Source organism: Virgibacillus sp. Bac330, from assembly GCF_003667845.1.
In the GTDB taxonomy this organism is placed as follows: domain Bacteria; phylum Bacillota; class Bacilli; order Bacillales; family Amphibacillaceae; genus Virgibacillus; species Virgibacillus chiguensis.
This window is the reverse complement of the sequence record NZ_CP033048.1, coordinates 461,371-576,713: the sequence shown is the minus strand read 5'-3', so window position 1 is coordinate 576,713 and position 115,343 is coordinate 461,371. Positions and strand designations below refer to the sequence as shown.

Annotated in this window: 100 protein-coding genes, 1 pseudogene, 2 CRISPR repeat arrays and 4 riboswitches (1 of these 107 running past the window's edge); of the genes and pseudogenes, 29 read left to right on the top strand and 72 right to left on the bottom strand. The window is 36.7% G+C overall.

Features of this window, described 5'->3' with window-relative positions:
• Positions 1-886 carry the start of a BglG family transcription antiterminator gene (locus D9780_RS02560; protein ID WP_162985767.1) on the bottom strand. 1,226 nt of this gene lie to the left of the window's left edge, so only the first 886 of its 2,112 coding nucleotides appear in the window; the start codon lies at positions 884-886; its stop codon lies off the left edge, out of view.
• Positions 887-1,504: 618 nt separating this feature from the next.
• Here D9780_RS02560 and D9780_RS21575 point away from each other — a divergent pair.
• Positions 1,505-1,603 (top strand): hypothetical protein, encoded by a 99-nt coding sequence (locus tag D9780_RS21575; protein WP_162985766.1) that lies wholly within the window; start codon positions 1,505-1,507, stop codon positions 1,601-1,603.
• On the opposite strand, the gene D9780_RS02555 is transcribed toward D9780_RS21575, so the two are convergent.
• The 6 genes from D9780_RS02555 to D9780_RS02530 all read right to left on the bottom strand — a co-directional run bounded on the left by D9780_RS02555 (position 1,589) and on the right by D9780_RS02530 (position 7,199).
• Positions 1,589-2,068 (bottom strand): hypothetical protein, encoded by a 480-nt coding sequence (locus tag D9780_RS02555; RefSeq protein WP_121639181.1) that lies wholly within the window; start codon positions 2,066-2,068, stop codon positions 1,589-1,591. The genes D9780_RS21575 and D9780_RS02555 overlap by 15 nt on opposite strands.
• A gap of 171 nt (positions 2,069-2,239) precedes the next feature.
• Positions 2,240-3,502: a methyl-accepting chemotaxis protein gene (locus D9780_RS02550; RefSeq protein WP_121639180.1), complete on the bottom strand. Its 1,263-nt coding sequence runs from the start codon at positions 3,500-3,502 to the stop codon at positions 2,240-2,242.
• A gap of 6 nt (positions 3,503-3,508) precedes the next feature.
• Positions 3,509-3,895, bottom strand: coding sequence for a hypothetical protein (locus D9780_RS02545; RefSeq protein WP_073005783.1), 387 nt, complete (start codon positions 3,893-3,895; stop codon positions 3,509-3,511).
• A complete protein-coding gene (locus D9780_RS02540; RefSeq protein ID WP_084723532.1) occupies positions 3,888-4,268 on the bottom strand; it encodes a carboxymuconolactone decarboxylase family protein in 381 nt (126 codons plus the stop codon). Before D9780_RS02540 ends, D9780_RS02545 begins: the two co-directional genes overlap by 8 nt.
• 59 nt (positions 4,269-4,327) lie before the next feature.
• A complete protein-coding gene (locus tag D9780_RS02535; protein ID WP_121639179.1) occupies positions 4,328-5,974 on the bottom strand; it encodes a thiamine pyrophosphate-binding protein in 1,647 nt (548 codons plus the stop codon).
• A 187-nt stretch (positions 5,975-6,161) separates the two neighbouring features.
• Positions 6,162-7,199 (bottom strand): lactonase family protein, encoded by a 1,038-nt coding sequence (locus tag D9780_RS02530; RefSeq protein ID WP_121639178.1) that lies wholly within the window; start codon positions 7,197-7,199, stop codon positions 6,162-6,164.
• Between the two features lie 953 nt (positions 7,200-8,152).
• Between D9780_RS02530 and D9780_RS02525 the strand changes: the two genes are divergently transcribed.
• The 6 genes from D9780_RS02525 (at position 8,153) to D9780_RS02500 (ending at position 14,910) form a co-directional block, all read left to right on the top strand.
• Positions 8,153-8,692: a CueP family metal-binding protein gene (locus D9780_RS02525; RefSeq protein WP_073005776.1), complete on the top strand. Its 540-nt coding sequence runs from the start codon at positions 8,153-8,155 to the stop codon at positions 8,690-8,692.
• A 230-nt stretch (positions 8,693-8,922) separates the two neighbouring features.
• Positions 8,923-9,102: riboswitch (Lysine riboswitch) on the top strand.
• Between the two features lie 111 nt (positions 9,103-9,213).
• The gene (gene dapA, locus D9780_RS02520; RefSeq protein ID WP_121639177.1) at positions 9,214-10,095 is read left to right on the top strand and encodes a 4-hydroxy-tetrahydrodipicolinate synthase; all 882 of its coding nucleotides are present in this window, start codon (positions 9,214-9,216) and stop codon (positions 10,093-10,095) included.
• A gap of 187 nt (positions 10,096-10,282) precedes the next feature.
• Positions 10,283-11,332 (top strand): 2,3-butanediol dehydrogenase, encoded by a 1,050-nt coding sequence (locus tag D9780_RS02515; protein ID WP_121639176.1) that lies wholly within the window; start codon positions 10,283-10,285, stop codon positions 11,330-11,332.
• Positions 11,333-12,030: 698 nt separating this feature from the next.
• Positions 12,031-12,132: riboswitch (purine riboswitch) on the bottom strand.
• 209 nt (positions 12,133-12,341) lie between these two features.
• Positions 12,342-13,628, top strand: coding sequence for a zinc-binding metallopeptidase family protein (locus D9780_RS02510; protein ID WP_121639175.1), 1,287 nt, complete (start codon positions 12,342-12,344; stop codon positions 13,626-13,628).
• Positions 13,629-13,636: 8 nt separating this feature from the next.
• Positions 13,637-14,428, top strand: a complete 792-nt coding sequence (locus D9780_RS02505) for a DUF3100 domain-containing protein (RefSeq protein ID WP_073005763.1) — start codon at positions 13,637-13,639, stop codon at positions 14,426-14,428.
• Positions 14,425-14,910 carry a hypothetical protein gene (locus D9780_RS02500; RefSeq protein ID WP_073005761.1) on the top strand — a complete coding sequence of 162 codons (486 nt, stop codon included), beginning with the start codon at positions 14,425-14,427 and terminating at the stop codon, positions 14,908-14,910. The genes D9780_RS02505 and D9780_RS02500 overlap by 4 nt, the downstream gene beginning before the upstream one ends.
• Positions 14,911-15,487: 577 nt before the next feature.
• Here the strand turns inward: D9780_RS02500 and D9780_RS02495 are convergent.
• From D9780_RS02495 to D9780_RS02450, 10 genes are all read right to left on the bottom strand, one after another.
• On the bottom strand, positions 15,488-15,931 hold the full coding sequence (locus D9780_RS02495; RefSeq protein WP_121639174.1) for an SMI1/KNR4 family protein: 444 nt from the start codon (positions 15,929-15,931) through the stop codon (positions 15,488-15,490).
• Positions 15,928-17,601 (bottom strand): HNH/ENDO VII family nuclease, encoded by a 1,674-nt coding sequence (locus D9780_RS02490; protein WP_121639173.1) that lies wholly within the window; start codon positions 17,599-17,601, stop codon positions 15,928-15,930. Before D9780_RS02490 ends, D9780_RS02495 begins: the two co-directional genes overlap by 4 nt.
• 254 nt (positions 17,602-17,855) lie before the next feature.
• The gene (gene tnpA, locus D9780_RS02485) at positions 17,856-18,287 is read right to left on the bottom strand and encodes an IS200/IS605 family transposase (protein ID WP_121639172.1); all 432 of its coding nucleotides are present in this window, start codon (positions 18,285-18,287) and stop codon (positions 17,856-17,858) included.
• A 201-nt stretch (positions 18,288-18,488) separates the two neighbouring features.
• Entirely contained in the window at positions 18,489-20,108 is a 1,620-nt protein-coding gene (locus D9780_RS02480) for a long-chain fatty acid--CoA ligase (protein ID WP_121639171.1), read from the bottom strand.
• A gap of 28 nt (positions 20,109-20,136) precedes the next feature.
• The gene (locus D9780_RS02475; RefSeq protein WP_073013302.1) at positions 20,137-21,669 is read right to left on the bottom strand and encodes a class I adenylate-forming enzyme family protein; all 1,533 of its coding nucleotides are present in this window, start codon (positions 21,667-21,669) and stop codon (positions 20,137-20,139) included.
• A 437-nt stretch (positions 21,670-22,106) separates the two neighbouring features.
• Positions 22,107-23,267 carry a CaiB/BaiF CoA transferase family protein gene (locus D9780_RS02470; RefSeq protein ID WP_121639170.1) on the bottom strand — a complete coding sequence of 387 codons (1,161 nt, stop codon included), beginning with the start codon at positions 23,265-23,267 and terminating at the stop codon, positions 22,107-22,109.
• Positions 23,268-23,312: 45 nt separating this feature from the next.
• A complete protein-coding gene (locus D9780_RS02465) occupies positions 23,313-24,464 on the bottom strand; it encodes a thiolase family protein (RefSeq protein WP_121639169.1) in 1,152 nt (383 codons plus the stop codon).
• 174 nt (positions 24,465-24,638) lie between these two features.
• Positions 24,639-25,796: an acyl-CoA dehydrogenase family protein gene (locus D9780_RS02460; protein WP_121639168.1), complete on the bottom strand. Its 1,158-nt coding sequence runs from the start codon at positions 25,794-25,796 to the stop codon at positions 24,639-24,641.
• A gap of 189 nt (positions 25,797-25,985) precedes the next feature.
• Positions 25,986-26,753: a 3-hydroxyacyl-CoA dehydrogenase gene (locus D9780_RS02455; RefSeq protein ID WP_121639167.1), complete on the bottom strand. Its 768-nt coding sequence runs from the start codon at positions 26,751-26,753 to the stop codon at positions 25,986-25,988.
• A 513-nt stretch (positions 26,754-27,266) separates the two neighbouring features.
• Positions 27,267-27,860 carry a TetR/AcrR family transcriptional regulator gene (locus D9780_RS02450; RefSeq protein ID WP_073013294.1) on the bottom strand — a complete coding sequence of 198 codons (594 nt, stop codon included), beginning with the start codon at positions 27,858-27,860 and terminating at the stop codon, positions 27,267-27,269.
• Positions 27,861-28,205: 345 nt separating this feature from the next.
• Between D9780_RS02450 and D9780_RS02445 the strand changes: the two genes are divergently transcribed.
• Positions 28,206-29,387, top strand: coding sequence for an LL-diaminopimelate aminotransferase (locus D9780_RS02445; protein WP_121639166.1), 1,182 nt, complete (start codon positions 28,206-28,208; stop codon positions 29,385-29,387).
• A gap of 147 nt (positions 29,388-29,534) precedes the next feature.
• Complete coding sequence (locus D9780_RS02440; protein WP_073013291.1) at positions 29,535-30,119, top strand: class D sortase; 585 nt, start codon at positions 29,535-29,537, stop codon at positions 30,117-30,119.
• A 167-nt stretch (positions 30,120-30,286) separates the two neighbouring features.
• Here the strand turns inward: D9780_RS02440 and xsc are convergent, their stop codons facing one another.
• From xsc to D9780_RS02420, 4 genes are all read right to left on the bottom strand, one after another.
• Positions 30,287-32,056: a sulfoacetaldehyde acetyltransferase gene (xsc, locus tag D9780_RS02435; protein WP_205601113.1), complete on the bottom strand. Its 1,770-nt coding sequence runs from the start codon at positions 32,054-32,056 to the stop codon at positions 30,287-30,289.
• Between the two features lie 224 nt (positions 32,057-32,280).
• Positions 32,281-33,216 carry a selenium metabolism-associated LysR family transcriptional regulator gene (locus D9780_RS02430; protein ID WP_121639164.1) on the bottom strand — a complete coding sequence of 312 codons (936 nt, stop codon included), beginning with the start codon at positions 33,214-33,216 and terminating at the stop codon, positions 32,281-32,283.
• A gap of 36 nt (positions 33,217-33,252) precedes the next feature.
• On the bottom strand, positions 33,253-34,641 hold the full coding sequence (locus D9780_RS02425; RefSeq protein WP_121639163.1) for an aminotransferase: 1,389 nt from the start codon (positions 34,639-34,641) through the stop codon (positions 33,253-33,255).
• Between the two features lie 458 nt (positions 34,642-35,099).
• Positions 35,100-35,819: a GntR family transcriptional regulator gene (locus D9780_RS02420; RefSeq protein WP_121639162.1), complete on the bottom strand. Its 720-nt coding sequence runs from the start codon at positions 35,817-35,819 to the stop codon at positions 35,100-35,102.
• Between the two features lie 305 nt (positions 35,820-36,124).
• Between D9780_RS02420 and psiE the strand changes: the two genes are divergently transcribed.
• A complete protein-coding gene (gene psiE, locus D9780_RS02415) occupies positions 36,125-36,574 on the top strand; it encodes a phosphate-starvation-inducible protein PsiE (RefSeq protein WP_121639161.1) in 450 nt (149 codons plus the stop codon).
• Between the two features lie 506 nt (positions 36,575-37,080).
• On the opposite strand, the gene D9780_RS02410 is transcribed toward psiE, so the two are convergent.
• Entirely contained in the window at positions 37,081-37,326 is a 246-nt protein-coding gene (locus D9780_RS02410) for a hypothetical protein (RefSeq protein WP_116278266.1), read from the bottom strand.
• A gap of 221 nt (positions 37,327-37,547) precedes the next feature.
• On the opposite strand from D9780_RS02410, the gene D9780_RS02405 reads away from it, so the two are divergent.
• The 3 genes from D9780_RS02405 (at position 37,548) to D9780_RS02395 (ending at position 40,152) form a co-directional block, all read left to right on the top strand.
• Positions 37,548-38,264, top strand: coding sequence for a response regulator transcription factor (locus D9780_RS02405; RefSeq protein ID WP_121639160.1), 717 nt, complete (start codon positions 37,548-37,550; stop codon positions 38,262-38,264).
• Positions 38,242-39,612, top strand: a complete 1,371-nt coding sequence (locus tag D9780_RS02400; RefSeq protein ID WP_121639159.1) for a sensor histidine kinase — start codon at positions 38,242-38,244, stop codon at positions 39,610-39,612. Before D9780_RS02405 ends, D9780_RS02400 begins: the two co-directional genes overlap by 23 nt.
• 138 nt (positions 39,613-39,750) lie before the next feature.
• Positions 39,751-40,152, top strand: a complete 402-nt coding sequence (locus D9780_RS02395; protein WP_077702855.1) for a DUF4064 domain-containing protein — start codon at positions 39,751-39,753, stop codon at positions 40,150-40,152.
• Between the two features lie 115 nt (positions 40,153-40,267).
• Here D9780_RS02395 and D9780_RS02390 read toward each other — a convergent pair whose 3' ends face one another.
• Positions 40,268-41,584 (bottom strand): S1C family serine protease, encoded by a 1,317-nt coding sequence (locus tag D9780_RS02390; RefSeq protein ID WP_121639158.1) that lies wholly within the window; start codon positions 41,582-41,584, stop codon positions 40,268-40,270.
• 645 nt (positions 41,585-42,229) lie between these two features.
• Between D9780_RS02390 and D9780_RS21290 the strand changes: the two genes are divergently transcribed.
• From D9780_RS21290 to D9780_RS02375, 3 genes are read left to right on the top strand one after another with little or no spacing between them, the layout of a single operon-like run.
• Entirely contained in the window at positions 42,230-42,484 is a 255-nt protein-coding gene (locus D9780_RS21290; RefSeq protein ID WP_121639157.1) for a FeoA family protein, read from the top strand.
• Entirely contained in the window at positions 42,485-43,216 is a 732-nt protein-coding gene (locus tag D9780_RS02380; RefSeq protein ID WP_121639156.1) for a FeoB small GTPase domain-containing protein, read from the top strand.
• Positions 43,206-44,603 (top strand): nucleoside recognition domain-containing protein, encoded by a 1,398-nt coding sequence (locus D9780_RS02375; RefSeq protein ID WP_073013267.1) that lies wholly within the window; start codon positions 43,206-43,208, stop codon positions 44,601-44,603. The genes D9780_RS02380 and D9780_RS02375 overlap by 11 nt, the downstream gene beginning before the upstream one ends.
• A 183-nt stretch (positions 44,604-44,786) precedes the next feature.
• Here D9780_RS02375 and D9780_RS02370 read toward each other — a convergent pair whose 3' ends face one another.
• The 6 genes from D9780_RS02370 to D9780_RS02345 all read right to left on the bottom strand — a co-directional run bounded on the left by D9780_RS02370 (position 44,787) and on the right by D9780_RS02345 (position 49,693).
• Complete coding sequence (locus tag D9780_RS02370; protein WP_121639155.1) at positions 44,787-45,602, bottom strand: ABC transporter ATP-binding protein; 816 nt, start codon at positions 45,600-45,602, stop codon at positions 44,787-44,789.
• 231 nt (positions 45,603-45,833) lie between these two features.
• Positions 45,834-46,853: a ThiF family adenylyltransferase gene (locus tag D9780_RS02365; RefSeq protein WP_371413699.1), complete on the bottom strand. Its 1,020-nt coding sequence runs from the start codon at positions 46,851-46,853 to the stop codon at positions 45,834-45,836.
• Positions 46,850-47,614: a thiazole synthase gene (locus tag D9780_RS02360; protein WP_073006694.1), complete on the bottom strand. Its 765-nt coding sequence runs from the start codon at positions 47,612-47,614 to the stop codon at positions 46,850-46,852. Before D9780_RS02360 ends, D9780_RS02365 begins: the two co-directional genes overlap by 4 nt.
• Before the next feature lie 4 nt (positions 47,615-47,618).
• Complete coding sequence (gene thiS, locus D9780_RS02355) at positions 47,619-47,822, bottom strand: sulfur carrier protein ThiS (RefSeq protein WP_121639154.1); 204 nt, start codon at positions 47,820-47,822, stop codon at positions 47,619-47,621.
• Between the two features lie 166 nt (positions 47,823-47,988).
• Positions 47,989-49,098, bottom strand: a complete 1,110-nt coding sequence (thiO, locus tag D9780_RS02350) for a glycine oxidase ThiO (protein ID WP_121639153.1) — start codon at positions 49,096-49,098, stop codon at positions 47,989-47,991.
• On the bottom strand, positions 49,082-49,693 hold the full coding sequence (locus tag D9780_RS02345) for a thiamine phosphate synthase (RefSeq protein WP_162985765.1): 612 nt from the start codon (positions 49,691-49,693) through the stop codon (positions 49,082-49,084). The genes thiO and D9780_RS02345 overlap by 17 nt, the downstream gene beginning before the upstream one ends.
• A 489-nt stretch (positions 49,694-50,182) precedes the next feature.
• Positions 50,183-50,293, bottom strand: a riboswitch (TPP riboswitch).
• 285 nt (positions 50,294-50,578) lie between these two features.
• Here D9780_RS02345 and D9780_RS02340 point away from each other — a divergent pair.
• Positions 50,579-51,040, top strand: coding sequence for a DinB family protein (locus tag D9780_RS02340; protein ID WP_121639151.1), 462 nt, complete (start codon positions 50,579-50,581; stop codon positions 51,038-51,040).
• A 128-nt stretch (positions 51,041-51,168) separates the two neighbouring features.
• Here D9780_RS02340 and D9780_RS02335 read toward each other — a convergent pair whose 3' ends face one another.
• Entirely contained in the window at positions 51,169-52,068 is a 900-nt protein-coding gene (locus D9780_RS02335; RefSeq protein WP_121639150.1) for an acetamidase/formamidase family protein, read from the bottom strand.
• Between the two features lie 279 nt (positions 52,069-52,347).
• Between D9780_RS02335 and D9780_RS02330 the strand changes: the two genes are divergently transcribed.
• Complete coding sequence (locus D9780_RS02330) at positions 52,348-53,013, top strand: HAD family hydrolase (RefSeq protein ID WP_121639149.1); 666 nt, start codon at positions 52,348-52,350, stop codon at positions 53,011-53,013.
• A gap of 461 nt (positions 53,014-53,474) precedes the next feature.
• On the top strand, positions 53,475-54,062 hold the full coding sequence (locus D9780_RS02325; RefSeq protein ID WP_240458766.1) for an SCO family protein: 588 nt from the start codon (positions 53,475-53,477) through the stop codon (positions 54,060-54,062).
• A gap of 198 nt (positions 54,063-54,260) precedes the next feature.
• Here the strand turns inward: D9780_RS02325 and D9780_RS02320 are convergent, their stop codons facing one another.
• From D9780_RS02320 to D9780_RS02295, 6 genes are all read right to left on the bottom strand, one after another.
• Positions 54,261-55,688, bottom strand: coding sequence for a sodium:solute symporter family protein (locus D9780_RS02320; RefSeq protein ID WP_121639147.1), 1,428 nt, complete (start codon positions 55,686-55,688; stop codon positions 54,261-54,263).
• 157 nt (positions 55,689-55,845) lie between these two features.
• Positions 55,846-56,943, bottom strand: coding sequence for an NAD(P)/FAD-dependent oxidoreductase (locus D9780_RS02315; protein WP_116278254.1), 1,098 nt, complete (start codon positions 56,941-56,943; stop codon positions 55,846-55,848).
• A gap of 3 nt (positions 56,944-56,946) precedes the next feature.
• Positions 56,947-57,264 carry a (2Fe-2S)-binding protein gene (locus D9780_RS02310; RefSeq protein WP_121639146.1) on the bottom strand — a complete coding sequence of 106 codons (318 nt, stop codon included), beginning with the start codon at positions 57,262-57,264 and terminating at the stop codon, positions 56,947-56,949.
• 24 nt (positions 57,265-57,288) lie between these two features.
• Complete coding sequence (locus D9780_RS02305) at positions 57,289-58,362, bottom strand: NAD(P)/FAD-dependent oxidoreductase (RefSeq protein WP_121639145.1); 1,074 nt, start codon at positions 58,360-58,362, stop codon at positions 57,289-57,291.
• Positions 58,352-58,672, bottom strand: coding sequence for a (2Fe-2S)-binding protein (locus D9780_RS02300; RefSeq protein ID WP_121639144.1), 321 nt, complete (start codon positions 58,670-58,672; stop codon positions 58,352-58,354). The genes D9780_RS02305 and D9780_RS02300 overlap by 11 nt, the downstream gene beginning before the upstream one ends.
• Before the next feature lie 409 nt (positions 58,673-59,081).
• Positions 59,082-59,801 (bottom strand): GntR family transcriptional regulator, encoded by a 720-nt coding sequence (locus D9780_RS02295; protein ID WP_073006671.1) that lies wholly within the window; start codon positions 59,799-59,801, stop codon positions 59,082-59,084.
• A gap of 306 nt (positions 59,802-60,107) precedes the next feature.
• Between D9780_RS02295 and D9780_RS02290 the strand changes: the two genes are divergently transcribed.
• Positions 60,108-61,718 carry an amidase family protein gene (locus D9780_RS02290; protein WP_121639143.1) on the top strand — a complete coding sequence of 537 codons (1,611 nt, stop codon included), beginning with the start codon at positions 60,108-60,110 and terminating at the stop codon, positions 61,716-61,718.
• Between the two features lie 239 nt (positions 61,719-61,957).
• On the opposite strand, the gene D9780_RS02285 is transcribed toward D9780_RS02290, so the two are convergent.
• From D9780_RS02285 to D9780_RS02225, 13 genes are all read right to left on the bottom strand, one after another.
• A complete protein-coding gene (locus D9780_RS02285) occupies positions 61,958-62,242 on the bottom strand; it encodes a PTS sugar transporter subunit IIB (protein WP_121639142.1) in 285 nt (94 codons plus the stop codon).
• Between the two features lies 1 nt (position 62,243).
• Positions 62,244-63,593, bottom strand: coding sequence for a PTS galactitol transporter subunit IIC (locus D9780_RS02280; protein WP_121639141.1), 1,350 nt, complete (start codon positions 63,591-63,593; stop codon positions 62,244-62,246).
• Positions 63,594-63,941: 348 nt separating this feature from the next.
• Positions 63,942-64,052, bottom strand: a riboswitch (TPP riboswitch).
• Between the two features lie 385 nt (positions 64,053-64,437).
• Positions 64,438-65,703, bottom strand: a complete 1,266-nt coding sequence (locus D9780_RS02275; RefSeq protein WP_121639140.1) for a cytosine deaminase — start codon at positions 65,701-65,703, stop codon at positions 64,438-64,440.
• A gap of 2 nt (positions 65,704-65,705) precedes the next feature.
• Positions 65,706-66,974 carry a cytosine permease gene (gene codB / locus D9780_RS02270; RefSeq protein ID WP_073006664.1) on the bottom strand — a complete coding sequence of 423 codons (1,269 nt, stop codon included), beginning with the start codon at positions 66,972-66,974 and terminating at the stop codon, positions 65,706-65,708.
• A 455-nt stretch (positions 66,975-67,429) separates the two neighbouring features.
• On the bottom strand, positions 67,430-68,230 hold the full coding sequence (locus tag D9780_RS02265) for a GNAT family N-acetyltransferase (protein WP_121639139.1): 801 nt from the start codon (positions 68,228-68,230) through the stop codon (positions 67,430-67,432).
• A gap of 1,028 nt (positions 68,231-69,258) precedes the next feature.
• Positions 69,259-69,450 (bottom strand): hypothetical protein, encoded by a 192-nt coding sequence (locus D9780_RS02260; RefSeq protein WP_121639138.1) that lies wholly within the window; start codon positions 69,448-69,450, stop codon positions 69,259-69,261.
• A gap of 186 nt (positions 69,451-69,636) precedes the next feature.
• On the bottom strand, positions 69,637-70,167 hold the full coding sequence (locus tag D9780_RS02255) for a GNAT family N-acetyltransferase (protein WP_121639137.1): 531 nt from the start codon (positions 70,165-70,167) through the stop codon (positions 69,637-69,639).
• 590 nt (positions 70,168-70,757) lie between these two features.
• Positions 70,758-71,141: an immunity 22 family protein gene (locus tag D9780_RS02250; RefSeq protein WP_121639136.1), complete on the bottom strand. Its 384-nt coding sequence runs from the start codon at positions 71,139-71,141 to the stop codon at positions 70,758-70,760.
• 3 nt (positions 71,142-71,144) lie between these two features.
• Positions 71,145-71,612 (bottom strand): hypothetical protein, encoded by a 468-nt coding sequence (locus D9780_RS02245; RefSeq protein WP_121639135.1) that lies wholly within the window; start codon positions 71,610-71,612, stop codon positions 71,145-71,147.
• Positions 71,613-71,655: 43 nt separating this feature from the next.
• Positions 71,656-72,153, bottom strand: a complete 498-nt coding sequence (locus D9780_RS02240) for a hypothetical protein (protein ID WP_121639134.1) — start codon at positions 72,151-72,153, stop codon at positions 71,656-71,658.
• Positions 72,150-72,461 carry a hypothetical protein gene (locus tag D9780_RS02235; protein WP_116279261.1) on the bottom strand — a complete coding sequence of 104 codons (312 nt, stop codon included), beginning with the start codon at positions 72,459-72,461 and terminating at the stop codon, positions 72,150-72,152. The genes D9780_RS02240 and D9780_RS02235 overlap by 4 nt, the downstream gene beginning before the upstream one ends.
• Positions 72,462-72,484: 23 nt before the next feature.
• Positions 72,485-72,709 (bottom strand): hypothetical protein, encoded by a 225-nt coding sequence (locus tag D9780_RS02230; RefSeq protein WP_073006657.1) that lies wholly within the window; start codon positions 72,707-72,709, stop codon positions 72,485-72,487.
• A complete protein-coding gene (locus D9780_RS02225) occupies positions 72,709-73,416 on the bottom strand; it encodes a DUF4176 domain-containing protein (protein ID WP_162985764.1) in 708 nt (235 codons plus the stop codon). The genes D9780_RS02230 and D9780_RS02225 overlap by 1 nt, the downstream gene beginning before the upstream one ends.
• 729 nt (positions 73,417-74,145) lie before the next feature.
• Between D9780_RS02225 and D9780_RS02220 the strand changes: the two genes are divergently transcribed.
• From D9780_RS02220 to D9780_RS02210, 3 genes are all read left to right on the top strand, one after another.
• Positions 74,146-74,523, top strand: a complete 378-nt coding sequence (locus D9780_RS02220; protein WP_116279259.1) for a helix-turn-helix domain-containing protein — start codon at positions 74,146-74,148, stop codon at positions 74,521-74,523.
• 168 nt (positions 74,524-74,691) lie between these two features.
• Positions 74,692-74,949 carry a hypothetical protein gene (locus D9780_RS02215; RefSeq protein ID WP_073006651.1) on the top strand — a complete coding sequence of 86 codons (258 nt, stop codon included), beginning with the start codon at positions 74,692-74,694 and terminating at the stop codon, positions 74,947-74,949.
• A 908-nt stretch (positions 74,950-75,857) separates the two neighbouring features.
• The gene (locus D9780_RS02210) at positions 75,858-77,180 is read left to right on the top strand and encodes a TcaA 3rd/4th domain-containing protein (protein WP_121639132.1); all 1,323 of its coding nucleotides are present in this window, start codon (positions 75,858-75,860) and stop codon (positions 77,178-77,180) included.
• A 608-nt stretch (positions 77,181-77,788) separates the two neighbouring features.
• On the opposite strand, the gene panC is transcribed toward D9780_RS02210, so the two are convergent.
• The 3 genes from panC to D9780_RS02195 all read right to left on the bottom strand — a co-directional run bounded on the left by panC (position 77,789) and on the right by D9780_RS02195 (position 81,071).
• Positions 77,789-78,640: a pantoate--beta-alanine ligase gene (panC, locus tag D9780_RS02205; protein WP_121639131.1), complete on the bottom strand. Its 852-nt coding sequence runs from the start codon at positions 78,638-78,640 to the stop codon at positions 77,789-77,791.
• Between the two features lies 1 nt (position 78,641).
• Positions 78,642-79,478, bottom strand: a complete 837-nt coding sequence (gene panB / locus D9780_RS02200; RefSeq protein ID WP_121639130.1) for a 3-methyl-2-oxobutanoate hydroxymethyltransferase — start codon at positions 79,476-79,478, stop codon at positions 78,642-78,644.
• A 222-nt stretch (positions 79,479-79,700) separates the two neighbouring features.
• A complete protein-coding gene (locus D9780_RS02195) occupies positions 79,701-81,071 on the bottom strand; it encodes a sigma-54 interaction domain-containing protein (protein WP_121639129.1) in 1,371 nt (456 codons plus the stop codon).
• A gap of 358 nt (positions 81,072-81,429) precedes the next feature.
• Between D9780_RS02195 and D9780_RS02190 the strand changes: the two genes are divergently transcribed.
• The 3 genes from D9780_RS02190 to D9780_RS02180 are packed head-to-tail and all read left to right on the top strand — an operon-like array spanning position 81,430 to position 84,818.
• Positions 81,430-82,410, top strand: coding sequence for a proline racemase family protein (locus tag D9780_RS02190; protein ID WP_121639128.1), 981 nt, complete (start codon positions 81,430-81,432; stop codon positions 82,408-82,410).
• A gap of 21 nt (positions 82,411-82,431) precedes the next feature.
• The gene (brnQ, locus tag D9780_RS02185) at positions 82,432-83,787 is read left to right on the top strand and encodes a branched-chain amino acid transport system II carrier protein (protein ID WP_121639127.1); all 1,356 of its coding nucleotides are present in this window, start codon (positions 82,432-82,434) and stop codon (positions 83,785-83,787) included.
• A gap of 23 nt (positions 83,788-83,810) precedes the next feature.
• Entirely contained in the window at positions 83,811-84,818 is a 1,008-nt protein-coding gene (locus D9780_RS02180) for a proline dehydrogenase family protein (protein WP_121639126.1), read from the top strand.
• 313 nt (positions 84,819-85,131) lie between these two features.
• Here D9780_RS02180 and D9780_RS02175 read toward each other — a convergent pair whose 3' ends face one another.
• The 4 genes from D9780_RS02175 to D9780_RS02160 all read right to left on the bottom strand — a co-directional run bounded on the left by D9780_RS02175 (position 85,132) and on the right by D9780_RS02160 (position 88,704).
• Complete coding sequence (locus D9780_RS02175) at positions 85,132-86,376, bottom strand: HAD-IIA family hydrolase (protein ID WP_121639125.1); 1,245 nt, start codon at positions 86,374-86,376, stop codon at positions 85,132-85,134.
• A 75-nt stretch (positions 86,377-86,451) separates the two neighbouring features.
• The gene (locus D9780_RS02170; protein ID WP_121639124.1) at positions 86,452-87,216 is read right to left on the bottom strand and encodes a class I SAM-dependent methyltransferase; all 765 of its coding nucleotides are present in this window, start codon (positions 87,214-87,216) and stop codon (positions 86,452-86,454) included.
• A gap of 24 nt (positions 87,217-87,240) precedes the next feature.
• Positions 87,241-88,236 carry a thymidylate synthase gene (locus D9780_RS02165; RefSeq protein WP_121639123.1) on the bottom strand — a complete coding sequence of 332 codons (996 nt, stop codon included), beginning with the start codon at positions 88,234-88,236 and terminating at the stop codon, positions 87,241-87,243.
• A 21-nt stretch (positions 88,237-88,257) separates the two neighbouring features.
• A complete protein-coding gene (locus tag D9780_RS02160; RefSeq protein WP_073006633.1) occupies positions 88,258-88,704 on the bottom strand; it encodes a nucleoside 2-deoxyribosyltransferase in 447 nt (148 codons plus the stop codon).
• 308 nt (positions 88,705-89,012) lie between these two features.
• Between D9780_RS02160 and D9780_RS02155 the strand changes: the two genes are divergently transcribed.
• Positions 89,013-90,728, top strand: coding sequence for a DUF2207 domain-containing protein (locus D9780_RS02155; protein ID WP_121639122.1), 1,716 nt, complete (start codon positions 89,013-89,015; stop codon positions 90,726-90,728).
• 305 nt (positions 90,729-91,033) lie between these two features.
• On the opposite strand, the gene D9780_RS02150 is transcribed toward D9780_RS02155, so the two are convergent.
• The 11 genes from D9780_RS02150 to D9780_RS02095 form a co-directional block, all read right to left on the bottom strand.
• Positions 91,034-92,014, bottom strand: coding sequence for a GNAT family N-acetyltransferase (locus D9780_RS02150; RefSeq protein WP_121639121.1), 981 nt, complete (start codon positions 92,012-92,014; stop codon positions 91,034-91,036).
• A gap of 206 nt (positions 92,015-92,220) precedes the next feature.
• Positions 92,221-93,078, bottom strand: coding sequence for a MurR/RpiR family transcriptional regulator (locus D9780_RS02145; RefSeq protein WP_073006629.1), 858 nt, complete (start codon positions 93,076-93,078; stop codon positions 92,221-92,223).
• A 161-nt stretch (positions 93,079-93,239) separates the two neighbouring features.
• Complete coding sequence (locus tag D9780_RS02140; RefSeq protein WP_121639120.1) at positions 93,240-94,388, bottom strand: exo-beta-N-acetylmuramidase NamZ family protein; 1,149 nt, start codon at positions 94,386-94,388, stop codon at positions 93,240-93,242.
• A gap of 99 nt (positions 94,389-94,487) precedes the next feature.
• A complete protein-coding gene (gene nagZ / locus D9780_RS02135; protein WP_121639119.1) occupies positions 94,488-96,074 on the bottom strand; it encodes a beta-N-acetylhexosaminidase in 1,587 nt (528 codons plus the stop codon).
• Positions 96,075-96,605: 531 nt separating this feature from the next.
• The gene (locus D9780_RS02130) at positions 96,606-98,483 is read right to left on the bottom strand and encodes a beta-N-acetylhexosaminidase (protein ID WP_121639118.1); all 1,878 of its coding nucleotides are present in this window, start codon (positions 98,481-98,483) and stop codon (positions 96,606-96,608) included.
• A gap of 565 nt (positions 98,484-99,048) precedes the next feature.
• Positions 99,049-99,611: direct repeats of the CRISPR family, unit length 32 nt; unit sequence GTCGCACCTTGTATAGGTGCGTGGATTGAAAT.
• Positions 99,612-100,052: 441 nt separating this feature from the next.
• Complete coding sequence (locus D9780_RS02120; protein ID WP_121639116.1) at positions 100,053-100,784, bottom strand: sugar isomerase domain-containing protein; 732 nt, start codon at positions 100,782-100,784, stop codon at positions 100,053-100,055.
• A gap of 54 nt (positions 100,785-100,838) precedes the next feature.
• A complete protein-coding gene (gene agaF, locus D9780_RS02115; protein ID WP_121639115.1) occupies positions 100,839-101,234 on the bottom strand; it encodes a PTS galactosamine/N-acetylgalactosamine transporter subunit IIA in 396 nt (131 codons plus the stop codon).
• A gap of 69 nt (positions 101,235-101,303) precedes the next feature.
• Complete coding sequence (locus D9780_RS02110) at positions 101,304-102,131, bottom strand: PTS system mannose/fructose/sorbose family transporter subunit IID (RefSeq protein ID WP_077706023.1); 828 nt, start codon at positions 102,129-102,131, stop codon at positions 101,304-101,306.
• Positions 102,121-102,873 (bottom strand): PTS N-acetylgalactosamine transporter subunit IIC, encoded by a 753-nt coding sequence (agaW, locus tag D9780_RS02105; RefSeq protein ID WP_073006600.1) that lies wholly within the window; start codon positions 102,871-102,873, stop codon positions 102,121-102,123. The genes D9780_RS02110 and agaW overlap by 11 nt, the downstream gene beginning before the upstream one ends.
• A gap of 19 nt (positions 102,874-102,892) precedes the next feature.
• Positions 102,893-103,366 (bottom strand): PTS sugar transporter subunit IIB, encoded by a 474-nt coding sequence (locus tag D9780_RS02100; RefSeq protein ID WP_073006598.1) that lies wholly within the window; start codon positions 103,364-103,366, stop codon positions 102,893-102,895.
• Entirely contained in the window at positions 103,359-104,675 is a 1,317-nt protein-coding gene (locus D9780_RS02095) for a neutral/alkaline non-lysosomal ceramidase N-terminal domain-containing protein (RefSeq protein WP_121639114.1), read from the bottom strand. Before D9780_RS02095 ends, D9780_RS02100 begins: the two co-directional genes overlap by 8 nt.
• Positions 104,676-105,873: 1,198 nt before the next feature.
• On the opposite strand from D9780_RS02095, the gene D9780_RS02090 reads away from it, so the two are divergent.
• Both D9780_RS02090 and D9780_RS02085 read left to right on the top strand, forming a co-directional pair.
• Positions 105,874-106,218 (top strand): helix-turn-helix domain-containing protein, encoded by a 345-nt coding sequence (locus D9780_RS02090; RefSeq protein WP_077706025.1) that lies wholly within the window; start codon positions 105,874-105,876, stop codon positions 106,216-106,218.
• Between the two features lie 475 nt (positions 106,219-106,693).
• Positions 106,694-106,969: a hypothetical protein gene (locus D9780_RS02085; RefSeq protein ID WP_121639113.1), complete on the top strand. Its 276-nt coding sequence runs from the start codon at positions 106,694-106,696 to the stop codon at positions 106,967-106,969.
• Positions 106,970-107,398: 429 nt separating this feature from the next.
• Here D9780_RS02085 and D9780_RS02080 read toward each other — a convergent pair whose 3' ends face one another.
• From D9780_RS02080 to D9780_RS02060, 5 genes and pseudogenes are all read right to left on the bottom strand, one after another.
• On the bottom strand, positions 107,399-108,769 hold the full coding sequence (locus tag D9780_RS02080; protein WP_121639112.1) for an FAD-binding oxidoreductase: 1,371 nt from the start codon (positions 108,767-108,769) through the stop codon (positions 107,399-107,401).
• A 673-nt stretch (positions 108,770-109,442) separates the two neighbouring features.
• Positions 109,443-111,603: direct repeats of the CRISPR family, unit length 32 nt; unit sequence GTCGCACCTAATATAGGTGCGTGGATTGAAAT.
• A 13-nt stretch (positions 111,604-111,616) separates the two neighbouring features.
• On the bottom strand, positions 111,617-112,609 hold the full coding sequence (locus tag D9780_RS02075) for an asparaginase (RefSeq protein WP_121639111.1): 993 nt from the start codon (positions 112,607-112,609) through the stop codon (positions 111,617-111,619).
• Between the two features lie 14 nt (positions 112,610-112,623).
• A complete protein-coding gene (locus tag D9780_RS02070; protein ID WP_121639110.1) occupies positions 112,624-114,105 on the bottom strand; it encodes a tripartite tricarboxylate transporter permease in 1,482 nt (493 codons plus the stop codon).
• A 12-nt stretch (positions 114,106-114,117) separates the two neighbouring features.
• On the bottom strand, positions 114,118-114,567 hold the full coding sequence (locus D9780_RS02065) for a tripartite tricarboxylate transporter TctB family protein (RefSeq protein ID WP_121639109.1): 450 nt from the start codon (positions 114,565-114,567) through the stop codon (positions 114,118-114,120).
• Between the two features lie 27 nt (positions 114,568-114,594).
• Positions 114,595-115,275: pseudogene (locus D9780_RS02060) on the bottom strand (Bug family tripartite tricarboxylate transporter substrate binding protein); the annotation flags it as partial.
• Positions 115,276-115,343: the final 68 nt, after the last annotated feature.

Sequence of the window (115,343 nt, the reverse complement as noted above, 5' to 3'; positions counted from 1 at the left end):
TCACTTTCGCACTGAGTAAATATTTAGCGAAATAATAACTCTCTTTTTTCTTATCTGTATCATCTATGTCGTTTGCTAATAATTCTTGACATAGCGTTTGTACACCTGCGTAAACATCCGTTGTCTCAATAATTTCCTTCTCGATAGGATCTATTTGGACAATAGCCTCTTGTTCCACTCGCTTTATAAAACAATGAAACCAGAGTACTAAACTGTTTAGCACGTCATCAATAATTTCAATTTTAAATCGTTGCTCATATTTAATGAGATGACGGTGAATATGCTGCAGGACTTTCACATTAAATATAGTGTACGTTGGTGGCAGGTCTTTTTCATGTGCATGTGGATAATGTAATAGGCTGTACCAATTGTCCATTGGAGTAACAACAGAAAGATATTGAGTAATTGTTTTTCTAACGTCTATTTCTTCTCCTATAATATGGTACCCTTGTCTTCGGTTAGTATGCATTTGTAATTGCTCAAGTTGAATTTCGTTTTTTAATGCCTTTATATCTTCTAATACTGTATTTCTACTTACTTGAAAAAGGTTTTGAAAATCTTCAAGAAAATAAGTTTTAGAACTGCATGTAATATGCAAATATATCCATGCTTTGCGTTCTTCTTTTGTATACTCATAATAATGAGCTTGAACGAGCGAATCCGTTTGACTTAGAGCTTCTTTTGTACTTGCCTCTAGATAAAAGCCCTCTGCTCTCACTTGTTTCACGATCTCCAACTTTTGCTTTTTAAGCCAATCATTGATTTTTCCTATATCGTTATAAATCGTTCTTCTCGAAACGTGAAATGCTTTCGCCAGCTGTTCACTTGAAAGATATCCTTCTTGTTCAACTAACATATTCAGTACTGCCATACTACGTTGGTTCATGAATTTACCACCTGCCATTTTATGAATTAGTAGTATGTCTTAATTTTATTATAAGCGAACATTTCTATTCCCATAAGACCAAAAATATCACAGGGGTTTGTGCAATAAATGGGCGGAGGTCAATTTATTTGCATATGAAGGAGAAGATGAAGGCTTGCCGAAGGGCGGGGGGGCTACTCCTGTTGCAGGAGCATGATTCCTAAAAACTTTAGTTGATTCGCTCCGCTCGCTACGTTTATCTTTTAAAAAAGGCGAGGCTTTTTTAAGTGCGTCAATAACCGATTTAATTTCCTTTTATCACCATAAATAAAATAATGCATCTTAAAACGAGCAATCTCATATAGAAAAAGGAGCTGTCAGCAAATGCATAATATGCATTTTGCGACAGCCCCTTTTTTTTCGTAAATCGGGACATCAAAAGATGTACATACTGTAACCATTTAATAACGCACCCGCATATTCAGTGAGTCTTTTAGGCTGAGTCCGGCAACAAAGGCTTTCAGTCGCGGAGCAAACCACCATTTCACACACTGGTGATTTTAATTATTTTCAGTTGCTAAAGCGATCTGATCAAAACACTGAAAAGGCAAATATGGTGAAGAAACAATTAATAATAAAATGAATGCCGTGATTATTGAAATGCTATCATGGCTTAACCTGAAAAATAAAGATGATAAATCTATTCATTATATGATGATAAATCTATTCATTATATAATGACATAAGATAATCATATATTTCATTATTGTCATCTAAAACCTTATAAATCTTATTGTTATTTGGGGTAGGCACTACAATATATTCTTTCGCTATTTTGTACTGCTGTTCCGTTCCATCTTTAAAACGGATAAATAAATAAAAAACGCTATTTGTATTATCTTCAATTCTTCCGCCATTATAAATACGAAGATCACTATTTAATATCTGATAAATTTCATCTTCATTGTCTAAGGTTAACACGCTATCATTCTCAGGTGCAATATACTCAAAGTCTTCGGTTACTATACCACCCTGTCGAATCTCTATTCTATTTACTTGTTCAAATTTTTCCTCATTTGTAAGGTTATCTTTAAATACATTCACAAATGTAGTTGGCAATGACGTTAGTGATATATTAAAATACCCAATAACAAAAAACACCATTAACATTATGCCAATCAATACGTATTTGCGTTTTGACATTAAATTCCCCTTTGAACAATTAATTTAATTATTACCACCTATCTTAGCTAATTTACCCAAATAAAACAATAATAAATCGAAAATTCACATAAGAAAGATCAAAGCACAAGTTTTAATCACTAGCAAATTTAGTAATACAAGCTGACCCCATTACGCTTAATTAAAAAAATCCTATTTATTGAACTCATTATCGACTTGATCATTTAATTTCGTCGATATATCAGCTAGTAATGAGGCTGAAGAAGATACTTCCTGCATAGACGCATTTAGTTCCTCAACGACGGCTACAATATTTTGGAGATTAGCTGTCGATTGACTCGCAACACTAGATACATCTTCCATAGATGAAGTAACGCCATTCATATTTTCCTTTACCTCATGAACAGCTTCTGATAAATCTTGAATAAATTCATCAACTACATCCACATCTTGAGAAATAAGCTGAAATACTTGAGAAATTTCACCATTTCTGGATACACCTTGTTTAATCGTATTTCCACTTTCCTGAATGACATCAATAACTTCTTTTGTTCCACCTTGAATTTCATCAATTAGATGCTGTGTTTTAGCTGTTGCTGCATTTGTTTGCTCTGCTAATTTGCGAACTTCTTCAGCAACTACAGAGAACCCTTTCCCATGCTCACCCGCACGCGCAGCCTCAATTGCAGCATTTAAAGAAAGCAGATTCGTTTGATTCGATATATCCGTTATAAGCGACAATATTTCTCCAACCTGATTCATTTTTTCTTTTAAATCATTGACGACGTGAATAGAATCATCCACTTGCTTCGCTATCTCATCCATTTGCTCGGTAGCACTAAAAACAACATCACTTCCGTTTTTCGCATTTTTCTTAGCCGTTTTCGACGTCTCTTTTACAAATTTCGTACTTTCATCTATTTCCGTTAACGTAAAAAAGACTTGCGATGAAGAATCATTAATCGTTTGAATGGATTGTGTTTGCATATCGGCTCCAGAAGCTAATTCTTGAATGGACGCAGAAATTTCGCCTGTTGCTTTCGTCGTCTCTTCCGTTGTAGACATCAACTGCTGAGAAGATGCAGCTGTTTGTTCAACTAACTCCATTACTTGTCGATCTTGTTCATTTACTGAATTATTCTCTGTATTCATTATCCACTCCTTCACCCACTTATACACAGGATGGTGGAGAGAATCATCTCCGCTAACATCTATATCTTTTACATTTTGTTTAAACGGAGAAAACAGAAAATGTCCATACATATAGGCAAAGCACAGGGAGAGTAAACTTGCAATAGATAGCCCGATTATTGCAGAAATAGATTTTAAACTAATATCTGAGATAATGAATATGAAAAGTGTAACCAAAGGTATAAAGGTAATAATTAAAGTAAATAAAAACAAATACAATAATAATGTTTGATAAACCGTTAAGCTTCTTCCTACTTTTTTCATCTCTTTTCATCCTTCATTTATTTTGAATTCTGGAATACCCATGAACTCCAGTGCTTCATCTAATTTCGTAAAAGCTCGTATGGAGTCATATGTACCTGCTGTTCTAGATAAGCGATTCAACTGCATTTTTAGCGCCACACTTGGTGCTACAGTAGCATTTTTCTCAATATTACTGCTTACCCATTCCATAAATTTCCCCCATACCATATTTACCTCTGGCTTAGCTACACCTATAATTTTGCTATTATCATTAAGGAATTTTTTTATTTCGGGTTTTTGTAAAACTTCTTTTACTGCATTTGCATGCTTCTCAGCTTCCTCTTTCGTCCCAGCCATTTCAAAGTAGTTAAAATATAGTACATCTTTATACACTTTCATTTCATACTTAGCCATTGTTCTTCTCCCTTTCTTCAACTACTGATTTAAAAATATGCAATGCATGAATTGCCTTTGGAAATCCTGCATAAGCACTACAATGATTTATTAATTCTAAAATTTCCGACTGATGAACACCTACGTTTAGCGCTGCATGGAAATGATAGGTTAACCCTCTTCCAGCATCTCCTTGGGTGATTAAAGAAGATAATGTAATAAGCGCTCGTTGCTTTAAATCAAGCGAATCATTGTGATAAACATCCCCATAGCCAAATTCTAAAGCAAGCTTAGCTAAACGTGGCGAGAACTTTTCAACTTCTTTCATCGCATCTATTCCTTTAGAACCGGCTAATTCTTCAATTTGCTTCCATCCTCTTTCTTGTTTGTTCAATATGTTCATCTCCTATCTTGGTATTCATATGAAGAAGGGAAAGATGGCAAATTTCCACCTTACCCACGTTTTAATGTTGGAGGGACTTCCTCTTTTTCCACTAGGATTTCAATAACTGCTGTTTGTCGCTCTTTTAACGCTATTTCAGTTGCTTGGACAATTTCTTCCATTTCTGTGCAACGATAACCGATTGCGCCTAGAGATTCAGCAAACAATGTTGCATTCATTGCAGTCGTATACCTTGTTCCTGCTGATCTACCAATGTTATAACGCATGCCTTTATCTACCATGTCAAGCATGCCATTATTAAACACATAGAAAATCATTGGAATTTTTTGGTTTACAGCTGTCGATATTTCCGTTCCCTGCATCATCACACAGCCATCACCTGTAAAACTAACAACAGGTGTTGCTTTCGCAGCTATTTTTGCTCCAATTGCAAAATTAATCCCGTGCCCCATTGCACCAAATACATCGTCAAAAAAGAAAGTACCAGATTTTACAATATCAAAATATTTAATAGCATAAAAAGTATGGCTACCATCATCTCCAAATACAACGGTCTCCTCAGGTAATACGGCTCTTAAACATTTCATAACTTCTGCTGTAGATAAATTTCGGTATGCAGCTTGGTCTTTTTTCTTTTCTTCTATATCACGTATTTCTTTTTGCCAATACGGCTTTAAATGGGGCGTTTCCCTATTTGAAGTATAGTTCGTATTTAACTGCTGAAGATTCTTTTTTGCATCTCCTTTAACAAATACAGTATCTACTAAAATAGACTTTCCGATAAAATCAGCCTGTTGATCAAAATGAATCATTGTTTTAGGGTATTGTTCACTTGCCAATCCAGCTATTGACATATCCGTCAACTTAGAACCAATAACAACCATCACATCTACACCCTCAGCCATATAAGCAGTAGCGGCTTCCGTACCACCTAGTCCATACGCCCCTAATGAAAGTCGATGTTTTGTGGGAAATGTGCCTTTACCTCCTGGTGTAGTCATGACCGGAATATTCCATTTTTCGCTAAACTGCATTACTTCTCGGTAAGCCTTAGCTATGTGAACCCCTTTTCCTAACAATAAAACAGGGCGTTTCGCATCTTGCAATATGTGGGCTGCTTGCTTCAGATTCCCGGAAATAGGAGTATCATTTATTAGCTTTATAGGCGATGTGAATGGGGCTATCTTATCAATAAGTACATCTAGGGGAATGGATAAATGTACTGGCCCTTTTTCTCCAAGCAAGGCTCGTTCTAAAGCGTACTGCATATATTTTTTTAACAGGTTTGCATCCTCTACCTTTGCGCTAAACAACGTTACAGAACGAAACATTTCTGTTAAATCCGTACCAAACATACTTGAGTCTTGACCAACTGGCTTACCCATATCCGTTAATGGTGGATGACCAGTAATAAACAAGACAGGTGCATGATATGCTTTTGCTTGTGCTGCGGCTGTAAGAAGGTTCGTTCCTCCAGGACCTGATGTACCAATAGCAACTGCTAAACTATCATTTTTCAAGGCATAGCCTGTTGCCATATAACCAGCACTACATTCATGTCGTGCTAATACAAAATTCATGTCGCGATGTTCCATTTCTAAAATGAGTGGCACAATAGGCTTACCTGGAACTCCAAAGGCATATTGGCAGCCTTGTCCTTTTAAGATTTCTACGATTTGTGCTGCAACGGTTAACATATTTTTTGCTCCCCTCCTTAGAAGATGTTTTATGCTTTTGCTTTGTTTATATCGGTGGATATTATGGTATATTTAGTCATTTCTTCATTTTATTAGCTGAAAAACCAAAAAGACTTGGCTTAAAGCCAAGTCTTTAACGGATTAGTAATTGTAATACTGTTATTTCGTATATTCAAGCAATGTAAAACTAGTTTAAAAATTTCACACAGACTACTTCAGGAACTTCGACAGTAGAATCCATTGGTGTTAATTTTCCCGTCTTTTGGTCGCGTGCAAATAAAACTAAGTTTCCACTATGCTGATTGGAAGCAACAATGAAGGACCCACTAGGATCTAATACAAAATCACGTGGCCACTCTCCGCCTGTTGCAGTGAATTCTATAAAGGTTAATTCGTCTGTTTCTGCATCTACTTCAAATAGCGCGATACTATTGTGACCGCGATTACCAGTGTAAACAAATTTCCCGTCTGACGAGATATGAATCGCACTAGCATCGTTTGTTTCTGTGAAATCTGCTGGTTTCGCAAGCACGGTTTGCTTTTCTGAAAAACTTCCTGTTTGTGCATCATAATCTAGCACAATTACTTCTGAACTAAGCTCCGTAAGTAAATACGCTGTTTTCCCATTGGGATGAAATACAATATGTCTTGGACCACTTCCCGGTTTTACGGTTCGTGTTTGATGACGAACAAGTTTATTATCTTCTATACGGTAGGTTACTAGCTCATCTGTACCTAGATCACAAACGACTACATAGTTATGATCTGGCGTAAATCCAGCAAAATGAACGTGTGATTTTTCTTGACGCTCATGAGGACCATCACCGCTATGTTGTATAGCGGACGCAGTTACTAATGCTTTGTTATCTTCAAAAGCGTATAAAACTACCTCTCCTCTATGGTAATTACCAGTAACTATTTGATTGTCATAAATGGATAAGTGACATGGGGATTTCCCTTCTGTCATTTGTTCATCTATTTTTATTAGTTCCCCTGTTTCTTGTTTTATTTGATAAGCTTGTACACCGCCTAAATCTCCGTCTTGTCCAATGGAGAACAAGTAACGGTTATCCTCACTAACGGCTACATACGTTGGACTCCCAACTTCAGCGGCTACTTCAACTGCTGTTATTTTTTTCGCTTTTGGATCTAATTCAAAACGATAGATACCCTTACTTGTATTACGCGTATAAGTCCCTGCATATCCAAGAAAATTATTTTTCATGATGATACCTTCCTTTTTAAAGAGATGTGTACTTAAAGTCTAAGCGCAAATGAATAAAAAGTAAAACACGGAGAGGGAGAAACTTCTTAATATCCTGATTACTTTAGTAAAGGGTTACGTATCAATCAGTGAACTACTCACCACTTAGCTTCGCTTGAAGTGGGAGCTTCTCATTTCCACGACGAAAGCAACCTTTCGTCTCCATGAGCGTTACTTCGGGAAGTTCCTGCCCTAGATGTCCAACGAATCGGAGTTTCTTTCGTACCTTGGATATTTTACGCATGGAAGGATTCGCTTGGTTTTCGCATTATTAGTTTCTCCATGCAACCTCATATATCCAGTTTTCAAAGAACACTTCATGCTCTTATGGTAACATGCGTTCGGTCAATTAGCACGTCTAAAGACGTACTTGACCGAAAGCCAATTCATCTCCACCTTACCGCTGGGATTTCACCCTTCACACGCTTGAAGATGGAGACTTCTTGGCTAAAAACGTTAAAAACCATATTATTTACAATTTCTCCATTTTACCTATCAATGGATCTACTAATATTGCCTAATATTGCCTTTAATTATTGGAGAGGACCCTAGTGCTAAAGAAAGTTTTCACAGAGAATAAATCAACCATATGAATAAGAAAATAATAGGGAATATAATAAGTGTTAATTTAAACGTTTCTTTTGGTTGCTTAAACCAACTGCGAATATATAGCGGAATACCTAAAGCAACTACATCAAAAATAGCTAATCCGACAGATTTATATGCTTCTTTGTTTTTAATTGTAATTACCCTTTATGATATTTACCAATTTTTACAAACACAGTACGGATAAATCCCATTAATACTGCTAGCAAATAATTGATTACCTAATGTACGATTTGCTATACTTTTCTAAAACAATACACTATAAGCATGCTTACTTTTTTTATAGTGTGAAAATGGAGGTAAAGATATTGAAATTAAAGTCCTTACTACCCTTCTTGCTACTATCACTATTCGCGCTAATACTAGTAGCATGTAATAACGACGATACAAGTGAAACTAAAGAGAATAGTGATAAAGTAGACGTTAAACAATTAGTAAACGATTACAGCACGGACAAAAAAGAAGCAGAATCAGCTTCGATTACTGGGGAAGAGCTCATTGTAAATACTACAGCTGGAAAAGAAAAAAGCTATGAACTCCCTAAAGATGAATTTTTCGTTTCTATCGCTCCATTTGTCGAACAAACGCATCCTTGTACTTACCATAGTTTAACAGGATGCCAAGGTGAAATGGTAGAGAAAGAATTTGATGTATATATTGAAGATGAAGATGGTAATGTCGTTGTCGATGAAAAAGTAATGTCTTTGGCAAATGGTTTTATTGACTTATGGGTTCCTAGAGATAAAGATTACTCGATTACAATTAAGCATGATGGCAAACAAGTTGTATCAGAATTTTCCTCCTATACAGAAGACCCAACTTGCCTTACCAATATGCAATTAACGTAGGTATCACTTAGCTAAAGCCTAGATCAACGAACTTTAGACAAGAGGTGGCTTGCAAGCACGCCTAAGATTAGATTTCAATTTATAAATAGATAATGGACCAAAGTATGCTAATCTTTAGGATTTTTATAGATAAAACGCATTTCTTCATCTAAAAAGCGTTCTTGCATAACAAGGGGAAATCTGCTATAGTACAGACAATCGAATATATTCCTATTTCAAAATGTTATTGAAATAAGGATAGAGGTGCGAGGCTCAAAAGTACACTTTTGGAGGATAATGAGATCCATAGAAAATAGTGAAAAGGGTGCCTTGCCGAAGTTGTAGAGAACTCATTGCTTCTACAGCTGGTTCTGCTATTGAACAAATACAGGACTGTCATATAGGTAACTATATGGAGGGCTATCTAGACGCATGAAGCTTTTACACTTTCAAAGCAGCAGCGATATGCCGTCGCTGTTGCTTTTTTGCGGACAAAATTGCCTTGTTACCTACACTATAATTTTAAAAAAGGGTGTGAAGTAATGAATTTTGGCCAAGTTATCACTGCAATGGTAACACCATTTGACAACAACGAAAATATTGATTTTTATGCCGTTGAAAAACTTGTCAACTACTTAATTGAAAATGGATCGGATGGTTTAGTTATTGCTGGTACTACTGGAGAATCACCAACATTAACCAATGATGAAAAAATCGCTTTATTTAAACATGTAGTTACAGTTTCTAAAGGACGAGCAAAAATAATAGCCGGAACAGGTTCTAATAATACGAAAGCTTCCATTGAATTAACCAAGCAGGCTGAAAAAACTGGTGTCGACGCAATTATGCTTGTCACTCCTTACTACAACAAGCCTTCTCAAGAAGGGATTTATCAGCATTTTTCTACGATTGCTAACGCAACACATTTACCAATAATGCTTTATAACGTACCTGGCAGAACTTCTGTCCATGTAGAAGCGGATACGATCAATCGTCTTTCCAACATAAAAAATATTGTATCCGTTAAAGAAGCAAGTGGTAATTTAGATCAAATGACAACCATAATCTCTAACACTCCAGATAATTTCACTTTATACTGTGGAGATGATAGCTTAACGCTACCTGGCATTGCCATTGGTGCAAATGGTATTGTATCCGTTTCCTCTCATATTATTGGTAACCAAATGCAGAAAATGATCCAGCACTTTAGGAATGGTGACGTCACTACAAGCGCAAAATTGCACCAAAAATTACTGCCAATAATGAAAGCAATGTTTGCTCAGTCAAGTCCGGCTCCGGTTAAAAGTGCTCTAAATATGCTAGGCGTTATGGTTGGAGATGTCCGTCTGCCAATACAAGGGTTAACAAAGATGGAATGGGATACACTAGAACAACAACTTACTGCCTCTGGCATTTTAAAATAGATTTATTCAATACCATGAAGTGAGTACCTTCTATACAGTTGTAATCCCTTGAAGATAAACGTCATAAATATGAACAATTTGTTACATTGTCGTTACCCCAAACAAAAAAGTGTCGAAATTTGTAAATTTACGATACAATGATACCGGAGTTAGTTTGTAAAAAATTTCTTTTGGGGGTAACAACATTATGAAAGCAGCAGTATGGTATGGAAAAAAAGACATTCGCGTAGAAGAAAGAGAACAAAAACCATTAAAAGACACAGAGGTTAAAGTAAAGGTTGCATGGGCTGGTCTATGCGGTAGCGACTTACATGAGTATGAAGAAGGTCCAGTATTTATTCCAACAGAAAAAGAAGATGAATTAGCTGGTGGTATTGCGCCGCTTACCATGGGGCATGAATTTGCTGGTGTCGTTGAAGAAGTTGGGGCAAAGGTAACAAACTTCAAACCAGGCGACCGCGTAGCTGTAAATCCAACTATTACGCATGGCGACAAATCAGAAGATCTTGATCCATATGATGGTTTTTCTTTTGTTGGCTTGCACACAGATGGTGGATTCACATCTTTTGCCAATGTGCCAGAAAACAACGTGTATCTTTTACCAGAACCATTAACTTTACAAGATGGGGCATTAATTGAACCTACAGCAGTAGCAGTTCAAGCTGTGAAAGAAGCTGACATGCAATTTGGCGACACTGTTGCAGTATTTGGTGCTGGTCCAATTGGCTTGTTAACCATCCTAGCAGCAAGAGCAGCTGGAGCAAGCAAAATTATCGCATTAGACTTATCTGAAACACGTTTAGAAAAAGCAAAAGAAGTTGGTGCGACACACGTCATTAATTCAGGGGAAACAGACCCAGTAAAAGCTGTTTTCGATATCGTCCCTGAGGGTGTCAATGCTTCATTTGAAGTTGCTGGTGTAGCGCCTACTTTCAAACAATCGATTGAAGTAACAAAACCACGTGGAACGATGGTCATCGTTTCTATTTTTGCTAGACCAATTGAGTGGAACCCAATGCAACTAACTGGAAAAGGTGTGAAAATCACTTCTACTATTGCGTACACACCAACATCTTTCCAACAAACAATCGACTTAATGGCAAGTGGACAATTAAAACCACAATCCGTTATTACTAACCAAATTCAATTAGATGACATTGTAGAAAAAGGATTTGAATTATTATCTACAGATAAGTCACAAGCTAAAATCTTAATTGAGCTAAGTGGCGAAAAATAAGCACAACAACGAAAAAATATACGTTTACATTGTTTTAAGAACTGCACCTGTATCTTGACGCTCACAAAAAAGTGAAAACGTCTAGAATATACAATTGCTTTCTAATTAAAAACGTGTACTTGTGAAAAACGAACGAGGTCTAGCCAAATACTTTTTGGATAGACCTTGTTTTTTACTCAGCAAATTTATTAGAAATGTTTACAAGATGATGTATACACACACTTCAACAGTTCCTTTTCCATATATCACCTATACTTTTTACATCCCGCTTCTTTCATACCATTTAGGAACAATCCGTGCAAAACAATCATGATCTTCTATAACATGCATTGAATACGAAAGCATTTGTTCAAATGTGCCCATTTTCTTGCCCCAGACAAGCGCAGATACAATATGCATCGCACTATATAAGGTGTATAAGTTCCAAAATTCCTCGTCTCCGGCAAGCCCGCCTTTAGTCGGCCTTCCTATTTAGAACGAACCGATGATGACTTATCGTAAGGCAATGGAGTGAAGTCGCCTAGTTGCTGGGCGCTTGCGCCGGACGTGGCTAAATAACTTAGTTGGTTTATCCACAGCTGCTAAATTTTATAATTTCCTAGTCCATAAAAAAATTCGGAATACACTGCCTTTTCATGAAAAAGCAATGTATTCCGAACTTTTAACGAAATAACAAAGAATAGACTATGCTATAACGGCATAAGCCATACCTTTTTCATAGTCAGTTTATTTACGGTAAACCGGTAGAAACTTGCAGGCCATATCCCCGCGATTATATGAAAGTTACGATTTAATTTGAATGGGATAAGTATAACATTCATTTCTAAAAAAACAACCCTATGTTCATTTGTTGCAAAAATCAAATATTACCTTGTTTCCCACCTTATTAAATAATTAAAAAACGAACAATAAAATATATATGCTTAAAAACATTCGATATTGACGAACTTTCAACATAGTGATAAGATAAATTCGTGTTTTTTCGACATATTTTACAGGGGGCATCCAAATGCAATTTAAACAACAATATGCAGCCATAAAACAGGTAGCTGAGGATATTTATTATCATCCTGAACTTGGATATAAAGAAAAACGTACAAAAAAACAAGTCATTGATTATTTAAAGGCAGTAAACCCTAATATAGACATTGAACATTTTAGTTTAACTGGTTTTAAGACAAGCTTAGAAACTAATGGAACAGATGATTTACACATTGCTTTTATTGCTGAATTAGATGCAGTCTATGCACCTACCCATATGTATGCAGATGAGCAAACAGGAGCAGCCCATAACTGCGGTCATTACTCACAAATAGCGATAGCTCTAGCGCTTTATCAGTATTACTTTAAAACAAAGGCATACAAACATTTGGATTTCAAGCTTACATTCGTTTTTGTACCGGCAGAAGAATACTTAGATTTAACCTATCGTCAGCAATTGTTACAAAAAGGTCAAATTAGTCATTATGGTGGGAAACCAGAAGCTATGAAACTAGGTATTTTTGATGACATCGACCTAAGTATATGTGTGCATGCCATTGGCGGAGAATTTTCTAAACGAACCATTGAAATGAATTGCGATTTGGCTGGTTTTTTATACAAAAAATACACCTTTGAAGGGAAAGCCACACATGCTGGATTTGATCCATTTTCTTCTAAGAATGCGTATCATATGTCAACGTTATTTAATACTGCAATCGGACTTAGTCGTCAACAATTAAAAGAGTCAGAGCATGTTCGAATTAATCCGATCATCATGGAATCAGATATGTCTACAAATGTTATTCCAAATCACATCGTTGTAGGAACAGATTTGCGAACGAAATCTGTAGACTATTTAAAAGCGACAGCAGAAAAATTAGACGATGCGGCGAAAGGAAGTGCCATGGCTCTGCAAGGAAATGTAACGATTGATACACAAATGGGCTATTTACCATTTGTACAAGATAGGTATTTATCCACGTTTGTTGAAGCAGCATTCCATAAAAACACTGAAATTGATGAAATACTAAACGATAATTTTATTAGCGCTGCCGGTGATATAGGTGACCTTTCCTTTATGATGCCATGTATACAAATTGGCTATAGCGGCTTTACTGGAACCATCCATGGAGATGACTTTATAGATGTCGATCCTACGTTTATTTACGAGATATTTCCGCGATTTTTAGCACAAGTACTGGAACAAATGAGTGGAAGCATTGACAAAGCAAAGCTATATAAACAAAGCTATACAGCTTACCAAGAACTAATCGCATCTATTGTTCAAAATAACATGAATCCAACAAAGAAATGAGGCAGAACATGAACAAAAATTTGATTTTTTTAATTGCTTTTGCACTAATTATTATTACCATCTCTGAATTAATAGGTTTTCAAGCTATACCATTAGGTTCGTTTACAATTGGACTACTCCCTTTAGTTTTTGCCATTATATTAACGATGTTCTTAGGTCTGAAATTATTTCGTAAAGGAATCATGAAAAAAATATACAGTGAAAAGAACATTCATTTTGCTAGCACATACCTTATTTTAATTATGCTGCCATTAATGGCACGATACGGAGCAGATGTCGCACCACAAATTAGAGACATCTTGCAGGTCGGTTGGGTATTTATTATTCAAGAACTTGGTAATTTAGGAACGGTGTTCATCGGGTTACCAGTTGCTCTTTTGTTAGGTTTACGCCGAGAAGCAATTGGTGCTACGTTAGGTATTGGCCGGGAGGGAGAGCTTGCATATATCTCAGAAAAGTACACATTGGAATCTAAGGAGGGACGAGGCGTTCTTTCCATCTACATTATTGGAACATTATTTGGGGCTATCTTTTTTAGTGTTTTTGCACCTATTTTACTCGATTTAGGAATTCGAATTGAAGCACTTGCTATGGCATCTGGTGTGGGATCAGGCAGTATGATGAGTGCAGCTTCAGCAACATTAGTCGCGCGTATCCCTGAAATGGAAAGCACCATTCTTGCCTATGCTTCTGCCAGCCAACTTCTCACTAGTTTTCTTGGCACCTTTACTATGGTATTTTTAGCTGCGCCTATTCAAGCATTTATGTATAAGAAACTAGTTCGAGGTGATAAAAAATGAGTATTCAAAAGAATAAATATGTCAAATATGGTCTAATTCTTCTCTTAAGTGTAGCATTAATTTTGTTTACAATGGAAATTAAATTGATAAAAAATCCCGAATCAACCCCTATAACAGCAATGACCTTTGCTGGTCTTGGTGTATTGTGGCTTTTTTCCATGATTGGTATTTTCATTTCTGATATGATGCAAAAATCCTCGGTGAAATTTATTCGCAATTTCCCGATCTTAGGCTGGGTTTCGATTACCTCGCTTTTATTATGTTTACTATCCGATTTTTTTGTCCAAGCAATTCAAGCAGTTGACTTTCTTTCCATAACTACACCAATATTAACCTTTGCGGGTATATCTGTTGCAAATCGTCTCGTTGATTTACGAAATACTTCATGGAAAGTTGCCATCGTAGCCGTCTTTGTTTTTACCGGAACATATGCAGGCAGTGCCTTACTTGCACAGATTGGCTTGCATTTATCTGGAAATTAGACCGTTTATCTTTTATAAACCGTGTAAACTTTGAATCATCGTTTTACACACCTACTATTTGTCACAATGCAATCTTACTTGGTTAAATGATTCCATTTAAGGGTCATAAAACCAGAGAGACATTAACATTCATTAAATAGCAAAAGCTGAACAATAATAAAAGGATTGTTCAGCTTTTTTATCAAGGAAGTAAACATCACTATATCATTCTTTATTTCCATTTCTACTAGAATCAATTGGTATGAACACAGAAAAACTTGGCTTGTCGCCAAGTTTTTCTGTGACAAGTTTTCTTTATTAGGCAACCTACCAAGTATATTTCAGTTGATGTTAGTTAGTATTCAAATGCTTTTGTATTAATAGTTGACACAGTTTTTAGGATTTACGATCAACAGATTATTTTAGTCCATTTTGCTTGCCACGTTACCAAAAAGCGTGACCACCATCTCCTATAACTATAATCTAAATAAATCATAGGAGATGGTGTTGTTAATAGAAAATACCAGCTCTGTTTTCCTTTATTTTATCCACACACCCATATTGAGCTTTAACCTTGTTACAGCTAATATCTTGAATGTTAAAAATGTATATTTAATTCTTCATGAATTGCTTTTTCTAAGTATTCCTCAAAACTCTCTGCTATAATTTTTTTACCACCGAAATTAAAATCAAATGTAATAATTTCTGTATCAGGGAAATTAAAGCCCACTGGATTTCCTGCACCGTCTATACCAATGGCAGTAAAGTTCTCATATCCTTTGGGCAGTACCTTCCTAAAATGTAGTGATTTATCTACAAATGACGGTGTTGCAACAAACTCCGCCTCTTTTAATCCCAAAACAATAGCCTCACCAACTGCTCCAGAACCATATCTCAAAAGAAATTCTTTAAAATCCTTTGGTAATTTTACATTTAATTCATCTTCTGCTTGGTTTACTTCCACAATATTAAGAGGTCCTCCAAAAGCTTCTGGGAACATTTCAAACTCTTCATTAATGGCATTTAATATTTCTCTCTTCATTCAATAAGCCCCCTTTTAATCATTTCATTGGCATACCTTGCCTTCCAATATTCTTTACGCCACTTATTAAATTCTAACCTACCTTCTCCACTGCCAACTCCACCGGAATTTCCAAATGGATGTTGTCTTTTATTCCCTAAATCATGGTATCTACTTGGCATCTCAATTATTGGTCCCTCAACTTTTTGTTCATGGTGATGGAGTACAATTGTATCATTTGCTCCATCCTTTGGTGAGTAACCTTTTTTAAATGAATATATCAATTGTTTATCAGACATATGCGATAATGAACGCTGTGCTTTCACTTCAAATCCTCTAAAATGTGCTGCGAATTTATGAGTTTGCTCATAGCCTTCTAGCGCTTGTTGGATATCCCTTGGTGATACTTTATAAATATCTTTTGTTGAATTTAATTTGCCGGTACTCCCAGATTGTACTCTAGCATCCTTCATATTGAACATCTGTGTACTAGCTTTATCTTCAAATTCTTTATCTCTAAGTATAAAGTTTGCGCCACCAGTTGAAAGGGCATAGTCTTTACCAAAAGTGAACTTCTCTCTCACTTTAGCCATTCCAGCTTTAGCTGCATCTACCTTTTTCCGATAATAATTACCACTAAAAGGCTTACTATCCAATAACTTCGGAGCTCTTCTTGCTGCGCCTGCGCCTAGTTTTGCAACGCCTGATGCTCCTTTGACAGCCATACTACCTGGTATTAAGGCTGGAATAGTCGCACCAGTGAAGTACATAACTCCCTCTTGTTCCACAGTATCTGTGAAGGCTTGGGCAGTTGATTCCACTGCACGCATAGGGTCTTGTAAGAATTGTATCGCAGCTCGTGTGTAGGCATCAACTGTTTCATCTGCGCTATCTTTTAACCAAGATGGCTCCACAGGATCAGGAACAACGCCAGATACGGCGACAACACCTGCATCTTTAACAACGGTTAGCAGTCCCGTAACCATGCCCGCAATACTGTTTACTATTCCTTTTTCAAAGTCATCGACAGCTTTGTTTACACTACTGACAACATCCATGACACCTTCAAAGAAATTCGTATATTTCCTTTTTACGTTTCCGGCCAAGTTATTGTATTCATCATCCGCATTCTCAAATTTTTTTACCTTAGAATTATATAAATCCCATAACTCGTCCATATTACGTTCCAGCTTTTTTCTTGTTGCTTCAATACTCGTTTGGATTCGCTCCATATGGCGTCGGTTGATCTCACTTGCTTCTTTTTCCGCATCCGTTGGGTCATCAAACATACCGAAAAATGAAGCAGGTTGCTGATAGCTTTTGTTTAATGCCTTAAACAGATTATTCGTTATACCGCCCTCTATTTGCTTTAAATTCGCCCAAATATCATTACGATCCACACGCATCATCGTATTCCTTGAAATCGGTGAGATATATCTCGTCGTGTCTGTTACATAATTTTCAAACAGGGATAAAAGGTCATTGATCTGTGTTTCATAATTAGCAATTTTTTCTTTCGAGCTGCTAATGTTCTGATCCCATGCTTCAACACTTTTTCCCTCATTTGTTTGCACAAAGGTACTCACTTTATTAAGTGAATCGTCCATTTTTTCTAAAGCACGCTTATATGTCCGAAGTTCTCCAATAATATCATCTAAAACCCCATAATTAATTTGTAAGTCACGCTTCACAAACTATCCTCCTTCTCCCTCTCCCTCGTTATTAAGACATTTCCGTTTTCTTCCTCTATATAAATTCTAATGGTAAAATAACCCATACACCATGCGTCTTTTTTCCTTGTTTTTATATAGGTGGTTTTTACTACTTAAATAACCACCTGCTAAAGCAGGTGGATTTAGACATAAATGTCGACGACTAAAGTCGTTTCCCAGGCTAAAGTCCTGCTCAAAGGCCTTAGCTAAAGCATCCTCAAGCTAGACTAAACTCATTCTTCTATCCTGAATATTTCGTCCTTACCTTCATTGAATTGATTTGCTATATAATTTCTTATCATTTCTTCCGTTACCGTTCCTACGGTGGCACAAAAATATCCTCTTGCCCACAAGTGCTGCCCCCAATATTTCTTTTTAAGTTCTGGAAACTCATCCTGCAATAATCTCGATGATTTTCCTTTTAGATACTGCAATATTTTACTTGGAGCAATACTTGGAGGACAAGATAATAATAAATGAATGTGATCTTTTCCAACACTTCCTTGCAATATGGTAATTCCTCTGGCTTCACAACCTTGTCTTAGCAAATCACGCACTCTCACCGCTTTATGCCCGCCCAAAACCTTATATCTATACTTTGTCACCCATATGACATGATACTTAATATCATACACAGCATGACTATTTTTTCTATATCCTTCCATACTTTCACCTCTTCACTTAGTATGGACAAAAAAGATAAGGCTAAAAGCGGATACCGTCTAAAGACGGTGGAGTTAAACCACGCATTTGCAAATTAAATAACCAACCACACTTTTATATTTTTTGATAGATGGTTTTGGTTTAGGAAACCTTAGATAACATACAGCACACAAGATGTTTTGATTTAACAGCTTATTTAGTAGTTAAAAATCCTTCGTTAATTGCTGTTTCACTTCTTCTCGTAAAGCTGTTTTTAAAAATTTACCTACAGATGTTTTTGGTAACGCATCCATAAATAAAATGTCATCAGGCAGCCACCATTTTACAAATTGTGCTTCTAAAAATGCGTATAAATCCTGTTGACCTACAATGCTTCTATAATCATCTTTTAATACAACACAAGCAACTGGACGTTCTTGCCATTTTTCGTGAGGAACGGATACCACAGCAGCTTCATACACTGCTTCGTGAGCCATAAGAGCATTTTCTAAATCTACCGATGAAATCCACTCTCCACCACTTTTTATTAAATCTTTCGTTCGATCAACAATTTTTACGAACCCTTCCTCATCAATGGTTACAACATCGCCCGTATACAGCCAGCCATCACGAAACGAATCGTCACTACGGTCATCTTTATAATACGAGTCGGCAATCCAAGGTCCTCTAACCAGCAGCTCTCCCATTTCCAGACCATCTCTTTTTATATCTCCATTCTCATTTATAGCTTTTATTTCAATTCCCGGCACCGCCATTCCTTGTTTTGATTTTATATCTAATTTATCCATTTCTGACAGTTGTTTTTGGGAACTTTTTAATTTGGAAAATAAGGCTAACGGTGTCGTTTCAGTCATCCCATATGCATGAAAAAACGGTATGTTATGTTTCATTTCAAAGGCTTTTATCATTCCAAATGGCGCTGCAGAACCTCCGCATAATATTCCACGCAAACTATCAAGCTGGTATGTTTTCTTATCTAATTCTTTTAATAAACCTAGCCAAATAGTAGGAACACCTGCTGTAATGGTTACTTTCTCTGTTTCTATTAATCTTGCTAAAATTTCAGGTGTTGGAAAGGGTCCTGGTAGAACTTGTTTAGCTCCCATCCATGTTGCTGCATGCGGCATGCCCCAAGCATTTGCATGAAACATTGGAACGACAGGCATAGAAACATCTTCTTCAGAAACGGCAGAAGTATCAGCTAGACTTAAAGCCATCGCATGTAGAACAAGACCCCTGTGGGAGTATACAACCCCTTTCGGCTTCCCTGTTGTTCCTGATGTATAGCATAATTCTGCTGCTTCCTTTTCCTCCATGTCCTTTTTAAAAGCAAATGTAGTATCCCCATCTTCTAGAAACTGTTCATAATGTAAAACAGAAGGTAATGTAGATGCAGGAACCCATTCTTCGTCTGTCATTACAATAATTGTTTCTACTGTGTCAAGCTGATGGAATATGCTTTCTATCGCAGGTAAAAGCTCCTCATCGACAAGAATCACTTTATCTTCCGCATGGTTTATAATATATGTGAGCTGTTCAGCTGATAAGCGAATATTAATAGTATGCAAAATCGCACCAATAGATGGCACCGCAAAATAAGCTTCTAAATGGCGATGATGATTCCAAGCAAATGTCCCAACTCGATCTCCTTTTTGTATCCCTAATTCCTCTAATGCATGAGCTAACGCTCTTACTCTGCCACCAAGTTCCTTATACGTTAAACGATGCATATACTTTTGCGTTCTAGAGATGATTTCCTTGTTGGGAAAATATTCCTCTGCACGTTCGATTAACGATGTTATTAATAAAGGGCTATCCATCATACTTGCTCCACTCCTTTTTAATGATTTGCTAAGATGATGATTCTCCTGTTTGCAGCGCTTCTCTAAGACGATATTTCAAGATTTTTCCCGACGCATTGCGAGGTATGGAATTTTCTTTAATAAATGCTGTCGGTACTTTATAGCTAGCTAAATGTTGACGACAAAACGTTTTTAGTTTTTCTACGTCCAAACTTTTACCTTCTTTTGCAACAACAATTGCAACAAGTTTTTCTCCCCATATTTCATCTGGTAATCCAATTACTGCTACTTCTAATACATCCGGGAATTGAGAAAGAACTTGTTCTACTTCTGTAGAATAAATATTTTCACCACCGGATATAATCATATCTTTCTTTCGATCAACAAGGGTAATATACCCATCTTCATCTATGATTGCTAAATCTCCAGTATAAAGCCATCCGTCTCTCAGCGTTCGTCTCGTCTCTTCGGGATTTTTATAATATTCCTTCATCACCATTTCACTTTGAATAATAAATTCACCTACTTCATAAGGTGCAGCATCCTCTCCCCATTCATTGACGACTTTGACTTCCGTACAGAGCATAGCCCTTCCACCTGCACCCATTTTTGTCTTATGTTCTTCTGGCAACAATAGAACTCCACCTGGACCAGCTTCCGTTAAACCACACATATTGTAAAATTGATCGTGATTAAATAAGTGCATCACTTTTTTCAATAAAGCTGTTGGCATCGGTGCAGCACCATAACCGCAACGTTTTACTGAAGAAAGGTCATAAGTTTCATAATTCGGCACTTGGAGTAAGAAATTATACATGGTCGGGACAGCAAAGAAGAGCGATATTTTATATTGTTCAATTGCTTGTAGAACTTGAGCGGGATGAAAATCTTGATGGATAACTTGCGTAGAACCTAGAAGAGTACCTGTAATCATAAATAGGTTTAATTGTGCGGAATGGAATAATGGCGCAACGTGAAGTAATTTGTCTGCAGGATCTATTTTCATCATAATGGCTGAGGTAAATGCGACATAAAGGATTCGATGGTGGTCAAATAAAGCCCCTTTAGGGTTTCCAGTTGTACCAGAAGTGTATAATATTTCAGCATCATCTGATTCTGCAACTTCTACATTCGGTTCTAATACATTTTGTACACGAATATCATGTATCGTTTGGATGTTTTCATTAGCTTGATCACTCGCACAAATGCATAACTTTATATTCGGATTATTTTCTGTAATTTGCCGAACCAAAGAAACATAAGCTTCATCAAAAAATAGAACAGAAATGTCTGCATCCTCCACAATGTATTTTATTTCGCCTGCTGTTAAACGAAAGTTAATTGGTACAGCAATAGCTCCAATTTTCATAATGGCATAAAATACAATCATAAATTGATCGGAATTTTTCATTAAAACACCTATTTTTTCCCCTTTCCCTACATGATGGGTTAATAAACCATTAGCAAGCTTATTAACTTCGTCGTTTAATAGTTTATATGTGTAGGTCTGGTTTTCAAAACAAACAGCTTGCTTATCTGGAAACTGCCGCGCATTTCTAGCTAACGTCGATCCTATATTCACATCTATCCCTCCCAATTTTGTGTAACAAAGGCTCAGGGCGCCCGGCTAGCAACGCAGCGACTGGAGCGAATCAACGAAAGTTTTACAAACCATACCACTAAAACAAAAGTATGCCGACGCACGAAGGCAAACCCGTTTTTAGTCGGGCTTCCTATTTAGCACGAACCAATTGTGACTTAGCTTAGGGCAATGAAGTGAAATCGCTTAGTTGCTGGGCGCTGAACCGAACGTGGCTATTCCGTTAAATCGGTATCCCAAAGCAACAAATTTTATACTTCCTTATCTCTCTCTTTAAAAATCATCCGTATTCCAACACAAAGAACGCTTCTACACTATAACAAATTATCACATGTTAGGTTCTATCGTATAAGCCCAGTTTTTCTAAAAAAGCTAAAGTGTAATGAACGACTTGTACTTTTCTACCTCCCCATTTTCGTTTAGATTTCATCTTGTAAAGCTGTGGTAGAACTATGAGCTATATATGGTTCAAGCACTTCCCTATGCTCTCCATGCTTAGGAGCTAAAGAACGAATGCTTCCTGGTGTTTTAGAGAGTTTTATAGGTATGCCTATCTGCTTCACCTCCCCAACTGTAGGATGGGAGATGGATACAACCATATCTCGTGCCCTTACTTGGGCATCTTTTTCTACTTCCGAAAAGTTTTGAACGGGGGATATACAAGCCTCTACACCTTCAAAAAGTTGTACCCATTCGTTTAATGATTTTTGTTGAATAACGGATTGAATTTCATACTTAACACGATGCTGTTCAAGTAAAGGCGCGTGTTGATAAGCGATTAGCTCCGTTTTGCCAATCGTATCGCAAAATACTTGCCAAAATTTTGGTTCCAATGCTCCTACTGCTAACCATCTACCGTCTCTTGTTTCATAAACCTCATAGCATGCTAATGCTCCACTTAAAGGCTGTTTCCCGCGTTCTGGTAATTCATCTGTAGCAAAGTAATTGGGCAAACTTGTTTGTAACCAAGCAAGAACACCGTCCATCATCGATATATCTATGAATTGTCCTTCTCCAGATTTCTGCCTCTCCCACAATGCAAGCATAATTCCTAATGCAGCAGGATAAGCACCGCCACCAATATCTGCAATTTGCGCAGCTGGTACAATTGGCTTTCCATTTTGTTCTCCTATGAGATATAATAATCCTGCATAGCTGAGGTAATTCAAATCATGGCCGGCTTTTGAAGCATATGGACCTGTTTGTCCATAGCCTGTAATCGAACAATAAATAATTTGCGGGTTAATCGTTTTTAATGTTTCATAATCTACGCCTAATTTTTTCATTACCCCCGGTCGAAAAGATTCAAGTACAACATCTGCATCCTTGACCATGTGTAAAAAAATGGTTCGATCTGCTTCCCGTTTCAAATTTAAGCAGACGCTCTTCTTGTTTCGGTTCAACGCGTGAAACATGGCACTGTCCTCATCAAGGAGAGGATAATAATTTCTAGCATAGTCACCCTTATCTTGATCTTCTACCTTAATAACCTCTGCACCAAAATCTGCAAGTAACATAGAACAATAGGGACCTGGCAATAATCGAGTCAAATCAAGTACACGGATGGATGTAAGCGGCAAAAGAACACCTCCTTGTTTAAAATTTTACACCAAGCTTTTTTTCTATTAAGCTAAACGTTCAATAATTGTTGCATTCGCCATACCATGACCTTCGCACATGGTTTGTAATCCGTACCGTCCACCTGTACGTTCCAATTCATGTATCATAGTTGTCATTATTCTTGCCCCACTGGCTCCAAGCGGATGACCGAGCGCAATTGCACCACCATTTGGATTAAGACGTTTTGGATCTGCTCCAGTTTCATGCAACCAAGCTAAAGCTACAGAGGCAAAAGCTTCATTTACTTCAAAAACGTCGATATCGGAAATGCTTAATCGGGCTATACGTAATACTTTTTCCGTAGCAGGTATTGGTCCCGTCAGCATAAGCGTCGGGTCAGAGCCAATCACCGTACGTGCTAAGACCCGAAACTTTGGCTTTAACCCTAATTCGTTTGCTTTGTCACGAGACATTAGCAATAGCGCTGCTGCACCATCACTAATTTGACTGGAGTTGCCAGCAGTGATTTTTCCACCTTCTTGAAATGCAGCCTTTAATTCGCTTAACTTATCCAAACTTGTTTGTTCCCTCGGTCCTTCATCATACCTCAACAAATCCGATGATCCATCTGGTAAGTTTACTTCTAGTGGCATGATCTCCTTATTAAAGTAGCCCGATTTCATTGCTGCAATGGCTTTTTCATGACTTATGAGTGAAAACTCATCTAGTTGCTGGCGACTAAATCCCCATTTATCAGCAATTCGTTCTGCGGATAGCCCTTGATTAATGATTTCATATTTGGAGGTTAAATTTTCATTTATTGTAACCCCTTGCATATTGGACCCCATTGGAACACGCGTCATATTTTCCACGCCGCCGGCAATGACCACATCCATGTCTCCGCTCATAATCGCTTGAGAAGCAAAATGAACAGCTTGTTGACTCGATCCACATTGACGATCAATCGTTGTTCCAGGCACTTCAACTGGAAAATCAGCAATTAATGCAGCTTGCCTAGCAATATCAAACGCCTGCTCACCTACTTGAGACACACAACCGTAGATGACATCTTCTACTAGTCCAGGGTCAATGCCTACTCGTTCTATCAATGCTTGCAAAGGTTTTGCCGCTAAATCTTCTGCACGTTTTGCTGACAAACTCCCTTTACGCCTTCCAACTGGTGTTCTTACAGCCTCTATAATTACCGCTTCTCGCAATATATGATCATCCCTTCCATTTCTGATATATGTTATTACTGACTATTGCCTAATCCCGAGATGTAAACCCTTTCAATAAATAGATTCCATTTTCACATGCATAAATAATCCTGTAAATATCTTTCTTCGTATATGGTGACTATTCCAATACGAACCATGGCAATTGTTATCTAACTATTTCGCATCTACTAATCCCATATTTTTGGCGATAATTAGTTTCATAATTTCATTAGAACCTGCATAAATAGATGACACAGCTACATCACGATATCTTCTTGCAATTTCAAACTCTTCCATATAACCATATCCACCATGTAATTGCATACAAATTGCTGCTACTTTCTTAGCTAAGTCTGTCGTCCACCACTTTGCCATGGACACCTCTGACACAATTTGCTCCCCAGCCATATGTTGTTCAATTAAACGGTCAACAAACACATTGCCAATTTGCCACTCCGTATAAAGCTCAGCAAGTTGAAATTGTGTATGTTGAAATTCACTAATTCGCTTTCCAAATGCTTTTCGTTGTTTGACATATTCAGATGTGATCGTAATCATTTCTTTTATAGCTGCAACACTTTGCATGCTTACTAATAACCGCTCCTGCTGCAACTTTTCCATTAAATAATAAAATCCTTTACCTTCTTCTCCTAGTAAATTCCCAGCTGGTACACGAGCATCTTCAAAAATTAATTCACATGTATCATTTGCGTGCTGTCCCATCTTTTTTAGCTTTTTCCCTTTTCGAAATCCTGGAGTATTAGCTTCTACAACGAGCAGGCTTATTCCTTTATAAGCAGGCTGGGCATGTGGGTTCGTTTTGCAAACGACGACCACTAAATCTGCCGAAGAACCATTTGTTATAAATGTTTTCTCTCCATTTACAATATAAGCATCTCCATCTTTTTTTGCCGTTGTTTGAATTGCTGCCAAATCAGATCCTGCCCCAGGCTCCGTCATCGCAATAGCAGAAATAATCTCTCCTTGTATCGCTTTAGGTAACCACCGTTTTTTTTGTTCTTCTGAACCATACGTATCTATATAAGGCATTACAATATCATTATGTAAGCCCAATCCTACCATTGCTGTGCCAATCCGTTCAAATTCTTCATTTAAAACAACCGAATACCTAAAGTCTGCTTCGAAACCACCATAGGCTTCTTTAGCCCAAGAACAAAGATAACCTTGTTCCCCTGCTCTTTTCCAAAATGACCTTGGTATTTGCTGATTCACTTCCCAATCAGCGAAATATGGAGCTGCTTCTTGTTCCAAAAATTTTCGTAATGAACTACGGAAAATCGCATGTTCTTCTTTTAAAAAATGTCTTTTCAAGCAAAATCCTCCCCTAATACCATTTGAGAAAAACCTAATCTAGCTTCTACTACAACTATATGTGCAATGTAGTTTTTTATAAACTTCCACTTTTCTTAATAGATAGTAGCTATCGAATGCAAATTGGCAGTTTCTTCTACGACTACGCCTACATTTTAATACTTTATATTGTATAAAGATTTCGATTTATTATTTGGGCTGCATACGTATGGCACCGTCTAATCGAATCGTCTCTCCATTCAACATAGGATTTTCAATAATACTTTTTGCTAACTGTGCATATTCTTCAGGATAACCTAGCCTAGATGGAAACGGTGTCATTTCCCCTAACGCTTTTTTTGCTTTTTCAGGTAAGGAAGCAAATAACGGGGTTTCAAATAATCCAGGTGCGATCGTCATAACACGTATACCTATAGATGATAGGTCTCTAGCGATTGGTAACGTCATTCCTGTTATCCCACCTTTGGAAGCACTATAAGCCGCTTGACCAATTTGACCATCGAACGCTGCTACTGAAGCAGTATTAATAATAACTCCTCGCTCTCCATTTTCATTAACAGTATTAGCGGACATTTTTTGCGCAACAAGCCGAATGACATTAAACGTTCCAAGCAGATTTACTTCAATAACTTTTTTAAAGGTTTCTAAATCATGCACCCCTTTTTTTCCTAGTGTTCTTTCTGCGGCGCCTATTCCCGCACAGTTAATAAGCATATCCACTTTTCCAAATTGATTGATTGTATTCTCTAATGCATCCTGTACACTTCGCTCATCAGTTACATTAACGTGATAATAATCTACTGCACTTCCGAGCTCTTTGGCTAGTAATGCACCATTCTTCTTTGCCAGATCAAAAATGACGGCTTTTCCACCACCCTCTACAATTTTTCTTACTGTAGCTTCACCAAGGCCAGATGCACCACCAGTAACAACAGCAACCCCTTTTGCTATTTCCATTTAATCTCCTCCAACATGTATTTTAAATTTGCTTCTTAACAAGTAATTACTCTCCTCAAGTACCATGGAAATTCCATATTCACATGTCACCATACACAACTTTTTTTAGAAAAACTCGGCTAATTATTTTATAGCAGAAGGACACCATTGTTTTTATTGAGAGATAAGAAAATATAAAAATTTGCTCCTATGGAATGACCAAATAACCGAATGAGCCACGCCCGGCTCCAGCGCCCAGCAACTAGGTGACTTCACTTCATTGCCCTAAGCGAAGTCATCATCGGTTCGCACTAAATCGGAAAACCGACTAAAGACGGGCTTGCCGGGAGGGCGCTGGCATACTCCTTTTGCAGGAGCATGATTCCTAAAACTATCGTTGATTCGTTCCACTCGCTACGTTGCTAACCGGGCGCCCTCGAGCCTTTGTTCCTATAAACATAAAAATTTTATGATTCCTATCGTGTGAAAAACGTGGCTTATCGTCTATTCTCTTTCGTTAGCAAGGACCTCCTGTCACTTATTCGGTGACAACATTCGCAATAAATAGATAGCAATATCTTCTGCAATCTCTGTCCTACTTTTTTTGCCATTCTCAGCATACCATTGCGTTACCCAGTTCATCGAACCTAAAATTATATTTCGCACCACTTTTACATCTGTAACATGAAAGGTGCCTTCATCTATTCCCTCTATAATCATCTGATCAAAAATTCCGGCATACGTATCTCGAAGTTTAAAAATAACATCTAATTGTTTCGTATTAAATATTTGTTCTGGTTTTAACATCAATTCAAACCCAGAGCGCTCCTCCAATATATATTCAATATGAGAAATAATCGATTGATTCAGCTTTTTATCGATAGGAATTTGTTTTTGTTGAATTTGTTGTACTTTCCACAAACTCCGCTCCAATAGCATAATTTGACTGTGATACAGTAATTCCTGTTTATCTTTAAAATAGTAATAAACAGTTCCTTTTGTCATTAACAGCTTAGCAGCAATTTCTTCCATCGTAATTCCATTGTATCCTTTTTCCGATAGGACACGGATGGCCATACGAATGATTTCCTCTTTTTTTTCTGCTACTTTTTTCTCTCTCAAGGACATACCATTTCACTTCCTTCCTCACCTTATTCATTATTCTAATTATTCTTTATTTAACTGTCAAGTTAATTTTCTAAAATTTAAAACTATATAACTATCTTACATTTATTATCTAATAATACTACGTTAAAAACTTGTTTTATATGGGGGTAAATAACACATTTTATACACTTATTTTTATATTTTCTGCTCACTCATTTAACCATTCGTCTTTCACTTATAATGGATAGTTGTTTAGTGAGAGCAAACATGGTTTCCCTTATAAATTTCATTTACCATTCTGTTTGTAAAAGTGGTATAATCATACTAATTTCAGTATAAGGATACACAACGATAAGGTGGTTACACATGAATATTAATCTAGCTGACAAAATGAAGCATTTTCAAACATCTATTTTTAATGAACTTTCTAGCTATAAAAAGAAAAAGATTAGCGAAGGGGTCAACATGATTGACTTGAGTGTAGGGAGCCCTGACCTTCCACCAGCATCATTCTTGATTGACGAACTAACAAAGCAAGTGCAAAATCCCGAACAATACGGATATACGCTTACAGGTACGGATGAACTACATGAAGCAATAGCAACCTATTATGGCGAACAATACCACGTGCCGCTTTTGCCGACACGAGAGGCTTTTATGGTCATGGGTTCCCAAGATGGTCTGGTACACTTGCCAATGGTATTAACAAATCCAGGAGACACCATTCTTCTTCCTGATCCAGGATATACAGCATATCATACAGGTGTAGCTTTAGCTGAAGCTGAACCATACCTCATGCCACTAAAAGCTGAAAATCATTTTCTTCCAGACCTTCATGCTATTCCAGAAGAAATTTTGCAAAAGTCGAAACTGATGATCCTTAATTTTCCGGGGAATCCTGTACCAGCTACGGCTACAAAAACTTTTTTTGAAAAAGTAGTGGCTGTTGCTAAAAAATATAACATTGCTATTCTACATGACTTTGCCTATTCAGAGCTTTACTATGACGAAAAACCAGTTAGTTTTCTTTCGGTTGAGGGTGCTAAAGAAGTTGGCGTAGAATTTAATTCATTCTCTAAAAGTTTCAATTTAGCTGGGTGCAGAATTGGCTATATAGTAGGGAATGAACAAATAGTAGACGGGCTAAAACGTTTGAAATCTAATTTAGATTTTGGTGTTTTTTTACCAATACAAAAAACAGCAATTTGCGCACTGAAACATGCATCTTCCTTCACACAAAAATTACGCAACGTCTATAAAGCACGTAGAGATCTGTTAGTCACTGGTTTTCATAATGCTGGATGGAAGGTTGCTTCACCGAAAGCATCCATGTTTATTTGGGCTAAAGTTCCGAAAAATTACACATCGACTGCATTCGCTTATAAACTAATGGATGAAGCAGGAATTGTTGTCGTGCCTGGGAATGCTTTTGGTCCTTCAGGAGAAGGGTATGTACGTATTGGCTTAGTACAACCAGAAGAAGTGCTAAACGAAGCAGTGCAAAGATTACAAAAAAGTGCCTTATTTACTCCTGTCAATATGGGATAGAAATTTACACTACTGGCTTCTATATAAGTTGCGACTGACGTAAAAAATTTATACTTTACGAACCTACTCCACTTCATATATGATTAAAATATACTGTGAGAAAATTTCATCATTTAAAACTATTAAAATCTTTGGGTAGAGGTGGGAATGTTGTTAAGGACCTTATCAATCATTTTAATTGTATGCGGAATAGCCACCCTAGGCTATGGCGGGTTTCAACTTTATCAATCAAAAGCAATGGAAAGTGAGCGGATGGAAGAAGCAGAGTCATTTGTTTCCAATAAAGTGATTTCTGATGTAGAAGATGTAGAAAAATTTAATTATGAAGCGTTCAAACAAGGAGATACAGTCGGAGTACTTTACATTCCAAAGCTTGACCGAGAGTTGCCAATCATTGAAGGTGTAGATGAAGACGATCTCGCGCAAGGTGTTGGTCATTATACTGGTACAGGGTTTCCCGGAGAAAATAAACAAATATTGCTATCAGGGCATCGTGATACGGTGTTTAGAAATTTCGACCAATTACAAGATGGAGATGAATTCCATGTAAAAATGGAACAGGGTACCTTTATTTATACCATGCAGGATCATAAAATTGTCGCTGCAGATGATACAACGGTTATAGATCCTGACAGAAAAAACGAAGTACTAACGATATCTACATGCTATCCTTTTTCCTACATCGGGGACGCGCCGGACCGTTATGTTATTTACGCTTACCCAACGAAATAGTTGCTTGTACAAGTTAATAAGTTACTTGCTTTGTTATTGGCAAATCATTCGGCAAAATACGGGCTGTACAGCAGCTTACATCTAGATTTATTTATTCTTAACAACGTTGCTTTAAAAGATAAAAACTCACTGCTTCTCATTGGATGCAGTGAGTTTTATTTCTCGTTTTATTTTCCCCAAGTTTCATAATCTAAATGCTTATATTTATCCAATAGACGTGTAGGCATCTTCAATGCGTCTTTTCTAAACGGGGGAGCTAGCTGTGTACCATCAACCATAATGTTTAATACAGCTGGCTTTCTTTGTTGAAGTACATCATGTACAACTTCAGCAATAGCTTCTGGTTGCTCTATTGTGTACCCCAATGCGCCCATTGATTTCGCTACTTCTGTAAAATCAGGCGCTTCAATATCAGACCCAATAAAGCGGTTATCATAGTAATCGACTTGATTTTTCTTCTCCGCTGCCCAAGACTTGTTATTGAATACGCAAGCAATAACTGGAATATTTTGTTCTACAGCCGTACTCACCTCATGCAAACTCATCCCCCATGCTCCATCGCCAATAATTGCAACTACTGGAGCGCTTGGTTCAGCCAATTGTGCACCTAAAGCTGCAGGATAAGCAAATCCAGTGTTTCCAAACGTTAAAGCAGCAATATGTCGCCGTGTTTGAGTAAATTTCAAATACGCATTAGCCGTAGATGAAACATTACCAATATCTGTGGATATAATCGTATTCTCTGGTAAAGCTTTCGTCAGTTCAAGTAAAGCCCGACGCGGATTAATCGGCTCCCCTTCTACCATAGCAAGGTCAATCAGTTCTTCTTCCCAATCTTGTTTTCGTTTACTAACTGCTGTCAACCGCCCGTCTTTTCTTTTAGGTATAGACTTCTGTAATTGTTCATAAATCGCTTCTGCAGAAGATTTCGCATCGCCAATAATTCCAATTTCAACAGGATGTGTTCTAGCAATATTTCTCGGGTTAATATCAACTTGAATAATTTTAGCCTGTTTAGGAAAATAATCAATATCATAGCAAGGCAAAGTTCCAAAAACAGACAGCCGTGTACCAATTGCTAAAACAACATCTGCTTCTTGTAATGTATACATCGCTGCTTTTGATCCCATATAACCAATAGGACCAACTGCTAATGGATGATTGGCAGGAAAAGCATCATTATGCATATACGAAACGGCAACTGGGATTGTTAAATGCTCAGCAATTTTACTTACTACATCAACGCCATCCGCATCTACTACACCTCGCCCAGATAGGATGACTGGATTTTCAGCTTGCTGTAATAACGCGACAGCATCACTTATTGCTGCAGGGTCACCATTTCCTCGTTTATCAACGCGATATTGCCGTGGAGAAAGAATTTGATCTTCTAGTTCACCGTAAAATAAGTCACGTGGGATATCATACAAAACCGGCCCTCGTTCCGCATACGCAATTCGAAACGCTGTCCGCAAACAATCCGCTACCCTACTTTTATGAGTAACCCTAACCGTCTCTTTGGTAATCGATTGAAAAATGGATACTTGATCAGCTTCTTGAAAACCGTCCCATCCTATTGTCGGTGTCCCAGCTGACGGGGAAATAACAACCATAGGTGTGTGGGCTTGGTTTGCTGCTGCAACTGATGTAACCATATTTGTAATTCCCGGTCCATTTTGCCCAATGACTACACCGGCGACTCCTGACACGCGTGTATAAGCATCCGCCATATGAGCTGCGCTTTGTTCATGCCGTACTGGTAAAAATCGAATACCTGCAGTTGGAAATAAATCTAACATATCCATAAAAGCTGATCCGACAATACCAAACACTTCTTTGACGTTTTCTGCAATTAACGTTTCAACAATCGCCTCACTAGGCGTCATTTTCATTTTATTACCTACTTGTTTATTTTCCGCATACTGTTGTTTTACCATAATCAATGCCTCCCTTTACTTCTATCCATATCATTTTTAGAAAAATGTCAACTATCTCCAAATTCCCATCTCAAAAATTTACATTCTTCCCTTTCGTCCATAGAAAACTGCAAAACCTTGTTTCTTTCAAGCTCTGTTTCGGTCATACTGTTGCTGTTTACAAATATTAGAGAACGCAATAATTATGCAGGATTGAAAATTCGTATTATTCAACCTGATCCTCATCAAATCACACCTAATCGATTTGCACTAATGTTGCTCTCTAGTGCTAGAGTCATCTTTTGCAATTCATCCATAAACAATTCTGTAGTTGAAGATAAAATTTGTCCTTTTCGAAACACCAAATAAAAATGTCGGTTAAATGTAATATTCCTTATACTATAGGACGTCAGTAAGCCTAATTGTTTTTCTTTCATAATTGCGGTTTTCGAAACAAAAGAAGCACCTAATCCTGATTCTACTACCGCTTTAACTGCTTCTGTACTGCCCACTTCCATTACAATATTCAAATCATGAAAAGAAACTCCCGCCCGCTCCAAATGTTGTTCCACAACTTCACGCGTGCCAGAACCACTTTCACGTATGATTAAAGGAATGTTTTTTATTTGATCTAACGATATTTGCTTTTCGGGAAAAGGAAAATAATCGACTTTTGTTACTAAACAGAGTTCATCTTCTAATATGGGATGCATCACGATTTGCTTATCATGAATTGAAGTCTCAATTAATCCTACATGTACGACCTGATCCTTTATATGATGAATAATGGATGCTGAATTAGAAATTTTTGCTTGCATATGAATAAGTGGATACTTCTCTTTGAAACGCTTTAAAAAATGCGGTAAAATGTATTCTCCAATTGTTAAGCTACACCCTATTTTTAAATCCCCATATATTTTTTCTTCTATTTTTAAAATTTCTTTTCGAGCCAAACTGCTTAGCTGAACAATATCTTTAGCATACTTTAACAAAATTTCCCCCGATTGGGTTAACTTAACTGTTTTCGTCGTTCTTTCAAATAACTTAGTTTGTAATTCTTCTTCGAGAGCTTTTATCTGTGAGGTAATCGTCGGTTGCGTAACAAATAACTTCTTCGCAGCTTCTGAAAAACTGTTTTTCTCAGCAACTGCAATAAACGTTTGTAATCGCTCATAATTCACGTTACGCCATCCCCCCATTTCATCTACTCTTAGGTTCTATAATGGAATACTTTCAGAAATATTACTACCAAAGAGATGATTAAAAACATCTGTTACCGTCTCCACTAGAAACATCAAATCTTCTTCCGTACTTGTTAATGGTGGAGCAATGATGATGACATTATTTTGGCCAGGTACCGTATCGCCATTTCGTCCAATAATTAAGCCTCTTTGCTTGCAGTTTTGCAATATTCCCACCATTTTTTCATCTGCTAGCGGTTCTTTGGTTGCTTTATCCTCGACCATTTCCAAGCCTACCAAGAAACCAATCTGCCTCACTTCACCAACATGGTCATACTTTGTTAGTCGCTGTAACGCATTTAAATGACTTTTAGCAAGATCGTGTACACGTTGCACTACATTTTCCCGTTCAATAATTTCAATATTTTTCAGCGCTACTGCACACGCTGCAGGGTGTCCGCCATATGTGGATACATGTCGAAAATGGTTATCTTTGCCAACGCTTTTAAATGATTGATAGATTTTATCTTTTACAGCAGTTGCACCTAATGGTAAATAACCACTTGTTAATCCTTTTGCCATTGTTACGATATCAGGTTGTACCCCATTTGCATGCATAAACCCAAACATTTCTCCCGTTCTGCCAAAACCAGAAACGACTTCATCCATGATGAGTAAGACATTATATTGATTGCAAATATATTGAACTCGTTCAATATACTCCATAGAAGGAATGAGAACTCCACCACCAGAAATAAACGGTTCCATGATAAATGCGGCTACTGTTTCTTCTCCTTCCCAACGAATGGTATCCTCTACCAATTGCGCAGCTTTTAAATCAGACTCTTCTTTTGTACCATTAAAAATCGACCGATAAGCATATGGTGGATAGACGTGTAAAAACCCTGGAACAGCCGGATCATATTTTACACGTCTATTTGCTTGTGCAGTAGCACTTAATGCACCTAAAGTGTTCCCATGATAACTCCGATAACGGGAGATGATTTTATATTTTTCCGAATTCCCTGTCTGTTTGTGATACTGTCTCGCAATCTTAAAAGCGGTTTCATTCGCTTCCGAACCACTATTTGAAAAAAAGCATTGGTAGTTTCCGCCTAATAAATCACTTAGCTTCGTAGCTAACTGCAATGCAGGTTGGTGACTCATCGTTAATGGAACATAGGTTAATTTCCCCATTTGTGCTGCACATGCTTCAATAATTTCTTGCCTTCCATGCCCTAGATTTAAACACCATAAACCCGAAACACCATCTAAATAGCAATTACCAGCCTCATCTGTAAACCAACCGCCCTCTCCTTTAACTGCAACCAACTGCTTCACTTGCGGGTCATGCCGATGCATGGCATGCCATAAGTGTGAGGGCTTCTCTTCTGTAACAGAACGTATTTCCATTTCCTCTTTCATTCCTAAATCCCCCTTTGTAAAAATTATTCAGATATATATTCTGATAAAGCAATAGATAACGGTAAATCAAAAGCGGCCACAATCTTCTCATGTGTTATAAAACTGTATTCACACCATTCGCTAAGGATGCATGTAATTGACTCAATTTACTACATCCTCGATGAGCTATTAACACGCCATACAGGTTGCTACATCAATAATTGCGAAGGACATCCGTACCAGTTGAATCATTGTGATCACACATATTATATACAAATAACGATCTACATTTCAATCTATTATTAAAATTCAGATATTAGTAATTAAAATACTATTTATAAGCATTTTTTATGAATGATTTAAAAATTTTTATAAAAAACGACCAATCTAATTAACTATAGTAAGCCGACTTCAGCAAGTCTTTACTTCCCTCTCTACACGCCATGAAGTACCCGCTTATTATATGTGTGCAACACAAGTTAACCAAATTTTCGAGACAACTTTATTTTAAACGCATATAAATCACTTCTATAAAAGGCTTCTTCAAATTCTATGATCTCCCCTGCTCCATTTTTTATAATTCTTTCGGCAATGAGTACGTGTTTTTCTCTTTCTATATAAAGATAAGGTCGATCTTCTTCATAAATATGACCGCTTGATATTGTTTGATCCGCCTCCGCAAATGTAATCCCTAATTTATTTTCCAGCAAATCATATAGGGTTGCATTATTAAGATCATATTGCAGCAGTTTTTCACCAATCCATATAGGATAATAGTGACGCTCCACTCCAATAGGGATCTGATCTGCGTAACGTATTCTTTTTATAAAATATGCTTCTCTTAATCCGGTTTGCTCTTGAATATAACTTGGCGTTGTTGTTTTATAATTTGTGATTAGTTGCGCGCCAGGCTCCATCCCCATATTTTGAATTGTTTCTGTTGTACTACGCAAATTTCCAAGCCAGTCGTGAATTGGTTTTAAAGAAACAAATGTCCCTTTTCCATGCCTTTTTTCTACAATTCCTTCTCGTACTAATAGCGTGATAGCTTCTCTTACTGTACTCCTACTTACATTATATGTATGCATGAATTGACGTTCACTTGGTATTTGACCTTGCAATTCGCCATTTTCTACTTGCTTTTCAATTATTTTCTTCAATTGTACATGTAAAGGCACTGAATTCGTATAATCGAGCACGCAGTTTCCCCCTCGAATTTATTTATTTTATCATAACATAATCTCAGAAAATCTTGGCTTATACGATAGCCGCGAAGCCCAACTTCCTATAGGGCAAAATAGAGGTTTATTTATTGCCTTTAGCTTATAACTAATTTTTCCTCCATGCCAAAGGAAGAGTTTATTACTTCTATTTTATTTAAAAAATAGATATTAGATTTTATTAACAGAGTAAAAAGTATTGAAAATTAATACTGTCATCTATTAGAGGTGTGTTATGATAAGAAATATGTACGTACCATGCTAGAATGGGGGCTTATATTTGCATGAAAAATTTAAAGTCGCTGTATACCAAATCATTATACGTATTTCCTTATTTATTACAAGTTGTATTAAATGTATCCCTGATTATTCTCGCTATTGTTTTATCTATCTTACTTGTAAAGGAGCTTATTTTATTCGGAACAATTTTACTTGAAGGTGATACGACAGACTACCAACTGTTTCTTGCCAATGTATTATTATTTTTCCTATATTTTGAGTTTGTCGCTATGATTGTAAAATATTTTAAGGAAAACTATCATTTTCCTTTACGCTATTTTTTATATATTGGTATAACAGCAATGATTCGTTTGATCATTGTTGAACATGATAACGCACTAGATACATTATTTTATGCACTCGTTATCTTAATTTTAATTATTGGTTATTTTATTATGAATTTAACCCCTCGTGAACGACCTGAAAGCAAGTGGTTTTTTCAGAATAAGAGGTGAATGGTGAATGTAGCATCCTTATAACCTTTTGAATAAAGACAATAGAACAAAGGCTCGAGGCGCCCGGTTAGCAACGTTGCGACTGGAACGAATCAATGAAAGTTTTAGGAATCATGCTCCTGCAACAGGAGTAAGTCGACGCCCTCCGGCAAGCCCGCCTTTAGTCGGCCTTTCTATTTAGAACGAACCGATGATGACTTAGCTTAAGGCAATGAAGTGAAGTCGCCTAGTTGCTGGGCGCTTGCGCCGACGTGGCTAAATAACTTAGTTTATCGACAGCTGCAAAAACTTATAATTTCCAATAATTTGCTAGACCATAAAAAAGGATTGGCAAGATGACTGCCAATCCTTTACTTAATTTTTGTCCTTATCATCATGTTTTAACGCCAATTTAGTTGCATAATATACGACAATTCCTATTACAAGAAGGTTTATTATCCATCCTAGTATTCCAAATCCTGCAAAATGAAGGCCATAGCCACTCATCATTACTGCTCACCTCTTATCTATTCATTGTTTCTATCAAATCCATTTCCACCGCGATGCCGTCTTTCAAAGTCTCCTTTTCCATGACAAAAGTTATACATTGCTTCATAATCCTCATCGGAGAAGTTTGGATGCATTTCTTCCATATACGGTCTCCTATCATTATAAAATTCTTGATTCTCTTCATTGGCATCAGCGAATGTATACGTTGCTGCACCACCTAAAATAACTGCTCCTGTTATAGCACCAATCATTAATTTTTTCATTATGTCCAACTCCTTTCTTTCATTATCTATATCATATCGCACGCATTTGTAGTTCTTATGGAGAACTTATGGGGAAGTTGTGAAGATGTGAATTCTACTGTGTTAGCATGATACTATAGAAACTACAATGAAGTAAGTAATGTCTTATACAGCTTTAGTGAGATGAAAGCAGCATCCACTTTCGAGAATACAAGATATGCAAAACAAGAGGGGGAAAAATAATGACACGCATATTAATTGTCGATGATGAAGAAATGATTCGCGAAGTTTTGCAAGCTTATTTTGAGAAAGAAGGTTGGAATATTTTATTTGCCGCCAATGGATTAGAAGCGCTAAAACAAATAAAAGAAGGGAACCCAGATATTGTGCTTCTTGATTTAATGCTCCCCGATATTTCTGGAGAAGAAGTGTGCAGATTAACTAGAAAAGATAGTGATATGCCAATTATCATGCTTACTGCTAAGTCAGCAGAAGATGATATTATAAATGGAATTGTCATCGGTGCAGATGATTATGTTACCAAGCCTTTTAGCCCAAGAGAGGTTGTTGTGCGAGCTAAAGCTTTACTGCGCCGAATTTCTAAGACGGAAAAAAATGACCAACTCCGTTTTAACAACGGGCAACTAATTATTGACCATTTAAAAAAGGAAGTAAAAGTCAATAATGAAGTTGTCGCACTTACACCGAATGAATATAAGCTATTAATCACAATGTCTAGTTATCCTGGAAGGGTATATAGCAGAGGGGATTTGCTCGTAAAAATTCAAGAAGAGGATGATCTTTTTTTTGAAGGATATGAGCGAAGTATTGATACACACATAAAAAATTTACGAAAAAAAATCGAACAGGATTCTAGACATCCTGATTATATATTAACGGTTTTTGGAATGGGATATAAGTTTGGGGGCAAACCAGATGAAGCTAACACTTCGCACTAAAATTTTTATTTATTTATTACTTGTTTCCTTATGCGGTGTTTTTTTAACGAGTTTTTCCATATTTTTCGGGGTAGAAAATCAATTTTCTAGCTATTTACAAATAAGTAGAGAAGAAAAAACGTCATTTGTAGAGGAAGAGATCATTCGAACGTATCAGCAAACCGGAAGCTTAGTAAGTGAACAAGCAAACAGCATACTTCATGACCAAGCAATGACAGAGGATTTGTTTTATACTATTTATGATCAGGCTGGTAATGCAGTTGCAGACTCAACAAGAATGCAGCACATGATGAGGGGCATGGGCATGCACCAACAAGCAGAAACAGTTGATTACGAAACAAGTTCTCACCCTATTGAAGTAGACGGAGAAAAGATTGGCACGATGGAAGTGGTGTATCCAGTAGAACTCGTTGGTGAGGACTTTACTTTCTTGAAATCAATTCAAAAAAACATACTAATTGCGGTAATCGCTATTATATTGTTATCGATTTTATTTAGTTTTTTGTTTTCTAGAAGGTTAAGTGCTGGTTTTACGCGATTATCAACAGCAATACAGCAATTAAAAAAACATAAACGAGTAGATGTGCCTGTAAAAGATTTAAGTGTTGAAATGAAACAACTTGGGGAATCATTTAATGAATTAGCTAATTCCTTGGCGAAAGAGGAACAATTAAGAAAGCAATTTACCGCTGATTTTGCACATGAACTTAGAACACCACTAACAACATTACGGAGTCAATTGGAAGCTTATCAAGACGGTATTTGGGAACCAACTCCTGAACGATTGCAAAAAAGCCACCATGAACTTATGCGCTTAGTGCGACTCGTCAATGAATTGGAAACGTTAATTGCAGTGGAGAACCCACAAAAGAAACTGAACATGTCTACTTTAGATGCAAGGGAACTTCTTCGTTTTATGGATAGTCAATTTCAGGCGGCTTTTCATAAAAAAGGGGTTGTATTAAGGAGCTACTTTCCAAACAAAGAAATCCATTTTCGTGCAGATGAAGACCGAGTTACACAAATTTTAACAAACCTTATGAACAATGCATTGCAGTATACTCCAACAGGAAAGACAGTGAAAATTTTCACAGAAGAGAAGGAAGATTACATCTGTTTTATGATTATGGATGAGGGAATAGGTATTAAAAAGGAAGATATTCCATTTTTGTTTGAACGCTTTTATCGTGGAGATAAGTCAAGGGCCACCAAGACTGGCGGTATAGGAATCGGGCTTTCCATTGTGAAAGCACTTGTAGACGCTCATCACGGAACCATAGATTTTAATAGTGAAGTTGGGGAAGGTACAACCGTGACCGTTTGCTTTCCGAAAAAAGGGAAACATTAAATTCGCAACCCTAATAACGTTTGGCACACTTACAACGAGGTCATGTTCGTTTTGTATCGTATAAAGAAAAATGAAACAATTCGTGCTGTTTTTACGTAACATAATAAAACCATTGATTAGACTGAGGAGGTAACAAGCGTGAATCGAACAGTTGAAAAGATTTTAGGCATTGTCGGATTTTTAATGGACGGTGCTTTAGCTATTTTTGGGATCGTTGGCATTTTGCTTTTAAACAGTGGTATCGACCTGCTTGAAGGTTCTATTGATCCGGCTGATTTTGGAATGCTTTCAGACCTTGGTTCCTTCTTATCTATCTTTATTTGGATTCCTATTATTGGTGCTCTGATAAGCTTTACTTTAGGATTGATTGGTGTATTACAGTTGAAGCGAAACCCTAAAACTGCCGGCGGATTTTTTATTGCAGCAGCTGTTCTAAGTGGCTGGCTTTTATTATCAGGAATTTTATTTCAATCTTTGTTATATCTCGCCGCCGCAATTATGTGTTTTGTAAGAAAACCAACAAAAACGATAGAAAATTAAAAGTAAACTATCATTAGGAAATGAATGGATAGACTTATAACATGACACCTCACTGCCTCTAGTCTTAGACAGACTTAGGCCAAGTCTGTCTAAGACAAAAAGATTACAAATGAAATTATTGCTGACTAGATTCGTTATCTTCTTCTGATGAGTCTTCTTGAGGTTCTTTTGGTTTCTCTGGTTCTTCTGGTTTCTTCGGTCCATCTGTAGGTTTAGTTGAATTCTCGTCATAATTTGTTTGATCGTCACCACCGTCTGAAGGACCCTCACCAGCGCCTTTATTTGTTTCATTATCCTTCTTTTGTTCCGGAGTGGAATTCTGGTTTGTATCATTGGTGCTATGTTGCGTATGATTGTCCCGGTTTTGCCATCCATTATTAGCTGGTGGCGTATAAGCAGGTGCTTGCCACGTTTGCTGTCCCCTATGATTAGAAGTATTATTTTCGGCGGCATTTGTTACACTGCCTTCTCCCTTACTAGTAGATTCACTTTCTTGATTGGTGGCCGTTTCTTCTTGTTGTTGAGTCCCCCAAAAATCTCCAAAAAAGTAGCCCCCATCTGCATCATAAAATTGTTCTGTAATTGTTGCTGCATTCATCGGTTCATCTATCCAACCGTCTATCATATCTGCAACCTCGTGTATAGGGACACTAAATTGTACAGCAATATCGTTGACATGGGCAATAGAGTTAATTGCAACGATACTACCAGTTTCCGCAGACAATAAAGGCCCACCACTATATCCCAGTAATAGCGTCTCTTCCAATTGATACGTATGTTCATATGTAAAATTTCCATAAGAAAAATGCCAGTCCACTTCGTTGACAACAGTAGCCGTTGTATTATTGTCTAAAACACGCTCGCTTCCAATAGCAATAACTTTATCCCTTGCAGATAAACCTTTTTCCCTCTCGGTTGGCGCTGGTTGATCCCCTGCAAGTTCAGCTACTTGAATCGCTGCCAAATTAGTTTCATTGGAATAGCCGATAACAGAACCAGTAAATGCATCATGATTATTTCTTACTTGTACTTCCGTATGCCCTTCAACAAGATGTGCACTCGTTAATAAGATGCCTTGATCATTATATAAAAAAGCAGCTCCTTCCCTTTCATTCGTCCTAACTGTATATACGTTTTTTTCAGTCATTTGAATCTTTTCTTCAACGGTTTTTTCATCATCTACGTCATCGCTTTGTTTATTCATTAATTCTGGATCATTGCGACTTGCAGCATTAGCCGCTTTTGTATGCGTTTCTAGACGATTGTTAGCAGCATTACTTTCGATAAATAAATAAGTGCCTCCGCTCACAAGGAGCAAAAATGAAATGATGGCTGTTAACTTAAATACTATCCCTCGCTTTAACGTTCTTCCACAATTTAAACAGTAACGCGTTCTTCTTTGTTTCTTCATTCCACATGTTGGGCAACGCATGTTTAGCCTCCTTTCAAAACATTAGAAAATTTCACTTCACACAAATTTCAAGACATATTGCCGCCGTTTTGTATAGCCGATAAGACTTAAAATTCATCCTTTTTTCTACTATGGGAGTATAAGAAAAAAGGAAGATTAAAACTTGGGGAGTCAGCTAGCTTGTTGATAGTGACATCATATGCTTCTGTAACGTTCCTTTGCCGGCACTTCTTTTATCGTATAACTTTATAATAACGACTTGTTTTAAATAGTTAACAACTAATAAGGTAGGTCTATTATACCATCATTTGGCATTTTGAAAATGGCGACAAGGTATGTTTTAACTTAAATGAATAAAATGCAAGCCGCTTATTTAGATATATACTCGCTTATAATACAAACTTTTTTACCCACGTGAAAGCTCATTAGGACTGAAAAATTTCCATAAAGTAAAAAATCATGAAAGTCTCTTATTACAGTATTATAAAAAACGCGACGCATTGTTTGCATTAAGGAAACTTTTTAAGTTATAATCATAATATATTTAGAGAGTAAACAAAATCAACATCCATACCAACAAAGCATATGTTATTAAAATATAGTTATGTATAACCTAAAGTTTCCCTAAACCAACTATTTAACTCACAGCCAAAGGAGCGACATAATATGCTTGATAAAAAACCTATCTATCAATTTCAAATTGGTGATCGAATAGAAATTACATCTGTTGAACTACGAGATGATGTCATGCGGCGTAGATTACTAGATTTAGGTTTTGTCCCAGGAGCCACCATTGAAATAGTACAGAAAAGTCCATTAGGAGATCCAATCGCTTTTAAAGTTTTTAACACGACTATCGCACTGCGGCAAGAAGAAAGTTCTTTTATCTACGCAAAGAAAGTTCATAAAGAGGTGGTATAAATGTCTCATACCATTGCTTTAGCAGGAAACCCAAACACAGGAAAAAGCACATTGTTTAACTTGCTTACTGGGTTAAAACAACACACAGGAAATTGGCCTGGGAAAACGGTATTACGGGCTGAAGGTGAACTAAAAACAGAGAAGCATGTATATAAGGTCATTGATTTACCTGGTACATATTCTCTTTACTCCAATTCAGCTGACGAAGAAGTAGCAAGAGATTACATTATTTTTGAAAAACCGGATATTACACTCGTTGTAGTGGATGCTACTTCGTTAGAGCGAAATTTAAATATAGCATTACAAGTATTAGAAATGACTGATCGTGCCGTTCTATGTGTCAATCTAATTGATGAAGCAAGAAAAAGAGGCATCCATATTGATAAAGAAGCGTTATCTAAACAATTAGGTATTCCAGTTGTGTTAATATCAGCTAGAGAAAAAATTGGTATCATTCAACTACTAAAAACGATAGACCGAATGATTGAAGGTAAATTAATAACGAAAGGTTACAAAATTAAATATAGTCCACAAATAGAAAAGAAAATAAAAGAACTCGAACCAGAAATCAAGCAAATTTTTGGGGATATCTTTCCTGCGAGATGGATCGCTTTACGTATATTAGATGGAGATAAAAAATTATTAGAATCGCTAAAAGCGTATATCCAAAACCAACAATTCAGTTCGGAAAAACATCCATCTGCACAAGGGGGCTGTTGTCATGGCGTATGAAACAAACCAACAAATACAGCAACTTGATGCATTGTTTGAAAAGTACAGTGATCAAGAAAATACGTTAAGAGATCATATCGTTTCAAGTATTTATCAATCTACGCAAAGCATAACCCAGCATTCCATACAGCGTTCTAATAAAAAAGCAACCTGGCTTGATGAAAATTTGGATAATATTTTAACATCACGTATTTATGGTTTTCCCATTATGCTTATGCTACTTGGAGTAGTCATTTATTTAACGATTGTAGGGGCAAACTATCCAGGTATTGTTATAAGCCAGTTATTTGCTACAGTTGAAAATTGGCTTGCTGCATTATTCCAATGGGCTAACTCCCCAGATTGGTTGTATGGAATATTGGTAGAAGGATTTTACCGTGGTACTTCCTGGGTGGTTAGTGTCATGTTGCCACCAATGGCTATTTTCTTTCCAATGTTTGCTTTGCTAGAAAATTTTGGATATTTACCACGAGTAGCATTTAATTTAGATCGTGTATTTAAAAAATCTGGCGCACATGGTAAACAATCATTAACAATGGCAATGGGGTTCGGATGTAATGCTGCAGCGGTCATGTCTTCACGCATTATCGAGTCACCACGGGAACGCATGATAGCCATCTTGACAAACAACTTTGTCCCGTGTAATGGGCGCTGGCCAGTATTAATTCTCCTTGCAGGTTTATTTATGGCGGCTGGATTTTCAGGCGGTATGAATACGTTTGTTGCTGCGTCCGTTGTCGTAGGAATTGTATTGTTTGGCATTATCATGACTATCTTTGTTTCATGGGCTCTTTCCAAAACATTATTGCGCGGTGTGCCTTCACACTATACATTGGAACTGCCACCTTACAGAAAACCGAAAATATGGAATACGATTGTTCGAGCTACATTGGATAAGTCATGGTTTGTATTAAAAAGAGCCGTCATTATTGCTGCACCAGCATCCGTTATTACTTGGATTTTAGCGAATATTTTCGTTGGTGATCAAAGTGTTCTTGAACATTTTGCTGGGTTTTTAGACCCTTTTGCACAAGCGATTGGCTTGGATGGTTTTATTTTAACGGCATTTATTTTAGGCTTTCCTGCAAATGAAATCGTCCTGCCGATTCTTTTAATGGGATATCTTGCAACAGGATCGATGATCGAAGTAGATAACTTAAACGATTTAAAACAAATATTTCTTGACCATGGATGGACGTGGTTAACAGCGCTTAATATGATGCTATTTTCTTTATTGCATTACCCTTGTGGTACAACCATGTTCAACATTTGGAAAGAAACAAAAAGTATAAAATGGACGTCGGCCGCCTTTATATTACCTACTACTATCGCCATTGTCGTCACATTTGTTATTGCGCAAGTCGTAAAAGGCTTTGGCTGGGTATAGACTTCTATACTTGTTCGATTACAGATCTCGCAATAGACTTCTTTTAAAAAATGTTCACAAACCAATACTGCCTATACATGGTACCGACCTCCGAGAGTTAGAGTTAAAAATCACTTTCGAGGGTAGCCACCCATGTAGGCAGTTTTTCTTTCATTTAAAAATTGTTCCATATTAAACGCTGCATTAATCCTGTTCATGCAAGCTGGTCGGAAATGATTGCATCTTTTTTCTTACCCATAACCTGTCATCTCTTAAGTCACATTCAATCGGAAGTTGATAGAACTGCGTTAATGTTTCCGAAGACAATAACTCTATCGTTTTTCCTTGTTGAAAAACAGTACCCTCTCTTAACAATAATACATGTGATAAAATCGGCAAAACTTCCTCAATATGATGCGTCACGAATAATATTGTCGGTGCTTCCTGCCGCTCTGCCAATTGCTGAATAAAAGCTAACAATTCTTCTCGAGCTAAAAAATCTAAACCATTGGTTGGTTCATCTAAAATAAGTAATTGTGGTCGAGCCATTAATCCCCGAGCAATTAGCAACTTCTGCTTTTCACCTTGAGACAACGTTCCATATGCTCGACCTTGCAAATACCCGATCCCTAAATGGTCCATTAATGTAGTAACTCGTTCCATATCTGTTTTCTCTATTTGTTCATATAAACCGATGGAAGCGTGTTTTCCACTTAAAATAATTGCCTCAGCCAAATCCGTGGCCTTTAGTTTTTCTTTTAGTGCAGAACTTACCCAACCGATATTTTTTCGTAACAGTCGTAAATCTGTCATTCCAAACGGTTTTCCCAAAACAGAAACACTTCCAGTAGTTGGCCAAATATAGCCAGTAATCATTTGTAACAGTGTTGTCTTTCCAGACCCATTTAATCCTAAAATAGCCCAATGCTCCCCCTTGACGACGCGCCAGTTTATTTGTTCTAAAACATGCTCCCCTTTTCTTTTCCACGAGACATCTGTCAATTCAATTACATTTTCCAACTAAGCTCCTCCTCGCTAAATAGTTATCCATAATATTAGAAAAATTCACCTTATACTATATAAACTTAATATTTTATATTTTCATTTAGCACAAACCGTTTAGAAGAGAATCGGGCGTTCATCCGTGCAAGCGAGTTGTTTCCCTGCGCGACCTTAACAAAAGTGATTTTTATGTAAAATGAACAATAAGCCCCCTGAAGCCACAAGTCAGGGGGCTTATCGGCTTATCGTTTAAGCTCCAATATAACGCTGATATAACTTTTTTGCTTGTTCTACGTCACTTACACCGTGAATTAAAGTTCTACCATCTTGAAACACAACAAAACGGTTTTTTTTAATCGTGAAAATTAATAATTCCCCATTATCTTTCATCGAATCTGAAAACGGTTTTAACTGTTTTGCTAAGGCAGGAATAGACAATGTATTGGTTTGTGCAGGACGTACTTGCACCGTGTCCCTTCCGCAAAGAACGGCTGTCTGTATTCCTTGTTGTTTCATTAAAAATGGGTACGTTGCCTTCGCGGAGCAAGACGGACAACATGGATTGATTAACGGACTTACATTCACTGCTACATGCTTTCGTTCCCAAACATCAAAATTAAGCAGTTCTTGCGACATTTCGTATCCGGTTAAATATTTCAAGCATTCTGCCGTTTGATATGCTGCGGTAATTTGAACAGCCGGAGCAATCACTCCAACCGTATCACAAGTTCTCCCTTGCTGCGGAATTTGATCAATTAAACATTGTAGACAAGGCGATTTTCCAGGCATAATGACTAAAACAATGCCATAACTCGTTAAACAACCTCCATATACCCAAGGTACACGCCATTTGGCACAAGCATCATTAATAATAAACCGCGTATTGAAATTATCCGTTCCATCAATTACAAAATCAGCATCCTCCATGAATACTTCTGCGGTTTCGGCTGCAAATTCTTCAACAACTCCTTCAATTGTAATGGACGTGTTGATTGCTTGCAACCGCCTAGATGCCGCTTTAGCTTTCGTATGAGCGTGCGCTGCATCTTCTTCTGTAAACAACTGTTGTCTACTTAAATTACTCCACTCCACATAATCGCGGTCAATGATGGTGATTTTCCCAACACCAGCACGAGCTAACATTTCCCCATTTGCACTACCTAATGCACCAGCTCCAACAATAACGACATGCTTATTAGCTAGTTTTTGTTGACCCTCTGTTCCAATGGGAGCAAATAACTCCTGTCGTGAGTAACGCTGTTTTATCATTCTATCATCGCCGTATCTGGACTGCTTTTGGTTGCATATGTTTTTTTCGGTATTCTTCCCGCTTCATAACTTAATCGCCCTGATTCAACCGCAAGTTTCATCGCCTTTGCCATTTTAACCGGATCACCCGCTCCAGATACAGCCGTATTTAATAATATTCCGTCAGCGCCTAATTCCATGGCATAACTAGCATCACTTGCTGCTCCAATCCCCGCATCAACAATAACAGGAACATTCGATTGCTCAATAATAAATTGCAAATTTAGCGGATTTACAACTCCTTGCCCAGAGCCAATTGGAGAAGCGCCCGGCATGACTGCATGTACACCAGCTTCTTCTAACTGTCTTGCTAATACGACATCATCCGATGTGTACGTTAAAACGGTAAAACCTTCCTCAAGTAACAGCTTAGATGCTTTCATTGTTTCAAATGGGTCGGGTAATAATGTTTTATCACATCCAATTATCTCTACCTTAATCATATCACAGAGTTCAGATGCTTTCGCTAAACGTGCGATCCGCACTGCTTCTTCTGCCGTTTTAGCTCCAGCTGTATTCGGCAATAAGGTATATTTCTTTAAATCTAATTCTTCCAATAAATTTGGTTCTTTTGCGTCAAAAATATTCATTCTTCTAACAGCAAAGGTTAGAATTTCTGCTTCCGATACATTTACCGCTTCTTTTTGCACTTGAAAACTGGGGTATTTTCCGGTTCCTAACAGTAATCTAGATGCAAATGTTTTATCTCCAATTTGTAACATTGGTTTAACCTCCCCCTACAAAATGAACAATTTCAATTCTATCTCCGTCTTCCAAAATCGTCTGTGAATAATCTGTTTTGCGAATAATTTCTTTGTTTTTTTCTACTGCCGCTACTTTTTCTTCGATGTCATAAGCTTCTAACAAATCAAGCATTGTCATCGTATCTTTGGCAAAATGCAATGTCTCTCCATTCACGTGCAGTTCCACACCATATCCTCCTCTCTTTTATAGCAATATAGAAAAAGCCAAAAATGTGAATGCATCATCCTAGCAAAACATAGGCTCCCCATAAAAAAACTTGATCTGAAGCTAGTTTTTTATAAAATACATCTTCGACTTAATAGTGCGTATCTTCGGAAATATCTTTCTAGTTTTAGCTATTAACCATCGCTAAACGCTGGGGAGACACTAGGTTTCCAATATTTTTTTGGCTTTGATTCATTATTAGGTCACCAATTAATTGCGCCGTTGCAGGTGCCAACAATACCCCATTTCGATAATGCCCAGTAGCATAATAAAGACCTGGTAAATAAGGATGCTCTCCAATAACAGGGATCCCATCTTCTGTTCCAGGTCGCACACCTGTTAAAAAGGAATCTATCCTAGCATTACGAAAGGATGGAAAAATAGTATTAAAATGCGTTAGCAAAGATTCAATTCCTCCCACAGAAATATAGGACGATTGATTGTAACGTTCGGAAGTTGCGCCAATAACATAGCGACCATCTCGTTTTGGTACAAGGTAAAAATCCTTACAAAAGAGTGTCTGTTTTAACTGAATATCGCTAGAAATAACGGATAAACATTCCCCCTTTACTGGTATCATTGGATTAACTAGCCCCATTGCTGTAAACCATCGCCCACTCTCAGCCCCTGTAGCAATTACTACGCGCTCAGCTGTTATCAAACCTTCATCTGTATCCAAGTGAAAAGTTTTGCCAACGTGGTTTATGTTCCATACATGACAGTCCTCTTTCACCTTGCCTCCTTTTGCAATAGCCCCTTGTTTAAAAGCTTCACAAACTCGTGAGGGTTCCACGTGCCCATCCGTCTCCATGTAAATGCCAGCAATCGCTTCTTTGCCTAACATGGGATACCATGCTTTCAGTTGCCTTTGGTCCACCCATTCTAAATTTGGGAAAGCTTGTCGCTTTAATTCTATTGCTTGTTTTTCCTGTTCATGAAAAGCGAGCTCCACCATGCCTCCAGAAGCTAACTGAATATCGATAGATGTTAGTTGATACAATTCCCAATTTAATTCCTGATACATATCTCTACTAGATTGACAAAATTTATAAAACTCATTTGCATTACTATTTTCCGTATGTACACCTAACATTCCGGCAGCTGCTTTTGTCGCCTTTCTTCCACTTTGCTGTTTTTCAACAACAAGGGTAGTTACATTATTTTTATTTAATTGATACGAAACAGCATGACCAATAATTCCACCGCCAACAACGACAACTTCATAATGATCCTTCAATTTTCTCTACCTCCTTACGTAGGCTCATAGCAGCTGTTTTTGGACAAGTTGCACTAAAAATCCCCGACATGACAGCAACACCTGTTACCCCAATATCTTTAAAATGGGATATTCTATCTCCTGTTATCCCACCAATTGCAATGACTGGGATTGTAAGTGCATGAATGATTTGTTCCAATTGGTATAATCCTCTTGGTTTTATGCCTGGTTTACTATTTGTTTGATAAATATGTCCAAACATCACATAGTCTGCCCCATTATCTTCAGCATATTTTGCCGCTTCCAAAGAGTGAACAGAACTCCCCACCCTTAAAGAGGGAAATAAGCGCTTTATCTCCCCTATATTTGTGCAGTATTCAGGTAAATGCAATTGATTTACTCCCGTTAAAAACGGAATTTTAACATGCGTATGAATACAAAGTACTTCTTTTGGAACACCGCCGTTTATTAATACCTGCACAAATTGCAAATATTCGAATCTCGATTTCTGTTTTTCTCTTAAAATGATGTGATCTACGAAAGGAGCAATTGCTAGTATTGTATTGATTAATTTTGTCTCTTCCGTTTCTCCATTCGTTACCGCATATAATTGCATTAGGTCCCCTCCTATTCGTTTAATCCAGTTTTGTGGAAAAATGGAAGGCTTTTTATACAACACATCTTGACATGAAAAGCGAATGCTTTTCATGATGATAGAGACTACCTTATGCGTTCCAAGGATTTTCTTATAGTGGAACAAAGGCTCGGGGCGCCCGGTTAGCAACGTAGCGACTGGAACGAATCAACGAAAGTTTTAGGAATCATGCTCCTGCAACAGGAGTATGTCGGCGCCCTCCGGCAAGCCCGTCTTTAGTCGGCCTTCCTATTTAGAACGAACCGATGATGACTTATCCCGTAGGGCAATTTCGCGAAGTCGCCTAGTTGAAGGCGCTGGAGCCGGACGTGGCTAAATAACTTAGTTAGTTTACCCATAGCTGCTAAAATTTTATAATTTCCTAGACCGGAACAAAAAAATGTCACTTTCTCCAACGTCGGAAAAAGTGACATGTATACACATATATAGAAGCAAGACTATGTACAGTAAATAGTCTTACAGTCACTTTCCTCCGCTGGTTTGTTAGCCAGTTCAGGTTCAAAGAGTCCCAACGTTGCACGTTGATCTCAGCCATTAAAAATGGCACCCCTAGCGATTTCAAATATTCATCATTTTATTAACTTCTACCTTACAGCACATAAAACCATATGTCCAGCATTTTCCTTCCATTACCTTTAAAGTACTTAAAACTTCGGCTCCAGACTGGGAACATGTCTAATAACTCTAAGTGTCAAATCCGCAATTCGCTTTCGGTAGTATCAGTAACAATGAAATCAATGTAAAAAATCAAAACAACATTTCTTATACATATATAGGTATAAAACTATTCATCTTATAACTTCTCTGTTATACTAATCTCGAATTGAACAAATAGGGGGATGAAAAATGAGTAAAGATTTAATTGAACAATTTGCGTTGAATCGTAACATGCTGTTTATTGAACTAGATAAGCTAGATGAATCACTAATTGACGAACAATTAGACGAACTAAATAATACGGTACATTGGCATATCGGACATATTTTAACTGTTGCGGAGCAATTTCTATTTGGTTTCCCGAACCAAACAAAGCATTTACCAGAGGAATTTATTTCTCTATTTGGAAACGGTACAAAACCTGCTGATTGGCCAAATAATGTGCCATCCCTTACAGAATTAAGAGAAAAACTACAACAACAAATGGAGCGTGCTATGAAACTGGACGCGGAATATTTTGCTACGCCATTGGAAAAACCTTTTCTAGGGCAAGATACAATCGGCGGACTAGCAAAAGTTGCTACATTCCATGAAGCACATCATACTGGTCAGATACATACAATTCATTTAATCGCTGCAAAAAGAAAATGACTTGCACTTGTAGGGGGATAGGGGAGTTTTCCCCCTACCATTTCTCTCAATAAAGACCATTCATTTTTATATGCTTATTTTTCCTTCACTTCACCTTTTCTTCACATAGAAATCGTAAAACTTGTTCTCTACAGTAGTTGATAACCGTATTTATCCAGTACCCACATTGGAAGTTCCATTCGCGATGTCATGAACGGATCAACAATTTGACAAATTTTTAAATCTGCTCCCACAGATAGAAACATTGCTGCTTCATGCGCTTCCATTTTCAGTATATTCACAAGAAAAGTATGCATATGTTTCGTTGCTTGCTTAGAAGCTTCATCTAGCGTTTCACGAGACGCTATCGTCATTACGTGTTTGTCATCAGCTAAAAAGGGAAGTGGATAAGGTTGTCCTTTAATTACGCTAACTTTAACTGTAATTTCAGCAGCAATTTCTAATCCACAAATAACTACCTCACCATCTCCCATAACTGCGTGTACATCTCCCATTGCCAAAAGAGCCCCTTCTACATTTACCGGTAAATAAAGGGAAGATCCTATTCCAATTCGTTTACAATCCATATTTCCACCGTGATCTTTTGGCGTTCCTGTTGGCACATCTTCATCAAGTGGAGCAGTTCCAATAACTCCAATCATAGGTTTTATCGGTAATTGTAGAGTTTCATTAAAAATAGCTTTCCCATCATGTATAGAAATAATTTTTGTTTTTTCATCAGTAAAACTACCTGCTAAAGCCCCCATTTTTGGTGTGATGGACATTAAGCCTTGGTTAGCAATTTGAATATCCAATATATCCACTTTTAATGTATCTCCTAGTCTGGCGTCTTCCACAAACAACGGTCCTGTCGCTGGATTAATTTTATCCCACCCGACGGTGTGGAATAAATCATCTTCACTTTTCATTTCGTTACTAAAACAATCGTACGTTTCAAATAGAATTGTTTCTCCTGAAAAAACTGTTTCTACGGGCTTGTTCTTTGGTGACATTGACAAAACATAGGTTTCCTTCGCAATTCTTTTCACTTGTGTATACCTCCTAATTCACAGCTTTGTGATATCGTTTCTATGTTAGCTAAGTTTATTATACTACTATTCTTCCCCTCCCTTTCACCCAAATGTTAGCTAGTTGCTCTTATGACTGCTATAATGAACATGGTTTCTATACTTGAAGTGCGTTAATAATCAAGCTGAAAGAATAATACACGCACTTTCAACAGAAGTTCCGACTGTATATTTTCGTTACTAACTAAGAACAGTACTAATAAAGTACAAACATATTACATTCATTTAGGAGGATATGCAATGAGTCAATTAAAATTAATGATTTTTGATATGGACGGTTTACTATTTGACACGGAACGGATTGCCTTCCAAGCCTTAAAAAAGGCGATGAAAAATGCTGGGTATAACTTAACGCTAGACATATACCGTAAGATTATTGGTGCTGGAAACCAGGAAGATGAGAAAATCTTAAAAAGCGTATACGGAGAAAAATTTTCCTTTAACCTTATAGAGGAAGACTATCTCTATGAATCTGAGAAAATATTAAAAAACGATGGCTTAAAAATAATGAAAGGTGTTCCAGAACTTCTTGATATATTAGATGAACAAAAGATTAAAAAATGTGTTGCCTCTTCTAGTTCATTAGAAACGATTGATCGCTATTTGACGATGACAAATTTGAAAGCTAGATTTGACTTTTATATGAGTGGGGATGAAGTAACGCGCGGAAAACCTCATCCTGATATTTTCCTTGAAGCATGTAAGCGCGCAAATGTAACCAGAGAATTGGCAATGGTGTTAGAAGACTCACCAAATGGTTTAAGAGCTGCTTATCAAGCTGGCATAAATTGTATAGTAGTACCTGATTTAGTTGAACCTGATGAAGAAATGTACATCAAAACGTATCGAGTAGTAGATAGTTTAGTAGAAGTCTGCGATCTACTCACTGCACAAGAATCGGTGTAAAAAACACCGTAGGAATTGCTGTATCGAAATAATAGATAACTGAAATATACGTTACAAATGAACCGAGCTTTCCATATCAAAATTGATTACAAGTTGTCATTTTTCCTTCACATATCCATATTGCGATGGAAGTGTTTACTTGGTACAATTTTGTTAAACTATGTTTTAAATTGTGAACAGATGTTAGAAGGTTTTTTAAGCGTTAAAAGTGGGAAAGAAATGGCATGATCTTTATTATTGGAAGTTTTCTCTCATCACTTTAGGATTGTTCGTACTACAAAGGTATGATAGAACCAAAGCCTTTGAATAAAGGGGATGTAGGTGCTGCTATTATCTAATTACACTCATGCTCAGCGGACCTCCAACTCTTGAACGGAGAGACAAACCACTTCAATTTGAAGCTCTAAAATAACCTTTTAAACATCAAATATACGTGGGGTAACAAGATGGGAAGGAAGTTGATGATGAAAAAGTTTATAGGGGTTGCTTTGCTAGTATTAACTGCTTTTCTAACAGCTTGTGGTGGAGCAGAAGAAAAGATTGAACCAAATATGTCAGAAGAAGTAATGGACTTTACGTATACTACGCAAGATAACGAAAAACTTTCTTTAGAGGACTTGAAGGGGAACTATTGGATTGCTGATTTTATTTTTACAAATTGTACAACCGTATGCTTACCGATGACATCTAATCTAGCAAAGTTACAACAAAAGACAAATGAAGCAAATATGGATATTCAATTTGTATCTTTCAGTGTCGATCCAGAATATGATACACCTGACGTATTAAAAGAATACGCTAAAGAATACCAAGCAGATTTAGATAATTGGACCTTTCTAACAGGCTATGATTTTGAGAAGATCAAAGAGTTTTCTATCAAATCATTTAAGAGCATGGTCGCTCCCCCTCCCGAAGGCAACGATCAAGTAACACATGGTACGAGCTTTTTCTTAGTTAACCCTGAAGGGGAAGTCATTAAAAAATACAATGGTGTGCAAGCTGATAGTATCGACACCATGGTTAATGATCTAAAAGAATTAGGTTTATAATATAAAAAGAGAGAAGAGCCTAGTTTATAATATGATTAGGCTCTCTCCATTATCGCTTCTTCTTTTCATACTACATCCACCGAATCCAGTTCTAAAACCGTACACTACTATATTCTTTTGAAAAATATGTTGCAAATAAATGAACGAGTAGAAAATTTTCATGAAATTTAGAATGATAATTATTTCAATTCAGAAATTTCATTCTGCAAAGACCTCTTTTTGTTCTTCTCCAACTTCTTGACCGCCTCTAAATAAAAAATGCGCTACAATAAAACCGATCAACGAACTACCAATACCATAAACTGCATACGGAACAACTGTATCCATGATTTGCGCAGAAGCGGCTCCAATAATTCCAAATAAAATACCACCTAAAGCCCCTTTAGCAGTAAGAGAAAACTTATTTCTTAACAGAAAACCAAGAAAAATTGGTACCAACAAACCCGCGGCTGAATAAGCATATGTAGCTTGTAACCATCCTAAAGCCCTCGGATAATATATTGCTAGCATAACAGCTATAATAACTACTGATATAGACAACAATCGCGATATATAAAGAAGCTTTCGCTCACTTACTTCTGGGTTTACATAGGATTGATAGATATCCTTTGAAATATTTACAACTACCGATTGTACAGCGCTACTTACTGTAGACATAATAGTAGCAATAATAAAGGAAGCATAAATGGCTAAAAACCAAGTCGGAATTTGGGTTAAAAACCACCCAGCCGCTAACTCTGAATTAGCTAGCCCTGGTTGCTGGGACAAAATGGCGATGCCCATAAATGACGCCCAAGCTCCTGATACTACCCCTACTATAGCTGCGATTATAAATCCTTGTTTAGCTACTTTAATATTTTTCGCTGCGTAAATACGCTGGTAAGACATCTGATTCGTTAGTGCACCAGGAAAAATAGCGAATGTCCAAAGCAAAATAGTTGATGCACCTATAGCTCCCATCCCTTCTGGAAAAGCAATCATCTCTTGTGGTACATTTGAAACAATATTACTCCATCCCCCACTCATATTTAGCATATAAATCGCACTCACAATTGAAACCGCCAACATCAAACAACCAAAAATAAAATCCGTCCAAGCAACAGACGTAAGTCCACCTGGTAAGACAAAACAAAGGCTAATGATCCCAAAAATAATAATTAAGAGAGTAAAAGAGATTCCTGTAATTTCAGTAAATAAATTAGCAAATGCTACTAATTGCGTACATAACCACCCAAATGGTACAACAACTGCCAATAAAGTGACTGTTGTTAACATTTTTTTGTTATTACCATACAGCTTTTTAAAAATATCTGGTAAGGTGGAGAACTTTTGCTTTTTTAACCATCCCGCAAGCAACACAAGTAAAATAATCCCAATTGAATATAATAAATTGTACGTAATAGCCGACCAACCTGCGCTATATCCTATTCCGATGTGAGCGACTAATACCCCACCCCCCATTCCTGTAGCAAATTGACTTCCAGCTACAACATAAACTGGCAAAGACCTACCACCAACAAGCCAATTTTCACTTCCACTTTGTTTTCTACCCACATAAACCGAAATGGCTGATCCGATCCCTAAAATAATTAACGATCCGATAATGATCGCCCATGTCGCTTCCATAATTCTCCCCCTTTTATGAACTCCATCAACGTTTCATTAAAACAGATTAATCGAACGATTTATTCCCCTTATATCCCTAACATTTAATCTTAAAATCTAGCGCTGTTTTATCCCTCTTCCACTTGCTGTTATACCATCAATTGTTAAAGTGGGAGTTTTACAGCATCTTATTTCTTAATAAATGACTAAATCTTCCCATATGGTATCTATTCAAATCAATAGAAGTTTCACCATCAACTATAAGTTCAGTCATCAGCGTCCCCACTAGTGGAGAGAGCGTAATACCGCTATGCATAACGGCTATGTAAGCATTGTCTAATTGAGGGATTTCACCAATAATTGGATATTCATCCAAAGGCATTACCCGTATACCAGCAAAACAGCGTACGACATTGACATTGGCTAAAGATGGAACCATATGAATGGCCATATTAGCGGTTTCTTGCAAAACATCTACAGTTGATCGTTTATCATACCCTACTTCTTCTTTGGAATAGCCAATTAGCACCTCCCCATTATCCGCCTGTCTCAGACCGCCAATGGTATGTTTTAAAAATGGTGCTAATGGTTCAGTCACTAATATTTGTCCACGAACTTGCTTTATCGGTACTTGTATATCAAGCATGTCTCCAAGTTCTTTAGACCATGGACCAGCGGCAATAATAACTTTATGTGCTCGAAACTCTCCCTTTTTAGTTTCTATAATATATTGGTCTGTTTGTTTTTTCATATTGACTACTTGGTTGTAAAAAGAAAAATCCACTCCAAGTTTTTTGGCTGCTTTAATATACAGTTCCACTAAACGAAAAGGATTTACATTCCCATCTATTGAGCTAAATGTTGCTCCTACAATTTCTGGTGAAAGCGCCGGTTCTTTTTTTAACGCTGCTTCTCTGCTGAGCACGTCAATATCTATTCCAACCTCAGCCTGACTTTCCGCTAACTGTTCAGCATTTTTTCTGTCCTCTTCATGAAAAAATGGGGCGATTCCACCTGTTCGCTTGTATTCTACATCCCCTATTTTCCGCTCTAAAAACGGATATAGTTCTGCACTATACATGCTCAACTCTCCATACCAAGAAGGTGTCTTACTATGCACCCACACCCATGCCTGTGTTGCACCTGACGTTCCTGACAGTGGAAACCCTTTATCAATTACTAACACACGATGCTTTTGACGTTCGGACAAATGGTAAGCAATACTACTACCAATCACCCCACAACCAACTATGATTACATCATAATTATTGTTCATTTGCTAAACTCCTCCTTCTTCAGAATCTTGAAGAACGGAAGCCACTTTGTTAGCTGTTCTATGATCAGCTAATGTCTGCATCCTTATTAATCGAAGTGGTGCACGCATTCTAGACGGCTTTAACTGACATAAGCTTATCCCCGTCTGTTCATGAATGATTTCACGAACAAGATTTGAGCATATTTTTGACTGACAAGGCCCCATCCCACATCTCGTCAAACGCTTTACGTCATCAAATGTTTCCGCTCCTAACTGTATAGCAGTAATGATTTCATCTTTATTGATTTCTTCACATCGGCAAACAATGGTTGAATTATCCATAAAATACTCCTCCCTTTTTTCCTTCTAAATTTTTGGCAGAGGCAAGCCCTTTAATTTATAATACGCTTGAATATTTTCATATCTTCGCTGCATATTTTCTGCCTGCTCTAAAGATGATAATGCTTCCCACAGTTCATCTAACACATCATCCACATTTGAAATTTTCCCCATAGTCGCTAAAGCATGAACAGCAGCAATTTCTCCTGTCAAAAGTATTGCTCCTAAATGAGTAACACCTGTAGCATTGCCTGCTACATATACAGAGTCATTCGTCGTCTGAAACCCTTGATTATATATAGGGATCCATCCACCAAGCTCATGTTTGTATATTAAATGGCAATTCATGAGTTGAAAGGTCTCTACAATTGGCGAAAAAGTACTTGCTGTACAAATAAGATCAACCTTCATTTTTAATTGTGTCTCATTTGTTTGGACAATAACTGACTCTATCTCTCCTTTTCCTGTAACCATTTCAATTTTACTTTGTAAATAAATAGGGATTTGGTATGTATTCAAATAAGAAAGTAAACCAACATTTTCGCTTATAACCTTGTCCCCCTTTTCCACAATACCTTTTATGTTAATGCCACATTCGATTAACTGCTGCGCTGTTTCCAGCGCAAAATCATTAGAACCAACGATAAGGGCTTCTTCACCTGGCAAAACGAGCTCCCGGTGAAGTAAAATTTGCACAGCTCCTGCAGTCATTACCCCAGGAAGTGTCCAGCCCGGAAAGATAATTGCTTCTTCGGCAGCACCCGGGGCAAAAAGATATTTTTTAGCCCTAATAGGAAACGTATCTGTTCCATTCGTAACACCAACTTCACCATTTTCATAAGTGCCTACCATAGTATGATTATTCAAAATTTTTACATCAGAATGTAAAACTTCTTTTTCTAACTTTGCTAATATTTCTACTCCTCGTGAAGGCGAATAGCCTTTAGGTAAGGAATCTACTTGTTGAATTTGTTGTCGCAATTGCCCACCTACAGTAAAGGATTCGTCAATCAGCGTAACATCTATATTACTTGCTGCCCCACGAATTGCCGCACTCAATCCGGCCGGACCACCCCCAACAATCAATAAATCAGTTTTCATTTAGTTCCCTCCTTGTTGGATCCGCATTATTCGATTCCACCTTCATGCCATCCTCTAATACAGTCGTACAACTTATGGAATGCTCTAATCCATTAATGGTTACAAAACAATTCGTACAGCGTCCTGTTGCACAATATAGCCCTCTAGACTGTAATAACTTTCTACTTTTACCAAATTCTTTAATCCCGTTTGCCATTAAAGCTGCCGCCACTGTTTGACCTTCTTTAGCTTTTAAAAGCTCTCCATTAAATAGAAATTGAATTTCTTTGCCTGCTTTCCTACCTGTAATTGGATGTTTTTCTAATTGCATAATAATACCTCCATCTCTAAAAAAGTTTTAACTTTTCAAAAAATAATCGCGTGAAAATTTATATATATAAAGATATAATATTATAATATTATATCTTTATATTGAAGCATTCTTTCCTTCTGTATATTGCCAATGATTCATTTACCTTACACCCACGCTTCCCCCCCTTTTGCCCATGGTTAACTCATAATTAAAAGTTATTACCTTATTTCTTATGGAAAAAAGCTGCTGTTTTTTATAATAAATCTATAAGGAGTAGGAGATGCTTTCTCCCCCTACTAAACGTTCGTACATTACGTAATAGGTGTTATCTTCACTTGTATTCTGTATTTTAATTTTTCCCTGTATATACCTCTAACTTGTTAAACGAATTTGGAGTCAATAGCAGCATATATTCTACGATTCAATATCATAATTTAACCTCTAAATAGTAATGGGCTTCTTCAAACAGCATAATCATTTTTGAATATTCGATAACTTCTTTTTCTTTCACAGTTGTATGACGTTCTAATACAAATAAAGGGTGGCCTTTTTCAACATTTAATAATTGGGCTTCTTCTTCAGCCGCTTTCATAGTAGATATGTATACTTTTGCTTTATCCAGTTGGAGACCATACTTTTTGGAAAATACATTATATAATAAATCGTTCTCAATTTCTGCTTGTTTTAGCATTGGAACTAGCTTTTCATTTATATAGGAGTATTCAATGACTATTGGCTTTTTATTTTGTAATTTAAGGCGGTGAATCTTAATTACTTTATTTCCTTTATGTAAATGTAGGATTTTAGCTATATTGTTATCAACTTGAGTAACGGAAAACGCAACCGTCTTATGCGGATGATTGTTTCTCGCACTTCCATCTTGCATCGTAACTAATTTTGCCAAATCGTATTCCATATGAGTGCTTACAAATGTTCCCTTGCCGCTTTGCCTGTATAACGATCCATCATTTACTAAATCTAGTATGGCACGCTTTACAGTAATGGTACTAACATGAAATTGTTCCGCCAGTTCTTTCTCTGTGGGAAGCTGATAGCCTGCACTCCATTCACCTTGTTCTATTTTTCTTTCTATGTAATCTTTTATTTGTTTATATAAAGGGATTGATAATTCTTTATCTATTAACATCTTTAACTCCTTTAAATTATAATATTATAATCTAATATAGGTTTAATAAATTTCAATTGAAAGAATTTTATCATTAATTAGACAAAAAAGCAACAGATAACCATACTTCCACTTTCAATATCCTCACATTCCTTTATTTTCTTATTCTTATGATATAATCAAAAAATCCGTTTGTTTCAACAAGAGGAAATGAATAAGAATTTTTTCTTAAAACAAGACATAAGTAAATATTTTTTACTTTGAAATGAAAAATTCTCGAATGAGCAATACTAAACAAAACAACTAATTCACAACAGGAGGAAGTTTATGAAAAAATGGAAAAAAATAGCCCTTGTCACAATAGGAATTGTACTACTTTTCATAGGGGGAGGCGCATATTACGTGTATCATACATTTATCCCTGCAAATCCTGAACGGATAATTTACGATAAAGAGCGAGTAATAGAACCAATAGATAAACAATTGCAAGATATTGATAGAAATATCCTTAAACAAAAAGAAGCAAAGGTAGTTGATGCAAGCATAGAAGATATCCAAAACATGATTAAACATGGAGAATTAACTTATGAACAATTAACCGCCATTTACCTGTTTCGCATTAAACAACATGACCAGAATGGTATTGCTTTAAATGCAGTGACAGAAATTAACCCACATGCCATTAAAGAAGCAAGAAAATTAGATCAAAATCGAGCCCAACATAAACAATCTGATTTATATGGCATCCCAATTATCGTAAAAGATAATATCCAAACTGCTCATGTAATGCCTACAAGCGCTGGTTCCTACGTCCTTAAAGACTGGATAGCTGATGCAGATGCACATATTATAGATCAATTAAAAGAACAAGGTGCATTTATCTTAGGAAAAGGAAACATGTCAGAATGGGCAAATTTCACCTCGCAGAAAGCGCCTAATGGATACAGTGGCAAAAAAGGACAAAATTTGAATCCATATGGACCACTTGAATTTAATACCGACGGTTCCAGTTCTGGATCTGCAACGGTAACTGCAGCTAATTTTGCACCTCTTGCTATTGGAACAGAAACGACAGGCTCCATTATTGCGCCTGCTGCCAAACAATCTATTGTAGGTTTACGTCCTTCTCTAGGGCTAGTAAGTCGGCATGGAATTATCCCCTTGTCTGAAACACTGGATACGGCTGGGCCAATGGCAAGAACGGTAAAAGATACTGCCATTTTATTTAACGCTATGATTGGTTATGATAGCAAAGATTCTTTAACTAAAGAGAAGAAAATTCAAGAAGCTAGCTTCGACGTAAAATCTTTATCAGTAGATGGGCTAAGAGGAAAGAAAATTGGAATACTTTATTCTGTAGAAGACCAAGATAAGAGAAAACAAGCGGTAGCTAAAAAAATCAAGCAGGACTTAAAAGCTGCTGGAGCAACTTTAGTAGACAATATAAAAATGGATTATGAAGGAATTGAAAATGTTTCGATCATAAAATATGACTTTAAAAAGGACTTGAATGATTATCTTGAACAACAGAAAACAACACCTGTTAAATCGTTACAGGATATCATTCAATACAATGAAAAAGACAAGGAACGGAGAATAAAATATGGACAAGGATTATTAAAGCAATCTGAAGACTCCTCTTTAACCAAAAAAGACTTTGAAGCTATTTTACAGTCTAGCCAAAATAATTCCAAAAAGCAATTAGACAAATATTTAGTGGAAAAAGGACTAAACGCTCTCGTTATGATAAATAATGAGCATGTATTACTATCCGCAATTGCAGGATATCCTGAATTAACTGTTCCTGCAGGGTACGACGATAATGGTGAACCAGTTGGAGCTACTTTTATCACCAAACCATTTCTAGAACAAGATCTATTTCAAATTGGCTACGCTTATGAACAAAAGACAAAAAATCGTAAGGCTCCTAAGTTGTAACTGAGTTACTTGCGTAATAAGAGCAACAAAATACCCACTTCTACAATAATGATAGTAGTGTTTTTATCGCCAAACGATGATATATGTTTGGAAGGGAGTACTCCATACGTGAGACTTCCTTCCAACCGCATCGTTTGTTTAAGCTTAAAAAAGACAAGACTGATCGCCCATTCTCAAAACGTAAGCTGTAGTTCTGCTTGTACAATAAACTGTACGATTTGTTCAGCATAATTCTATTCTCAGCTAAATACTTTTTCACGAATTATTTGATACATTTCCTCTCCCCCTAATCCCGATATAAATGGCGTGCCGTCAATCACGTAATCTTTCATTTCATCAGGTACAATAGTCGTTGAGATAACAATATCATACGTATCATATTGATTTACTGCTTCTGCTACACTAGATTGAAAAAGCGATACTTGATGTATGAGCTTTTCTTTTTCTAGCCACTCACGTATTTTTTCTTTCACCATTGTAGAAGTTGCGACCCCAGTACCACAAATTACGAGTATTTTAATCATTTTATTTCCTCCAATAGGAATTATTTTTATGTTTGTGTCTACTTCGTCTGTTAACATAGATGAATAAAACCATAATAAATGCCCCAAAAACTATAAAGCTAAACCACTGCATTCTTCCCGGTAACCAAATGAAAGGAAAAGTTGTCCACACTGCACCATCTACAAGCGAAGAAATCGTCGCGTAATTTTCCATATTAAAATCGGCACTTATCGCTGTCGTTGTTACTAAAGGAGCAACCCAAGTTGCAATATAAAGACCAATGCCAATATAAAAAGCTCCACCAATAACTGTCCGAATTATATTACCTTTAAAAACAGGTACCATTAAAGCAATAAGAAAAGGAATCGTCGCTAAGTCTGTAAAAGGTAACACTTTATTACCTGGTAATATCACAGCTAACAACAGTGTGATGGGCACTAATAACAAAGAAGCTGATAAAACGGCTGGATGCCCCACCGCTAAAGCACTATCCATTCCAATATATAAATTTCTCTTTGGAAAACGTTGCTTCATATAATTTCCAGCGGCTTCTGAAACAGGTGCAAGTCCTTCCATTAATAAAGCGACCATACGTGGTAATAAGACAAGCACTGCCCCTGTCTGCATTGCTAAAGTTAACGTATTTTTAAGGTCATATCCTGCCAGTACACCAATAAATAAACCGATGACCACCCCCATTACTGTCGTATCACCAAACACACCCAGATGTTTTTGAATGGACGCTTGATTTGCCTGTAGCTTATTAAATTTAGGAATCCGATCAAATACGTAATTTAAAGGTTTGGCTACGATATAAGATGGAGCAGAAGCCCCATGCGGGAAAGTAATCTGTTTAAATCCATAAAAGGATTGGATATCCCTCTGAATCCAGTCACCAAGCAAAAGCAATACTATATGATGAACAATCATTACTCCAACAGCCATAGCGAAATGATTGGTCAACACCAAAACTAATGAGGCTGTAAAAGAAGTATGCCAAAAATTCCATATATCAATATTTAGTGTCCGAGTAAATCCAATCGATAATAGAAGTAAATTGATAGCAATACCTATTGGAATCGTCAAACTGCCTAGAACGGTTCCATATGATATAGCTGCAGCTGCTGGCCAACCAACATCAATAATGGTGAGCTCTAAACCATATTTGTCAACCATAGCTTCAATTGCAGGTCCTAAGCTGTCACCTAATAGTCCGATAACAAGATTAATACCAATAAAACCAATGCCAACGATTAATCCAGAGCGAACAGCTTTGCTCACCTTTGTGCGCAAAACTAATGCAAAAATAAAAATTACAAATGGAAGCATAACACTAGCTCCCAAGTCAACAAACCACTGTAAAACAGACATTATTTCTCCCCCCATGCCAATATCTCATTGCATGTACAACATCGATAACGTATGTAACATGGTAACTTCCCCCTAGCTGACTCCCATAACAGTAGCAATTACTTCTTTATCTACCAATGGTAAAAGTGAATTTCATGAGATGACGAGTTTTGCTCAATAGGAGCTAAGACGTTCTCATGAATAGAAAGCTTAGTTATCCATAAATTTCTATAGCAAAGGATTACATTTCGCTTAGACCTTAAAGCCTAAAATTTTTGCGCAATAAAAAATGCCACTTTCTTCCCTGAGGAAAAGTGACATCGCATTCGAATTCTAAGCTAATCAATTTGCTCCAAACCATTATTAGAATCAAAGTTTCTGCCACTTCCCTCCGCTGGTTTATAACGCCAGATCAGGTTCAAAGAGTCCCAACGTCACACGTTGATCTCAGCCACAAATACGGCACCCCTAGTGAACTATTTTCATTTTTAATTGTATAGATAATATATCGGTTGGCACGTGCAAGTGTCAAGTTTTTTTAGCAATGTTCATGAACAAAGGCTCCGGGCGACTTGTTAGCAACGTAGTGACTGGAACGAATCAACGAAAGTTTTAGTAATCATGCTCCTGCAACAGGAGTATGCCGACGCCCTCCGGCAAGCCCGTTTTTAGTCGGCCTTCCTCTTAAACACGAACCGATGACGATTTATCTTAGGGCAATGGAGTGAAGCCGCCTAGTTGTTGGGTGCTGGAGTATGACGGGGCCATTCGGTTATTAGGTTACGCCATAGCATCAAATTTTTATGCTTTCTTATCTTTTAAAAACCTGCTGGACAAATCCAGCAGGTTTTTCCATTTCACTTATTTATTTTCTAGTAAAATCCACATATTCCTCTGTTCCTACATGTATCTTTGTTTCACTTGGTTTCGTTTTTGCAACAACCTTGCCATTGCGAATGGAATACATGACAACAGCTTGTTTACGAATCGCTTCATACGTATTTTCTGCGCCCAAAACGATGAAGTTAGCTGGTTTTCCAACTTCTATACCATACTCTTGTTCAACATGCATTGTTTTAGCACTGTTTGTTGTAATTAGATCCATTGAGTCAACAATTTGCTCGTACCCTAATAATTGAGCGACGTGAACTCCCATATGAAGTACTTGAAGCATATTTCCTGTGCCAAGCGGATACCAAGGATCAAAGATATCATCATGACCGAAACATACGTTCATACCTGCTTCTAATAACTCCTTCACTCTCGTTAAACCACGACGTTTTGGATAAGAGTCAAATCGCCCTTGCAAATGGATATTAACAAGTGGGTTGGATACAAAGTTGATCTCTGACATCTCTAATAAACGAAACAATTTATAAGCATACGCATCATTATAAGATCCCATTGCTGTTGTATGACTGGCAGTTACTCTGGGCCCTAGCCCCCGCTCATATGCTTCTTTCGCCACTACTTCTACAAATCGAGATTGCTCATCATCGATTTCATCACAATGAATGTCAATTAATCGATCATATTTTTCAGCAAGATCGAAGGCAATTTTTAACGACTCCACACCATATCCCCTGGTGAATTCAAAATGCGGAATTCCTCCGACTACATCTGCACCTAACTTCAAAGCTTCTTCCAACAATTCTTTTCCATTCGGATAGGATAAAATACCTTCTTGTGGGAAAGCAACTAGTTGCAAGCTCACAAAATCCGCCATTTCTTCCTTCAATTCTAGCAGTGCTCGTAGTGCTGTTAGCTTTGGATCAGTTACATCGACATGGGTGCGCACATGCTGAATACCTTGGGCAATTTGCCATTTCAAAGCTTGCGTAGCTCTATCTTTCACATCTTCATACGTTAACGATTGCTTCCTCTCTGACCAACGTTGAATGCCTTCAAATAACGTGCCACTCTCATTCCATTTTGGCTCTCCTGCGGTTAGTGTTGTATCAAGATGAATATGAGGTTCGATAAATGGAGGAAATACTAAGGAACCAGTAACGTCAAGAACTTCCCCTATATGCTGCTGCTTAGCAGGGGAAATAGACGTAATTGTTTTTTCTGTCACACTAATATCCCATAACCCAGATTTATTGCGTAATCTAGCATTTTTTATAATCACTTTTACTGCCCCACCTTTTCTGTATTGGTTAGAATAACTTCTTTTTCCTTTGCACTAGCAACAAGCTTCGTAACAACAACATGGGTAACTGCAGCACCTATTAACGCATTCATTGGTGGGATACCTGGTAATAAAGTTGCTGCAGCAATCCCTGTTCCCCAAGCAAAAAGGGCAATCCAATTGATAGCGGTAAATGTCATTTCATGGAAAGCTCGATAATGGCCGCGGCGAAGAATGAAAAAATCAGCTAACAAAATGGCTCCAATTGGTGGTAAAGCAGAACCGAGAATCGTTAAGAAGCCAACAAAATTGTTGTATAACCACATGGCCCCTAATGTACCAATAATTCCATTAAAAATGACAATTTTATGCTTTGCTATTTTCGTAATGTTAGAAAGTCCAAGCCCTGATGCATACAAGGCATTATCATTCGTTGTCCATATATTTAACCCTAAAACAATAATGGCAGGTAAAATAAGATTTTGCATAAACATAACTTCAGAAATATCTGCTTGCCCCGTTGCCACAGAACCTACAGCTCCAAATAAAAACATGAATGTGTTCCCGATGAAAAAAGCAACCACAGTCGCAACTACTGCCGAACGTTTTTTTCGCGCAAATCTGGTGAAATCAGGTGTTAAAGTTCCTGCGCTTATAAAAGAACCAATGCAGATTGTAAGTGCGACAGCCAAACTCATCGTTTCAGCTGGTTCGTATTGCAATAAAACTTGTACTCCACCTAGACTTTCTGTTGCTTTTAATACGGAAGTTCCTCCGAGAAGAGCGATTAGCGGTACCGCAATAAAGCTAATAATAGCCAAAGCCTTCATGCCGAAAAAAGCGGTAAAAGTCATCAATATACCCGCAATACCAATAAGAATATAGATATCAATTCCTGTCACTTTTTGTACAGGTATGGCAAACATCGCTGTTCCAACACCGAACCAACCAATTTGTGTAAAGGCTAGTAAAAAAGAAGCAAGATAAGATCCTTTCTCTCCAAAGGCATAGCGAGCCAGCAAATGTGTAGATAAGCCTGTTTTTGCTGCCATATAAGCTAGTAACCCAGTATATGCTCCAAGAATAAAATTCCCCGTAAGAACAATTGCCATAAACTGTATGAAAGAAAGACCTTGACCTAATTCTCCACCAGACCACATGCTTGCCGAGAAAAAAGTGAGTCCTAGCATAACAACAAGTGTTTTCCAAAAACCATTGCGATAAGATGAAGGTACTGCTGTTAGTGAAAATTCTGTGTCGATGTTTTTCATTCTCTTTTCCTCCTGGTTTGGTACCAAGAACAGAAAGGAACTAAAAAAAAGGCTCCCTGTCAATGTGACAAGAAGCCCTTTCCGTTAATAGGTTTAATACAAGCTGTCCCATAAAGGGGTTGTATTGCCACTTGTTCATAACTCTATCAACAGATCCGCTTTCCTTGTCAGCCTCACAGGACTGAATTAAAGGTACCATATTTGATTAGATTTATTATGACAAAAAGTAGAGACTTCGTCAAGCAAAGCTAGTAACGATTATTTTTGTTCACCTCTCCATACTTCTCCATTTGTTTCTATCACTTGTTTATACTAATGAAAGATTTCTCAATATGAAGCATACTTATAGCATATTAGACCCCTGCAAGAAATAACTACCACACCAAGCCTTCCTACATCAGTTTAAAATAAACATTCAAGTAAATCTAACTCAAATAAAATGACGCTTCATCGTCTTATAGCGCTCTACCTTTCGCAAAGTAATAATAATTGATAGTGTCATTAAAACGAAGCAAATCTTTTGCCACAAAGCCATTTGCAAACAAGGATTGAAAAACCTTTCTCGATTGTAAGCGCCACTTTAAAGCAAGTGGGTATTCTTTTTGTTTCAGAGTTTGAAAATTTGCTGGTACAGCAACAAAGTAACCACGCTTTCTACTTTTTTCAATTTGGGATAAAGGCTTCGTCACAAACGGTTCAGCATCTTGTGAAGATTGCAGAAGTACGTATTCTTCTTTGAGAGATGGGGTACAAGTAGCTCGTTGTTCATTAAAATGCCATTCTACTTGAATACGATCTGTTGGTAATCCGTTGTTTAACTTGCCACCAATATCTCCATAATGATTTTCTTTATATTTCATACCTCTAGCACCAAGTTTATGAAGGTTCAAATAAGCATTGACACTTTCTAAAGGGTCAAACGTCCACGTCATCATCGTATAGCCATGTTCCTTAGCAATTTCAGCTTGGCGAAGCTTCATTTTTACTCCCAAACCTGATTTTCGATATGCAGGTAAAATTCCGAGCATATGCGAGCAAAGATAATTGTCCTTCCCATCAAACCCTGGAAAACTGTAAATAAAACCAACCATTTGTTTTTCCATATAGGCACCAAGTAAAATACCACCATGATTTAATGTTGTATACGTTTGAGGGATTGGAGTTGGTGTAATACTCCATACGGATTTTTCCAATGTTTGCATTTCATATAATTCTTCTAGAGATGTTAGTTGTTTAATAATGACGTTATCGAGCATGCTAGGCAACTCCTCCGCACTTTCATATTCCCACTTATTACTTGTTTATTGCATCAATATTATAATAAAATCATTAACTGCACTATTCATTCAGTAGTAAAATAAGTTTAAAATTTCTTTTATTATAAATACTATCGCCCATAGAAATACTACATTCAACCGGCAAGTACTACTTCCTCCAAATCAGATTGAACATTGTGAATATTGTTTCTTATTTCGAATTGAGGATCAACTTCAAATCATCTTACCATAACTTAGTTAGAACTTAATTTACCACAATACCATTGTTTCATCAATAAGTAACTAGCAGAGTTAAAGAATAACGTTGCAGATAAAAACTGTGCAAGCAAGAATCATAAAAATTCCTATTAGCACAGTTTTTACAATCATTTGATATAAGTGTATAAACTATTTTTATTTTTATAGTATTTTTTAGAGGAAGCCAATAAAACTTTCAAATTTCATCTATCACATCTGCCTATCTCCATGTCAAGCTGAATATACTTAGATTTTTGTATAATTAGATAGCGAGGAGATAAAAAATTTTATTAAATTACTAATTTCTTGTATATAATTAATATTTACAGCAAAAACAATATTTTACACTCTCTTTTGATTGGAGGAAAATTATATATGTACGCTAAAAACGTTAAATATTTATTTCTCTGTGTATATTTAATTATGATATTTCTTAATGTTACTGTTGGTATTAGGAATGCTTTTTGGGTTTTAATGGGAATGGTTTTTGTTCAGACAATATTGTATGCTATTGCTGAAAAATTAGACAAGAATAAAAAGCAATAGTGGAATATAAAATTCCAGTTAATGGTTTATAATCTGTATACTTCCTAGGATTTCTATTGCATGTAAATATAAAAAATTTGAAATTTGTATCTTGTCTTGTAATCCCTTAGTAAATGCAACTTTTTATACAATAATTGTTTTAATATATTTATACATTTGCATCATTTCTGTTGCATTCTACCTGCGCCGTGCACATTTAAATATATAACTATATTTATTTATATTTATTTATATAAATCCCATAACTCGTCCATATTACGTTCCTGCTTTTTTCTCGTTGCTTCAATGCTCGTTTGAATTCTCTCCATATGACATCGGTTTAGCTCGCTCGCTTCTTTTTCCGCATCTGTTGGGTCATCAAACATACCGAAAAATGAAGAAGGTTGCTGATAGCTTTTGTTTAATGCCTTAAACAAAACTTGATAGTTGTTACGTAATAACTATTATATGTAGTACATCGTAATCACTATATAGCTTTGAATCTGCTAAATTATAATCTTCAATATTAATGTGAGATGAATCTTTTGGATTAGTTAGCCTTATACGTCTATTCCTTATAATATTTCATAATATTATAACTTTTTAAAATAATTTTCTTAGATTTATTTTTGTGGAAGATATCCATAAACAAATGTGTCGTATGCTTCGCCATTTTGATACATATAATTTTTCAAAATACCTTCCTGTTTGAAACCCATTTTTGTCAATAAGTTATTTGATGCCTCATTTTCAAGAAAAACTACTGCTCCAATTCTTGTTAAACCTAAAGTATCGGAACCATAGGAAAGAATTTTTTCTACTGCTTCAGCCATATATCCTTTTCTCCAATAATCAGGATGAATTTCATAACCTATTTCCGCTCGTTTATGCTTAGGTGACCAAGCGTTGAAGCCAATAGTTCCAATCAAGCCCTTTTCACCTTTTATTTCGATTCCCCATCGCATACCTTTTTTTTCCTCAAAACTTTTAGCAAAAAAATCTATAAAACCTCTAGCCTGATCAATTTTCTGTAAAGGGTCTTGACCATAGTGGCGTATTACTTCCTGATTTGAAAAACAAGCAAAAACCCTCTCTACATCATCATAAGTAATTTCTCTTAGAATAAGTCTATCTGTTTCTAATTTTGGAAACATGTAATTATTCTCCTCAAAAATTTAGTTTTTAAAAAACGTTTATCCAGTCTCTTTTTCCAACTCAATTGAATTGTGTTTGCTATTTCAAATCCGCAAAGTACCATATTTAGATGAATTTGATATTAAACTGCAATTTTAAAATATCCCGAGTCTCTCGATGCCCTTTTTAAAACGTCTTAATTCTTTAATATTAAATGTTTGAATTCGCATAATAATATAATACTTCTTAAAGATGGTAAGTTTAAGGGGGAATTTCGTCAAAATTCGACATATTTATTCAAAAGATAGTCCTTAGCAACTCTATCCCTAAGCTTTCGATATGCTAATTAAGATTAGAAATGAGAAACATTGAAGGTTACACAGCACGACTATTTTTTCTATATCCTTCCATACTTTCACCTCTTCACTTCGTATGGACAAAAAGGATAAGGCTAAAAGCGAATACCGTCTAAAGACGGTGGAGTTAGACCACGCATTTGTAAGTTAAATACTCTTACTTACTTAAACCTGCTATCCTAGACGAAAGTCTACAAAAAAGCACCCGTTGTTTTAACAACCAGGTGCCTTATAATACCAAGAAGGTGTAATAATCAGTCTACATATTCAGCTGTACCTATAAAATCAAGTTCGTATTCATTATTACTTACTGAATTTATAGCTCTACCATCGTTAACATAATTGTAGTTGTAAATTAAAATAATGGTATTATACTTAGAACTTAATCTAACATTTGTAAACTGTTTTATCAGCTGATCATCATATGAAAAATCCATTAGAAGTTTTTCTATATCATCTTCAGCATCTTGTATGCAATCCTTCTCTATTAAATCTCTATCATAATAGCCTAATTTAAATTCCTTTTCAAAAGTTGAAGGAATACTATCTCCATCTTCATCATATTTTACTTCAGTATACTTTTCTAGATCATCAAAGTTTTGAAAGTTTCCTAACCACAAAGAAACATCATTTTTCATAACTTATTGCCTCCTTAAGCCTTCTGGTAAATCCATAACACCATTCTTCATTCTGTTGGCAGCCCACTCATTTAGTCCTTTAACAAAAATATCATAATCAGGAGCAGTATCAATTATTTTTAATATTTCATTATGAGCCTTTGTAGATCCTCTCCTTCCATGACGGCCAGAAGGATTTATAAATTCAACATCTTTAGTTAGAGACCTCATTTCTTTTATATCATCCATAGTTACACCCCATTGCTTAAACTTAGGTGTTCTTGCAACTAGATGCCACTCATGGTAACCTCCAGGCCGCCTAATCCTATCTTCTATTTTACTTCTCAATTGAGGGACACTCCACATTTCCTCGAATTCATCAACAGATAAGTTATCAAACCATTTATTAAATTCATTATTTCTAACTGAAGGAATTTTTACATTTTTACCAGTACCCTTAACCTCTACCCTTTTCCCTTCACCACTATTCATATTAACCAACTGGGAATTGACGTGACTCTCAAATTCTTTATCTCTAAGTATAAAAGTTAATGCTCGTTTGGATACGCTCCATATGGCGTCGGTTGATCTCACTCGCTTCTTTTTCCGTATCCGTTGGGTCATCAAACATACCGAAAAAAGAAGCAGGTTGCTGATAGCTTTTGTTTAATGCCTTAAACACATTATTCGTTATACCTCCCTCTATTTGTTTTAAATTCGCCCAAATATCATTACGATCCACACACATCATCGTATTTCTTGAAATCGGTGAGATATATCTCGTCGTGTCTGTTACATAATTTTCAAATAGGGATAAAAGGTCATTGATCTGTGTTTCATAATTAGCAATTTTTTCTTTCGAGCTGCTAATGTTCTGATCCCATGCTTCAACACTTTTTCCCTCATTTGTTTGCACAAAGGTACTCACTTTATTAAGTGAATCGTCCATTTTTTCTAAAGCACGCTTATATGCCCGAAGTTCACCTATAATATCATCTAAAACCCCATAATTATTTTGTAAGTCACGTTTCACGAACCTTCATCGCCAATGGCTGCTCCAAGCTCCTCGTCAACTTCTTTCATGCCTTTAAGTAGAGCTACACCTGCTTGATGAATTTCTTCCATCTGTTTGACCAAGTCTTGATTGACATCGTTATTCATGTTATCTAATAAACCATCCACTTTGGAGATAAAATCCGAATTAAAGGTTTTAAGCCTGTCCCTCGTATTAGAGCGAAAGTCTGTTGTATACCCTTCAAAATCATCAATCGCTACTCGTAACTCATCAATAATTTTTTGCAGTGCTATAAAGTTCACTTTAATTTGTTGTCCAGATACCACAAAACCCCTCCCTTCATCCAAAACTAGCGAAAATGAATAGATTCGATTTCCGAAATTAATTGTTGAAGTTCATGCACCATCTCGTTCACAATCGCTTCCATATGCTCCTCTACAGATGCATTTTCTAAATCCATATCAGCAAAGTTTTGTTTAATTTCCTTTCGTGCATCTTGCAAATTGTTAATAATCCCTGCATCCCATCCCGCGTACAACAAGCCATGGCAAAAATCGCGATCATATAATGCCATCACACATCACCTACTTTTTGTTTCAAATCCATCTCCTGCTCTAACTGAGCCATATCATGATTGGAAAACTCAATGGAGTTCATGCCTTTTTCAACAATAAATTCTTGTTTCATTAAAAATACAAACGCTTCTTCCATCTCATCCTGATACCCACGGTGAATGATTCTTTTTATCAGTGGTGCGGTAAAATTGATTTTCGCACCCGCTTTGATCTCACCAACTGGATATAAAATTCCAACATAGGGAAAATAACTTTGGTAATTTTTTGGACTTACAAACCGCTCCGTAATTACTACTTTGGAAGGAGATGTCGTATTTTTGTCCAGTTTAAAATAGGTAGAATCGAGCTCCACAACCGTTCCAAGTGGCAGTACTTCCCTCATTATTTCTATTGCATTTGTTAAAAGTTGATATAACTTATCATGATGCAAAGTAAACTGCTTATCTATAAACATAACTGTGCAGTAACTTTCTACTTGCTTACATGAAATGATGCCATGGCTCCACACTACATCTATGTTAGAGTCCTTTTTCTTAACAGCTAAAAATAAATTGTATAACACTTTCTCCTCACGTAAACATAATTGAAAAAATTCCCGAACGTTTTGTTTTAGGTCCAAATCCAAACCGGCGCGCGATGTTTCCAATATTTGATTTACTTTCTTTAAAACAAGTGTGGTTAATTGTTTTTGCATCCTTTCCGTCATAACTATCAACATCTCCTTTCGTTAATGGCAGAAGAAATACCTTGCTCCCCGATGTTGGCTTATCGCAAAGTCTTATGAAACACTGTCCTTGTTTACTATAAACACTAATTTTTTTACTTTTTTATAGTGTAAAAAAGTAAACATAATTGCCTGTTAAAAACAGTATCTCTCAGTCTAGTAAAGGCGCGCCCAACATGGGGTCCGTCCCCCAGTCCAAATGGAATGGTCATCTTCTTCTGTTTTAATTTGCTTTATATACGTCATCTTTGCATAGAAAGAACTATCCTAATAGTGTAAAAACACACCTGCAAATGTTTTTATAATTAATGACAACTACTATCCAAGCGGTTACATGTTTATAAAACTGCATTATTCAGCCATTTTATGCTATATCAATATCATAATGCTAAAATTATCCATTCACAACAAGGCTTTTTTCCTAATTATTCATGGACTTTTCGCCTAGTATTTTTACCATATGTTTTATTTTTCACAACGTATTATTGTAATTAAAAACTATACTGTTGTTTTCATTGAATAAAAGCCCTTTTTATAAACGTTTGCACAAAGATAAACTTACTTGAACATCTATTTGCTTCTTCAATAATCTTCTCAACTAACAATTCTTCCTTGTAGAATATATACTTCACCAATTATTAATTGGAAATATAAAAACAATCCCTATATAATTGTATAATTCTGTTAAAACACCTTTAAAGGGGGCTGGCAATGTACAGCTTTAGTGAACGATTAACAGATGTACGAGTAGAAAACGGATACGGTCAAAAAGATATAGCTGAAAAACTAAATATAACTACAAGTGCGTACGGCTATTACGAACAAGGAAAGAATGAGCCTTCCATTGAAACAATGAGAACACTAGCAAAGCTGTTTGACGTATCTACCGATTATTTATTGGGTTTAATTGATCAACCTAAACATCCCGTGAATTTTACTATAGAAGATGACTTCACATTAACTGAATTGGAATTGCAAATCGTAAAAGAAATGAAAGAAAAAGAATTACTAAAACAATTGAGCGATAATCCTACTGAAAACGTGGAAAAACTAGTGAAATTTTGGCGATTTATTAATGAGGAGTTGTAAAAAATAAGGAAATACATACGATAAGTTTATGAAGGTCTTTCCTACTAGCCCACATAATCATGTTGGTGGAATCTGAAGTGCACTTAAAAACTTCGGGGTTTGCATCTATTTTTAATTGCTTTTTGTTAATAAATGGAATAACATGAGGATACTCATTCAAAGGAGGTGATGATCATAGAAACAGTAGAACATAAACTAGTAAAAAACTGGACTCTTGTAGCACATCCAGATTACCAGTTATACTCAAATGACAGCAATAATTATATCGTAGTTGATCCAGATAATTCTATAGCTCTACATTTCACAATTGATAACATAGAAGTCGATATCAAACATATTACTTGGGAAGTAGCTTTTAAAATAAAAATCGATACAAAAACGATTATAATCACTTCTGAACCTGAAATTTTTGATGAAGATTTATAAATGAAGGCATATTATTAATGATGCCTTCATTCTTCGTCTTTTTTTCGCTAAACATATAAAGTTTCTTGTCGAGAAGACTAATTTTTTGGTTAGAGCGAATATAGAATTTTTATGCTCAACAAAGGGGGAACGATAGATTTCCCTTTGTTTAATTTGAGTAATGCAAATATTAACTTAACAACCTCTTGCCACCCGTGATACTATTTGTTGCTTCAAAGATTACATCAAAAAATTCAGGCTAATTATTCTTTTTGAAGTTACTCATGCTTCTCCCTGCCATTAAGAAAGACGTATAACCAGGCATACAGATCTTTTGATTTTGTGTATTTAACAGTTGTATTTACAAATTAGGCTCACTCCGCCCCTTTTCCAAACGTTGATTTCATTCGTGCAACTGGGTCATCTTTGATCCCATCATCCCATTCCAACACTTGGTTCTCTCCTAACAATACCCCTTTCAATTCCTTATAATTCACATCTTGAACAGAAGTATTATTTCCATACGTAGGAATTATTACTTTTTATTATTTGTCCTCCGTTCATGGCGGTGTACTTTCTCCAGTTTATTGCTAAGAACACAAATCCCAACTCATTTTCTCCTTCGTCTTGGCCTCGTACGAAAAAACTACGAAATTAACCTTCAAAAATACGAAAACTAGCTTTACATCTACTTTACGTTTGCCGTAAATCTCTCCAGCCATTTTATTTAAAAGCTGCTCTCTTATATATTTTTTATTGTTCTCATAATTAAAATGGTAGCCTACTATATATCAAGGAAAATACTTACAAAAATCAACTTGACAACCATCTTAACATTTGGTTAACTTAAGATTATATGAAAATAGGGTCTTTCGAACTAATTCAAATGTACTAAAAACATTAAACTATTACGTAAGGAGATTTTAAGTATGAAGCAACATGTAATAAAGAGGTCGTCTTTTGCATTATTCTTATTTATTTCAATGTTATTATTATCAGGATGTACGCAGTCACCAGAAAAAACACTAGAAAATTTCAAACAGGCAGTCGAAGATCGTGATTACGCTACTTTTTATAAATTAGTAGATAAAGATGAAGATGTTTATTGGACAGAAAAACAAGCACAAAGTATTATTGAGGACTTTCACGATAATCGGGAAGATTATACCTTTCAATTAGAATTACTTCAACAACAAGCAATGGCTTTGAAAGAAAATAATGCTCTAATTAACGAAGAAGGAATGCTTTACTTTAATAAAGATAAGCAATTAAAGATAAGAAAATATGATGTAGCAATCGGACAAGAACTTATAGACGGTGTAGAAAAATTATCTGTCAAAATTGACGGTGATAAAAAAATAAAATTAAATAAAAACGATAAACCAAAATTAGGACTCTTTGGTCCAGGGAAATATAGTTTCGAAGCAACAGCAAAGTATCCTTATTCAAATGTAAAAAATAAAGGTGACTTTGATGTATCAGGGTTCAGTGATTTTAATCAAACTGTTGAATTAGGTTTAGAAGGAAATTATGTTGGTATTGCATCTAATATACCAAACACGAAGCTATTTATTAATGGGAAAGATGCTAACGTAAATATTTCAAGTTTAGAAGGCGGAGAAATGAATAATGAAAGCCTATTCGGTTCTTCCTTACCAGACCATAATTTTGGACCGGTAGCAAAAGGAACTTCTTTACAAGGAGTAGCAAAAATGCCTTGGGGAAAAATAGAGGGTGAGGAAGTTAAAATAACAGCAGATACTAATAGCTACGACTTAACTCCCAAAATATTGCTGGATAAACAAGAACAAAAAAAAGTAACAAAACTAATAAATAATTATCATAAAGATAAAATGACAGCATTGGTTAACTTAGATGATAAACATTTAAAAAATCTATCTAATTCATTTAAAAAGTCAATTTCTAAAGAAATTACACAGGCAAAAGAGAATGAAAGAACTTATGCTGGAAAAGTTTTGGGTACAAGGATTGACTATTCAAAAGCTTTCTATGAAGAAGGAGAAGGCGGAAGACATTATGTAACGATTCCTATTGAATTACATAGAACTTATGTAGAAAGATACTTTTTTAACAAAGACGAAGAAACAACAGAAGAATATGAGAATTTAGAGATTAAATTAGAGTACATCAGTGATGAAGAAAAATGGATTGTTGATAATGAAGAAACTCATTATGCTACTAGCGATGATGACTATATGAAAAGCAAAGAAGTAGTTGAAACCGAGTTCTAATTAAAAGTATGCTGTTCTTACTATTTACTTCATAACGTCATTTTAAATAAACAAGCACATATAGATTTAAGTCAATATTCTTCATAAGACCAACCGAATTACAATAATGTTTACGCAACAATAGATCTATGTTTTAAAAGAGGATTTTCTTAAACTTTGCTCAGTCTCCACTTCTATTTTTTTAAAGATAAGAAAACGAAATAGTCACGTCCGGCTTCAGCTTCTATCAACTAGGCAAGTTCAAGAAATTGCCCTACGCTAAGTCATCATCGGATCGTTCCTCAATAGGAAGGCCGAATAAAGACGGGCTTGCCGGATGGCGCTGCCATACTCCTGTTGCAGAAGCATGCTTTCAAAAACTTTCGTTGTTTCATTCCAGTCGCTACGTTGCTAAACGAGTGCCCCGAGCCTTTGTTCATAACTTTCAATTAAATAATTAGTTGGTGGGAGCTAGTGTTAAGCTACCACCAGCTTTTTCTATGTCCACTCAAAAACTACATCATCTTCATACATTTAGAGTACTTTGTGAAGAAGCCAAATTTTAAAATTTAATTTTAACGATATTCAAGATATGTAACCATTCTACAAAGATAACCAATACCCCATTATTAACGGTCAACTATAATATTATCAATTAGTCTTGCCGTTAAAAATCGCACTGCAACCGCAATAACCACCTTTTCATTTACTTCAGATATATCTTCTAAATAAGGAAAAGTCAGCATTTCCACATAATCAACTTCTACATTTTCACCTAACTGCTGATTTAAATAATGACGAACTGTTTTGATAATAACGTTTGCGTCTGTCTCTCCTTCGATAATTAGCTTTTTCCCTAATAGCAAACTATTAAATAAAGCAGGCGCTTTTTCTTTATCCTCTCTTGTCAGCTTGATATTTCTTGAGCTTATTGCTAGTCCAGAAGGTTCACGCACTGTATCCACTGGAACAATTTCTACAGGAAAATCAAATTCCTCGACCAAAGCAGTTACAATTGCAAACTGCTGCACATCCTTTAATCCAAAATAAGCGCGGTTAGGCATCGTAAGGTGAAACAGTTTTGTTAGTACAGTAACCACGCCATCAAAATGTCCTGGACGTGTTGCCCCACACAACTTATCTGTCTTTTCTGTCACCATCAACTTTATAGACTTCTTATGCTTGTACATGTCATCAACACTAGGCATAAATAATATATCCACACCAGCTTCTTCAGCTAGTTTCTTATCCCGCTTTTCATCTCGAGGATATGTAGTATAGTCCTCACCTTGTCCAAATTGCAGCGGATTAACAAAAATACTCATAATAACGTAATCATTATCTCGTTTTGCTTCTTCCACTAATGCTAAATGCCCCTCATGCAAAAACCCCATAGTCGGAACAAAACCAATGGAATGACCAGCTGTTTTTATTTGTTTTGCCCACAAATACATTTCTTGTTTTAGAGTGATGATTCTCACGTTATTCCCCCCTCTTTAAGGAAGTTAATTCTTCCTGTTCCATGCTAAATGTATGCTTACTTCCTTTAGGAAAGTGACCTGCCTTTACCTCTCGTACATAATCATTTAATCCATGCAATACTTCACGATTTACATCTGCAAAACTTTTCACAAATTTCGGTACACGGTCGACACCAAATGTTACCACATCATGAAAAACAAGCACTTGTCCATCTGTTTTCGAACCAGCTCCGATTCCAATTACAGGTATACGTAATTGAGAAGTAACTTTTTGCGCAAGCTCGTGCGGAATGCACTCTAATACAAGAGCAAATGCACCTGCTGCTTCACATTGCTGCGCATCTTTCATTAATTCTGTCGCTTGTTCAGCAGTCTTTGCTTGTACTTTGTATCCTCCTAGTACTCCGGCGGACTGCGGTGTTAATCCAAGATGCCCCATTACTGGAACCCCTGCCTTCGTTAACGCTTGAATAATGTCTATTACTTCTCCCCCTCCTTCTAATTTGACTGCATGAGCACCACCTTCTTGCATCATTTTCCCAGCTGTTCGAAGCGCTTCCTCTTTACTAATATGATAAGACATAAAAGGCAAGTCCGTTACAATAAACGTGTCTTGCGCTCCCCGCTTAACCGCCTTTGTATGATGAATCATATCACTTGTCGTAACAGGTACAGTCGAATCATAACCAAGCACGACCATTCCTAATGAATCACCAACCAAAATCATATCGATACCTGCTTTTTCTGCTAGCTTTGCTTGTGGGTAATCATAAGCAGTTACCATTGCTATTTTTTCTCCAACTTGTTTCATTTTCAAAAATTCCATGGTAGACTTCATTTTCATTTCTCCTTCCCTAATCATTTTGTGTGTATTGGTCGAAAACTTGTTTTTCATCTGAATTTATAAGGGTACTGTGGTCTTTCATATACTATAATCTAAAGATTCTATACTTTCCAGCAGATAAAAAATAATAACTTGCTTATCAAGCAAGTTAAACAAGAACTTCAATGGCCTTCCTACCTTTCCAAAATATACGTATCAAAAGAGACCGTACTGCCCTTAACAAGTATTAATTTTAAATTGCTGTATCTTTTTATATAAAGTCACACGTGAAATACCTAGTTTTTTAGCAGCAACTGATTTATTGCCATTATATTTTTCTAGCAACTGTATAATTCTTTCTTTTTCTAGTTCTTCCTTTTCCTGCAATAAAGACATATCAGTTATTCTTTTCTGTTCCACTTTTTTTCTCAGCAAATTAAAATGTTGCGTCAGCTCTTCCCAGTTGATATATCCATTTTCAGCCAATACCGTAATTCTCTCCATAAGATTACGAAGTTCTCGTATATTTCCTGGCCATTTGTAAGCTACAAGTTGCGTTATAACTTCTTCTTTCAATAAAGGGACAGGCATTTGGTATTGGGCTGCAAATTGTTTCAAAAAATATTTAGCAAGCTCTGGGATATCCTCCGTTCTCTCTCTCAATGATGGCATTTTCACTTGAATAACATCGAGTCGATAATATAGATCCGAACGGAACTTATTTTCATTCATAAGTTTCTCAAGATCTTGATTTGTTGCTGCAATGAACCGCACATTTAACCTTCTTCCCTTTGAATCACCAATTCTAAAAACCCGGTTTTCTTGCAATACTCGAAGAAGCTTCACTTGCATTTTTTTAGGAAGCTCACCAATTTCATCCAGAAATAAAGTACCTCCATCAGCCATTTCTATTTTTCCTGCTCTCCCTTGTTTTTCCGCCCCTGTGAATGTCCCTCTTTCATATCCAAATAACTCACTTTCAAACAGCGCTTCTGGAATAGCCCCACAATTTACAGGTATAAAAGGTCCGTCCCTTCGAGCGCTTGCATCGTGAATAGCTTGCGCACATATTTCTTTTCCTGTTCCACTTTCCCCAAGGATAAGCGTTGTGGCATCTGTACTAGCGACTTTTCTAGCAATACGTATGGTTTTTTGTAAAGCTGGACTTCTCCCTTTCATTTTTGAAAAAGGGGTTTCTTCTTTATTCATATATATTTTTCTCTTAAGTTCATTTAACTCTGTAGAAGTTGATAACAAATTTTCATTTAATCTTACAATGTTAGAAACATCACGATCAATGGACACTACACCAATCAATTCGTTGTTATCGTTGTAAATCGGAGCGGAATTTATTACAACATGCTTATCCTCTCTAGGACGATGATATGCATTTTTAACAGGTTGTTTCGTTTTTAAAACATATAAAAGCAATAAATCTTCGTCTTTAAAAAAATCTGTTATTGGCTTGCCAATGATTTCATCTTGGTGAATCGTATACGTTTGAACTGCAGCATCATTCCAAAATAAAACTTTACAATCAGGTGCAATAACTACTATAGCATCATCTTCTGTTGCAAGAATTGTATTTAATATGTAATTCTTATTCATTTCACCCTACCCCTTTATCAGATAACTGTAAACAATTGTATACTTTTCTTACATTTTTGTAAATAAAGTATACACAAAACAAAATGCAACACCTTATCAAGGTGTATATCAAATAGTTAACTTTTATTTATCCCCTCTATTTTTTAGGTCACTAGCATGTTCTAAAAACTTCTTGCCTCTCTCACCTCTTGTTCAGTACCTATCTCCCAATTACGGAAGCAGTTTATTACTCAGATTTCATGATTATGAAATCAAGCCGTTTAAAGCTGGGTTAGACTAGTGGCACCCATAAAAATTGGCATATCTTTTGCTATATAAACGTCGAAAGCTTTATATTATTGGAAAGGAAGATGACCTGTTGATTAATATCTCAAGCCTCATACAAGCAGTCGATACACATACAGTGGGTGAGCCTACTAGAATTATTTTAAAAGGGATACCTAATTTAGAAACAAATACGATGTGGGAGAAGAAACAAGAGCTAGAAGAGAAATTTGACCATTTAAGAGCAGTTTTAATGAATGAGCCAAGAGGACACTCCAATATGTTTGGCGCATTTATTACCGAACCCTGTAATAAGAATTGTGATCTCGGTGTTGTTTTTGCTAATACGAAAGGCTACTTGAATATGTGTGGTCACGGTACTATCGCTGTAGTTACTGCGGGAATTTCACTTGGTATGATTGAAAGAAAAGAAAAAGTTCTTCTTGATACACCTGCTGGTATTATTTCATGCCATGTAACATTTGAAAACGAAAAAGTAAAACGAGTCTCATTTCAAAACGCCCCTGCTTTTGTGTACAAACGAAACCTTACTGTGAAAATAGAGGAAAACCTAGAATTGAAGCTGGATATTTCCTACGGTGGTAATTTTTTTGCCATATTAGATACTACCCAAATTTCTTTAAACATATCACTAAATAATGCAGAAAAATTTATTGATTTAGGGATGAAAATAAAAGATGCGGTTAATAAACAGATAACGATTTCACACCCAGATTATCCGCATATAAATACAGTAGATTTAGTAGAATTCAGTGAAAAAGTTGAGGACAATTATTATCGCAATGTCGTTGTATTCGGAAATGGTCAAATCGACCGTTCACCTTGCGGAACTGGCACCTCGGCAAAACTTGCTTTACTTGATTTCCCAGTTGGCGGGCAAATGAAACACGAAAGTATAATTGGTACTTCCTTTACTGCGAGCGTTATAAAACAAACAAAAGTCGGTCATTTTAATGCTATTATTCCACAGGTATCTGGTTCTGCATGGATAACAGGATTCCATCAATTTGTAATTGACCAAGATGACCCCTTTAAGCACGGATTTTCGGTATAGTTATACAAAAAGGAGTTTAATATGAACACAAAATTGACAGCGCTTCAATTATTAGCAGTTAGCTTTATGCTGTTTGCAATGTTTCTTGGTGCGGGAAATATTATTTTTTCCCCTATAGTTGGGCAACAAGCTGGCAGTAATGCATGGGTTCCCATGTTTGGATTTTTAATAACAGGAGTAGGACTTGTTCTCTTAGCGATTATTGCGCTAGCAATGGCTGGTGGGAGAGTGGAAACTCTAGCCGAACGAGTCCACCCGAGGTTCAGCTTCTACTTTTGTATTTTATTATTTTTAACCTTGGGACCATTTTATGTTATACCGCGTACCACATCCGTAGTATACGAGATTTCTATACGTCCTAATTTATCAATGGTTAATATGGAAGCAAACGTTATTTTATTTGGTTTTTCGTTTCTATTTATAACAATAACAGCTATTCTCTCTCTTAATCCTAATAAGTTTGTTGACCGACTAGGAAAAGTCATTACTCCTATATTCTCCATTCTACTTCTTATTATTGTAATAAAATCGATTATTACACCAATGGGAGTAATACAACAACCACAACAGGTCTATATAGAGGGTGCATTTCTTAAAGGATTTACAGAAGGTTATCTTACAATGGACGTGCTAGCAGCGTTTGTTTTTGGAGGCGTTTTCATGAAAACGCTAAAGGGTTTAGGTGTATTAAATCCAAAACAAACTGCGCGTATCTTTATTAAGTCTGGTTTCATTACTGTTGTTGGCTTATCCCTTTTACATATTTCACTTGCATGGCTTGGAGCGACAAGTATTGAAGCAATTGGAATCTTAGATAATGGTGGAGTCGTTCTTGCTGAAGCTTCCCGATACTTACTTGGTAACACTGGTCTATTGATGATTGGGACAATCGTTATTCTGACTGGGTTAACGACAAATATCGCATGCTTATCGGCCGCTGCTGAATTTTTTGAACGCGTATGCCCAAAGATCCGTTATAAGAATTGGATATGCATGCATGCTTGCTTGGGTTTAATAGTTACAAATTTTGGATTAAACCAAATCTTAAACATGGCAACGCCTGTACTATTCTTTCTATACCCTATGGCCATAACACTTATTGTATTAGCGCTAATGAATAACTGGTTTAAAGGATATCAACCTGTATATATTGGTTCAATGATAGGCGCAGGTAGCATTGCTATCATGGATGCCATTAAACAAACGGGACTTGTCACGGAACATATTTTAAATGATTTTTTTTCATTCCTTCCTTTATTTTCAAACGGAGGAGGCTGGATACTACCAGCATTTATTGGAGGAGTCGTTGGTTATCTATTTTCTATATATAGCCGAACAGACAAACGTAAATATAATCTCAAGGGAAAAGCTATCTAATTTTATTGTAAAGGGGTTTAAACATGGTAAACATGGTGCGAAATTTTTTCATCCATCTCTCTAATAACGTATTCTTAAATAAGCAAGCGAAAAAGTGGGGCTTTTTCCTTGGAGCAGATAAATTTATAGCCGGAACTACTATACAAAATGTTTCAAAAGCGGTTAAACAGCTGAATACAACTGGAATAAGTTGTACACTAGATAATTTAGGGGAATTTGTATTAGATAAGACAGAAGCTAACAAAGCAAAGGAGAAAATTTTATCATTGCTGGAAGCCATTGAACAAGAAAACATGGATTGCCATTTATCCGTTAAATTAACACAACTTGGGTTAGATATTGACCAAGACTACTGTATTTCAAATATGATAGAAATTCTTGATCTCGCAAAAAAATATAACATTTTTGTCAATATTGATATGGAAGATTACGCCCATTATGATCAGACATTAACGATTCTGAAATATCTACGTAAAAATTATACAAATGTAGGTACGGTTATCCAAGCTTATTTATATCGGTCAGAAGATGATTTAATAGACCTTAAAGATGTACGTATACGTTTGGTAAAAGGCGCTTACAAGGAGGATGCAAAAGTAGCTTTTCAAAACCAACAAGAAATAGACGATAACTTTTTGCGACTTTGCAAAAAAAGACTTTTAGATGGGGCGTTTACCTCATTCGCTACACATGATCATCACATTATTGATGAATTAAAAAATTTTGTTAAAGAGAATAATTTGGATCAAGACCGTTTTGAGTTTCAAATGCTTTATGGATTTCGAAACGATTTACAGTCTAAACTCGCTAAAGAAGGCTATCATTTTTGTACTTACATTCCATTTGGTGATGACTGGTTTGGGTATTTTATGCGCCGCCTAGCAGAACGTCCGCAAAACTTGAATTTGGTTATAAAAGATGCCTTTTACACAGATAATAACCGATTAAAAAAAAGGCCCGTGATTACAAGTCTTTTCATTGTATGCTTTGCGACGATTTGCTGTATAAAGGCAAGAAGGAGAAAATCATAAACAACAAAATGATTATGTAATAAAGTAAAACGTCATTCAGCAGGAAATTAATTCTATCTCCCACTGAATGACGTCATCATTTTGCCCCTACTGTCATTTTCGTATATTACTCTTCTATAAAATAGATTTTCTAACAAGCACTATGCAAAATTGCTTCAAGACTCTTACAACGAATATTATTACTTCGTTCCACAAAACAGACGAAGCATCTCTCCTAAAAAGGGGCACTTCGTCTGTTGATTCTTTCCATAACGACATTCTGTTTCTCTTTTGGAAAAGATGGTTTAGAAAACGCGCTTTTGATGAGCTAAAACTATCGAATATAAGAAACATTTTGCTTTACGATCGCATCTTTGAGCCACTTTGGATGCATACGAAGGAGGTCATCTGGTAGCTGGTTTATATCAAAGTAACGCACATCTAATGTTTCATCATTTTTCCCAACGACATTTCCCCCAATTACTTCACATGCAAAACAATTGGTTACGAAATGACTTACGTTTCCATTCGGATAAGAAAAAACTTGCGACTCTGGATCAGAATAAACGCCTATTAATCGGTTTACTTTGACATCCAAGCCTGTTTCTTCACGAATCTCTCTAATAATCGCTTCCTCCACTGTTTCTCCCGGCTCAACATGTCCAGACGGTATCCCCCATAATCCATTATCTGCTCGTTTCATTAATAACACACGCTGATCACGATCAAATATGATTCCTGCTACGCCTGCTTTAATTGCTTCAGGCCATGCAAAAGCTGGCTGCGTCCAGTTTTTCATGACGAAGCTTTGGTCAAAAAGCGCTTTTAAGTTCGGTACCGTAACATCTGGATTACGAAAATCCCTTGCTGATGGAAATGCCTTCACCTGCTTTTCAGATACTAAAACAGCTGGTATTCCGGCTTGATGTGCACCCAATATATCTGTAGATGGGTTATCACCAATCATCACTGCTTTTGCAGTAGCATCCACATTCTCAAGCGCTTTTTCAAACATATACGGGTAAGGTTTCCCGACAATAACTGGTCTTTGATCTGTTGATGCATAAAGCGCTTCTACAATTGCTCCAACGGCTGGCAAAGGTCCATTTGGTGTAGGGAATGTTTTATCTGGGTTCGTTGCCACAAATTTTGCTCCTTGATGAATACATGCTGCAGCATGTTGAAGATCATAAAAAGAGAGGTCATTGCTCCATCCGACAACGACAGCGTCTACATCTGTTTCTGCTTCTGTATCCATGCCAACTTGCTTGCATTCCCATTTTAAATGTTCATCGCCTAAAATAAATGCAGTATGAATGCTTTCCCTTTGTAAATATTGTGCGGTTAACCAAGAGGAGGTAATCACTTCCTCTTTAGTTACTTCTATGCCAAGACGCGATAATTTCTCCACCGTTTTTTCTCTTGTTGTACATGGATCATTCGTTAAAAACCGAATCTCCTTATTCGCTTGCCGAAGTCGGTGAAGTGATTCCACTGCCCCGTAAAGAGGTTCATCCCCAATATAAACAACCCCATCCAAATCAAACAAAAATCTATTAAACTCATCAACTATCGCCATTATTTCCTCTCCTTAGAATCGGTAATAGAACTTAGTTATTACCCATTCTAATAGAAAAGCGACATAATTTCACTACTATTTCGCTGGTTTCATCGATTTATATATAACAAACGGAGGATATTCCCATTCTTGTTTAAAATGGTAAAAAGGATGCTTTTCTTGGATCATTTTTAATTCTGCTTCAGGAATATCTTTTAACGTTGGCTCTATAACTTCTATTTCTTGAAAACCGGCTTCTGTTAAAAGCTCCTCATAGACAGACTTCGGCCAGTGAAAATCATGCAATACCAGATCATCTTGCTGCTCTAAATGTAACCATTCTTGCCGCGCTTCACCGCTCCTATATGTTTTTCCCTTCCTTCCATTTTGAAACGTAGAAAACTCAACCCCCGTAGAATCCGGGTTCGTATCTAAGATAACAAAAGGAGCTTGAGGAGTTAAAACGCGATAAACCTCCTTCATAATTGTTAAAATTTGTTCTTTTTTCTCCGTATTAATAAATACATAACATGCCATAGCTGCATCTACTGAATTATCTTGCAGAAAAGAAAGATGATCATTATTTATTAAATGATATTTTATATTTGGATGGTTCCGTTTTTCCGATGCAATGTTCATCATCTCTTTGGACTCATCTACAGCGTAAACATTTACTCCCATTTTTTCCGCTAATCGATACGACACCTTTCCCGGACCGCAACCATAATCAAGTACACTTGCTACCTTGGGATTTAATTGTAATATTTCAAAAACAAACCGAAAACCTAATATTTGTTCCAATATGTCATTATAAGCTTCAAACTTATTCGCGATATCACTTTTCTTAAATGACGTTTTCATACGCTACCTCGCTATCTATTTAATTTACTTGCTTTGTAGTATAGGCCATTTGTTAACTACTAAATGCTGGTATACTGGCCACAACTGATGATAAAGGGAATCATCCATTGGCCTTTGATAAGCTATATATTGATACAAACTAAAAAGTAACACAACTTGCTTCCAATATTCTGGTAAATCAAGCTGTTCAATTTCAATGGCAGTCATGCTTATTTGGTCATTTCTTAACGAGGCTTCATATTTTAACACCATTTCTATGAAAGGCCAGTTATTACCGCTTGGCATACGCGGAAATTCAAACATCGCCTTTTTATGCTTGGATACAGAACTCGCTTCAGCAAGCACCCTCTCCGTCCAATGATCATCTGGCTGATAAATATGAATAGATCCAACATGATGAAAGAATTCTCCTATTTCTAAATCAAGTTCTCTTGCCATTAATTCTTGCATCCAAGTAAAGGAAAAAACATCACTAACCATGCCGCGAAATGCATCATTTGCGCGCATAAACGAAGCCATATACAATTTGCCCTCTCTTACGAAAAACTGCAATCCTAAAGTACAAGAGATGTCCAAATTATTGGCTATTACTAGTTCTGTTGCATCAAATATCTGAATAAATGCTCGTTTGGAATCAGGGTCGTTATTCATTAATAAATCTTTAATTTGGTTCCATTGATTTATTTTCGCATTGCCAAACTCAAAAATTTTTGGACCATATGCTGTTCCTGTCAATGATTTTCCATTCATAGAATACGCACGCATTTTCTTATTATAATAACCGATAAACGCCAAGCTATTATCACCTGATGCGTACCATAAAGCTTCAGCAAAATTAAATACTATATTTGTTTTTCTGCTAGACAAGTAGCAGATTCTTTCTATCGGATTTTCAATAGTCAAGTGATAACTTAGTTTCTCACGGCTTTTATTTCCACGCGGCGCATTATAAAACTGTGGCTCATTATATACCGTGTCAAGCGTTTCAATATACGCCTCATGGAAGTTGTTAAATCGCATGTATGTCATCCTCCAGTTAAATTATAAGTTCATTTCTTCTAGTTTGGTTAAATAGTCTGCTTCTTCTTGATAATACATATAAGTAACAGGAGCCATAGATTCTAAACCTTGAATTAAAAACGCATAGTCTTTACCTTCTTCTAATAACAAAATAATTGGTTTTTGTAATGCGGATGCCCAGCCAATTTCAATATGGGTACCTGGAGAAGGTGGAGATCCAGGAAAGGCGACAAATAGATCACAAGCGCTTATTTCTGCAAAATCAATTGCTGTACATTCATGAGGCGTCATAAAATCTTTTCCCCACCCCTCACGTTTGTGCGCATTATGAACAGCAAAGCCTTTATCCTCAAAATAAGAGATAAGCTGCATTAGCTTTTGCTTTTCATAATGATCCATTACTCCCGTTTTTCGGTTTACAAGACTTTTAAATGGACCTGCAAGAAATAGTTTTTTGTGTTGACTCATTTACTCACTCCTTAAAAATAAATAGGAACCATGGATACATGTAATGTGGTATACTATTTTCCTTTCTTTATGAAGTCTGTACTGCTTTTTCCTAAGTAGGTTGACTAAATTATTGTTAAATCATTGAAATAATGATACTTCCTACTACTTAAGTAAAAAACAGTCTATACATGGCTATGTTGTTTTGTTGTTTCATAGAACACTATTTTTTGAAACCTATGTAGTGAGTTCACTATTCCCATGTTTCCTTACTCGTTTGAAACTTTTCACAGCAATGAATCGTACTGAAAACAGAAGGAGGAAAAACGATGCAAAAAAAACTCGGCCTAGTATTTGGTATTATCCTATTCTTATGTTTGATTCCCAACACCGTTTTTGCTGTTGATTTTTCCATTAATCAAAGCAACGTGGATGCCTATTTACAGAAAGATGGGGAAGTTCATGTAAACGAGCAGCATACATATCAGTTTGACGGCGAATTTAATGGCATGACTCGCACCCTAATTCCTTCAGAGAATGCATCTATTCATAACGTAACTGCAACAGAAGCTGGAAAAACTTTAAAAGTAAAGCAAGAAGAGAATGTTTATAAGATTTATCGAAGTGGTAAGAACGAAACCGTTACGATTCAACTGTCCTATATCATTAAAAATAGCTTACAAGCCTATTCTGATCTGGTTGTATTTTCTTGGTCATTTTTTGATAGTGAAAGTGAAACCGATTATGAGCAGTTCGATGCATTTATCCACCCACCGCAAAAAACAGAAAATAGCGTTGCCTACGGTGAAGATGAAGCTTTTAAAACAGAAAAACAAAAAGAGGATGGTACGATTCATTTTGCCATGGGGTATGTGGATTCTTATGAAAATGGAGCTATTACTGTTGGTTATGATCGGTCTCTTTTTCCAAAGGTTCCCCTTACGGAAGAAAAGCCTATACGCGAGGAATTGCTTGCAACGAAACAAGCATTGCTCGATAAAGAACAAGCATTTCTAAACAGAAAATCAACGTTAAAAGAAATATCACCTTATGCGATAAGTATTTTTAGCTTTCTTAGCTTGTTCCTATTGTTTGTTGCCTGGAGGAAAAAGCAAGTACGAGAATTAGAATTAGCGCGTTTGTCAGAATCTGTACACTTTTTACCGAAACAAGAAATGAGTTTACCAGCAACGGTCGCTTATATGAAGCATGGCAAAGTCGGTTCTACAGTAATGACTGCTGCTTTACTTGATTTAGAACGAAAAGGATTCATTCAACGAGATAACGATGATTTGCACAAGTTTACTGTGATCCATGAACAAACAGATCATGAGCATGAGAAAATACTGATTGACTTGTTGTTTTATACAGTTGGAAATAATGGGGTATTTTGCACAAACGATGTAAAGGCATTTACGGAAAATACAGCAAATCAAGACATATATCAAAAAGAACTTTACCGCTATTATTATACTGTAAAGAAGGAAATCAAAGAGCATCATCTCGTTGATAAAAAAACGGGCACTCGTATAACGGCAGGTGTATTAAGCTTTCTGATCGCACCATTCATTATCGTCTTTGCCATTCACGAACTATACGCTAGTACAGCGATGACGGGCTTCCTATTTGTTTTTCTTGCTTTATTTGCTATCCTTTATCGACCACGAACGTTAAAGGGAGCACGAATTTATAAACAGTGGAAAGAATTTGAAGAAAAAACCTTACAGCCTGAAAGTACTTCTGTAGAGCATCTTACTGACGATGAGCAGAAACGTGGTTTGATTTATGGGGTAGGAGTTAACCGCACACCAATCCATACTAAGTGGACGGCTTCCAACAAGCAGCTATTGCATCATTCCACATCAGGTGAAGGAAGCTCGGATGATTATACGGATATCATGATGCTTATACTCGCTACCACTGCTATTAACACACAATTTCACAACGCACAGGCAACTGTAACTGCAGACACCACGAGTGCTTCCATCGGTGCAGGAAGCGGTACTGGAGCTGGCGGAAGTGGCGGCGGGTCAGGCGCATTTTAACCACTTTCTATATTAAAAGAACTTGGCTTATCATTACGCCTTTATGGGGATGAAACGTTCATTGCTTATACGGTATTCCTCAAAAAATCTATACGTTCTTATAGGGCGTAATAACAAATGACGAGAGCACTCCATGCTTTCGTCATTTGTTATTTAGGTAGAAACAGACCTACGTGATGACAAACATTACCTAAAAACAACCATTATACCTTCACTAAATGCGCTCTAATTAAATGATTCCGAAACTTGTATAACAGCACCAAATATATGCTTTACGTCCATTTCTTTTTGCAGAACATCTAAAACTATTTATCTGATGAATCGCTTCCTGATTCCAATGACTTTTTAAATGAGGTATAGCTTTTCCAAACCTCATAACCTAGCTTTTTATAAAAATTGACTAGTCCCGTCCAATCAATAACAATCTTTTGTATGCCCCGTTTTCGCAGTTCAGCAATTCCCGCTTCCACTACTGCCAAACCATAGCCTTGCCCACGTTCTAAAGCATCGATACCTAATGGGCCTACGCCACCAAGTGCTGTTTCAAATAACGGAGCCCAATAGACGTTTTGAGCAATAATGGGTGAATTGGCATCGTTAATTCGACAAAATCCAATGAGTCGTCCACGTTTTCTCATGACGACAAATTCACGACCTGTACCGCCAAGTTCAAAATACTTTATTGCTTCATATTCCCATCTGCCTGGAAAACAACGATGTAAAAAAGCTAAAAAGTCCTCCTTTTCCTCTCTATGAAGTACAGAAAAATCAATTTCTGGAAAGTTAGGCTTTGTAACTGCAGTGGTCTGATTGTACGTTTTTAATAGATCATGCTCCGTCCCATATGCTTCATACCCTCTTGCCAAAAACCACCGTTTTGTTTGTTCATTATGGATTGGAATACCCGGAAAATAATGCCAAGGGTCACGCCCTAGCAAAATTTGTTGTTTCCCTTGCTGGCATAAAACTCCTTCTCCATGTGCTAGCAACTTTGTCCCAATCCCTTTATTTCTATATCGATGATCTACGAGAAGCACTTGAATCCAACCTGTTATTTTAGACATTTGTACGGGGAGCTTTTCCTGCCACACTTTCACAATAAGGAAACCGATAACATCATTGTCATTATTTAAAACAATCAATGAACTATCACGACACACATTTTTATCTTGAACGCTATTTTGTTTAAAAAGGGAATCACGCATCGGGAATGCAAGCCCTAACTCCCGATTCCACAGATTTACCAACCTTTCAACATACACTTCGTCCCAAGCTACTGTTTTCATCTCATCAGCTTCTTTCTCAATTAATGGTAGTTCTCTACAAATGCAACCGCATCAATGGCGACATTTTTTTACTTTAAGACGGCGAAAACAGCCCCAACGACAGGCTCCACTTTTTAAAAGACTAGCTGTACATCCCTTTCCTGTAGTAAAATGAAAGGATTAACCCTTCATGAGCTAACCCTCCATCTACCATTCAAATTATATTTTCACCATTGCCATTTAAGGAAATCAACCGCATCCCTCGTTGCCCCTAAATGCTTGACACTATCCTCATATTGTAACGAAGCAACACACATAAAGAGTATGTCAATAACTTGCAATTGGGCAACCCTGGAAGATGTAGCTCCGCTTCGAAATGTCGGTTCATTTGTCGCTGACGTATATAAATTGATTTTCGCTTGATCGCCTACATTCGAACTTCCATACTTGGTTAAACTAATCGTCGTAGCTTGATTTTCGTTTGCTAATTGTAATATTTTCGTGATCTCTTGCGTTTCCCCTGAAAAAGAAATACCTACCACCACATCGTCCGCTGAAGTATTTGCCACGAGCGTTGCAGCCATATGCATATCTTTAAAAGCATATACTGTTTTATCAATGCGTAAAAATTTATGCTGGGCATCTTCTGCAGCAATACTGGAAGCACCTACCCCGATAAAATGGATCTGCCTAGCTTCTCTCAATGCATCGACTGCCTTTTTGAGCTCCTCTGTATTCAGTAAATCAGCTGTTTCCCTAATCGTTTGAATGGAGTTATCGGTCATTTTTTTAATAATAGAACTTGTTGATTCATTCGGTTGGATATCTTGGTAGCCTACATGATCATCCGGCTTTTGTAAATCACCAGCAATTCTTAATTTCAAATCCTGAAATCCTTTCAAATGAAGCGATTTGCATAAACGTATGACTGCTGCCCCACTCGTAGAACTCCGCTTTCCTAATTCATTTGCAGTTAGCGAAATCGATTCATGCGGATGATCTAAAATATAAGCTGCAATCTTTTTTTCAGAAGGAGGTAATTTCTCCAACATCTCCGTTAGTATAATTAAACCACCATTTGTCATACCATCAACTCACTTTGTATTTTATTTCTTTTTTCACTATAGAAGTTTTACCGTCCAAGCTAAACGACGTCGAGAAAACAAGTTTTTTCTAACATACGTTCTATAAACAGAGCCTACATTATAATAGAAAGCAAATTTGGTGTATGCAAGCTTGATACCACTTATTGGTATAAAAGATACGGTTCTCTTACTTGTCGAAAAGATTCCAATGCTTCTTCACAAGCATTTACAAACACATTTGTCTTTTCTTCTAAAATAAATTGTCTGAGCGATTTGGTTCCAGCTAATAAATCGAAAAAGTATTTATTGTTTTCATTCGTTATAAATGAAAATGTATCTGGGTAAAGAGAAGCGACAGTTTCAAGTAATAGGATACCTGTTACTACAGAGTTTAACAGATGACGATCTTCTATATGAAGTTGAACGCCTCCACATAATTGATTCTTATATTTTTGATAAAAAGGTGTAAACGATGTCGGTCTAGCTAGTACGCCAGGGATGTTTCTTTGATTAAAGGCGCTAGCTAATATTTGTCCATCTATAAAAGGAGCACCAATAACTTCAAATGGTTTCGTTGTACCTCTACCTTCTGATACATTCGTCCCTTCAACGAGACAAGTCCCCGGATACAGCATACTCATCTCGAGCGTCGGCGTGTTGGGAGAAGGTGGCACCCAGAATAGACCAGTCTGATCAAAGTACATCGTTCTCCTCCAGCCAACCATATGAATCACCGTCAATTCACAATAATAACCAAATACATGTTTAAATAAAACAGCAAGTTCGCCAACTGTCATGCCATGCCTATTCGGAATGGGCAAGAGCCCAACAAAAGAACGAACATCTTCTTCTACTACATTACCTTCCATTTTTATACCGCCAATTGGGTTAGGTCGATCCAATACGACAACATGCTTCCCTTCTTCCATACACGCTTCCATCACGTATGCCATCGTATAAATAAATGTATAATACCGCGAACCAATATCTTGTAAATCAAAAACAATGACATCTACAGGTTCAAGCATCTCTTTTGTCGGTTTTCTAGTCGTTCCATAAAGACTATACACTGGTAGCCCCGTATAAGGATCAACAGTTGATGTAACCTTTTCCCCTTCTTTAGCGTCCCCTCGTATACCATGTTCAGGAGCATAGAGTGCAGTAAGTTTAATATGTGGGTGATGGTAAAATAAATCAATAGCAGGAATTAACCGTTGATTCACCCCCGTCATATTCGTTACTAGACCAATTTTTTGATGTTTAAACTGCTTGTATGCTGTTTCCAAAAACACTTCCAACCCGAGCTTCATATAAAGTGCCCCCACTTTCATCTCCTATCTGGAAGATAAAGTAAAATCATGTTCAATCTCCTACACTTTTAGCAATCCGATCTACCTTTTTTATTTTGGTTATATCGTTACAGGAGATGTACCACTTACTTTCTCCTTACCCAAAACTGCTCCTGCTGCTACATGTAAAGCAGGATAAGTAAATTCATATGTGTTGATATATGCTTTCACTTGCGGGATATACCGCAAGTCATAGGGGCTTCGCATCGCAATAACGACAAATGACAACGGAGCTTGTACTAACTTCTCCACTAGCGTTACCTGCTTACTGCCTTTCGTAATGGTCAACGTACCAACAAAAATAAAGTCATAATGATGTGCTTTAGCAACGATTTCTTCTATATCAAGTTCTGTCAAATCCTCCGTGACATCTATCTTATCAACATTTTTATGATAGCTCTTTACTGCTTCATCTAATGCAAGTGTTGTATGCCGTTTATCTTCCACTTCCACCTTCGCTCCATCGTTAGGACAAAGGACAAGCACACGATCCTTTTCCTTCAAGGAAACCGGGATAACGTTTTCATTTTTTACAACCGTTATACTTTCCTTATACATTTGATAAGCTATCTCCTCATGTCGTTTACAGTTTACAACTTTCGGAATCGCCTCATTACCCACGAGCTGGATGCCATCCCAATGTAAGTATCTTTCCTTTAGGGAGTCTATTCGTCTAATGGATTGCGTAATAAAACTTCGATCTAACTCATTTGTTTCTATTAACTGGATGATTTTTTGAATCGCATCTTGTTGTTTACTAGCTGTATGAGAAATCATAAGTAAATTAACACCAGCTTTGATAGCCTCCACGGCACTCTGTTCTGTCCCAACTCCATTTGCAATTGCACGCATCTCCAAACAGTCTGTCGTTACAACGCCGTCAAATGCTAATTCCGTTCTTAATAATTCAGTAATGACCTTTTTAGATAATGTAGCTGGAACACCTTGCTTTGATTCAATAGCTGGAAAATACACATGTGCGGACATCACCGTATCAGCGCCAGCGTCTATACTTGCTTGAAATGGGAGAAGCTCAACACTTTTTAATCGTTCCTTACGATGAGAAATAACGGGTAAATCAAGATGGGAGTCCACATTTGTATCGCCATGACCAGGGAAATGTTTTAATGTCGTTATCACGCCACCATCTTGCATTCCTTGCATCATTTGCCTACCAAAATCTGCGACCATTTCAGCTGACTCTCCAAAAGAGCGGACACCAATAACGGGGTTATCTGGATTATTATTCACATCCAAAACAGGTGCAAGATTCCAATTAATCCCCAGTGCTTTTAGTTCCTTGGCAGTTGCTAGCCCGATGAGATAGGCATTCTTAGGATTATTCGTGGCACCTAACGCCATTGCTCCCGGAAAAATGGTGGTTCCTTCACCTAAACGACGAACGACCCCATTTTCTTGATCTACACATATAAGTAACGGATGGGTATAGCCTGCTTTTTTTGCTTCATTTTGCAAATCTGTCGTAAGGCGAAGCACATCTTCCGGTGTACCGATGTTTCTACTAAAAAGGATTATACTGCCAATATGGTATTGATGCATCATTCTCCTAATATAGTTAGGAACTTCCTTCCCAGGAAAACCAATAACCAATAATTTCCCTACTTCTTTCGCAAGGCTTAACTTCATTAAAAACACCCTCTCGTATAGTATATTTAGGCGCTCCTATTTGCCTATTATTTTTGTTTCCTAATCGAGATTGTATACGTGTTTGAACCTGTCTCTTTTCACTAGAGGCGGACATTGCTTGAAACCCCTCAGTCGCAAACAGCCAAGCTTATGCTGTTCTCAAAAGAGGCACCACCTTGCGCTTCAAAGGAATGATTACCTGCTCTTATTATTACTAGCTATTCGTTTCTTAGAGGTTTATGAGATGTTTCTAGATAAATGATCTTCGGATTATTTAAAACCATTCTTGCTTCTTGTAGATGTAGCCACACTATAAAGGCTGTTTCCTAGTGTGCATGCGGATCTTCATACACGTTAACTGTATACCTTGATGATGCGAACTTAGATGTAGTACTTTTTTAACAAACCACTTGTGCAATAGATTTTTTCTTCTCTTTTATTCTAGCATACATATCCGTTTAACCAAAACTAAATTTTACTTAAGTGTAAAATATTCCGATTTATTATTTTAGAGACTATCCTGTTATCTTTCTATAGTGGACTAGCGCTAACAATTCTATGATAGAGGTTCCTTCCTAAAGATTCTGCAGGCATTTGGTAAGGCCCGTCGAAATAAAGACGCTCTTCTGCTAACTCTTCTATTACAACCATTTTTCCTTCCACCCACTGTTTGATACGATATTGAACTGTATCCAAACGTGTAATCACTCCACCATATCGTATTTCAATGATTTCCCATCCAAACGGCTTATTCATAGAAAACCATAAATCTCTATGTGTATTTCTTAAATCAATGAGTTCCTGCTGTAACACTTTTATTTGCTCTAAATAAATTTGCATATTCTCTTTATGAACGGTGTCGTATGCCTGTTTGATATGTATCCCGAGTTCTGCCTTCGTACTTAACACTCTCGCCAACTGCTCATAAAAGGCAAATAGAGAAAAAAACGTTGGATTGCGTTCTTTTGCTTGTGTTAATTGCGGGATCATTTGTTCATAATGTTTGCCTAAAGATAGCCCTTTAATATTTTCATCATATAAGCCGAGCAAAATATCTTGCCACAACAAAAATTTAGAAGGATTTGACGCATGTAAATTATTTTCCGAAACACCAGGCGTTTCATCAAATTGATGTAAAACCATAAAATCGTTATAATTAGCACCTACACAGCACGCGAATCTCACTTGCCATGTTTTAGCATGAACGACTTGATGATACGTATGCTCTGCAAAAAGTTGTAACATTGGCAATGCGGTTGTCATTGGCGTTTCAGCCCCGTTATCTCCCCACATTGTAGCAAAAACTTCCTTTACTCCTTCTTTTTTACATGCTGTTAAGGCTGCTTCTGTCGTTTGTATAGCTTTGCCATAGTTTGGAGCAATACCATTCCAAGTCCAAACTCCACCTGCAAATACTGAATTTGGTTTCAAAACTTGATGTTTTTTTATAAACGTTTGATAGAATGCTTGTTCGGTATGATAGTAATCCCAATAAACGAGCTGGACATCAGGAATAGCAGCTACTATATCATCCGGTATATTGGCTTCGAGGTCGTAGTATCCACCAGTTTTAGATCCAAGTCGAAAATACATATCACTCCAAAGCATTGGTTTTAAGCCAAGTTTTTCGGTTATTGCAACGACCGCTTGCAAATGTTTATTCATAATGGCAAATCGCTGTTCGTAACCATTTCTTTCTAAGTATTTTCCGAGCCCTAATTGATGTGCTTCATCCATTCCAATATGAATTCGATTCGATTTGAATGGCTTAGAAGCAGCCTTTATGATCGCCTCGATAAAGGCATACGTTTTCTCCTCCCCTACAAGTAAAATATCGGCTGTATCTTTCATCTCTGTAGCATAGTTCCACTTTAACGCTTCTGTTAAGTGAGCTAGCGTCTGAATACATGGAATCATCTCTATCCCAAGGGCAGCAGCATATTGATCGCATGCTCTCAACTCTTGTTCTGTATACCTCCCACGCATATAACCAAAATAGGGGTATTCTTCTACTTCATACGTATCTTCTGTATAAATCATCAGCACATTTAAACCCATTACTGCCATTTTTCGTAGCATGTTTTTCATTTCTGATACACGCATTACTGCATTTCGTGAAGCGTCTAGCATAGCTCCGCTGTTATCGAATTGTGGCTCCTCCTCCAATTCAAATTCATGCTTTAATTGGAATTGCTCCAGCCACAAACCTAACGCTCTAAAAAAATGAATTGGCTTTTCAAAACAGATTTGCCCGATATACTGGTTTTTGGAAATATAAATAGAACCTTTCCTCTGTTGAACGTGAATTGGGAAACCATTGATATCATCTATTACAAACCCTAATTCTATGGCAAGTATTTTTAATCCATCATGTACAACGCTTACGTCACCAACAAACTTTATCTTCATATCTATCCTCTCTCCCTTGGTACGATAAAGTAAATGACTGCATCATCTGGTTTTCAATTACTATCATCATATCACAAACAAAAGGTGGATGAAATAAATATTTAGAAATATTTTATTTTTCTGTAACTTGATTTCATTGTTTGAAGATGTTTGCCTAAAGATTGTAAAATTCATTCTTTTACACAATCAAACTGATTTTGTGTTCACTAAACTCGCTTGCAGTGCGTGGCAGATTAGATGGTACTATCTTCATGCATGAAATGACGCTTTTTTTATAAAGTGAAACTTCCATGCGCAGGGCTATTACTACTTGGCATGACTTATTATTTGAACTATCATATAAGAGAAAATATGGTTTATTGGAGAACTTTTTTAAGAAACGAAATTAAAAATTAGGTGCGAACCCCAAGTGCACATGAAAACCCCGGGAGATTCGCACCAAAAATCACTTGCTTTTTTGGTGATTTTTGTAATAAAGTTGAGAGTAACTAATCATATTTGAGATTTCTAATCTAAAAATGGACTGTTTTTAATTGTTTTTTTTAATTTTTAGGAAGAAATCGCCGTCGCACCTTGTATAGGTGCGTGGATTGAAATCCATAAATATCACTCTCCAATAAAAGAAAATTCGTCGCACCTTGTATAGGTGCGTGGATTGAAATGATTGTCTTTGATAAAATCGATGTCACTAGCGTTGTCGCACCTTGTATAGGTGCGTGGATTGAAATATCATTGCGTAATCGCATTGAGCACCCCCATAAACGTCGCACCTTGTATAGGTGCGTGGATTGAAATCTTCTCCGCCTGCTCCTGTTCGATTTGCGCTAATGTCGCACCTTGTATAGGTGCGTGGATTGAAATATTTCTGCCGCTACACCTAATGCTTTTAAGATCATGTCGCACCTTGTATAGGTGCGTGGATTGAAATAGCAAGCGCGCGTTGATTTGCAGTGGAAGCAATTGGTCGCACCTTGTATAGGTGCGTGGATTGAAATCAAAATTGTAGAAGATCATAATTATATATGGAATGTCGCACCTTGTATAGGTGCGTGGATTGAAATCCTAAGTAAGGAAGATTCTTTTTTAAATTTTTCAGGTCGCACCTTGTATAGGTGTGTGTAAATTGAAATATAGCTCAATAGCGCCCTTACCTCGTGGAGTAGCATCTTGTATTAAAATCAACCTATCGTAGTCCTTCTTCGTCTAATAGTTACAAGGAGGAGATACTATGAAAGAACAAATTAATTATTTGATTTTCTCAATACTGACATTCGTTGGTTTTACGTTGATGTTTCCTGAGATGGGTAATGTAACTAAAACCATATATTTTGCATTCATTATATGGACCTTCATACTCATCATAATTTCAATAAGAATAATAATGAAGAATAAAAAACATCTTAGCTATTTTAATTACTTAATTAGTTTCCAAAATATAAGTCACATGAAATAAGTTATATTTCATGTGACTTATCATCAAATAATCAATAAAACTGCATACCATTAATGACTCTTAAGAAAAAAACCATTAAGCCAAAGGTAGTTGGTACCTAATTACCCTCATACATATCATCTTAACAAAGGAATACGGTCTCTATATAGCTCCATTTGCTTTAGATTTTTATCATCCGAACCATCCATATTCGCACTTACAAGTAATGGAGGTCTTTCATCGCGGCGTAAAAGTTCTTCTATCGTCATACTAATAAGCGTTTGGACAAGCACTATCCCTACAACAGATGAAGATGGTCCATACCGTGATTCTAAACCTGGAGATTTTAAAAATGCGTCTCCTACTTCGCCATAATTATCGAAAGCTAAATCAGTTAATTCAAATAACCGCTTACCACTTTCATGGCGTGATTTTACTGATTTGCTATGTTCAAATGAAGATATTGATATGGTATATACATTTTTTTGTTTCATATAAAAAGTAGCTTCAATAGGAAAAACATTCCTCCCTGAATTAGAAACAACCAAAAACACATCGTAACCACGAATATCTACACCTTCTAATAACACTTCCGCATAACCAGATAACCTTTCCATTCGAGTGCTTTTTGTAGCTCCCTCATGTAGCATAAATCCAGAATCAAGAATAGGATTAACGAATAACGCTCCACCTGCCCGATAAAAGATTTCCACCGCTATCATATGTGAATGCCCTGTTCCCAGCACATGTAAAACGCCACCCTGCTTCACACAATCCGCAATTAAACTTGAAGCTTGTTCCAATTGATTCGTTTGCTTACTAATTGCTCTATGTAGCTTATTCATTACTCCCTCTACATAGCCATGCATATATACATCTCCTCCTCGAAAGCAACAAAAGTGCTTCTATTACTTCCCTTTGAATCATTCTTTAGGCAAAATTTTAATTCCACTTATACCAGCTTGAATAGCAGTTTGCTTTAATTCACTTAATGTAGCGTTCTCCCTAGTAAATAAAACTTCCAACACCATAGAAATATTAGCACCAGCCACTACAGCACCTGCAATTTTTCTTTCTTGCAAAATTTGTGCACTTATTTTAAATGGAGTTCCTCCCACAATATCCGTCAGAAACAAAATATTAGTGACATTATTCATGCTATCAAGATAATGCTCTAATTTCTCTCTTAAATCACTAGGTTCATCGCTCTCCAAAAAATCAACATACTTAACTTCATGCTGCTCACCAGCAATTAATTGAATGGTTGATTTCACACCGCTAGCATAAAACCCATGACCAGTAATGACCACTCCTGTCATACATTTGCCTCCTATTTTCTTTAAAATATATTGAAATAAAATCACACTTCTTACTCAAAGTGCCCTCGTTTATAAAAATCCAAAATACTTACCTACTAATCCCAAAAGTACAATAATACCTATAAGTTTAATTGGAGAAAAACCCTTTCGTAACAACATATATAGTAACAACGTAAAACCAAAGGGCAATAAATTAGGCATAATTTGGTCTAATAAATCTTCTTGTATCTTTATCTCCGCTTCACCTGCTGTTGCTTTTAAAGGAGTTTGAATACTAACGTAAGAAGCAATTAAAGCTCCTACCACCGTAATACCGACAATCGTAGCTGCATGTGCAATATCTTTCGTACCGGATTTTAGTTTTTGCATGGCATTTATTCCTGATCGGTAGCCAAAATAGATGCCTCCGAAACGGATAAGAAAATGCACCGCATTAAAACTAAGCAAGAAAATAATTGGACCAGCCACATTCCCTTCCATTGCTAATGACACGCCAATCCCCGCACAAATTGGAAGTAATGTAAGCCAGATTAGCGCATCACCGATTCCTCCGAAAGGTCCCATCATTGCTACTTTTACTGCACGGATAGAGTTTCCATCTTGTTTCTTTTCTTCCATAGCAGCAATCATCCCAAGAATAATGGTAGAAATAAATGTATGGCTATTAAAGAAATCTAAATGCCGTTGCATTTTCTCTGAAAGTTCTTTTTTGCTCTTCGAAACACGCTCCAAAGCCGGAAGTATACTGTAAAGCCATCCCCCTGCCTGCATTCTTTCGTAGTTAAATGAACTTTGCAAAAAGAAAGAACGGAAGGCCATTTTAAATAAATCATATTTAGTGATTACTTTTTGCATCCTATTTTCTTCCACTTGCTCCTTTTTTACATCAGATACCATTCGTTGTCGTCTCCTTTCGCTCTGTACTCTTTCGGAAATAATCGTACATTGCAATTGCAATAGCAATAATGGCAATACCTATTAACGACAATTCAAAATATGTCACTAAAACAAAACCTATCAAAAGAAACGGAATATATTGCTGCTTCAGCATAATATGAAGTAACATAGCAAATCCAACTGCGGGCATCATTCCCCCAGCCACACTTAAACCATCAAGTATCCAAGAAGGCAAACTTTCTAAAGCAGTTCTAGCGGAATCAACACCTAAATAAATTGGTAAAAAAGCAACGATGAAATTAAATAAAAATAATACAGGCAACTGCGAAAGACTAAGCCATTTTATTTTTCTTACATTACCTGCTACTGCAAGCTGATCAAATTTATGCATAATTGGAGAATATACCGTAAACAACAAAGTGATCGCACCTTGAACAGCAACCGCGAACGGTACAGCTACACTCACCGCTACCTTTGGATCTTGATCTAATAAAATAGCGAATGCAGTCCCGATTATACCGCCAATTACAACATTTGGCGGCTGCGCTCCTCCAATTGATACAAGTCCCATCCATATTAATTCTAGCGTTGCTCCTGTAATTAACCCTGTCTCCATATCTCCTAGAATAATTCCAACAACAACCCCGGTAACAATCGGTCTGTGTAAATGGGTTTGAAAATTAAATTGATCAATTCCAGCTATTCCAGCCCATATAGAAATAAGGATAGCTTTTATTAACATGCAATTTCACATCCCTTCATTATAATAAGCCAACAATGTCATATCCCCGTTCTTCTGGTACACGCTGAATCGTTTGTTTAACACCCATTTCTGCTATTTTTCTTATACACGCTCTGTCTGCTTCATTAATGGCAACGGATTTAGCAATTTGCTTCTTCCCATCTTCGTAGTGAAGATTGCCAATATTAATTTCTTTAATTTCTAGGCCTCCTTCAATTAATTTCAATGCATCCTGAATATATCTGACAACAACTAGTAACTTTTGCTGCGCGGATGCTTGTGGTAATTTAAGAATGGCTTCTTCTATAGAAAAATAGCGGGTTTCAATTCCTGACGATACCGCCATATCCATTAAGCTTTGCTGAAACGTATCATTAGCAACTTCATCATTAACTACAACAATCATATTTGCTCGCAAATAATTCACCCAACCAACAGCAACTTGTCCATGAATTAATCTATAATCAACTCTTGTTAACAATATATTAGCCATCCTTACACTCTCCTTCATTCGCAAATAAGTACAAATATTCTCTTACAGCTTGCTTTATCTTATCTTCCGATTCAGGGGCTAACAACGTCGTATATGCTTCATAGTCTCTTTTCTCCCAGTATTTTTTTGGAACAATGTATCCGATTTGATCGTTTGTATTTCCTGCAAATAATAGTGGGAAATCAAAATAGGTTGCAATCTCCTCTCCCGATTCGAAATAGAATTCGCCTGGTATACCAACAAACACAATATGTTTAATCCGAAACAGTTGAATCACTGTCGTAATATCATTTACTTTTTTTACATTTTTGACTATTTGCAGTAAACAATTAGCCCCTTCTATTTGTGACGCTATTCTGCGTAATTCTCCCACAGAAACTTTATCTTGTTTCTCGCTATATATAGCCTGTAAATTTTTCAACTCCTGTTTAATCGTTTTTTCATCAGGTATATCTCGCATTTGTAAAGTAATTGGATATAACGCTGCTCTTACAATTGGCCGCTCTATAGCTGTTGCACTTTCTGAAGTTTGAATTACCTTTTGTGCTAATTTCCCACCTATACGCTCTACTTCTTGAAAAGTGGATGCTTTTCGCGTAAAGCGTGTACTAATATCTGCTGATGGACCATTTATAAACATGGCACAGTTTACATCCGAACGCTCCTCTAAAGCTTTGCTCACTTCACCGGGGAAATCAGCGCTAATATATACGTTATTAGCGTTTAAAATGGTTGGGTGGCATGCAAAATGATACATTATTGCCTTTTCTCCTTGTTTATTCGTAAACGTAATAACGCTTACTTTATGATCATAGCTAGCTTCTAAATTGTTACGATTGGTAGCTATTCCTTCTGCAACCCCTTCCCCAAACTTAACCTCACATATCTCTAAATTTTTTAATGCATAATCAATAGCTGCTAATATTTGGTTGTGTTGATGGTCTACAATTGACTTTGTATATGGTAAATAGCCATTCAGATACGGATGAGCAGTTACAAGTAAAGAACTCTCATCAAATATGCCTCCGGGGCCTGAGTGGGTATGGGTTGCATGAACAAACACATGATGTTTAGGTATGGAAAAGTTCTCCCAAATCCTTTTTGTTAATAATTTCACATAATGAGAATCAATGCCTACTAAATCAAGATTTATCATAATAAATAAGTCATTTTCATTCGAAAATACAAATACTCGCGTGTAAAGAGGATCATGAATTCCTGCTGCTTTTCTTTCCTTCATATAACCTGCTAAGTTTGTACCTATTTGAGGGGTAATTTCTTTCTTTGCTGTTCCACAGTGAAGCGGCATATAGTATTATAGCTCCTTTCATGATAATTAAATGTTAGTCATCGATTAAACACCGAAAAAGGAATGATTATTCTTCCTGTACTTAGCTCCAAGACAGCTTGTTTTTCATTTGGAAAATTTGTCCAGATAAAGTAACTCGACATCTACTTTAAAGAACAATTCATACTTTATTCATGTGTGTTGCCAACCAAGGTAATTTTGTTAATTTTCAGTTAGTATCGACGATAGGTCATTCAGCAATTACTTCTTGTTTATATATTTGTAGATTTCTCCCCAACATATACCTCCTTCCCTTTAATATTATTTCGTACTATACACACTATAAATGATAAATAAGTTATCGTCAATAGTTTTTTGAAAATAATAGTATCATTTAAACTATCCTTTCCCTTTTAAACTAGATTGATATTGAGATGATAGATTTAAAGAACAAAGGCTCGGGGCGCCCGGTTAGCAACGTAGCGAGTGGAACGAATCAATGAAAGTTTTAGGAATCATGCTCCTGCAACAGGAGTATACCGGCGCCCTCCCGCAAGCCCGTCTTTAGTCGGCCTTCCTATTTAGAACGAACCGATGATGACTTAGCTTAAGGCAATGCAGTGAAGTCGAGTCGCCTAGTTGTTGGACGCTTGCGCCGGACGTGGCTAAATAAATTAGTTAGTTTATCCACAGCTGCAAAATTTGACAATTTCCTCTAATTTCCTAGACAAAAACAAAAAATCATGCTCCCCTCCCATGTGGCACATGATTTTTTAACGTTGTACCCTTTTCTTTTGAATAAGCAGTCTAAGAGGTTATCATAAATCGTTTTAAACTAATAGAAAATAGATATATAGATTCACATGCTTATAACTCCTAGAATCAATAGCTATTTGTTTTCCTCAACGTCATCTTCCTCTCATTTACCATTACTTCCATTAAAAATATCTGAAACGTTTTTCATCATTATTACAGTATGGTTTATACTTTACTAATGTATCTTATCAAGATTAACGTTTCATTATAGTTGTATGAGTGCTTTTCGTCTCATTAACTACCCGCTTCTTTTAAATAACTTATTTATCGCAACCATTTATAAATAACCAAATAATATACAAGATTTTATTGTAAGTATTTTTTGAAAACTTTATTATTATAGATAAACATTTTATCGGTTGTCCGTTATAATAGAGGTAATTTGAGGTGATGAGGTGATGATGTGAAAAAGAACTCCCCTGTATTTGGAAATAGATTGAAATTTCTACGGAAGCAGAGGGGCTTAAAACAGGAAGAAGTTGCAAAGTCTCTTAACATTTCCCGTGCTAGGTATTCCCATTACGAGAACAATCATGTAGAGCCAGATATAGAAATGCTTAAAAACTTATCTCGTTTTTATAATGTAACCATTGATTACCTAGTAGGAAATGGTAATCAAAACAATGATAAAGATGAAGTTTTAGATATTGATCCAGAATTAAAACTTTGGTATAGGGATTTGCCAAGCAATGGAGAGAAAGATATGCTTCGGCTTAAAAAAATTTGGGATGTATTTAAAGAAGAATAAAACTGATGTTGTAAAGCTTTCTTCGTTTTAGAATGTATAAGAAATTTTTCTATTGGAGTTTGGTTTCAAAAAGGCGTTCAGAAATTTCCTTTATATAATACGACAACGGATAACTAAAGCTTTCATGACCGCCTTTTGTGTATTCATTAATTGTTCTAAACACAACAATTTTTACATAATATACTTGGTGCGAACCCCAAGTGCACATAAAACCCAGGGGGATTCGCACCAAAATCCACTTGCTTTTTTATTGGTTTTTGTAATAATATTGAATATAATTAATAATATTTAAAATTTTCAACCTAAAAATGGTCTGTTTTTGATTATTTTTGTTAGTTTTTTAGGGTGAACTCGCTACGTCGCACCTTGTATAGGTGCGTGTATTGAATACTGCATAAACAACTTTTATGCTGTTAACAATACCATAAATTAAAGTGGTTTGTAGCTAAAAACTCATAAAGAAAGGATGATGAATATGCTTGTTTTATATCCTTTAGTACAAGGAGTTTTTATAGGGGGCATTGTTGTAGCCTTAACCATCTTATTTGTCAAGGCCATTAAATATAAAATTGTTATTTATGCACCTAGCTCTCTAGCAATTGTTATTTCTCTTATAATGTTGGTGGAAGCGCATACTGCTGCATGTGCTGCTCCTAATTGTTATACTTCAATGATAAATATTATTACTTCTATTACTGTATTAATCTTTTCAATCCCCTCTTTCATTTGCGCCTATTTAAAAGTTGGTTAAGGTAATATCCCAACAGGAAGCTGCATTAGCAAAGTAGTAAGCGTTCATAATAGTGAACCTGATCACGAAGCTGGTTACTCACTGCTTACATTGACCATATATGCTAACTCAAGGCGATAGAATTCGTAAGGGCTCAGAAGCAATTAAAGTGGCTGTAACTGAGGGGTTTTTCTTTTTAAGAAGCACTTTTCTCTTCTATTTTTTATACAGATATAGGTTGGTTTCTTTAAATAGGTCGCACATTACATAAATATACTTATCTACTAACTAAAAAACCGCTAGTTATACAAGTTTGCCTTCCCACGCATAGCGTAGGGCTTAATCTATTGTTCTACAACTAGCGGCTCCTCATTTTTTTCAATACCATTGAACTATTTTCAATAATTGAATATATCCGCATACTTTTTTAACAAGTCCCCTAAAAAACAATCAATTCAAATCCGTGAAAATTTTACCAGGGTTAAAAATATGATGTGGATCTAGACTGTCTTTAATACTTTTCATCACTTGAAGAGCTGCGCCATGCTCTGCCAGTTGATATTTTGCTTTACCAACCCCAACGCCATGTTCACCAGTACATGTTCCACCACATGACAAAGCATAGGAAACAATTTGCTCATTCACCTTATTTGCTTTTGCTATATCTTCTGGATTCTGTGCATCAATCATCATTAATATATGATAATTACCATCGCCGACATGCCCCACAATTCCTCCGGGGAACCCTGAAGCCTCCACAGCAGCTCTACCTTGTTTAATAGCATTTGCCAAATTAGAGATTGGCACACAAACATCGGTTACCATCTGCTTTTTCCCAGGATAATGATGTAAAAAAGCGTACGCAGTTTGATGTCGTGCTTCCCACAAACGATTTCTCCCTAGCGTATCTGCTTCAAATGCGAGATCTTGACATTGATGTTCCTCTAAAATTTCCGTAGTAAAATTCATATCCTCTTGGAGGCCCGCTTCATTTCCATGAAATTCTATAAAAATTGTCGGTATTTCTAAATAATCCGTATTACTAAATAAATTGATGTGTTTCATCGATGATGCATCTACGAGTTCCACCCTAGCAACAGGAATGCCAGCTTGTAATATAGCAATAACTGCCCCCACTGCATCATTTAACGTAGTAAATGCCGCTCTTCCTGCCACCATTTTTTCTGGTATACCATGTACTTTTAACGTAAGTTCTGTAAAACAACCAAGCGTTCCTTCTGAACCAATAAATAATCCATTAAGATGTAATCCAGAAGAAGACTTCGCTGCCATATTCCCCGTATGAATAACGCTACCGTCTGCTAAGACAACCTGCAAATTCCTAACCTGATCTCGCATTACACCATATTTAACAGATGTTGTGCCACTTGCATTTGTCGCTGCCATCCCTCCTAGAGTTGCATCGGCACCCGGATCAACAGAGAAAAATAAACCGTACTTTTTCAACTCTTTTTCCAATTGCTTTCGCGTCACACCTGGTTGCACCTTAACTAAAAAATCATCTGGTCGTACTTCCAAAATTTGATTCATTAAGGAGAAATCAATCGTAATCCCTCCTTGATATGGAATAGCACTCCCTTCCAGGCTCGTACCTAACCCAAAAGGCACTATCGGCACATTAAACTCCGAAGCCAGCTTCACCACACGACTTACTTCTATTGTTGTTTTTGGAAAAACAACTACATTTGGTAAAGCAGGTGTATGGTAAGATTCATCTGCACTGTGCTGCTCTAATATCGTTTCATTATCACTTATACGATCTGATGGAAGTATCTGTTCTAATGCATTCATAAATATCATTTTCTACTCTCTCCATCCCACATTAATTTAAATAATTCAAAAATTAAACCTGTATGTAAACACATATTACTTTCCCTGTGAACTACTTAGAGGTTAACAGTAAAAAAATATCATCATTTACACAACAATACTTACAAGTGTGTTAAAAAAGCAATACTCTCCCCCCATAGGAAGACCTTATCATATTTATGAATTATTGAGAAGTTACCAATTATCCTAAAATTTCATGAACACATTCCTTCCTTTTGTAAGAACAACACGGATAACCATGCTGCTACTAAAAAGATGAACAAGTAAATGTCAAAAAATATCGTTACTGTGATTTAAATAAAATTGCTATAAGGAAGACACGTATAGTCAAGAATAAGTAATATTGACGTTACAAAAATTTGCAAGCTAGAAACTAAAAAACAGTATTGTACAATTATATTCATGAAATGACTAATTATGAATTATGCCTTATAATGAATATAAAATTATTCATATCATTTCAGTTTACTTTTTAGTGCGAACCCCAAGTGCACATAAAAACCCTAGGGGATTCGCACCAAAATTTAAGTAATATTACGGTAATATATGTAATATAATTCCATTTACTCAGATTATTTGCGATTTCTAAGCTGAAAACGGGCTGTTTTTTATGATTTTTGTAACTTTTTAGTATAAAATCGCAGTCGCACCTAATATAGGTGCGTGGATTGAAATAATTCTTGTTCCAGATGCTTTAGAAGTATTAAAAAGTCGCACCTAATATAGGTGCGTGGATTGAAATCAGGACTTTTATCCATCGACATTAGTGATATTTCGTCGCACCTAATATAGGTGCGTGGATTGAAATTAAAAAATCTCCAATTAAATTTCCTCTTTTGTCGGTCGCACCTAATATAGGTGCGTGGATTGAAATTCCTATTTTAGCAGAATTAGATATATTTAATATTGTCGCACCTAATATAGGTGCGTGGATTGAAATTGCCATTCCAGCAACCTTATATCTTTCTACTAATGCGTCGCACCTAATATAGGTGCGTGGATTGAAATATATCATCAACTGTAATTGTATAAATAACGTCAAGTCGCACCTAATATAGGTGCGTGGATTGAAATACTTTGCTACTTTAGCAGACGGCGTACGTTACGCGTCGCACCTAATATAGGTGCGTGGATTGAAATAGGGTGGCAGAAACGTAAAGATATTTGGTTTGATAATGTCGCACCTAATATAGGTGCGTGGATTGAAATTGTTTATAGGGGTGTTTAATAATGAATAATACAAGTCGCACCTAATATAGGTGCGTGGATTGAAATTGCCACACTGCCCACTAAAACAACATATCCATTTGTCGCACCTAATATAGGTGCGTGGATTGAAATTTCCTTATTAAGGCAGGGGAAGATTCCGCACCAAAGGTCGCACCTAATATAGGTGCGTGGATTGAAATGAAATACATTTTAATGGTAAACCAACACTTACAAGTCGCACCTAATATAGGTGCGTGGATTGAAATGTGTGACTCCGTTTAATAGTCGCCGCTCATGTGCGGTCGCACCTAATATAGGTGCGTGGATTGAAATTATCGTTAGTATATTTTTAATATCTATCCTTGAGTATGTCGCACCTAATATAGGTGCGTGGATTGAAATAACAACCCGGAAGTAATGAAGCTTTATAGGCAAGGTCGCACCTAATATAGGTGCGTGGATTGAAATATCAATAAATCCGTCTTGTGTTAAAACAAACTTCGTCGCACCTAATATAGGTGCGTGGATTGAAATGTTAAATCTTTTTGTCTCCATATCTCTTTGTATGTCGCACCTAATATAGGTGCGTGGATTGAAATAACTTGTTGTGGTATTTCAATATCTAATGTAAAAGTCGCACCTAATATAGGTGCGTGGATTGAAATAACTTGTTGTGGTATTTCAATATCTAATGTAAAAGTCGCACCTAATATAGGTGCGTGGATTGAAATCTTTCTAAGTGTCCACGTATTACAACATTTTCGGGTCGCACCTAATATAGGTGCGTGGATTGAAATTAACCGCAGAGGAAGCTGTTGCATTTGGTCTTGGTCGCACCTAATATAGGTGCGTGGATTGAAATGTAAATGGCATGACGGGGAAATTGTTTTAAACGACAAGTCGCACCTAATATAGGTGCGTGGATTGAAATTTGTGGTTTTTTAATATTAATTTGGCATCTGCATCGTCGCACCTAATATAGGTGCGTGGATTGAAATCTGTGCAATAGCAGGAATATATTTAACGTTCTTAGTCGCACCTAATATAGGTGCGTGGATTGAAATCTCGACGCACACGCATTACAGGCGGACTACAACGCGTCGCACCTAATATAGGTGCGTGGATTGAAATGTCAAGGGGCGTACTTACAAGGTGGCGCAAGTTAAGGTCGCACCTAATATAGGTGCGTGGATTGAAATCTTCTTTTCTTATAGCTGTCTTGATATATCCATCGTCGCACCTAATATAGGTGCGTGGATTGAAATGTTTAATCTGCGCCGTTCTTTCGTTTGTTCCTTCGTCGCACCTAATATAGGTGCGTGGATTGAAATAGACTTAGACTCTATCGTTAGCCTACCAGTTGTAGTCGCACCTAATATAGGTGCGTGGATTGAAATTTTATCTATTGAAGGAATTTTGATTGATTTAATGTCGCACCTAATATAGGTGCGTGGATTGAAATATCCATGTTATCCTTAAATAGCGTGTCGGTATCACGTCGCACCTAATATAGGTGCGTGGATTGAAATTTTTTGCACACGTCCTGTTTCAATTAAATTCATGGTCGCACCTGATACAGGTGCGACATGGGAATCATCACATAAAACTTCAATAATCATGAAACATCGCTTGTATTTCTGATAGGTCATCCGTCAGAGTAAGTGCTAACATTAACAATATTCTAGCTTTTTGCGGTGACAAGTTATCTGCGGTTATAAAAGGAAAAGTATCAAAACTTTCAATAGGGACAACCCGTCCTTCAAAGCACCGACTACTTCTAACCACTACTATTCCTTTTTGACAGGCTTTTTTTAGCGCCTTCTCCTCTTTTGGGGAACACCTTCCCGCCCCCGTCCCAGCTAACACAATTCCAGAATACTTCCCACTATCAACAATAAAATTAATAATATCTTCGTTTACACCAGCGTATGAATACACAATGGCCACCTCAGGTAAGTTTCTAACGTTACTATTATCATTAAACACAGATTGAAAAGTATGCTTTCTATTTGGATATCTATCATATAGCACGGTGTGTTCTGCGCTTACATACCCTAAAGCCCCTACTTTACCTGATTGAAATGTGTCCAAGCTATACGTATCTGTTTTGGCTACTTCTCGGGCAGAATGAATTTCATTGTTAGCAACAACAAGCACTCCTTTTGCATAGGATTGTTGATCAACCGCTACTTTAACGCCCGTCCACAAATTGTTTAACACATCAGAACCAATAGCAGTAACAGGTCGTTGCGCACCCACCAAAACAACTGGTTTTTTACTTTTTACCGTTAAATGTAAAAAGTAAGCCGTTTCCTCTAACGTGTTTGTTCCATGCGTAATAACAATTCCATCATATTGCTTTTCGTTAAGCAATCCATTAACAAGTGTTTTCAACTGTATCCAATCAGAACTACCCATTTTCGTACTACTCCTATTAGCTAGCTGATAGGTATCCACTTGTGCTACATCCAAAACTTCCGGAATTTGTTCCAATAAATCTTCTCCAGTATAATAACCAGTTCGATAGTCTTTTAGATCAAGACGGTTTATCCCTTTACCTGAAATAGTGCCACCACTTGCAATTAACTTTAGGCTTTTCATCAATACACCACCACTTAAGTAATCGTTTTCTTTTTAAAAGCAGGAATAACAATGGACAATAATGCTACTATAAAGAGAGCTATTGCTATAGGACTTTCTAAAAAAATGCCCAAATCACCTTCAGAAATAGTCAGTGACTGCCTTAAAGATTGCTCCATCATACCCCCCAAAATAAAACTCAAAATAAACGGAGGGGCAGGAAAACGCGCTAATCGCATTAAAAACCCAATAACCCCAAATATAAGTAATAAGTAAATGTCAAATGTGTTAAAACTAATAGCATAGACGCCAAGCATACAAAAAGTAATTACTAGTGATATAAGAAGTGGTCTAGGAATAAGTAACAGCTTGGAAATATACGGGATCAGCGGCAAATTTAATATTAATAAGAAGACATTTCCGATATACATACTAGCAATAACGCCCCAAAACAAGGTCGGTTCATCCTCAAATAACAGAGGGCCAGGTTGCACTCCTAGCACAAGTAACGCTCCTAATAACACAGCTGTCGTACCTGATCCTGGAATTCCAAGACTTAATAACGGAACAAACGCACCACTGGTAGCTGCATTGTTAGCAGTTTCTGGAGCTGTTAATCCTTTTATGGAACCTTTCCCAAATTGTTCAGGTCTTTTCGATAATTTTTTCTCAACAATATAACCAATAAAAGAAGCAATCGTTGCGCCAGCGCCCGGTAACACACCAATGATAAATCCAAGAAAAGATTGCCTTGTTGCTGGCCCTTTCATTTCTTTAAGATCCGATTTCGTCAGCTTGAGACTACCAATATTTTGGTGTATATCGTTCTTCTCTTTAAAAGAGTTAATGATTAAAAAGCAAATTTCAGCCAAAGCAAACAAACCTAGAGCTATAACTAAAAATTCAATACCACTTAATAAATTTGTCATCCCAAACGTAAAACGAGGGGTCCCTGTTTGCGCATCAATCCCTACTGTGGCAAACATAAAACCAATCACTCCCGAAATAAACGCTTTCACAAGAGAACCTTCTGATAAACTAGCAATAGCCGTTAGCGCTACTAACATTAAAGCAAAGTACTCAGGCGGTCCAAATGCAATCGCCACTGAGGCAAGCATTGGAGCAAATAACATGAGTAATACAATTCCTACCGTTCCACCAATAAAAGAAGAAATAGCTGCAATGGCAAGTGCTTTTCCCGCTTTTCCTTGTTTCGCTAATGGATGACCATCAAAAGCTGTGGCTACTGTTCCAGATATACCTGGAGCATTTAACAAAATCGATGATGTAGAACCTCCAAATACAGCGCCGTAATAAACTCCCGCCATCATAACAAGAGCAATAGTAGGATCAAACCCATAAGATATAGGAATCATGACCGCAATTGCCGAAATTGGACCTAATCCCGGTAACATACCAATAAAAGTACCTGCCAACACACCGATAAAAACAAAAATAATCCCTTCTACACTAAAAGCAACCTGAAAACCTGATAGTAATCCTTCCAAACCTCCCATAGTAACCTCCCTCTAAAAAGGCATAACCCCTTGCGGCAACCGAATTTGTAATGCGCTCGTAAATAAAAGATAAAATGTTAATGGTACGAGAATAGCTATAACAGCATTAATTACATGTTTTCTATAACCTAATAAGTACGAGCAAAAGAATATGAAGAAAGTGCTTACAATTAAAAACCCTAAACTCTCTAAAAAACTAGCATAAAGAACGATGAGCAAAAACACACCAAGTAATTTCAGCAAATCAGTCTTATTTATATTTAATTTGTCATTTTCAACGTCCCCTTTTCCGAAAAATAAGATAGTGGAAAGAACTAGTAATAATATTCCTAAAATTATTGGCAAAGCATTCGAATCTATTGGTACATAAGCATAGGATGGCAATCTATAGGCAAAGAAAAGATATAAAATAGCTATGCACCAAAGAAGCACTGCAATTTTTCTATTTAATGTTTTTAACATGTTTATAGATCAACTCCCATCTTGCCCTCATTCATTTTTTAATATTCCTAGCTCATCCAGTAATTGTTCAGACTCTTCTTTCTGTTCATCTAAAAAATCTTTGTACTCTTCTCCATACATGAACATTTCATCCCAACCATACTGCTTTCGAATTTCTTTCCATGCTTCTGACTCATTTAATTCTTTAAACTTAGAAACATAAAAATCTATGGCGTTTTCGTCAGTATCAGGTGGTGCAAAAAAACCTCGCCAATTCACAAAATAGGAGTCAATCCCCTGTTCTCGAACCGTTGGAAATTCAGAAATAACTTCTCCTTCTAATCGCTCTTCTGAAGTGACTCCAAGCACCTTGATTTTCCCAGCCTTTGCTTGTTCAATGGTTTCCGCAACACCAGTTGAATAAACATCAGCACTTCCGTTCAATAAAGCTGTTAATGTTCCTCCATCTTGCTCAGATACATATTTAATTTTTTTAATATCTACTCCAGCTTCCTTGGCAATTTTCACAAATTGAATATGATCCATACTCCCAGGAGAAGATGCGCCAATGATTGTAACGGATGAAGGGTCTTTCTTCATATCTTCAAATAAATCGTTTAAATTCTCCCATTTTGAATCTGCCCTTACTGCAAAAGCACCATAATCAGCAATTACATTGGCAATTGGCGTAAAATCATTATGATCATACTGAGATTGACCATTTAATGGGTAAGCGTAAAATAAAATACACATAACAATCACAGGGCATCTATGTGATAATCTTCTTAGAAAATAAA

Bases quoted from the DNA above. Each gene is read 5' to 3' on its own strand.
- D9780_RS21575 (WP_162985766.1), top strand. From the start codon at position 1,505: ATGAATGCCGTGATTATTGAAATGCTATCATGGCTTAACCTGAAAAAT.
- D9780_RS02555 (WP_121639181.1), bottom strand. From the start codon at position 2,068: ATGTCAAAACGCAAATACGTATTGATTGGCATAATGTTAATGGTGTTT.
- D9780_RS02550 (WP_121639180.1), bottom strand. From the start codon at position 3,502: ATGAAAAAAGTAGGAAGAAGCTTAACGGTTTATCAAACATTATTATTG.
- D9780_RS02545 (WP_073005783.1), bottom strand. From the start codon at position 3,895: ATGGCTAAGTATGAAATGAAAGTGTATAAAGATGTACTATATTTTAAC.
- D9780_RS02535 (WP_121639179.1), bottom strand. From the start codon at position 5,974: ATGTTAACCGTTGCAGCACAAATCGTAGAAATCTTAAAAGGACAAGGC.
- D9780_RS02530 (WP_121639178.1), bottom strand. From the start codon at position 7,199: ATGAAAAATAATTTTCTTGGATATGCAGGGACTTATACGCGTAATACA.
- dapA (WP_121639177.1), top strand. From the start codon at position 9,214: ATGAATTTTGGCCAAGTTATCACTGCAATGGTAACACCATTTGACAAC.
- D9780_RS02515 (WP_121639176.1), top strand. From the start codon at position 10,283: ATGAAAGCAGCAGTATGGTATGGAAAAAAAGACATTCGCGTAGAAGAA.
- D9780_RS02510 (WP_121639175.1), top strand. From the start codon at position 12,342: ATGCAATTTAAACAACAATATGCAGCCATAAAACAGGTAGCTGAGGAT.
- D9780_RS02505 (WP_073005763.1), top strand. From the start codon at position 13,637: ATGAACAAAAATTTGATTTTTTTAATTGCTTTTGCACTAATTATTATT.
- D9780_RS02500 (WP_073005761.1), top strand. From the start codon at position 14,425: ATGAGTATTCAAAAGAATAAATATGTCAAATATGGTCTAATTCTTCTC.
- D9780_RS02495 (WP_121639174.1), bottom strand. From the start codon at position 15,931: ATGAAGAGAGAAATATTAAATGCCATTAATGAAGAGTTTGAAATGTTC.
- tnpA (WP_121639172.1), bottom strand. From the start codon at position 18,287: ATGGAAGGATATAGAAAAAATAGTCATGCTGTGTATGATATTAAGTAT.
- D9780_RS02480 (WP_121639171.1), bottom strand. From the start codon at position 20,108: ATGATGGATAGCCCTTTATTAATAACATCGTTAATCGAACGTGCAGAG.
- D9780_RS02455 (WP_121639167.1), bottom strand. From the start codon at position 26,753: ATGGAAATAGCAAAAGGGGTTGCTGTTGTTACTGGTGGTGCATCTGGC.
- D9780_RS02450 (WP_073013294.1), bottom strand. From the start codon at position 27,860: ATGTCCTTGAGAGAGAAAAAAGTAGCAGAAAAAAAAGAGGAAATCATT.
- D9780_RS02445 (WP_121639166.1), top strand. From the start codon at position 28,206: ATGAATATTAATCTAGCTGACAAAATGAAGCATTTTCAAACATCTATT.
- D9780_RS02440 (WP_073013291.1), top strand. From the start codon at position 29,535: ATGTTGTTAAGGACCTTATCAATCATTTTAATTGTATGCGGAATAGCC.
- xsc (WP_205601113.1), bottom strand. From the start codon at position 32,056: ATGGTAAAACAACAGTATGCGGAAAATAAACAAGTAGGTAATAAAATG.
- D9780_RS02425 (WP_121639163.1), bottom strand. From the start codon at position 34,641: ATGAAAGAGGAAATGGAAATACGTTCTGTTACAGAAGAGAAGCCCTCA.
- psiE (WP_121639161.1), top strand. From the start codon at position 36,125: ATGAAAAATTTAAAGTCGCTGTATACCAAATCATTATACGTATTTCCT.
- D9780_RS02410 (WP_116278266.1), bottom strand. From the start codon at position 37,326: ATGAAAAAATTAATGATTGGTGCTATAACAGGAGCAGTTATTTTAGGT.
- D9780_RS02405 (WP_121639160.1), top strand. From the start codon at position 37,548: ATGACACGCATATTAATTGTCGATGATGAAGAAATGATTCGCGAAGTT.
- D9780_RS02400 (WP_121639159.1), top strand. From the start codon at position 38,242: ATGAAGCTAACACTTCGCACTAAAATTTTTATTTATTTATTACTTGTT.
- D9780_RS02390 (WP_121639158.1), bottom strand. From the start codon at position 41,584: ATGCGTTGCCCAACATGTGGAATGAAGAAACAAAGAAGAACGCGTTAC.
- D9780_RS21290 (WP_121639157.1), top strand. From the start codon at position 42,230: ATGCTTGATAAAAAACCTATCTATCAATTTCAAATTGGTGATCGAATA.
- D9780_RS02380 (WP_121639156.1), top strand. From the start codon at position 42,485: ATGTCTCATACCATTGCTTTAGCAGGAAACCCAAACACAGGAAAAAGC.
- D9780_RS02375 (WP_073013267.1), top strand. From the start codon at position 43,206: ATGGCGTATGAAACAAACCAACAAATACAGCAACTTGATGCATTGTTT.
- D9780_RS02365 (WP_371413699.1), bottom strand. From the start codon at position 46,853: ATGATAAAACAGCGTTACTCACGACAGGAGTTATTTGCTCCCATTGGA.
- D9780_RS02360 (WP_073006694.1), bottom strand. From the start codon at position 47,614: ATGTTACAAATTGGAGATAAAACATTTGCATCTAGATTACTGTTAGGA.
- D9780_RS02345 (WP_162985765.1), bottom strand. From the start codon at position 49,693: ATGCAATTATATGCGGTAACGAATGGAGAAACGGAAGAGACAAAATTA.
- D9780_RS02340 (WP_121639151.1), top strand. From the start codon at position 50,579: ATGAGTAAAGATTTAATTGAACAATTTGCGTTGAATCGTAACATGCTG.
- D9780_RS02330 (WP_121639149.1), top strand. From the start codon at position 52,348: ATGAGTCAATTAAAATTAATGATTTTTGATATGGACGGTTTACTATTT.
- D9780_RS02325 (WP_240458766.1), top strand. From the start codon at position 53,475: ATGATGAAAAAGTTTATAGGGGTTGCTTTGCTAGTATTAACTGCTTTT.
- D9780_RS02320 (WP_121639147.1), bottom strand. From the start codon at position 55,688: ATGGAAGCGACATGGGCGATCATTATCGGATCGTTAATTATTTTAGGG.
- D9780_RS02315 (WP_116278254.1), bottom strand. From the start codon at position 56,943: ATGAACAATAATTATGATGTAATCATAGTTGGTTGTGGGGTGATTGGT.
- D9780_RS02310 (WP_121639146.1), bottom strand. From the start codon at position 57,264: ATGGATAATTCAACCATTGTTTGCCGATGTGAAGAAATCAATAAAGAT.
- D9780_RS02305 (WP_121639145.1), bottom strand. From the start codon at position 58,362: ATGAAAACTGATTTATTGATTGTTGGGGGTGGTCCGGCCGGATTGAGT.
- D9780_RS02300 (WP_121639144.1), bottom strand. From the start codon at position 58,672: ATGCAATTAGAAAAACATCCAATTACAGGTAGGAAAGCAGGCAAAGAA.
- D9780_RS02295 (WP_073006671.1), bottom strand. From the start codon at position 59,801: ATGTTAATAGATAAAGAATTATCAATCCCTTTATATAAACAAATAAAA.
- D9780_RS02290 (WP_121639143.1), top strand. From the start codon at position 60,108: ATGAAAAAATGGAAAAAAATAGCCCTTGTCACAATAGGAATTGTACTA.
- D9780_RS02285 (WP_121639142.1), bottom strand. From the start codon at position 62,242: ATGATTAAAATACTCGTAATTTGTGGTACTGGGGTCGCAACTTCTACA.
- D9780_RS02280 (WP_121639141.1), bottom strand. From the start codon at position 63,593: ATGTCTGTTTTACAGTGGTTTGTTGACTTGGGAGCTAGTGTTATGCTT.
- codB (WP_073006664.1), bottom strand. From the start codon at position 66,974: ATGAAAAACATCGACACAGAATTTTCACTAACAGCAGTACCTTCATCT.
- D9780_RS02265 (WP_121639139.1), bottom strand. From the start codon at position 68,230: ATGCTCGATAACGTCATTATTAAACAACTAACATCTCTAGAAGAATTA.
- D9780_RS02255 (WP_121639137.1), bottom strand. From the start codon at position 70,167: ATGTTTCCAAAATTAGAAACAGATAGACTTATTCTAAGAGAAATTACT.
- D9780_RS02250 (WP_121639136.1), bottom strand. From the start codon at position 71,141: ATGAAAAATGATGTTTCTTTGTGGTTAGGAAACTTTCAAAACTTTGAT.
- D9780_RS02245 (WP_121639135.1), bottom strand. From the start codon at position 71,612: ATGAATAGTGGTGAAGGGAAAAGGGTAGAGGTTAAGGGTACTGGTAAA.
- D9780_RS02230 (WP_073006657.1), bottom strand. From the start codon at position 72,709: ATGGCATTATATGATCGCGATTTTTGCCATGGCTTGTTGTACGCGGGA.
- D9780_RS02225 (WP_162985764.1), bottom strand. From the start codon at position 73,416: ATGACGGAAAGGATGCAAAAACAATTAACCACACTTGTTTTAAAGAAA.
- D9780_RS02220 (WP_116279259.1), top strand. From the start codon at position 74,146: ATGTACAGCTTTAGTGAACGATTAACAGATGTACGAGTAGAAAACGGA.
- D9780_RS02215 (WP_073006651.1), top strand. From the start codon at position 74,692: ATGATCATAGAAACAGTAGAACATAAACTAGTAAAAAACTGGACTCTT.
- D9780_RS02210 (WP_121639132.1), top strand. From the start codon at position 75,858: ATGAAGCAACATGTAATAAAGAGGTCGTCTTTTGCATTATTCTTATTT.
- panB (WP_121639130.1), bottom strand. From the start codon at position 79,478: ATGAAGTCTACCATGGAATTTTTGAAAATGAAACAAGTTGGAGAAAAA.
- D9780_RS02195 (WP_121639129.1), bottom strand. From the start codon at position 81,071: ATGAATAAGAATTACATATTAAATACAATTCTTGCAACAGAAGATGAT.
- brnQ (WP_121639127.1), top strand. From the start codon at position 82,432: ATGAACACAAAATTGACAGCGCTTCAATTATTAGCAGTTAGCTTTATG.
- D9780_RS02180 (WP_121639126.1), top strand. From the start codon at position 83,811: ATGGTAAACATGGTGCGAAATTTTTTCATCCATCTCTCTAATAACGTA.
- D9780_RS02175 (WP_121639125.1), bottom strand. From the start codon at position 86,376: ATGGCGATAGTTGATGAGTTTAATAGATTTTTGTTTGATTTGGATGGG.
- D9780_RS02170 (WP_121639124.1), bottom strand. From the start codon at position 87,216: ATGAAAACGTCATTTAAGAAAAGTGATATCGCGAATAAGTTTGAAGCT.
- D9780_RS02165 (WP_121639123.1), bottom strand. From the start codon at position 88,236: ATGCGATTTAACAACTTCCATGAGGCGTATATTGAAACGCTTGACACG.
- D9780_RS02160 (WP_073006633.1), bottom strand. From the start codon at position 88,704: ATGAGTCAACACAAAAAACTATTTCTTGCAGGTCCATTTAAAAGTCTT.
- D9780_RS02155 (WP_121639122.1), top strand. From the start codon at position 89,013: ATGCAAAAAAAACTCGGCCTAGTATTTGGTATTATCCTATTCTTATGT.
- D9780_RS02150 (WP_121639121.1), bottom strand. From the start codon at position 92,014: ATGAAAACAGTAGCTTGGGACGAAGTGTATGTTGAAAGGTTGGTAAAT.
- D9780_RS02145 (WP_073006629.1), bottom strand. From the start codon at position 93,078: ATGACAAATGGTGGTTTAATTATACTAACGGAGATGTTGGAGAAATTA.
- D9780_RS02140 (WP_121639120.1), bottom strand. From the start codon at position 94,388: ATGAAGCTCGGGTTGGAAGTGTTTTTGGAAACAGCATACAAGCAGTTT.
- nagZ (WP_121639119.1), bottom strand. From the start codon at position 96,074: ATGAAGTTAAGCCTTGCGAAAGAAGTAGGGAAATTATTGGTTATTGGT.
- D9780_RS02130 (WP_121639118.1), bottom strand. From the start codon at position 98,483: ATGAAGATAAAGTTTGTTGGTGACGTAAGCGTTGTACATGATGGATTA.
- D9780_RS02120 (WP_121639116.1), bottom strand. From the start codon at position 100,784: ATGCATGGCTATGTAGAGGGAGTAATGAATAAGCTACATAGAGCAATT.
- agaF (WP_121639115.1), bottom strand. From the start codon at position 101,234: ATGACAGGAGTGGTCATTACTGGTCATGGGTTTTATGCTAGCGGTGTG.
- D9780_RS02110 (WP_077706023.1), bottom strand. From the start codon at position 102,131: ATGGTATCTGATGTAAAAAAGGAGCAAGTGGAAGAAAATAGGATGCAA.
- agaW (WP_073006600.1), bottom strand. From the start codon at position 102,873: ATGTTAATAAAAGCTATCCTTATTTCTATATGGGCTGGAATAGCTGGA.
- D9780_RS02100 (WP_073006598.1), bottom strand. From the start codon at position 103,366: ATGGCTAATATATTGTTAACAAGAGTTGATTATAGATTAATTCATGGA.
- D9780_RS02095 (WP_121639114.1), bottom strand. From the start codon at position 104,675: ATGCCGCTTCACTGTGGAACAGCAAAGAAAGAAATTACCCCTCAAATA.
- D9780_RS02085 (WP_121639113.1), top strand. From the start codon at position 106,694: ATGCTTGTTTTATATCCTTTAGTACAAGGAGTTTTTATAGGGGGCATT.
- D9780_RS02080 (WP_121639112.1), bottom strand. From the start codon at position 108,769: ATGATATTTATGAATGCATTAGAACAGATACTTCCATCAGATCGTATA.
- D9780_RS02075 (WP_121639111.1), bottom strand. From the start codon at position 112,609: ATGAAAAGCCTAAAGTTAATTGCAAGTGGTGGCACTATTTCAGGTAAA.
- D9780_RS02070 (WP_121639110.1), bottom strand. From the start codon at position 114,105: ATGGGAGGTTTGGAAGGATTACTATCAGGTTTTCAGGTTGCTTTTAGT.
- D9780_RS02065 (WP_121639109.1), bottom strand. From the start codon at position 114,567: ATGTTAAAAACATTAAATAGAAAAATTGCAGTGCTTCTTTGGTGCATA.